Source organism: Sabulicella flocculans (assembly GCF_045449635.1).
GTDB lineage: Bacteria > Pseudomonadota > Alphaproteobacteria > Acetobacterales > Acetobacteraceae > Roseococcus.
Genome location: NZ_JBJJBR010000004.1, coordinates 107,672 through 218,524, shown reverse-complemented (window position 1 = coordinate 218,524; position 110,853 = coordinate 107,672). Strand labels below are relative to the sequence as shown.

General features: G+C 74.6%; 102 protein-coding genes and 2 tRNA genes (1 of these 104 running past the window's edge). 60 read left to right on the top strand and 44 right to left on the bottom strand.

Annotated features, from left to right (window positions below; all coding sequences use genetic code 11):
* Window positions 1-745, top strand: partial view of an ABC transporter permease gene (locus ACI6QG_RS07430; RefSeq protein ID WP_407023946.1) — the 3' portion only. 71 nt of this gene lie to the left of the window's left edge; 745 of the gene's 816 nt are visible here — the last part of the coding sequence; its start codon lies off the left edge, out of view; its stop codon occupies window positions 743-745.
* A gap of 135 nt (window positions 746-880) precedes the next feature.
* Window positions 881-1,153, top strand: a complete 273-nt coding sequence (locus tag ACI6QG_RS07425) for a cupin domain-containing protein (protein WP_407023945.1) — start codon at window positions 881-883, stop codon at window positions 1,151-1,153.
* 32 nt (window positions 1,154-1,185) lie between these two features.
* On the opposite strand, the gene ACI6QG_RS07420 is transcribed toward ACI6QG_RS07425, so the two are convergent.
* Together ACI6QG_RS07420 and ACI6QG_RS07415 are read right to left on the bottom strand one after the other, a co-directional pair.
* Window positions 1,186-3,138 carry an MASE4 domain-containing protein gene (locus ACI6QG_RS07420; protein WP_407023944.1) on the bottom strand — a complete coding sequence of 651 codons (1,953 nt, stop codon included), beginning with the start codon at window positions 3,136-3,138 and terminating at the stop codon, window positions 1,186-1,188.
* 210 nt (window positions 3,139-3,348) lie between these two features.
* Window positions 3,349-6,261: a bifunctional [glutamine synthetase] adenylyltransferase/[glutamine synthetase]-adenylyl-L-tyrosine phosphorylase gene (locus tag ACI6QG_RS07415; protein ID WP_407023943.1), complete on the bottom strand. Its 2,913-nt coding sequence runs from the start codon at window positions 6,259-6,261 to the stop codon at window positions 3,349-3,351.
* A 44-nt stretch (window positions 6,262-6,305) separates the two neighbouring features.
* On the opposite strand from ACI6QG_RS07415, the gene ACI6QG_RS07410 reads away from it, so the two are divergent.
* From ACI6QG_RS07410 to ACI6QG_RS07400, 3 genes are all read left to right on the top strand, one after another.
* Complete coding sequence (locus ACI6QG_RS07410; protein ID WP_407023942.1) at window positions 6,306-9,827, top strand: DUF3971 domain-containing protein; 3,522 nt, start codon at window positions 6,306-6,308, stop codon at window positions 9,825-9,827.
* The gene (locus ACI6QG_RS07405; protein ID WP_407023941.1) at window positions 9,824-12,019 is read left to right on the top strand and encodes a xanthine dehydrogenase family protein molybdopterin-binding subunit; all 2,196 of its coding nucleotides are present in this window, start codon (window positions 9,824-9,826) and stop codon (window positions 12,017-12,019) included. The genes ACI6QG_RS07410 and ACI6QG_RS07405 overlap by 4 nt, the downstream gene beginning before the upstream one ends.
* A 71-nt stretch (window positions 12,020-12,090) precedes the next feature.
* On the top strand, window positions 12,091-13,050 hold the full coding sequence (locus ACI6QG_RS07400) for a tripartite tricarboxylate transporter substrate-binding protein (protein WP_407023940.1): 960 nt from the start codon (window positions 12,091-12,093) through the stop codon (window positions 13,048-13,050).
* A gap of 128 nt (window positions 13,051-13,178) precedes the next feature.
* On the opposite strand, the gene ACI6QG_RS07395 is transcribed toward ACI6QG_RS07400, so the two are convergent.
* The 5 genes from ACI6QG_RS07395 to ACI6QG_RS07375 all read right to left on the bottom strand — a co-directional run bounded on the left by ACI6QG_RS07395 (window position 13,179) and on the right by ACI6QG_RS07375 (window position 23,670).
* A complete protein-coding gene (locus ACI6QG_RS07395; protein WP_407023939.1) occupies window positions 13,179-14,042 on the bottom strand; it encodes a transglutaminase family protein in 864 nt (287 codons plus the stop codon).
* Window positions 14,043-14,053: 11 nt separating this feature from the next.
* On the bottom strand, window positions 14,054-16,489 hold the full coding sequence (locus tag ACI6QG_RS07390) for a circularly permuted type 2 ATP-grasp protein (RefSeq protein ID WP_407023938.1): 2,436 nt from the start codon (window positions 16,487-16,489) through the stop codon (window positions 14,054-14,056).
* A complete protein-coding gene (locus ACI6QG_RS07385) occupies window positions 16,479-19,850 on the bottom strand; it encodes a transglutaminase family protein (protein ID WP_407023937.1) in 3,372 nt (1,123 codons plus the stop codon). The genes ACI6QG_RS07390 and ACI6QG_RS07385 overlap by 11 nt, the downstream gene beginning before the upstream one ends.
* 121 nt (window positions 19,851-19,971) lie before the next feature.
* Window positions 19,972-22,755 carry a Calx-beta domain-containing protein gene (locus tag ACI6QG_RS07380; RefSeq protein ID WP_407023936.1) on the bottom strand — a complete coding sequence of 928 codons (2,784 nt, stop codon included), beginning with the start codon at window positions 22,753-22,755 and terminating at the stop codon, window positions 19,972-19,974.
* A 138-nt stretch (window positions 22,756-22,893) separates the two neighbouring features.
* Window positions 22,894-23,670, bottom strand: a complete 777-nt coding sequence (locus ACI6QG_RS07375; RefSeq protein WP_407023935.1) for an enoyl-CoA hydratase/isomerase family protein — start codon at window positions 23,668-23,670, stop codon at window positions 22,894-22,896.
* 90 nt (window positions 23,671-23,760) lie between these two features.
* Here ACI6QG_RS07375 and ACI6QG_RS07370 point away from each other — a divergent pair, with 90 nt between their 5' ends.
* Complete coding sequence (locus ACI6QG_RS07370) at window positions 23,761-24,297, top strand: GNAT family N-acetyltransferase (RefSeq protein ID WP_407023934.1); 537 nt, start codon at window positions 23,761-23,763, stop codon at window positions 24,295-24,297.
* Here the strand turns inward: ACI6QG_RS07370 and ACI6QG_RS07365 are convergent.
* Window positions 24,294-24,473, bottom strand: coding sequence for a DUF1674 domain-containing protein (locus tag ACI6QG_RS07365; RefSeq protein ID WP_407023933.1), 180 nt, complete (start codon window positions 24,471-24,473; stop codon window positions 24,294-24,296). The genes ACI6QG_RS07370 and ACI6QG_RS07365 overlap by 4 nt on opposite strands.
* A gap of 73 nt (window positions 24,474-24,546) precedes the next feature.
* Here ACI6QG_RS07365 and htpX point away from each other — a divergent pair, with 73 nt between their 5' ends.
* The 4 genes from htpX to ACI6QG_RS07345 are packed head-to-tail and all read left to right on the top strand — an operon-like array spanning window position 24,547 to window position 27,713.
* Entirely contained in the window at window positions 24,547-25,473 is a 927-nt protein-coding gene (gene htpX, locus ACI6QG_RS07360; protein WP_407023932.1) for a zinc metalloprotease HtpX, read from the top strand.
* Window positions 25,470-25,955: a MaoC family dehydratase gene (locus ACI6QG_RS07355; protein ID WP_407023931.1), complete on the top strand. Its 486-nt coding sequence runs from the start codon at window positions 25,470-25,472 to the stop codon at window positions 25,953-25,955. The genes htpX and ACI6QG_RS07355 overlap by 4 nt, the downstream gene beginning before the upstream one ends.
* 52 nt (window positions 25,956-26,007) lie before the next feature.
* Window positions 26,008-26,955 (top strand): 3-hydroxyacyl-CoA dehydrogenase family protein, encoded by a 948-nt coding sequence (locus ACI6QG_RS07350; RefSeq protein ID WP_407023930.1) that lies wholly within the window; start codon window positions 26,008-26,010, stop codon window positions 26,953-26,955.
* The gene (locus tag ACI6QG_RS07345; protein WP_407023929.1) at window positions 26,952-27,713 is read left to right on the top strand and encodes an SDR family NAD(P)-dependent oxidoreductase; all 762 of its coding nucleotides are present in this window, start codon (window positions 26,952-26,954) and stop codon (window positions 27,711-27,713) included. Before ACI6QG_RS07350 ends, ACI6QG_RS07345 begins: the two co-directional genes overlap by 4 nt.
* Window positions 27,714-27,854: 141 nt before the next feature.
* Here the strand turns inward: ACI6QG_RS07345 and ACI6QG_RS07340 are convergent, their stop codons facing one another.
* Entirely contained in the window at window positions 27,855-28,241 is a 387-nt protein-coding gene (locus ACI6QG_RS07340; RefSeq protein WP_407023928.1) for a RidA family protein, read from the bottom strand.
* A 37-nt stretch (window positions 28,242-28,278) separates the two neighbouring features.
* Between ACI6QG_RS07340 and ACI6QG_RS07335 the strand changes: the two genes are divergently transcribed.
* The gene (locus ACI6QG_RS07335; RefSeq protein ID WP_407023927.1) at window positions 28,279-29,493 is read left to right on the top strand and encodes a Zn-dependent hydrolase; all 1,215 of its coding nucleotides are present in this window, start codon (window positions 28,279-28,281) and stop codon (window positions 29,491-29,493) included.
* Here ACI6QG_RS07335 and ACI6QG_RS07330 read toward each other — a convergent pair.
* Complete coding sequence (locus ACI6QG_RS07330) at window positions 29,486-30,772, bottom strand: ArgE/DapE family deacylase (RefSeq protein WP_407023926.1); 1,287 nt, start codon at window positions 30,770-30,772, stop codon at window positions 29,486-29,488. The genes ACI6QG_RS07335 and ACI6QG_RS07330 overlap by 8 nt on opposite strands.
* A gap of 111 nt (window positions 30,773-30,883) precedes the next feature.
* On the opposite strand from ACI6QG_RS07330, the gene ACI6QG_RS07325 reads away from it, so the two are divergent.
* Window positions 30,884-31,978 (top strand): sensor histidine kinase, encoded by a 1,095-nt coding sequence (locus ACI6QG_RS07325; protein WP_407023925.1) that lies wholly within the window; start codon window positions 30,884-30,886, stop codon window positions 31,976-31,978.
* Window positions 31,979-31,981: 3 nt separating this feature from the next.
* Here the strand turns inward: ACI6QG_RS07325 and guaA are convergent, their stop codons facing one another.
* Window positions 31,982-33,541, bottom strand: a complete 1,560-nt coding sequence (gene guaA, locus ACI6QG_RS07320; protein ID WP_407023968.1) for a glutamine-hydrolyzing GMP synthase — start codon at window positions 33,539-33,541, stop codon at window positions 31,982-31,984.
* Window positions 33,542-33,737: 196 nt separating this feature from the next.
* On the opposite strand from guaA, the gene ACI6QG_RS07315 reads away from it, so the two are divergent.
* Entirely contained in the window at window positions 33,738-34,922 is a 1,185-nt protein-coding gene (locus tag ACI6QG_RS07315) for a fatty acid desaturase (RefSeq protein WP_407023924.1), read from the top strand.
* A gap of 22 nt (window positions 34,923-34,944) precedes the next feature.
* Here the strand turns inward: ACI6QG_RS07315 and ACI6QG_RS07310 are convergent, their stop codons facing one another.
* From ACI6QG_RS07310 to ACI6QG_RS07295, 4 genes are all read right to left on the bottom strand, one after another.
* Window positions 34,945-36,294: a sensor histidine kinase gene (locus ACI6QG_RS07310; protein ID WP_407023923.1), complete on the bottom strand. Its 1,350-nt coding sequence runs from the start codon at window positions 36,292-36,294 to the stop codon at window positions 34,945-34,947.
* Entirely contained in the window at window positions 36,291-37,499 is a 1,209-nt protein-coding gene (locus tag ACI6QG_RS07305) for an FIST signal transduction protein (RefSeq protein ID WP_407023922.1), read from the bottom strand. Before ACI6QG_RS07305 ends, ACI6QG_RS07310 begins: the two co-directional genes overlap by 4 nt.
* Before the next feature lie 161 nt (window positions 37,500-37,660).
* Window positions 37,661-37,747, bottom strand: a tRNA-Ser gene (locus ACI6QG_RS07300).
* 12 nt (window positions 37,748-37,759) lie between these two features.
* The gene (locus tag ACI6QG_RS07295; RefSeq protein ID WP_407023921.1) at window positions 37,760-39,160 is read right to left on the bottom strand and encodes an MmgE/PrpD family protein; all 1,401 of its coding nucleotides are present in this window, start codon (window positions 39,158-39,160) and stop codon (window positions 37,760-37,762) included.
* Window positions 39,161-39,299: 139 nt separating this feature from the next.
* On the opposite strand from ACI6QG_RS07295, the gene ACI6QG_RS07290 reads away from it, so the two are divergent.
* From ACI6QG_RS07290 to mazG, 9 genes are all read left to right on the top strand, one after another.
* Window positions 39,300-40,271: a lytic murein transglycosylase gene (locus ACI6QG_RS07290; protein ID WP_407023920.1), complete on the top strand. Its 972-nt coding sequence runs from the start codon at window positions 39,300-39,302 to the stop codon at window positions 40,269-40,271.
* Complete coding sequence (locus tag ACI6QG_RS07285; RefSeq protein WP_407023919.1) at window positions 40,271-41,134, top strand: septal ring lytic transglycosylase RlpA family protein; 864 nt, start codon at window positions 40,271-40,273, stop codon at window positions 41,132-41,134. The genes ACI6QG_RS07290 and ACI6QG_RS07285 overlap by 1 nt, the downstream gene beginning before the upstream one ends.
* Before the next feature lie 24 nt (window positions 41,135-41,158).
* On the top strand, window positions 41,159-42,382 hold the full coding sequence (locus ACI6QG_RS07280; protein ID WP_407023918.1) for a D-alanyl-D-alanine carboxypeptidase family protein: 1,224 nt from the start codon (window positions 41,159-41,161) through the stop codon (window positions 42,380-42,382).
* Window positions 42,379-42,981, top strand: coding sequence for a dTMP kinase (gene tmk, locus ACI6QG_RS07275; protein WP_407023917.1), 603 nt, complete (start codon window positions 42,379-42,381; stop codon window positions 42,979-42,981). The genes ACI6QG_RS07280 and tmk overlap by 4 nt, the downstream gene beginning before the upstream one ends.
* Window positions 42,971-43,954, top strand: coding sequence for a DNA polymerase III subunit delta' (locus ACI6QG_RS07270; protein WP_407023916.1), 984 nt, complete (start codon window positions 42,971-42,973; stop codon window positions 43,952-43,954). Before tmk ends, ACI6QG_RS07270 begins: the two co-directional genes overlap by 11 nt.
* Before the next feature lie 12 nt (window positions 43,955-43,966).
* Window positions 43,967-45,475: a methionine--tRNA ligase gene (gene metG / locus ACI6QG_RS07265; RefSeq protein WP_407023915.1), complete on the top strand. Its 1,509-nt coding sequence runs from the start codon at window positions 43,967-43,969 to the stop codon at window positions 45,473-45,475.
* Window positions 45,472-46,245 (top strand): TatD family hydrolase, encoded by a 774-nt coding sequence (locus ACI6QG_RS07260; RefSeq protein ID WP_407023914.1) that lies wholly within the window; start codon window positions 45,472-45,474, stop codon window positions 46,243-46,245. The genes metG and ACI6QG_RS07260 overlap by 4 nt, the downstream gene beginning before the upstream one ends.
* A complete protein-coding gene (locus tag ACI6QG_RS07255) occupies window positions 46,242-47,015 on the top strand; it encodes an MBL fold metallo-hydrolase (RefSeq protein WP_407023913.1) in 774 nt (257 codons plus the stop codon). The genes ACI6QG_RS07260 and ACI6QG_RS07255 overlap by 4 nt, the downstream gene beginning before the upstream one ends.
* 202 nt (window positions 47,016-47,217) lie before the next feature.
* Window positions 47,218-48,006, top strand: a complete 789-nt coding sequence (gene mazG / locus ACI6QG_RS07250) for a nucleoside triphosphate pyrophosphohydrolase (RefSeq protein WP_407023912.1) — start codon at window positions 47,218-47,220, stop codon at window positions 48,004-48,006.
* 23 nt (window positions 48,007-48,029) lie between these two features.
* Here mazG and ACI6QG_RS07245 read toward each other — a convergent pair whose 3' ends face one another.
* Both ACI6QG_RS07245 and ACI6QG_RS07240 read right to left on the bottom strand, forming a co-directional pair.
* Entirely contained in the window at window positions 48,030-48,779 is a 750-nt protein-coding gene (locus ACI6QG_RS07245) for an NUDIX hydrolase (RefSeq protein WP_407023911.1), read from the bottom strand.
* A gap of 31 nt (window positions 48,780-48,810) precedes the next feature.
* The gene (locus ACI6QG_RS07240) at window positions 48,811-49,794 is read right to left on the bottom strand and encodes a Bug family tripartite tricarboxylate transporter substrate binding protein (RefSeq protein ID WP_407023910.1); all 984 of its coding nucleotides are present in this window, start codon (window positions 49,792-49,794) and stop codon (window positions 48,811-48,813) included.
* A gap of 78 nt (window positions 49,795-49,872) precedes the next feature.
* Here ACI6QG_RS07240 and ACI6QG_RS07235 point away from each other — a divergent pair, with 78 nt between their 5' ends.
* Entirely contained in the window at window positions 49,873-50,592 is a 720-nt protein-coding gene (locus ACI6QG_RS07235) for a DUF1028 domain-containing protein (protein ID WP_407023909.1), read from the top strand.
* Here the strand turns inward: ACI6QG_RS07235 and ACI6QG_RS07230 are convergent.
* Window positions 50,575-50,850, bottom strand: a complete 276-nt coding sequence (locus tag ACI6QG_RS07230; protein ID WP_407023908.1) for an accessory factor UbiK family protein — start codon at window positions 50,848-50,850, stop codon at window positions 50,575-50,577. The genes ACI6QG_RS07235 and ACI6QG_RS07230 overlap by 18 nt on opposite strands.
* A gap of 187 nt (window positions 50,851-51,037) precedes the next feature.
* Here ACI6QG_RS07230 and ACI6QG_RS07225 point away from each other — a divergent pair, with 187 nt between their 5' ends.
* Entirely contained in the window at window positions 51,038-51,265 is a 228-nt protein-coding gene (locus ACI6QG_RS07225) for a hypothetical protein (RefSeq protein ID WP_407023907.1), read from the top strand.
* Window positions 51,266-51,337: 72 nt separating this feature from the next.
* Here the strand turns inward: ACI6QG_RS07225 and ACI6QG_RS07220 are convergent, their stop codons facing one another.
* The 4 genes from ACI6QG_RS07220 to petA form a co-directional block, all read right to left on the bottom strand.
* On the bottom strand, window positions 51,338-52,207 hold the full coding sequence (locus tag ACI6QG_RS07220) for an S-methyl-5'-thioadenosine phosphorylase (RefSeq protein ID WP_407023906.1): 870 nt from the start codon (window positions 52,205-52,207) through the stop codon (window positions 51,338-51,340).
* Between the two features lie 76 nt (window positions 52,208-52,283).
* The gene (locus tag ACI6QG_RS07215) at window positions 52,284-53,045 is read right to left on the bottom strand and encodes a cytochrome c1 (protein WP_407023905.1); all 762 of its coding nucleotides are present in this window, start codon (window positions 53,043-53,045) and stop codon (window positions 52,284-52,286) included.
* Between the two features lie 2 nt (window positions 53,046-53,047).
* A complete protein-coding gene (locus ACI6QG_RS07210) occupies window positions 53,048-54,334 on the bottom strand; it encodes a cytochrome b (protein WP_407023904.1) in 1,287 nt (428 codons plus the stop codon).
* Window positions 54,335-54,347: 13 nt separating this feature from the next.
* The gene (gene petA, locus ACI6QG_RS07205; RefSeq protein WP_407023903.1) at window positions 54,348-54,914 is read right to left on the bottom strand and encodes a ubiquinol-cytochrome c reductase iron-sulfur subunit; all 567 of its coding nucleotides are present in this window, start codon (window positions 54,912-54,914) and stop codon (window positions 54,348-54,350) included.
* A gap of 161 nt (window positions 54,915-55,075) precedes the next feature.
* Here petA and hemF point away from each other — a divergent pair, with 161 nt between their 5' ends.
* The gene (gene hemF, locus ACI6QG_RS07200) at window positions 55,076-55,933 is read left to right on the top strand and encodes an oxygen-dependent coproporphyrinogen oxidase (RefSeq protein ID WP_407023902.1); all 858 of its coding nucleotides are present in this window, start codon (window positions 55,076-55,078) and stop codon (window positions 55,931-55,933) included.
* On the opposite strand, the gene ACI6QG_RS07195 is transcribed toward hemF, so the two are convergent.
* The 3 genes from ACI6QG_RS07195 to radC all read right to left on the bottom strand — a co-directional run bounded on the left by ACI6QG_RS07195 (window position 55,934) and on the right by radC (window position 59,450).
* Window positions 55,934-57,574, bottom strand: a complete 1,641-nt coding sequence (locus ACI6QG_RS07195; protein WP_407023901.1) for an MFS transporter — start codon at window positions 57,572-57,574, stop codon at window positions 55,934-55,936. It abuts the gene before it with no gap.
* A complete protein-coding gene (gene glsA, locus ACI6QG_RS07190) occupies window positions 57,571-58,563 on the bottom strand; it encodes a glutaminase A (protein ID WP_407023900.1) in 993 nt (330 codons plus the stop codon). Before glsA ends, ACI6QG_RS07195 begins: the two co-directional genes overlap by 4 nt.
* A 95-nt stretch (window positions 58,564-58,658) precedes the next feature.
* Window positions 58,659-59,450, bottom strand: a complete 792-nt coding sequence (gene radC / locus ACI6QG_RS07185; protein WP_407023899.1) for a RadC family protein — start codon at window positions 59,448-59,450, stop codon at window positions 58,659-58,661.
* 310 nt (window positions 59,451-59,760) lie between these two features.
* Here radC and ACI6QG_RS07180 point away from each other — a divergent pair, with 310 nt between their 5' ends.
* From ACI6QG_RS07180 to chrA, 6 genes are read left to right on the top strand one after another with little or no spacing between them, the layout of a single operon-like run.
* Window positions 59,761-60,738, top strand: coding sequence for a Bug family tripartite tricarboxylate transporter substrate binding protein (locus ACI6QG_RS07180; protein WP_407023898.1), 978 nt, complete (start codon window positions 59,761-59,763; stop codon window positions 60,736-60,738).
* 60 nt (window positions 60,739-60,798) lie between these two features.
* On the top strand, window positions 60,799-61,011 hold the full coding sequence (locus tag ACI6QG_RS07175; RefSeq protein ID WP_407023897.1) for a hypothetical protein: 213 nt from the start codon (window positions 60,799-60,801) through the stop codon (window positions 61,009-61,011).
* 36 nt (window positions 61,012-61,047) lie between these two features.
* Window positions 61,048-61,677, top strand: a complete 630-nt coding sequence (locus tag ACI6QG_RS07170) for a fused DSP-PTPase phosphatase/NAD kinase-like protein (RefSeq protein ID WP_407023896.1) — start codon at window positions 61,048-61,050, stop codon at window positions 61,675-61,677.
* 4 nt (window positions 61,678-61,681) lie between these two features.
* Complete coding sequence (locus ACI6QG_RS07165) at window positions 61,682-62,410, top strand: sulfite exporter TauE/SafE family protein (RefSeq protein ID WP_407023895.1); 729 nt, start codon at window positions 61,682-61,684, stop codon at window positions 62,408-62,410.
* A 36-nt stretch (window positions 62,411-62,446) separates the two neighbouring features.
* The gene (locus ACI6QG_RS07160) at window positions 62,447-62,725 is read left to right on the top strand and encodes a hypothetical protein (protein ID WP_407023894.1); all 279 of its coding nucleotides are present in this window, start codon (window positions 62,447-62,449) and stop codon (window positions 62,723-62,725) included.
* 50 nt (window positions 62,726-62,775) lie between these two features.
* Window positions 62,776-64,074, top strand: coding sequence for a chromate efflux transporter (gene chrA, locus ACI6QG_RS07155; protein WP_407023893.1), 1,299 nt, complete (start codon window positions 62,776-62,778; stop codon window positions 64,072-64,074).
* On the opposite strand, the gene ACI6QG_RS07150 is transcribed toward chrA, so the two are convergent.
* The 5 genes from ACI6QG_RS07150 to ACI6QG_RS07130 form a co-directional block, all read right to left on the bottom strand.
* Entirely contained in the window at window positions 64,049-65,002 is a 954-nt protein-coding gene (locus tag ACI6QG_RS07150; RefSeq protein ID WP_407023892.1) for a sterol desaturase family protein, read from the bottom strand. The genes chrA and ACI6QG_RS07150 overlap by 26 nt on opposite strands.
* A complete protein-coding gene (locus ACI6QG_RS07145) occupies window positions 65,002-65,745 on the bottom strand; it encodes a polysaccharide deacetylase family protein (RefSeq protein ID WP_407023891.1) in 744 nt (247 codons plus the stop codon). Before ACI6QG_RS07145 ends, ACI6QG_RS07150 begins: the two co-directional genes overlap by 1 nt.
* Complete coding sequence (locus ACI6QG_RS07140) at window positions 65,742-66,806, bottom strand: YncE family protein (protein WP_407023890.1); 1,065 nt, start codon at window positions 66,804-66,806, stop codon at window positions 65,742-65,744. The genes ACI6QG_RS07145 and ACI6QG_RS07140 overlap by 4 nt, the downstream gene beginning before the upstream one ends.
* A 76-nt stretch (window positions 66,807-66,882) precedes the next feature.
* On the bottom strand, window positions 66,883-67,407 hold the full coding sequence (gene msrA, locus ACI6QG_RS07135; protein WP_407023967.1) for a peptide-methionine (S)-S-oxide reductase MsrA: 525 nt from the start codon (window positions 67,405-67,407) through the stop codon (window positions 66,883-66,885).
* Window positions 67,408-67,446: 39 nt separating this feature from the next.
* On the bottom strand, window positions 67,447-69,132 hold the full coding sequence (locus tag ACI6QG_RS07130; RefSeq protein ID WP_407023889.1) for a methyl-accepting chemotaxis protein: 1,686 nt from the start codon (window positions 69,130-69,132) through the stop codon (window positions 67,447-67,449).
* A 123-nt stretch (window positions 69,133-69,255) separates the two neighbouring features.
* Here ACI6QG_RS07130 and phnD point away from each other — a divergent pair, with 123 nt between their 5' ends.
* Genes phnD through glpD form a run of 5 tightly spaced genes read left to right on the top strand, consistent with a single transcriptional unit; the run spans window position 69,256 to window position 74,077 of the window.
* Entirely contained in the window at window positions 69,256-70,311 is a 1,056-nt protein-coding gene (gene phnD, locus ACI6QG_RS07125) for a phosphate/phosphite/phosphonate ABC transporter substrate-binding protein (RefSeq protein ID WP_407023888.1), read from the top strand.
* Window positions 70,308-71,069, top strand: a complete 762-nt coding sequence (phnC, locus tag ACI6QG_RS07120; RefSeq protein WP_407023887.1) for a phosphonate ABC transporter ATP-binding protein — start codon at window positions 70,308-70,310, stop codon at window positions 71,067-71,069. The genes phnD and phnC overlap by 4 nt, the downstream gene beginning before the upstream one ends.
* Window positions 71,066-71,839, top strand: coding sequence for a phosphonate ABC transporter, permease protein PhnE (phnE, locus tag ACI6QG_RS07115; RefSeq protein ID WP_407023886.1), 774 nt, complete (start codon window positions 71,066-71,068; stop codon window positions 71,837-71,839). Before phnC ends, phnE (ACI6QG_RS07115) begins: the two co-directional genes overlap by 4 nt.
* Complete coding sequence (gene phnE, locus ACI6QG_RS07110; RefSeq protein WP_407023885.1) at window positions 71,836-72,624, top strand: phosphonate ABC transporter, permease protein PhnE; 789 nt, start codon at window positions 71,836-71,838, stop codon at window positions 72,622-72,624. Before phnE (ACI6QG_RS07115) ends, phnE (ACI6QG_RS07110) begins: the two co-directional genes overlap by 4 nt.
* Window positions 72,625-72,634: 10 nt before the next feature.
* On the top strand, window positions 72,635-74,077 hold the full coding sequence (glpD, locus tag ACI6QG_RS07105; protein ID WP_407023884.1) for a glycerol-3-phosphate dehydrogenase: 1,443 nt from the start codon (window positions 72,635-72,637) through the stop codon (window positions 74,075-74,077).
* Between the two features lie 4 nt (window positions 74,078-74,081).
* On the opposite strand, the gene ACI6QG_RS07100 is transcribed toward glpD, so the two are convergent.
* Window positions 74,082-74,894 (bottom strand): EipB family protein, encoded by an 813-nt coding sequence (locus ACI6QG_RS07100; protein ID WP_407023883.1) that lies wholly within the window; start codon window positions 74,892-74,894, stop codon window positions 74,082-74,084.
* A 47-nt stretch (window positions 74,895-74,941) separates the two neighbouring features.
* A complete protein-coding gene (aspS, locus tag ACI6QG_RS07095; RefSeq protein ID WP_407023882.1) occupies window positions 74,942-76,723 on the bottom strand; it encodes an aspartate--tRNA ligase in 1,782 nt (593 codons plus the stop codon).
* 217 nt (window positions 76,724-76,940) lie between these two features.
* On the opposite strand from aspS, the gene rnd reads away from it, so the two are divergent.
* Entirely contained in the window at window positions 76,941-78,095 is a 1,155-nt protein-coding gene (gene rnd, locus ACI6QG_RS07090; protein ID WP_407023881.1) for a ribonuclease D, read from the top strand.
* A 24-nt stretch (window positions 78,096-78,119) separates the two neighbouring features.
* Here the strand turns inward: rnd and ACI6QG_RS07085 are convergent, their stop codons facing one another.
* The gene (locus tag ACI6QG_RS07085) at window positions 78,120-78,782 is read right to left on the bottom strand and encodes a peptidoglycan L,D-endopeptidase MepK (protein WP_407023880.1); all 663 of its coding nucleotides are present in this window, start codon (window positions 78,780-78,782) and stop codon (window positions 78,120-78,122) included.
* Between the two features lie 117 nt (window positions 78,783-78,899).
* Between ACI6QG_RS07085 and ACI6QG_RS07080 the strand changes: the two genes are divergently transcribed.
* Entirely contained in the window at window positions 78,900-80,075 is a 1,176-nt protein-coding gene (locus ACI6QG_RS07080; protein ID WP_407023879.1) for a M20 family metallopeptidase, read from the top strand.
* Between the two features lie 31 nt (window positions 80,076-80,106).
* Entirely contained in the window at window positions 80,107-80,961 is an 855-nt protein-coding gene (locus ACI6QG_RS07075) for an N-formylglutamate amidohydrolase (protein WP_407023878.1), read from the top strand.
* A 69-nt stretch (window positions 80,962-81,030) separates the two neighbouring features.
* Here the strand turns inward: ACI6QG_RS07075 and ACI6QG_RS07070 are convergent, their stop codons facing one another.
* The gene (locus ACI6QG_RS07070; RefSeq protein WP_407023877.1) at window positions 81,031-81,732 is read right to left on the bottom strand and encodes an alpha/beta fold hydrolase; all 702 of its coding nucleotides are present in this window, start codon (window positions 81,730-81,732) and stop codon (window positions 81,031-81,033) included.
* 174 nt (window positions 81,733-81,906) lie between these two features.
* On the opposite strand from ACI6QG_RS07070, the gene ACI6QG_RS07065 reads away from it, so the two are divergent.
* From ACI6QG_RS07065 to ACI6QG_RS07040, 6 genes are all read left to right on the top strand, one after another.
* Window positions 81,907-83,739, top strand: coding sequence for a DEAD/DEAH box helicase (locus ACI6QG_RS07065; RefSeq protein WP_491630718.1), 1,833 nt, complete (start codon window positions 81,907-81,909; stop codon window positions 83,737-83,739).
* Window positions 83,740-83,786: 47 nt separating this feature from the next.
* A complete protein-coding gene (locus ACI6QG_RS07060; protein ID WP_407023876.1) occupies window positions 83,787-84,986 on the top strand; it encodes an acyl-CoA dehydrogenase in 1,200 nt (399 codons plus the stop codon).
* Window positions 84,979-86,208, top strand: a complete 1,230-nt coding sequence (locus ACI6QG_RS07055) for a class I SAM-dependent RNA methyltransferase (protein WP_407023875.1) — start codon at window positions 84,979-84,981, stop codon at window positions 86,206-86,208. The genes ACI6QG_RS07060 and ACI6QG_RS07055 overlap by 8 nt, the downstream gene beginning before the upstream one ends.
* A gap of 47 nt (window positions 86,209-86,255) precedes the next feature.
* Window positions 86,256-86,822: a hypothetical protein gene (locus ACI6QG_RS07050; protein WP_407023874.1), complete on the top strand. Its 567-nt coding sequence runs from the start codon at window positions 86,256-86,258 to the stop codon at window positions 86,820-86,822.
* A gap of 76 nt (window positions 86,823-86,898) precedes the next feature.
* Window positions 86,899-87,867: an MBL fold metallo-hydrolase gene (locus ACI6QG_RS07045; protein WP_407023873.1), complete on the top strand. Its 969-nt coding sequence runs from the start codon at window positions 86,899-86,901 to the stop codon at window positions 87,865-87,867.
* Entirely contained in the window at window positions 87,867-88,826 is a 960-nt protein-coding gene (locus tag ACI6QG_RS07040; RefSeq protein WP_407023872.1) for an MBL fold metallo-hydrolase, read from the top strand. The genes ACI6QG_RS07045 and ACI6QG_RS07040 overlap by 1 nt, the downstream gene beginning before the upstream one ends.
* A 47-nt stretch (window positions 88,827-88,873) precedes the next feature.
* Here ACI6QG_RS07040 and moaB read toward each other — a convergent pair whose 3' ends face one another.
* The 3 genes from moaB to ACI6QG_RS07025 all read right to left on the bottom strand — a co-directional run bounded on the left by moaB (window position 88,874) and on the right by ACI6QG_RS07025 (window position 92,093).
* The gene (gene moaB, locus ACI6QG_RS07035) at window positions 88,874-89,413 is read right to left on the bottom strand and encodes a molybdenum cofactor biosynthesis protein B (RefSeq protein ID WP_407023871.1); all 540 of its coding nucleotides are present in this window, start codon (window positions 89,411-89,413) and stop codon (window positions 88,874-88,876) included.
* Between the two features lie 5 nt (window positions 89,414-89,418).
* A complete protein-coding gene (locus ACI6QG_RS07030; RefSeq protein WP_407023870.1) occupies window positions 89,419-91,197 on the bottom strand; it encodes a transglycosylase SLT domain-containing protein in 1,779 nt (592 codons plus the stop codon).
* Between the two features lie 110 nt (window positions 91,198-91,307).
* The gene (locus ACI6QG_RS07025) at window positions 91,308-92,093 is read right to left on the bottom strand and encodes a uracil-DNA glycosylase (protein WP_407023869.1); all 786 of its coding nucleotides are present in this window, start codon (window positions 92,091-92,093) and stop codon (window positions 91,308-91,310) included.
* Between the two features lie 75 nt (window positions 92,094-92,168).
* Here ACI6QG_RS07025 and ACI6QG_RS07020 point away from each other — a divergent pair, with 75 nt between their 5' ends.
* The 8 genes from ACI6QG_RS07020 (at window position 92,169) to ACI6QG_RS06985 (ending at window position 98,399) form a co-directional block, all read left to right on the top strand.
* Complete coding sequence (locus tag ACI6QG_RS07020) at window positions 92,169-93,863, top strand: electron transfer flavoprotein-ubiquinone oxidoreductase (protein WP_407023868.1); 1,695 nt, start codon at window positions 92,169-92,171, stop codon at window positions 93,861-93,863.
* A gap of 4 nt (window positions 93,864-93,867) precedes the next feature.
* Window positions 93,868-94,272 (top strand): DoxX family protein, encoded by a 405-nt coding sequence (locus ACI6QG_RS07015; RefSeq protein WP_407023867.1) that lies wholly within the window; start codon window positions 93,868-93,870, stop codon window positions 94,270-94,272.
* Window positions 94,272-94,469, top strand: a complete 198-nt coding sequence (locus tag ACI6QG_RS07010) for a hypothetical protein (protein ID WP_407023866.1) — start codon at window positions 94,272-94,274, stop codon at window positions 94,467-94,469. Before ACI6QG_RS07015 ends, ACI6QG_RS07010 begins: the two co-directional genes overlap by 1 nt.
* The gene (locus ACI6QG_RS07005) at window positions 94,466-95,062 is read left to right on the top strand and encodes a glutathione S-transferase family protein (protein WP_407023865.1); all 597 of its coding nucleotides are present in this window, start codon (window positions 94,466-94,468) and stop codon (window positions 95,060-95,062) included. Before ACI6QG_RS07010 ends, ACI6QG_RS07005 begins: the two co-directional genes overlap by 4 nt.
* Window positions 95,059-95,685: a class II aldolase/adducin family protein gene (locus tag ACI6QG_RS07000; protein ID WP_407023864.1), complete on the top strand. Its 627-nt coding sequence runs from the start codon at window positions 95,059-95,061 to the stop codon at window positions 95,683-95,685. The genes ACI6QG_RS07005 and ACI6QG_RS07000 overlap by 4 nt, the downstream gene beginning before the upstream one ends.
* A gap of 73 nt (window positions 95,686-95,758) precedes the next feature.
* Window positions 95,759-97,450 (top strand): tetratricopeptide repeat protein, encoded by a 1,692-nt coding sequence (locus tag ACI6QG_RS06995; protein WP_407023863.1) that lies wholly within the window; start codon window positions 95,759-95,761, stop codon window positions 97,448-97,450.
* Entirely contained in the window at window positions 97,447-98,307 is an 861-nt protein-coding gene (locus tag ACI6QG_RS06990) for a 4-(cytidine 5'-diphospho)-2-C-methyl-D-erythritol kinase (RefSeq protein WP_407023862.1), read from the top strand. The genes ACI6QG_RS06995 and ACI6QG_RS06990 overlap by 4 nt, the downstream gene beginning before the upstream one ends.
* Window positions 98,308-98,324: 17 nt before the next feature.
* Window positions 98,325-98,399 (top strand) — tRNA-Gln (locus ACI6QG_RS06985).
* Window positions 98,400-98,402: 3 nt separating this feature from the next.
* On the opposite strand, the gene urtE is transcribed toward ACI6QG_RS06985, so the two are convergent.
* From urtE to urtA, 5 genes are read right to left on the bottom strand one after another with little or no spacing between them, the layout of a single operon-like run.
* Complete coding sequence (urtE, locus tag ACI6QG_RS06980; protein WP_407023861.1) at window positions 98,403-99,095, bottom strand: urea ABC transporter ATP-binding subunit UrtE; 693 nt, start codon at window positions 99,093-99,095, stop codon at window positions 98,403-98,405.
* Window positions 99,096-99,100: 5 nt separating this feature from the next.
* Window positions 99,101-99,850: an urea ABC transporter ATP-binding protein UrtD gene (urtD, locus tag ACI6QG_RS06975; RefSeq protein ID WP_407023860.1), complete on the bottom strand. Its 750-nt coding sequence runs from the start codon at window positions 99,848-99,850 to the stop codon at window positions 99,101-99,103.
* Window positions 99,847-100,884 carry an urea ABC transporter permease subunit UrtC gene (gene urtC / locus ACI6QG_RS06970; protein ID WP_407023859.1) on the bottom strand — a complete coding sequence of 346 codons (1,038 nt, stop codon included), beginning with the start codon at window positions 100,882-100,884 and terminating at the stop codon, window positions 99,847-99,849. Before urtC ends, urtD begins: the two co-directional genes overlap by 4 nt.
* On the bottom strand, window positions 100,881-102,395 hold the full coding sequence (gene urtB, locus ACI6QG_RS06965) for an urea ABC transporter permease subunit UrtB (RefSeq protein ID WP_407023858.1): 1,515 nt from the start codon (window positions 102,393-102,395) through the stop codon (window positions 100,881-100,883). Before urtB ends, urtC begins: the two co-directional genes overlap by 4 nt.
* Before the next feature lie 11 nt (window positions 102,396-102,406).
* The gene (urtA, locus tag ACI6QG_RS06960) at window positions 102,407-103,645 is read right to left on the bottom strand and encodes an urea ABC transporter substrate-binding protein (RefSeq protein WP_407023857.1); all 1,239 of its coding nucleotides are present in this window, start codon (window positions 103,643-103,645) and stop codon (window positions 102,407-102,409) included.
* Window positions 103,646-103,840: 195 nt separating this feature from the next.
* Here urtA and ACI6QG_RS06955 point away from each other — a divergent pair, with 195 nt between their 5' ends.
* The 7 genes from ACI6QG_RS06955 to ureG are packed head-to-tail and all read left to right on the top strand — an operon-like array spanning window position 103,841 to window position 108,859.
* Window positions 103,841-104,674, top strand: coding sequence for an urease accessory protein UreD (locus ACI6QG_RS06955; protein WP_407023856.1), 834 nt, complete (start codon window positions 103,841-103,843; stop codon window positions 104,672-104,674).
* Between the two features lie 24 nt (window positions 104,675-104,698).
* The gene (locus ACI6QG_RS06950) at window positions 104,699-105,001 is read left to right on the top strand and encodes an urease subunit gamma (protein ID WP_407023855.1); all 303 of its coding nucleotides are present in this window, start codon (window positions 104,699-104,701) and stop codon (window positions 104,999-105,001) included.
* The gene (locus ACI6QG_RS06945; protein ID WP_407023854.1) at window positions 104,998-105,303 is read left to right on the top strand and encodes an urease subunit beta; all 306 of its coding nucleotides are present in this window, start codon (window positions 104,998-105,000) and stop codon (window positions 105,301-105,303) included. The genes ACI6QG_RS06950 and ACI6QG_RS06945 overlap by 4 nt, the downstream gene beginning before the upstream one ends.
* Window positions 105,303-107,012, top strand: a complete 1,710-nt coding sequence (ureC, locus tag ACI6QG_RS06940; protein ID WP_407023853.1) for an urease subunit alpha — start codon at window positions 105,303-105,305, stop codon at window positions 107,010-107,012. Before ACI6QG_RS06945 ends, ureC begins: the two co-directional genes overlap by 1 nt.
* Window positions 107,012-107,554, top strand: a complete 543-nt coding sequence (locus ACI6QG_RS06935) for an urease accessory protein UreE (protein ID WP_407023852.1) — start codon at window positions 107,012-107,014, stop codon at window positions 107,552-107,554. Before ureC ends, ACI6QG_RS06935 begins: the two co-directional genes overlap by 1 nt.
* Window positions 107,526-108,227 (top strand): urease accessory protein UreF, encoded by a 702-nt coding sequence (locus tag ACI6QG_RS06930; protein WP_407023851.1) that lies wholly within the window; start codon window positions 107,526-107,528, stop codon window positions 108,225-108,227. The genes ACI6QG_RS06935 and ACI6QG_RS06930 overlap by 29 nt, the downstream gene beginning before the upstream one ends.
* Window positions 108,224-108,859 carry an urease accessory protein UreG gene (gene ureG / locus ACI6QG_RS06925; protein ID WP_407023850.1) on the top strand — a complete coding sequence of 212 codons (636 nt, stop codon included), beginning with the start codon at window positions 108,224-108,226 and terminating at the stop codon, window positions 108,857-108,859. The genes ACI6QG_RS06930 and ureG overlap by 4 nt, the downstream gene beginning before the upstream one ends.
* A gap of 63 nt (window positions 108,860-108,922) precedes the next feature.
* Here ureG and ACI6QG_RS06920 read toward each other — a convergent pair whose 3' ends face one another.
* Together ACI6QG_RS06920 and ACI6QG_RS06915 are read right to left on the bottom strand one after the other, a co-directional pair.
* Window positions 108,923-110,572, bottom strand: a complete 1,650-nt coding sequence (locus ACI6QG_RS06920; protein WP_407023849.1) for a hydantoinase B/oxoprolinase family protein — start codon at window positions 110,570-110,572, stop codon at window positions 108,923-108,925.
* A gap of 7 nt (window positions 110,573-110,579) precedes the next feature.
* A complete protein-coding gene (locus tag ACI6QG_RS06915; protein WP_407023848.1) occupies window positions 110,580-110,816 on the bottom strand; it encodes a hypothetical protein in 237 nt (78 codons plus the stop codon).
* Window positions 110,817-110,853 lie beyond the last annotated feature (37 nt).

Here is a 110,853-nt window from a genome sequence, read left to right as displayed (position 1 = left end):
GCTGGGCCACGACCCCTTCGCGCCCGACCTGTTCAACCGCTTCGCCGCCCCCTCCGCCACCCACCCCCTGGGCACCGACGATTTGGGCCGCGACGTGCTGCTGCGGCTGATGCAGGGGGCGCGCGTCTCCCTGGCCGTGGGGCTGGCCGCCGCCCTGGCCGCCACCCTGCTGGGCACCGCCGCCGGGCTGGTGGCCGCCTGGCGCGGCGGCTGGGCCGATGCCGTGCTGATGCGCCTGGCCGACGGGCTGCTGGCGCTGCCCGCCCTGCCGCTGCTGGTCATCCTGGCCGCGCTGGACCCCGCCGCCATCGGCCTGCCGCGCGGCGAGGCGCTGGCCGACATCCTGCGCCTGTCCGCGCTGCTGGCCCTGTTCGGCTGGGTGGGGGTGGCGCGGCTGGTGCGCGCCGCCGCGCTGTCGGTGCTGGCGCGCGACCACGTGCGCGCCGCCCGCGCCCTGGGCGTGGCGGAGGCGCGCATCCTGCGCCGCCACGTCCTGCCGCAGCTGGCCGCGCCGGTCGCCATCGCCACCGCGCTGGCGGTGGGCGGGGCCATCCTGGCGGAATCCACCCTGTCCTTCCTGGGCCTGGGCATCGCCCCGCCCGCCGCCTCCTGGGGCAACATGCTGGCCAACGCGCAGGACCTGGCCTTCAACGCGCCGCTGGCCGCCATCTGGCCGGGGCTCGCCATCGCGCTCGCCGTGCTGGGCTGCACGCTGCTGGCCGATGGCGTGGCCCGGCGGCGCTAGCCGCGCATCCTCCAGGACGGGGTGGGCGCCCCCCTCTGGAAACCGGCCATCCCGTCCTCCTCCCCCCCGCGTCCCCCCACCCGCGCCGCCGAGGTTTCCGTCGCCGCCCGCGCCCGCCCATGCCATGCTGCGCCGATGGACCCGCACGCCTTCGAGGCCGCCCTGCAAGCGGACGGCTTCACCGAGATCCTCCGCCGCACCCTGCCCCCGGGCGACGCCCTGGGGGACCACGCCCATGCCTGGGCGGTGCGCGGCCTCGTGCTCGCCGGTTCCTTCCACGTCACCGGCGCCCGCCGCCAGGATTGCGGCCCCGGCGAGGTCTTCACCCTGGAGCCGGACGAGCCGCACAGCGAGGCCGCGGGCCCCGACGGCGCCTCCCTGCTCATCGGCCGGCGCCACGCCGCCTGACGCCGCGCCGCGCGGGGGGGGCGGCGACCTCCTCAGGCGGCCAGCAGCCGCGCCAGCTCCTCGCGCCGCCAGGGCTTGGGCAGCACCGGCACGTCCGGCGGCACCCGGTGCTCGCCCGCCAGCGCCTCGTTGGTGTAGCCGGAGGTGAGCACGACGCGCAGCCCCGGCCGGCGCCGCCGCGCCTCCACCGCCAGCTGCACGCCGTTCATGCCGCCGGGCATCACCACGTCGCTGAACAGCACGTCCACCCGTGCGCCGCGGTCCAGCAGGGCCAGCGCCTCCGCCGCGTCCCGCGCCGCCTCCACGCGGTAGCCGAGGTCGGAGAGGCTCTCCACCGCCGCCGCCAGCACGGCCGGCTCGTCCTCCACCGCCAGCACCACCTCGTCGCCGCGGGCGGGGCGCAGCGCGCCGGCCGGGCCGTGGGCGGCGCGGGGCGCGGCCTCGCCGGCCGCCGCGGGCAGGCGCAGCGTCACCGCGGTGCCGGCACCCGGCGCCGATTCCAGCGCCATCTCCCCGCCCGCGCCCTGGGCGAAGCCATACACCTGCGCCAGCCCGAGGCCGGAGCCGCGGCCGAACTCCTTGGTGGTGAAGAAGGGCTCGGCGGCGCGCTGGCGCACCGCCTCGGCCATGCCGTGCCCGTCGTCGCGCACCCGCACCTCCACCGACCCGCCGGCGCCGCTCGTCTCCACCGCCACCACGCCGCCTTCCGGGCGCAGCGCGTCGCGCGCGTTGACCAGCAGGTTCAGCATCGCCTGCTCGAATTCCGAGACGTCCAGCCGGGCCGGCGGCAGCGCCGGGTCCAGCCGCAGCTCCAGCCGCCCGCGCTCGCCCAGGGCGCGGCGCAGCAGGGGCTCCAGCGCCAGCAGCACGGCGTTGGGCTGCACCAGCTCCGCCCGCAGCTCGCGGCGGCGGGCATAGGTCAGCAGCTGGCGGGTCAGCCGCGCGGCGCGGTCCACCGCCTCCAGCCCGGCCTCCGCCGCCGCGGCCACCCGCGCGGCGTCGGCGGGGCGGCGGCGGATGGTTTCGAAGCCGGCCTGCACCACCATCAGCATGTTGTTGAAGTCGTGCGCGATGCCGCCGGTCAGCCGGCCCACCGCCTCCATCTTCTGCGCCTCGCGCAGCGCCGCCTCGTGGCGGCGGGCCTCGGCGGTGGCGGCGGCCTCGCGCCGGCGCATCGCCTCCGTCTCGGCCACGAAGGCCCACACCACGCCCAGCCCGGCGCCCAGCGCCAGCACCCGCCCGGCCTGCCAGCCCACCGTGGCGCGGGCGCCGCCGGCCAGCGTCAGCAGGTTGTCCAGCACCATCAGCGCCAGCCCGGCCAGCAGCCACACCTCCAGCACGCTGCGCCCGCCCGCCCGGGTGCGCCACCACAGCACGCCGAGGGCCAGCACCGTCAGCGCCTGCACCGCCGGCCCGACGCCGGACTCCACCATGGCCGAGTAGTCGTCGCCCGACACCTGGTGCGGCAGCCAGGGCAGGCCCCAGGTGGCCAGCGCGCCACTCATCGCGGCGGCCGCCAGCGCCGCCGCCGCGGCTGCCCATCCCCATCCCGCCGCCACCTCTCCGCCACGCCGGGCCACCGCCGCGTACAGCAGGGCGCAGACCGGCGGTCCCATGTGCCAGAAGGTCCACAGCCAGATGGTCGTCTCCGGCCCGCTGCCCAGCAGCCGCCCCGGCGCCAGCCCGTTCGGCACCGACAGCAGCTGCAGCGCGACGATGGCGGTGGTGTAGAGCTGGCAGGCGCCGGCCAGCGCCAGCGCCAGCCGCCGGCCCTGGCGGAACTGGCTGAACAGCAGCCCGGCCGCCAGCCCGTGCGCCAGCACCAGCGCCGTCTGGTGCACCAGCATGAAGCCCGGCATCGGCGGCCCCGGCCGGGCGGCGAGCGGCAGCAGGGCCAGCGCGACCGCCGCCGCCGCCAGGCACAGGGCCAGGGCGGCGTTGCGTTGGCCGGTTCCGGCCGGGCCGGTGTCGAGGGCGGCGGACATGAGGGGCGCCACTTCCCTTCGCGTGATGGAGGGCGCCGTCACCCATACGCCGCTTCGCACGAAACGGCGAGTGATTCCGCAGTGATTCCCCGCACGCGCGCAGGGGCGCCAAGCCGCCGCCTCCGCCGCCCTGGCCGGGCGTGGAGCGCGGCGCCGCCTGCATCCGGCGCGGCGCGCCTTCAGGCCCGGCCGGCTGGCGCCGGCGCGGCGCTACACCGCCCCCACCCGCCGCGCGAAGCTCGCCCGCACCGCCTCGGCATGGCGCTCCATCTCGTCGCGCAGCGCCGGCAGGCCGGGCACTTCGTGGCCCACCAGCGCGGCGGTGCCGTGGCACAGCGCCTCCTCCGCCGCCGGGGGCAGGGCGGGCTCGCGCCACTTGCCCACGGTCAGGCGCAGCAGGCCCAGCAGGGTGCGCCACAGACGCTCGGCCTGGATCAGGGTAGCCGCCTCGCGCTCCTCCAGCAGCCCTTCCTGGCCCAGCGCCTGCAGCACCTCGCGCGTGGTGCCGCGCAGCAGGCGCGGGTGGGCATGGGCGTGCGCCACCCCCAGCGCCTGGGCGATGAACTCCACCTCCGTCAGCCCGCCGGGCATGCCCTTGATGTCCCACGGGCCTTCGGGCGGCAGGTCGCGCAGCAGGCGCGCGCGCATCTCCCGCGCGTCCTCCAGCACGGCGGCGGGGTCGCGCGCGGCCGCCAGGGCGTCGCGCACGGCGGCGCCCACGGCGCGCGCCAGGGCAGGGGGGCCGGCCACCACCCGGGCGCGGGTCAGCGCCATGCGCTCCCAGGTCCAGGCCTCGCGCGCGTGATACCCCTGGAACGAGGCCAGCCGCACCGCCACCGGCCCCTTGTTGCCCGAGGGGCGCAGCCGCATGTCCACCTCGAAGGCGCGCCCCTCCGCCCCCGGCGCGGTCAGCGCCGCCACCACCTGGTGCGCGAGGCGGATGAAGTATTCCGAGGGCGCGAGCGAGCGCGCCCCGCCCGCGCTGCCCTCCGCCTCCGGCGCGTGGTCGTAGATGAGGATGAGGTCGAGGTCGGAGCCCGGCAGCATCTCCCGCCCGCCCAGCTTGCCCAGCGCCAGCACCGCCATGCCGCCGCCCGGCACCTCGCCGAAGCGCCGCGCGAAATCGGCCGCCACGGCGGGCAGCAGCGCGGCGATGGCCGCCTCCGCCAGGGCCGAGCGCTGCTCGCCGGCGGCGTCGGCGTCCAGCCGGGCCTCCAGCGCGGCGGCGTCCACTTCGAACAGGCGCTCCGTCACCAGCCGGCGCGTCGCCTCCAGCGCCTCGTCCAGGTCGCGCGCCTCGCGCAGCAGGGCGGGCAGGGCGGCCAGCGGCTTCTCGCCCGGGGCGGCGGTGGCGCCGGCCAGCAGGCCCTCCAGCGCCGCCGGGCGGCGGGCCAGGTGGTCAGCCAGGGTCGGCGCCGCGCCCAGCAGGGCGGCCATGCGGTCCAGCAGCCGGGGGTTGCGGTGCAGCAGCGACAGGAACTGCACCCCGGCCGACAGCCGGCCCAGCAGCGCGTCGAAGCGCGCCAGCGCCGCGTCGGGCTCGCGCTGGCGGGCGAAGGCGCCCAGCAGGGCGGGCATCATCTCCGTCAGCAGCTCGCGCGCGCGCTCGCTGCGGGTGGCGCGGGGCCGGCCATGGTGCCACGCCCGCACCATCGCCCCCACCGAGGCGCCGTCGCGGAAGCCCATGGCGCGCAGCGTGGCCAGGGTCTCGGGGTCGTCCTCCACCCCGGTGAACACCAGGCTGCCCGCCTCCTCGCTCAGCGTCGGCGCCGCCTCGAACATGCGGGCGTAGTGGCCCTGCACCCGCATCTGGTGCGCCGTCAGCGCGGCGGAGAACGCCTCGGTGTCCGCGAAGCCCATGAAGCGGGCGATGCGCAGCAGCTCCTCGGCCTCCTCCGGCAGGCGGTGGGTCTGGCGGTCGGCCACCATCTGCAGCCGGTGCTCGACGTCGCGCAGGAACACGTAGGCGTCGGCGAGGTCGGCCGCCGCCCGGCGGTCCATCTTGCCCGCCCCGGCCAGGGCGGCCAGGGCGCCCAGGGTGGTGGGGTCGCGCAGCGCCGGGTCCCGCCCGCCCCAGATGAGCTGGAGCACCTGGGCGGTGAACTCGATCTCCCGGATGCCGCCGCGCCCCAGCTTGACGTCGTGCCCGGCCACGGCAATCTCGCCGCCCGCGCCCTTGGCGCCCTTGTGCTGGTGGATCTGCCGCTTGATGGAATGGATGTCGGCCACCGCGGCGAAGTCCAGGTGGCGGCGCCACACGAAGGGGCGCAGCTCCTTCAGGAAGGCCTCGCCCGCCGCGCGGTCGCCGGCCACCGGCCGGGCCTTGATCATCGCCGCGCGTTCCCAGTTCTGGCCCAGGCTCTCGTAGTAGCTCAGCGCCATCGGCACCGAGACGCAGAGCGGCGTGGCCCCCGGGTCCGGCCGCAGCCGCAGGTCGGTGCGGAAGACGTAGCCCTCGGCCGTGCGTTCCTCCATCAGCCGCACCAGGTCGCGGGCGAGGCGCACATAGGGTGCGGCCCCGTGCTCCTCGTGGTAGGCTGGCGACTCAGGATCATGCAGAAGCATCAGGTCAATGTCGGAGGAGTAGTTCAGCTCCCGCCCGCCCAGCTTGCCCATCCCCAGCACGATGAGGCCCGAGCCCTTCGTGATGGCCCGGGGCGCGCCCGCCGCCTTGGCCAGCCGCAGCTGCCCGCGCCGGTGCGCCTCCAGCAGCAGGTGGGCGCAGGCGAACTCGATGGCCTGGTCGGCCAGCTCGCTCAGCGCGCCGGTCACCTGGTCCAGCGTCCAGCTTCCCCCCAGGTCGGCCGCGGCGGCCACCAGCGCGCCCTGCCGCTTGGCGCGGCGCAGCAGGCTGGCCACCGCCTCCCGCCCGGCGCCGGGGTCGGCCTTGGCCAGCGGCTCCAGCGCCGCCTCCATCGCCTCGTCCGGGCCGCGGTCCAGCAGGCGGGCCAGGGTGGCGGTCTCGGCCACCACCAGGTCGGCCAGGAAGGGCGAATGGGCGCCAATGCGGTCCAGCAGGGGCTGGGCGTCCGGGCGGGCCGCCAGGGCCTGGCGCAGCGCGTCGCCCTCGGCCAGGCGGGCGCGCAGGGCGGCGGCGGCGTCGGGGTCGTGCAGCGGGCTCATCGCCGGGCAGGGAAGGGCGGGGGGGCCGCGCCGGTCAATCCCCCGTGAGGCGGCTGCGCTGGGTCCTGGCGCCGCTGCTGGCGCTGCCGCTGCTGGCGGCGGCGGTGCTGGGCTGGCTGGCCTGGCGGCTGGCCGACGGCCCGCTCGACGCCCCCTGGCTGGCCCGCGCCATCGAGCGCCAGGCCAACCAGGAGGACGGCCCGGGCACCCTGTCCATCCGCGCCGCGCGCCTGTCCTGGGCCGGCTTCCGCGGCGCCGCCCCGCTGGAGGTCAGCCTGTCCGGCGCCACCCTGCGCGACGCCGCCGGCCGCGCCATCGGCGCCCTGCCGGAAGCCACCGTGGCCCTGGCGCTGCGCCCGCTGCTGCGCGGCACCCTGGCCGCCACGGAGGTGACGCTGCTGCGGCCGGAGGTGTTCCTGCGCCGCGCCCCCGACGGCGCCATCTCGCTCGACCTGCCCGACACCCAGGCGGGGCCCGCCGCGCCCGCCGCCGTGCCCGACGCCACCCCCGCCCTGCTGGCCGACCTGCTGCGCCCGGCGGATGAGCGCGCCTCCCACACCGCCTTGCGCCGCATCCGCGTCACCGACGGCCTGGTGGCGGTGCGGGACGAGGCGCTGGGCCGCGACTGGCGCCTGGAAGGCGTCACCCTGGCCATCCTGCGCGCCGAGCAGGGCGGGCTGTCCGGCGATGGCGAGGCCGTGCTGCGCACCGCCGGCGCCACCGTGCCCGTCCATCTCTCGGGCGAGGCGCGGGCCGAGCCGCAGCGCCTCGCCGTCCGCCTGGACCTGCCGGTGCTGCTCCCGGCCGAGATCGCCCGCATCTGGCCGGAGGCCGCGGCGCTGGAGGCGCTGGACGCGCCGCTGGCCATCGAGGTCGCGGCGGAGCTGGACCCCTCCGCCACCCCGCGCGGCGTGGCGCTGCGCCTGTCCGCGCCCCGCGGCGGCCGCCTCGCCGGCCTGCCCTTCGACGGGCTGGAGGCGCGGCTGACCGCGCGCCCCGACCGGCTGGACCTGGAATCCGCCCGCATCGCCCAGGCTGGCCGCGCGCTGGGGGCCAGCGGCACCCTGCACCGCCAGGGCCCCGGCTGGCGCGGCGTGGTGACGCTGGAGGCCGCGGCCCTGGAAGCCGCCGACCTGTCCCGCCACTGGCCGGAGGACGCCTTCCCCGCCACCCGCCGCGCCGCCCTGGCCCTGTGGCCCACCGGCCGGCTGGAGGCGCTGTCCCTGGCGCTGGACCTGGCCGCGGACGCCGATCTGCGCGACTGGCGGCTGGAAGGCGCCGAGGCGCGCGGCACCGCCGCCGCCGCCGTGCTGGACCTGGGCGAGCGCGGCCGCCTGCCCGCCCGCCGCATGGAGCTGGACCTCGCCGTCTCGCGCGAGGCGGCGACGCTGCGCCGCCTGTCCCTGGTGCTGGAGCCGCCGGAGCCCGGCGCCCCCGCCCCAGGCGTGGTGCTGACCGGCACGGCGCGGCTGGCCGGCGGCGAGTGGCAGGGCCGCGCCGAGGCCCGGCTGGACCGCGTGCGCGCCGCCGACCTGCCGGCCTTGTGGCCCCCCGGCCTGGGCGGCGGCGAGCGCGCCTGGATCACCCAGAACGTCACCGCCGGCGAGGTGAGGGAAGGCCGCTGGGCAGTGGAAGCCCGCGCCGGCACCGACCTCGCGGTCGTCACGCCCACCCGGCTGGAGGGCGAGGCGCTGCTGGAGAACGCCACCATCCACTGGCTGCGCCCGGTGCCGCCGGTGCGCGGCGTTTCCGGCCGCGCCCGCTTCAGCCTGGAGGAGATCACCCTCGCCACCCGCGGCGGCCGGCAGGAGCGCGAGGGCGGCGAGGCCGGCGGGCTGGAGCTGCGCGAGGGCACGCTGCGCTTCCTGCTGCCCGCCAACGCCACCCCCACGGCCGAGATCGCCCTGGCGGTGTCCGGCCCGGTGACGGAGGCGGTGGCGCTGATCCGCCACCCGCGGCTGCACATCTTCGACCGCCGCCCCTTCCCGGTGCAGGTGGCGGCCGGCGCGCACGACGCCGCGCTGACCATCGGCTTCCCGCTGATCGCCGACCTGCGGACGGAGCAGGTGCGCTTCCGCGCCGACGCGCGCATCCGCAACGCCCGCCTCGCCCGCGTGCTGCTGGACCGCGACATCGAGAACCTGGACGCCGAGCTGGGCGTGGACATGGACGGCCTGCGCGCCCAGGGCAGCGCCGTGTTCCAGGGCAGCCCGGTGCGCCTGGGGGTGGAGATGGACTTCCGCCCCGGCCCCGCCACCCAGGTCGTCTCGCGCGAGAGCGCCAGCGGCCGCTTCGACGCCCGCACCCTGGCGGCGCTGGGCTTCGACGCCGGGGCGCTGCTGGCCGGCCCGGTGGCCATCGAGGCGCGCACGGAGCGGCGGCGCAACGCCACCTCCACCATCCAGCTGCGCGGCGACCTGCTGCAATCCACCCTGTCCTTCCCGCCGCTGCGCTGGCAGAAGCCCCGCGGCTCGCCCGGCATGGCCGAGGCGCAGCTGCGCCTGGCCGGCGACAACCTGCTTGCCATCGAGGCCATCCGCATCGAGGCGCTGGACCTCGCGCTGCGCGGCCGCGCCGTCGCCGCCCGCGGCGGGCGCATCGAGCGCGTGGAGTTCGCCGAGAGCCTGTTCGGCGCCTCCCGCTTCTCCGGCGACGCCCGCGCCCCGGCGCGCATCGGCGGGCCCTGGGCGGTCAACCTGCGCGGCCCCATCCTCGACCTCCGCCCGGTCTTCGCCCCCGGCCCGGGCCGCCCGCAGGAGGACACGGAAGGCGACGCCCCCGCCCTGGCGCTGGACCTGCGCTTCGACCAGGTGCTCACCGGCCCGGGCCGCGAGGTCCACGCCATCCAGGCCCGCGCCCTGAGCGACCGCCAGGGCGTGCTGCGCGAGGCGACGCTGCGCGGCCGCACCGCCCGGGCCTCCGGCCCCTTCGAGCTGGTGCTGGCCCCGCGCGGCGAGGCCCGCACCCTGCGCGCCACCGCCGAGGATGGCGGGGCGCTGCTGCGCGCGCTGGGCCTCGTCTCCACCATCCAGGGCGGGCGGATGACGCTGGCCGGCACCTACCCGCAGACCCGCCCCGGCGCCGCCCTGCAAGGCCAGATGGAGATCGAGCAGTTCGCGGTGCGCGAGGCCCCGGCCCTGGGCAAGCTGCTGCAGGCGATGACGCTCTACGGGCTGGTGGACGCGGTGCAGGGCGGCTCCGGCCTCGCCTTCGCGCGCGCCGTGGTGCCCTTCACCCTGACGCCCGAGGCGATGCACATCGCCGACGCGCGCGCCTTCTCGCCCTCGCTGGGCATCACCGCGCGCGGGCGCGTGCTGCGCGAGCGCGCGGTGCTGGACCTGGAGGGAACCATCGTGCCGGCCTACTTCTTCAACTCCCTGCTGGGCAACCTGCCCCTGGTCGGCCGCCTGTTCAGCCCGGAGGCCGGCGGCGGCGTCTTCGCCGCCACCTTCCGCGCCCAGGGCGAGGCCGAGGACGCGCAGATCTCCGTCAACCCGCTGGCCGCGCTGACGCCGGGCTTCCTGCGCGGCCTGTTCGGCCTGGCCGAGGGGCGGGCGCCGCGATGAGCCTGCTCGGCCAGTCCCTGCGCCGGCGCGAGGATGCGCGCTTCCTGCGCGGCCAGGGCCGCTACGTGGACGACCACGCGCCGCCCGGCGCGCTGCACGCGGTGTTCCTGCGCTCGCCGCACGCCCATGCCCGCATCGCCGCGCTGGACGCCGCCGCCGCCCGGGCGATGCCCGGCGTGCGCCTGGTGCTGACCGGCGCCGAGGTGGCGGACACCCGCCCCATCCCCTGCGTCTCCAACCTCGGCCCCGAGGCCCGGCTGCACGAGCCGCCGCGCCCCAACCTGGCCCATGACGCGGTGCGCCACGTCGGCGAGGCGGTGGCCCTGGTGGTGGCCGACACCCCGCACGCCGCGCTGGACGCCGCCGAGGCCATCGCGGTGGACTACGACCCCTGGCCCGCCATCGCCGCCCCCTTCGCCCCGGGGCCGGACATCCACCCGGGCGCGCCCGGCAACCTCGCCTTCCTGTGGCGCAAGGGCGAGCACGCGGCGGTGGCCGCGGCCATGGCCGGGGCGGCGCGGGTGGTCCAGCGCCGCATCCCCAACCCGCGCGCCGCCGCCGCCCCGCTGGAGCCGCGCGCCGCCGTGGCCTGGGCGGAGGCCGGGCGGCTGCACCTGCTGTGCAACGGGCAGGACGTGCACGGCATCCGCGCCCAGCTCTGCGCCGCGCTGCGGCTGGAGGCCGCCGCCCTGCACGTGCTGGCCCCCGACGTCGGCGGCGGCTTCGGCGTCAAGAACGTGGCCTTCCCCGAGCACGTGGCCCTGCTGCGCGCCGCCGCCCTGCTGGGCGCGCCGCTGCGCTGGTGCTCCACCCAGGCCGAGGACTTCGCCGCCGCCGGCCATGGCCGCGCGGTGGACGCCGTGGCCCGGCTGGCGCTGGACGCGGAGGGCGGCATCCTGGCGCTGGAGGTGGAGGCGGTGGCCGAGATGGGCGCCTACCTGTCCGGCTACGGCCCGCACTGCCCGACCAACAGCCTGTCCACCGCCATCGCCGGCTGCCACCGCGTGCCGCTGGTGGCGCTGACGGTGCGCGGCGCCTTCACCAACGCCTCCCCCGTCGAGGCCTATCGCGGCGCCGGCAAGCCCGAGGCCAACCTCATCATCGAGACGCTGCTGGACGCCGCGGGGCTGGACCGCGCCCGCACCGCCTGGACGCCGCCGCACGACGCCGCCCTGGGCCAGCGCATCCGCGACGGCGCCCCCGCCCGCCGCCTGGCCGAATGCGCCCTCCTGGCCGACCAGGCCGGCTTCCCCGCCCGTCGCGCGGCCAGCGAGGCGCGCGGCCTGCACCGCGGCTTCGGCCTCGCCACCTTCCTGGAAACCGCGCGCGGCACGCCGGGCGAATGGGCCCGGCTGCGCTGGGTGGGGGAGGGGCTGGAGCTGGCCATCGGCACCCAGAGCAACGGCCAGGGCCATGAGACTTCCTTCCCACAATACGCCGCGGCCCTGCTGGACCTCGACCCCGGCACCATTTCCTATGTGCAGGCCGACACCGACCGCGTGGCGCGCGGCGCCGGCCATGGCGGCGCCCGCTCGCTGCACCAGGGCGGCGAGGCCATCCGCCTGGCCGCCGCCGCCCTGCTCGGCGCCGCCCGCACCGCCGCCGCCCGGCTGCTCCAATGCGACCCCGGCGCGCTGCACTACGCCGGGGGCCGCTTCGCCCTGGCCGATGGCCGCGCCCTGGCCCTGGCCACCATCGCCGCCGAGGAGGGCGGCCTGGAGGGCGAGGCCGCGCATGGGAATGATGTCGTCACCCATCCCAACGGCGCCCACGCCGCCGAGGTCGAGCTGGACCCTGCCACCGGGGAATGGAGATTGCTGTCCTACACCTGCGTGGACGACTACGGCACCCTGCTGAACCCGCTACTCACCCGCGGCTCGGTGCAGGGCGGGCTGGCCCAGGGCATCGGCCAGGCGCTGGGCGAGGCGGTGGTGCACGACGCCGATGGCCAGCTGCTGACGGCGGGCTTCATGGACTACCGGCTGCCCCGCGCCGCCGACCTGCCCGGCCTGCACGTGCACCTGCGCGAGGACCAGCCCACCGGGGCGAACGCCCTGGGCGCCAAGGGCAGCGGCCAGGCCGGCGCCATCGCCGCCCCGCCCGCGGTGCTGGCCGCCCTGCGCGACGCCGCCGGCGCCGAGGTCACCCTGCCGGCGACGCCCGAGGCGGTCTGGCGCGCCCTGCGCGGCTGACGCCCGGCTTGCGCGCGGCGCGCCGCGGCGGCCAAGCTGGCGTCCGGGCACACCGGGAAGGGAACCACGCCATGCGCCGCCGCCAGTTGCCGCTGCTCGCCGCCCCGCTGCTGCTGCCGGGCGCCGCCCGCGCGCAATCCTTCCCCGAGCGGCCCATCCGCATCATCGTGCCCTTCCCGCCGGGCGGCTCCAACGACATCGTCGCCCGCGTGCTGCAACCCCGGCTGTCCGAGGCGCTGGGCCGCCCCGTGGTGGTGGACAACCGCGGCGGCGCCTCCGGCAGCGTCGGCGCCGGCGAGGCGGCGCGCGCCGCGGCGGATGGCAGCACCTGGGCCCTGGTGAACGACACCCTGGCCAACAACGACACGCTGATGCAGCTGCCCTACCGGCTGGACGCCTTCTCCTTCGCCACTGTGGTGGGCACCTGCCCCTACGCCTTCGTCACCCAGCGCGCGGCGCCCTGGGCGGACTGGGCGGCGGTGGCGGCCCAGGCCAAGGCGCAGCCCGACAGCCTGCAATACGCCACCACCGGCACCGGCAGCCTGGCGCACGTCGCCACCACCCTGCTGTCGCGCGAGGGCGGCTTCGCGCTGACCCACGTGCCCTACCGCGGCGGCGGCCCCGCCCTGCAGGACGTGCTGGCGGGCCACGTGCCGCTGTTCATGTCCAACATCGTCATCATCATGCCGCACCTGCGCTCGGGCGCGCTGCGGGCGCTGGGCGTCACCTCGCCCGAGGCCAGCCGCTTCCTGCCCGGCGTGCCCACCTTCCGCGAGCTGGGCTTCCGCGGCTTCGACGCGCTGACCTGGTGGGCCATGGTCGGCCCCGCCGGCATCCCCGCCCCCCTGGTGCAGCGCATGTCCGAGGCGGTGCGCGCCGCCACGGCGGATGCCGGCGTGAAGGCCCGTCTGGACGAGCTGGGCGCCGAGGTGGTGGCCAGCGACCCGGCCGCGGCCGAGGCCTTCATCAAGGGCGAGGCCGCGCGCTGGGGCCGCGTCATCCGCGAGGCCAACATCCAGCCCGAGGGGTAGGGGTCGCGCCCGGCGGCAACGCGCGAAGCCCGGACGCCGCCGGCGCGGCCGGGCCATGGCCCGCCCTGGCCCTCCACGTCGGAACGCCGGCACCGCCGCTTACGGACGGCGTGCGGAAGGACCCGCGCTCAGTTCTCCCCTTCCGCCTCCAGGTCCACGCTGACGCTCAGCGCGTGCTCGCCGCCGCCCAGCAGCACGCCGCGCAGCGGCGAGATGTCGGCGAAGTCGCGCCCCCAGGCCAGCACCACGTGCTCGTTGCCCACGCGGATGCCGTTGGTGGGGTCCAGCATCGCCCAGCCCAGCCCCGGCCCCAGCCAGGCCGAGACCCAGGCGTGGCTCTGGTCCGCGCCGCGCCGCCGCGGCTGACCCGGCGGCGGGCGCGTGCGCACGTAGCCCGAGACGTAGCGCGCCGGCAGCCCCAGCGCCCGCAGCGCCGAGAGCATCACCTGCGTGAAGTCCTGGCATACGCCGCGGCGGGTGCGCAGCACCTCGGCGATGGGGGTGGTGATGCTGGTCACGCCGGCCTGGAAGCGGAACTCGGCGCGCATCAGCGCGTTCAGCGCGTCCAGCCCGGCCAGGATGGGCGTGCCGGGGGCGAAGCAGCGCCCGCCCAGCGCGCGCGCCTCCGCCAGCAGGGGGATGGCGGGGGTGGGCAGCACGAATTCGGCGGCCTCGGCGCTGTGGGCGGCGTCGCGCACGGCCTCCCAGGGCGGGGTGTCCGCCGGGGGGGCGGGGAAGTCCACCTCCACCAGCGACTCGGCCGTCACCTCGAAGGCGGTGTGCGGCGCGCCCAGGAACAGGCGGGTGGCGGCGTTGCCGAAGTGGTCATGCGTCTCGGTGTGGTGGTCGGGCGCGGGCAGGCAGGTCAGCCGCGCGCTCAGCACGCGCTGGCCGGGCAGGGGGCGCGGGCGCAGGTGCAGCAGGTGCGCCGCCAGGTCCACCGGCTGGGCATAGCGGTAGGCGGTGCGGTGCCGCAGCCAGTAGATGGTCATCGCGGGCGGGCCTAGGCGCCGATGACCAGCGCGTCCATCCCCACATCCACCCCGATGGCGCGGGCGGGCGGCAGCAGGGCGAAGTAGCGCCGCGTCACCTGGTCGGACAGCTCGCCCAGGTCGGTGGCCATGGCGCGCAGCAGCGGCGGCAGGGCGGCGGCCTCGCGCGCCTGGTCCGGGGCGTCCAGCAGGCGCTGGGTCAGCCCCTCGGCCAGGGTAAGCAGCCGGGCCGCCTCCTCGGCGGCCGGGTCGCCGGCGCCGGGCGCCACCTCGCCCAGCGCGGCGGCGATGCCGGCCAGCTGGAAGGCCAGGCCGCGCGGGTTGGAGCGGTCGGCCAGCACCAGGTCCAGCGCCGGGGCGGGCTGCAGGACGGCGAGGTAGCGCGAGCGGTAGGTGATGGCGCTGTCGCACAGCTCCAGCGCCAGCCGCAGCCCGGCCTCCACCCGCGCCGCCGGCCCGTCCAGCGCGGTCGCGACCTCCGAGGCGACGGCGTGGGCGCGCTCGATGCGCCGGCCCAGCTCCAGGAACAGGTGGGCGCCGCCGCGCACCATGTTCTCCGCGGCCATGCCGGCCACGGCGTTGGCGAAGCGCAGCGAGGGCACCAGGGCGCGCGCCATCTCCGGCAGGTCGGCCGGGGCGGCGTCCAGCGCGGCCCCGGCGGCGCGCAGAGTCTGGGTGAAGGTGGCGTGCATGTCCGCCGTCAGGCGGTCGCGCACCGACTCCACCAGGCGCCCGATGCTGTCCTGCTGGTGGCGCAGCGCCGGCAGCGCCACGCGGCCCAGCGCGTCCGCGAAGGGGGACAGGCTGCCGGTGCTGGGCATCGCCTCGCGCCCCAGCAGGTTGGCTTCCACCAAGCACAGCGCCAGGGCCGAAAGCTCCGCCATCTCGCGCGGGAGCAGCGCGCCGCGGCGCAGCCGCGCGATGGCGGCGCGCATCAGCCGCGCGCCGCGGTCCAGCCGCTCTACGTAGCGGCCCAGCCAGAACAGGTTGTCCGCCACGCGCGAGGGGATGGCGCCCGCCGCGCGCCGGATGGGCAGCGGCGCCACCTGGTGCGCCGCCGGGCCGATGATGGCCTCCGAGGGGTCGGGCGGCACCCAGGCGTCCTTGCACCAGCCGCCGCCCGGCAGCCGGCCCAGCAGCGGCACGCCCGCCGCCGTCAGCCGGCCGAGCCCGCCGGGCAGCACGGTCCAGCGATGGCCGTCATTCATCGCGAACACCCGCAGCACCAGGGGCACCGGCGCCATCCCGGCCTCGCCCAGCGCCGGCGCCATGGACAGCGGCGGCAAGGCCACCGCGGCCTCGGTGCGGGCGGGGTCGCGCGTGCGCCGCTCGGCGGCGCGGCCATCGGCGGCGGGGCGGAAGGCCCAGGCGGCGTGGCCATCGGGCAGGGGCGGCGCGGCCTCGCCCGGGCCCAGCAGGGCGTGCGGCAGGGCGGGCAGGTCCAGCGCCTCGCCCAGCAGGCGCCCGGCCAGCGCGGGCAGGAAGCCGGGCAGGAAGGGCATCTCGGCCAGGGCGGCGCCGGGCGCGTTCAGCAGGGCCAGCGCGCCGTGGCGATGCGCGTCCAGCAGGCCGGGCACGCCGCGCGCCGCATCGGCCTCCGGCTGGTCCAGCGGGTCCAGCCCGGACCCCTCGACGCGCGAGAGCAGCACGTCCAGCCGTTGCAGCCCGCCCAGCGTCTTGAGGAACAGCGCCCCGCCGCGCACGGACAGGTCCCCGGCCTCCACCAGCGCGCAGCCCAGCTCGCGCGACAGCACCACGTGCTCGTACCAGTGGGCGTCCAGCGTCCCGGGCGAGAGCAGGGCCACCGCCGGCTCCGCCTGCGCCTGCGGGCAGAGCGCGGCCAGCGCCTCCTGCCACAGCTCGAAGAACGGGGTGAGGGAGCGCGGGGCGGCGGCCCGGAACGCCTCCGGCATCGCCGAGGACAGCAGCCGCCGGTTCTCCAGCACCAGCCCGAGGCCCGAGGTGAGCCCGGTGCGGTCCTGCAGCACGGCCCAGCCGCCGCCCGGCGCGCGCACCAGGTCGGCGGCGTAGAGGTGCAGCAGCGGCCGCCGCGGCGACGCCGCCCGCGCCGCGCGCAGGAAATGGGGCGAGCCCAGCACGGTGGCCGCCGGCAGCAGCCCCTCCGCCAGCAGGTGCTGCGGGCCGTAGAGGTCGGCCAGCAACGCCTCCAGCAGCCGGGCGCGCTGCGCCACCCCATCCGCGAGGCGCGCGAACTCCGCGCCGTCCAGCGCCAGCGGCAGCGGGTCCAGCCGCCAGCCCCCCTGCGCGCCGGGCAGCAGCGAGGCCGGGCCGTCCTCCGCCATGGCGCGCAGCAGGCGCTCACGCCGCTCGGCCAGGGCGGGGCGGCCCAGCCCGCCCACCGCGCCCATCAGCGCGCGCCAGTGCGGCAGGATGCGCCCCTGGCCGGACACCATCTCGTCCGGCCCGTCGGGCAGGTCATCCCACATGCGCGCGCAGGTCGAGCGTGCAGGGGTGCTCCAGGCTGGGCTGCGGCACGGGGCGCGGCATCGGCCCCGGCGTGTGGCCCTGCGCCAGGAAGCGCGCGCGCCGCCGGGCCTCCGCCTCGTTGGCGTTGACCGGGAAGGTGTCGTAGGAGCGCCCGCCGGGATGCGCCACGTGGTGCGTCAGCCCGCCCAGCGAGCGCCCGGTCCAGGCGTCGTGCACGTCCAGCACCAGTGGCCCCTGGGCGCGGATGGTGGGGTGCAGCGCCGAATACGGGTCCCACGCCTTGAAGCGGATGCCGCCGACGAACTCGCCCGCGCGGCCGGTGGGCTGCAGGGGCACCGCCACGCCGTTGGCGGCCAGGGTGAAGCGCTCGGGCACCCAGTTGGTCACCCGCGCCTGCACGCGCTCGGCCGAGCTGTCCACGTAGCGCGCGGTGCCGCCGGCGGCGTTCTCCTCGCCCAGCACGTGCCACGGCTCCAGCGCCGCGCGCAGCTCCAGCTCCATGCCCTGCACCGCCACGGAGCCCAGGCGCGGGAAGCGGAACTCCAGGTGCGGGGCGAACCAGGCGGGATCCAGCGCGAAGCCCAGCTGCGCCACCTCCTCCAGCGCGCCGAGGAAGTCGCTCTCGCAGAACTCGGGCAGCAGGAAGCGGTCGTGCAGCGCCGTGCCCCAGCGGATGGGCGCGCGCCGGTAGGGGTTCTGCCAGAAGGCGGCCAGCGCGGCGCGCATCAGCAGCATCTGCGCCAGCGACATCTCGGCGTGCGGCGGCATCTCGAAGGCGCGGAACTCCACCAGCCCGCGGCGGCCGCCGGAGTGGTTGGGGTCGTACATCTTGTCGATGCAGAACTCGGTGCGGTGGGTGTTGCCGGTCATGTCCGCCAGCAGGTTGCGGAACAGCCGGTCGGCCAGCCAGGGCGGCACCGGGCCCTGCGCGCGCATCCGGTCCAGCTCGCGGAAGGCGATCTCCATCTCGCGCAGGGCATCCATGCGCGCCTCGTCCACCCGCGGGTGCTGCGAGGTGGGCCCGATGAACAGGCCGGAGAACAGGAAGCTCAGCGACGGGTGGTTGTGCCAGAACGACACCAGCGAGCGCAGCAGGTCCGGCCGGCGCAGGAACGGGCTGTCCTCCACGCTGGAGCCGCCCATCACCACGTGGTTGCCGCCGCCGGTGCCCACGTGCCGGCCGTCCAGCATGAACTTCTCCGTCGCCAGCCCGACCTGGCGCGCCTCCTCGTAGAGCTGCGTGGTGCGCTCCTCCATCTCGGCCCAGGAATGGGCTGGGTGGATGTTCACCTCGATGACGCCGGGGTCGGGCGTGACGGAGAAGTGGTTGATGCGGTCGTCCGACGGCGGCAGGTAGCCCTCGATGACGACGGGGCGCCCGGCCTCCGCCGCCGTCGCCTCCACCGCCGCCACCAGGGCCAGCCAGTCGGCGGCGTCGAACAGCGGCGGGAAGAACACGTGCAGCTTGCCGTCGCGCGGCTCCACGCACAGGGCGGTGCGCACCTGGGCGGGGTCGTGCGTGCCCACCTCGGGCAGCGGCTGCGGCGTCGGGCGCTCGTTGATGGCCAGCCCGTCGCCGCCGGGCGCCGCGCCGCGCAGCGCGCGCATCCGCGCCGCGTCCAGGATGGGCTGGCGGAAGGCCGCGCGCAGCTGCTCGCGCCCCGGCAGCGGGCCGCGCGGCGCGAAGGGGTCGGCCGCGGCCTCGGCCTCCAGCGCCAGCACATCCGGGTCCAGCCAGGGCAGGGAGGCCAGCGGCAGCCGCAGCCCCATGGGCGAATCGCCCGGCGTCAGGAACAGCACGTCGTCGCGCAGGAACCAGCGGCCGGATTGCCAGCGCCGCTCCCCGCCCATCCAGACGCGGCGCAGCGGCAGCACCGTGCCCACCGCGCTGCCCAGCCCGCCGCGGAACAGCCGCGCGAAGCGCGCGCGCTCCAGCGGGTCGGCCAGCTTGGCGTCCTCGGCCACCACGTTGGCGGGCAGGCGGCTTTCCCGCCACAGGTAGTAGTGCACGTCCTCGTGCGCCGGCCGCGCCAGGGCGGGGTCCACCTGCAGGCGCTCGGCCAGCGCCTCGGCGAAGCGCTGGGCGTCGGCGGGGGCGGCGTCGTCGTGGTCGTCGTCGCTGGCCAGCAGGGCCGGGTCCTGCCAGATCGCCTCGCCGTCGCGCCGCCAGTGGCAGGACAGCGCGAAGCGCGGCAGCGGCTCGCCCGGATACTGCTTGCCCTGCCCGGTGTGGATGACGTGGCCCGGCGCCCACAGCGGCGCCAGCCGCCGCAGCAGCCGGAAGGCGAAGGCGCGCTTGGTCGGCCCCAGCGCGTCGGTGTTCCACTCCGCCGCGTCGCGGTCGCCCGCCGCCACGAAGGTCGGCTCCCCGCCCATGGACAGGCGCACGTCCTGCCGGGCCAGCGCGCGGTCCACCTCGCGCCCCATGGCGCGGATCGCCGCCGACTGCGCGGGGGTGTAGGGCTTGGTGACGCGCGGCCGGTCCTCCACGCGCCGGACCTCCATGCCGAAGCCGAACTCCACCTCCGCCTTCTCCACGAGGCCGGAGATGGGGGCGGCGCTCTGCGGCTCCGGCGTGGCGGCCAGCGGGATGTGCCCCTCGCCGGCGAACAGCCCGCTGGTCGGGTCCAGCCCCACCCAGCCGGCGCCCGGCAGGTAGACCTCGGTCCAGGCATGCAGGTCGGTGAAGTCGGCCTCCGGGCCGGAGGGACCGTCCACCGCCTTCACGTCGGCCACCAGCTGGATGAGGTAGCCCGAGCAGAACCGCGCCGCCAGGCCCAGGTGCCGCAGCGCCTGCACCAGCAGCCAGGCGCTGTCGCGGCAGGAACCGCGGCCTTCCGCCAGGGTGCGCTCGGGCTCCCACACGCCCGGCTCCATGCGCACGATGTAGGCGATGCGCCCCTGCACCAGCTGGTTCACCTGCACCAGCCAGTCCACCGTGCGCTCCGCCTCGCGCGGGATGTTCTCCAGCAGCGCCCGCAGCAGCGGCCCGGCGGGCGCGGCCTTGCGGAACGGCGCCAGCTCCTCCTCCAGCACCGGGTCGTAGGTGAAGGGGAAGCTCTCGGCCTGCGGCTCCAGGAAGAAGTCGAAGGGGTTGATGACGGCCATGTCGGCCAGCACGTCCACCGTCACGCTGAACTCGCGCACCTTGTCGGGGAAGACCACGCGCGCCTGGAAGTTCCCCTGCGGGTCCTGCTGCCAGTTCAGGAAGTGGTTCGCCGGCTCCACCTTCAGCGAATAGGCCAGGATGGGGGTGCGCGCATGCGGCGCCGGGCGCAGGCGGATGGTCTGCGGCCCCAGCGCGACCGGCTTGTCGTAGCGGTAGCTGGTCCGGTGCGTCAGCGCGGCGTGGATGGACATGGGCGGCGGCACTCCCCCTCGATGCGCCCAGCATAGCGCCGCCGCCGCCGGGCTTCGACCCTGCGGCGGCGGCAAATCCGCATTCCCGCCCGCCGCCCTGGCGCGGGAACGGGCAGGCGGTTCAGCCGAACAGCACGTCCAGCACCCCGGCGCTGGAGCCGGTGGCCTGGAAGCCCAGCGTCACGCTGGCCCCGGGCGCGATGGCGGCGTTCCAGCCGGCATCGGCCACCAGCACGTCGCCATCGGCGGCGCGGCCGGTGATGGTGCCGTTCCACAGGTTCACCACCTGGTCGTCGGTGTCCAGCCGGAAGGACCAGCCATTCACCGCCGCGGCGCCGGCGTTGCGCAGCGTCACCTCGGCCACGAAGCCCCAGCCCCAGTCGTCCGTCACGCGCACGCTGCCCACCAGCCCGCCCGGCCCGGCCGGCGGCGGGGCGGGGGGAGGGGTGACCGGCGGCGTGACCGGCGGCGTGACGGGCGGCGGCACCGCGCCGTCGTCGTTCAGGATGGTGCCGGTGGCCACGCCGCGGCCGATGACGGCGCCGCTGGCCGACAGCAGCTCCAGCAGCACCGTCTCGTCCGCCTCCGCCACCCGGTCCCCGGCCACGGCGACGGTGATGACCTTGGCGGTCTCGCCCGGGGCGAAGGTCAGGCTGCCGGCGGCGGCGGTGAAGTCGCTGCCCTGGGCGGTGCCGGCCACCGTGCGCCAGCCCAGCGTCACCGCCTCGGCCGAGGCGGCGGAAAGCGTGACGGCGAAGGACAGCTCGGCCGGCGCCACCGGCGCCCCGCCGGCGGTGGCGTCGGGCAGCGTGGCCATCAGCGGCTGCAGCACCGCCACCTTGTGGGCGTTCACCGTGCGCCAGTCATCGGCCAGGATGCCGCCGGTGTCGCCCGAATTGGGGTTCCACGACCACCAGGACCAGCTCATCCCCAGGTCGCCGGGCGCCAGGTCGTTGTCGCCATCGGCGTCGAAGTCGCCCTGGAGCACGGCGGTGATCTTGTCCAGCCACACCAGGTCCTTGGGGTCGGTCATGCGGGTGCCGAACTCGCCCACCCAGATCGGCGCGATCTCCTCGCGGAAGATGTAGCCCCAGTTCTCGTCCATCACCGCGGCCAGCCGGTCCTCCCACCCCGCGCCCTGGAACCAGGCGGCGTTGTAGATGGAGTTGGGGTAGTCGTGCGGCGAGTAGACCACCTTGTTGGGGATGTTCAGCACCACCGGCAGGTCGCGCACGCCCTGCAGGTTGCCGCCCCACCAGTAGCTGTCGCCCCCGGCCTGGGCCACGCCCTCGACGATGATCAGCCAGTCGGGGTTCACCGCCTGGATGGCGTTGCCCGCGGCGGTGGCGGCGCGGTGCCAGTCGGTGGCGCCGCCGCCGCCCCAGGTGCCGCCCCAGGGCTCGTTGTGCAGGTCGGCGCCGATCACCGTGGCGTTGCCGGCGTAGCGCTGGGCCAGCATCTGCCAGTCGCTGATCCAGCGCGCCTCGCTCACTTGGCCGTTGAACCAGTAGGGGTTGTCCGGCACGAACTGGCCATTGGTGTTGACGTGGTGGTCCAGGATGATGCGCAGCCCCAGCGCGCCGGCCCCCGCCACCACCTTGTCCATCACCTGCAGCGGCGTCAGCCCCGCCAGGTCCGGGTTCAGCGCGTAGTCCACGCCGCTGATGGAGGTGTTGTCCAGCGTGTCGGAGGAGAAGGGCAGGCGGATGGTGTTGAAGCCCAGCGCCTTGATCTCGCCCAGCATCTCCTGCCAGTTGCGCGTCCACAGCCCGTGCGGCACCCCCAGCTCGTTGTCCATGCCGAACCACGACACGGCGGCGATGCGCACCGGGTTGCCGGCGGCGTCCACGATCTGGTTGCCGCTGGTCGAGAAGAAGCCGGGCGTGCCGCCGCCGCCATGGCCCTCCAGCACCGAGGCATCCGCCACCGAGACGGAGGGCCCGGCCACCGGCGGCGGTGGTGGCGCGATGTCGTCATCGGCGATGGTGGCGGTGGCGCTGGCGGTGCCCAGCACCGCCCCCTGCGGCGCCGAGAGCACCACGGAGAAGGTTTCCGCGCCCTCCACCAGCGCATCCTGCGCCACCGCGACGGCGATGGCCTTGCTGGTCTCGCCCGGGGCGAAGGTCACGGTGCCGGAGGCGGCGGTGAAGTCCGCCCCCGCCCCGGCCGTGCCGCCCTGCGTCGCCCAGGCGACCGTCACCGGCAGGCCGGAGGCCGCGGACAGGCTGATGGTGAACTGCGCCTGCCCGCCCGCCTCGGCGGCGGCGCCGGCCGCGACCGAGACCAGCGGCGCGGCGTCGTCGTCCAGGATGGCGGCCTGCGCCTGCGCCACGGCCACGGTCGCGCCCGACACCGGCGCCAGGTCCAGGAAGAAGGCCTCGCCGCCCTCGTGCCGGGCATCATCGGCCAGCGCCACGCGGATGGTCTTCACCGTCTCGCCCGGCGCGAAGGTGAGCTGCCCGGCGCCGGCCACGTAGTCCTCCCCGGCGCGGGCGGTGCCGTCGCGCGTGCTCCAGCCCAGCACCACCGGCTGCGCCGAGGCCGCCGAGAGGGTGACGGTGAACACCGCCTCGCCGCCCTCCGCCGCGCCCTGGGCGGCCACCGACGCCGCCGGCAGGGCCGGCCCGCCCAGGCCGAGCTGCGACAGCCCGCCCGCCCCCAGCGCCACGAAGCCGAAGCCGGTGGCCGCGCCGGCCTCCAGGCTGGCGTTCCAGGAGGCGCCGCGCACCGTGTAGACGCCGTTCACGTAGGACACGATCTCGGCATTCCAGATCTGCGAGATGGTGAAGGGCGCGGCGAAGCTGACCTCCCAGTTGGACAGCGCGCCGGCGCTGGCCTGCAAGGTCACGACCCCCACCATCCCGGTGCCCCAGTCGTTCTGCACGAGGAAGTTCAGGCTGGACATCGGCGGCTCCATTCTGGCGACAGGTTAACATCGCCCGAACGTGCAAGCCGCCTCAATACCACAACCTGTGTTTGTAGCTTCCTGTGGCATTCCCACCACAAATGCTTCATTCCCGAGACAATGTTCCAGTCTGGAAACTCACCTTCCGGTGAAGCGGGGTGGGCGCTTCTCCCGGAACGCCGCCAGCCCTTCGCGCAGGTCGGCGCTGGCCTGGCTGGCCTTCGCACGCTCCAGCGCGGCGGCGACGTCGAACTCGCCGCGGGCGATCTCGTTCAGGCTGCGCTTGATGCCCTGCACGGCCAGGGGCGCATTGGCGGCCAGCCGGTCGGCCAGCCGGTCGGTCGCGGCGTCCAGCGCCGCCTCGTCGGCCGCCATCCCGGTCAGGTAGCCGATGGCCAGCAGCTCGGGCGCCTTCACCGTCTCGGCCAGCAGGAACAGGCGCTTGGCCGCGTTCAGCCCCAGGCGCGAGGCGTAGCGCACCATGCCCGAGGGATAGTAGTGCAGCCCCAGCGCCGCCGCGGGCATCCGCAGCTCCATCGAGGCCAGCCCCACCCGGAAGTCGCAGCACAGCGCGAGGTCGGTGGAGCCGCCATAAACACCGCCATTCAGCCGCGCCACTACCGGCACCGCCAGGCGCTCCAGCCGCTCCAGCATCGCCTCGAAGGACAGCTCGCCGGTCACCTCGGCGTCCGGCCGCGCCTCCAGGTCGCCCAGGTGGTAGCCGGAGGAGAAGGAGCGCCCGGTGCCGGTCAGCACCAGCACCCGCACCGCCGGGTCGGCCTCCACCGCCGCGAAATGCTCCATCAGCGCCCGCAGGTCGGCGGGCTCGATGCGGTTGTGCACGCGGGGGCGGTTCAGGCGGATGGTGGCGCGCGGCCCCTCCACCGTCAGGATGGGGGTGGTGGCCTCGTCCATGCGTCCGTCTCCCTTGGCGGGGCCAGGGGTAGCGACGATGCGTCGGTACGTCCATCTGGACCGCAGCGGCGGCTTGCGTTTCACCGCCGCATGCTCATCCGCGACGGCCGCGACGCCGACCTTCCCGCCATCACCGCCATCTACGGCCACTGGGTTCGCCACGGCCTGGCCTCTTTCGAACTTGTTCCGCCGGCGGAGGAGGAAATGGCGCGCCGCCGCGCCGCCCTGCTGGAGGCCGGTCACCCGCATCTGGTGGCCGAGGCGGGCGGGCAAGTGCTGGGCTACGCCCATGCCGGCCCGTTCCGCACCCGCCCGGCCTATCGCTTCACCGTGGAGGATTCCGTCTACGTTGCGCCCGGCGCGCCGCGCGGCGGGGTGGGGCGGGCCCTGCTCGGCGCCCTGCTTGAGCGCTGCGCGGCGAAGGGGTTCCGCCTGATGGTCGCCGTGATTGGCGACAGCGGCAACGCGCCTTCCATCGGCCTGCACCGGGCACTGGGCTTCGCCCATGCCGGATTGCTGCCGGCCACCGGCTGGAAGCATGGCCGCTGGGTGGACACGGTGCTGATGACGCGCGCGCTGGGCCCCGGCGCGGCGGCGCCCCCCGGCCCAGCGGCGCCCCAAGCCTAGAAGTCGCTGACGCGCCCCTTGCGCTCCCAGTCGTTGTAGCGCGTGGGTTCCGGCCCCTTGGGGCCTTCCTCCTCCACCTTGGGGTCGGCGGGTGGGCGGGCAGGGCGCTCGTACACCGTCAGCGGCGGCGCGCCGCGCGGCTTGCCGGGGGGGAAGGGGGGTGGCTCCTCGCTCATGCCCCCCACATGGCGCGGCGTGGCGCCGCCGTGAAGGGTGTGGCAGCCTTCCCCACGGCTGGAGGAGGACGCGATGCGCGGCTATTTCCGCACGCTGGTGCTGATGGCGGGGCTGACCGCGCTGTTCATGGCGGTGGGCTGGGCGCTGGGCGGGCAGCAGGGCATGTGGGTGGCCCTGGCCATCGCCGGGGCCACCAACCTGTTCGCCTGGTGGGGCAGCGATTCCATGGTGCTGCGCATGCAGGGCGCGCAGCCGGTCGGCCCGGCGGAGAACCCGCGCCTGCACGGCATGGTCGAGGGGCTGGCCCAGCGCGCCGGCATCCCCACGCCGAAGCTCTACGTCATCCACGAGAACCAGCCCAACGCCTTCGCCACCGGCCGTAGCCCCGAGCGCGGCGCCGTGGCGCTGAACACCGGCCTGCTGGAGATGATGGACGAGCGCGAGGTGGCCGGCGTGGTGGCGCACGAGCTGGCGCACATCAAGCACCGCGACACCCTCATCATGGCGGTCACCGCCACCCTGGCGGGTGCCATCGGCTTCCTGGGGCAGTTCGGCTTCATGCTGGGCCGCGGGCGCGACCACCGGCCCAACCCGCTCGTCGCGCTGCTGGCCATGCTGCTGGCGCCGCTGGCCGCGGTGGTGGTGCAGGCGGCCATCTCGCGCTCCCGCGAGTACGAGGCCGACGCCGAAGGCGCGCGCATCTGCGGCGACCCCACCTGGCTGGCCTCGGCGCTGGCCAACCTGGAGCGCTACAAGCAGGGCCGGGTGAACGAGCGCGCCGAGGCGAACCCGGCCGCCGCGCACATGTTCATCGTCAACCCGCTGTCCGGGCTGCGGATGGACAACCTGTTCAGCACCCATCCGCGCACGGAGGAGCGCATCGCCCGCCTCATGGCCCTGCGCGGCGAGGCGCCGCCGGGCCTGCCCGGCGGGCTGCCCCCGGCCCCGCGCGCCGCCGGCCCGCGCCCGCGCTTCCGCAGCCCCTGGGACCGCCGGTGAGCGCGCCCTTCGACCCCGCCGCGCACCGCCTGGCGCCGCAGCAGCGCTGGTTCGCCGACTTCGCGCTGGGCGAGGTGTTCCGCCTGCCCAGCCGCACCATGACCAGCGGCCTGTTCGCCGCCTTCCAGGCCGCCTCGGGCGACAACCACCCGGTGCACTACGACCGCGAGTTCTGCCGCGCGCGCGGCATGCCGGACCTGCTGGCGCACGGCTTCCAGGTGGCCATCCAGTCCTGCGCCGGGGCGGGGCTGCTGCCTTTCCTGATGGAGGACAGCCTGAAGGGCTTCCTCGAGCAATCCTCGCGCTTCCTCCATCCCGTGTTCCGCGGCGACACGCTGTACCCGGCGCTGGAGGTGGACGAGCTGTCCCCCAACCGCACCACCGGGGTGCTCGGCCTGCGCAGCACGATCCACAACCAGCACGGCGTGCTGGTGATGGAAGGCCGCCAGCGCTACCTGCTGCGGATGCGCCCCGCCGGTTGACCGCGCGCCCACGCCGCCGCAGCCTTGCCCCCAACGGATGGAGGAGGCGGGCATGAAGGTCGCGGTGGTCGGCGCGGGGCTGATGGGGCATGGCATCGCCCTGGTCTGGGCGATGGGCGGGCACACCGTCCGCCTCACCGACACCCACGCGCCCACGCTGGAGCGCGCGCCGCGCCTGATGGAAACCGCCCTGGCCACCCTCGCCGCCCACGGCGAGAACAAGGGCATGGAGCCCGGCGCCCTGGCGCAGCGCGTCACCTGCCAGGCCGGCCTGGCGGAATGCGTGGAAGGCGCGGACCTCGTCATCGAGGCCATCATCGAGCAGCCCGACGCCAAGCGCGCCCTCTACGCCCAGCTGGAAGCGCTGCTGCCGCCGGGCGCCACGCTGGCGTCGAACACCTCCTACCTCGACGTCTTCCCGCTGATGCCGGCCGCCCTGCTGCCGCGCGCGATGATCGCCCACTGGTACACCCCGCCCTACCTGGTGGACCTGGTGGACCTGGTGCCGAACGAGGCGCTGGAGGCCGGGCGGCTGGAGGCGGTGCGCGACGCCCTGCTGGCGATGGACCAGAAGCCGGTGGTGATGCGGCGCTTCATCCCCGGCTACATCGCCAACCGCATCCAGGCCACGGTGCAGAACGAGGTGCAGTGGCTGATCGACAACGGCTACGCCGACGCCCGCACGGTGGACGAGGCGGTGGTGCATGGCATCGCCCTGCGCATGCCCATCGTCGGCGTCATGGCCAAGGCGGACTTCACCGGCCTGCCGCTGCTGCAGCACACCTTCCGCAACCGGATGTACACCCCGCCCGAACCCTTCGAGGCCAGCCCCTCCATGGACGCGCTGATTGCCGAGGGCGCCACGGGCGTGATGTCCGGCCGCGGCTACTACGATTGGGGCGACGACCCGGCCCGGCTGTTCGAGGAGCGCGACCGGCGCCTCATCGCGCTGAAGAAGGCGCTGCGGGAGATCGGCACCATGGCGGGATACGCGCGATGATCACCTACGACCTCCGCGGCAAGGCGGCGCTGGTGACCGGCGGCGCCTCGGGCATCGGGCTGGCCACGGTGCGGCTGCTGGCGAAGTCCGGCTGCCGCGTCGCAATCAACCACCTGGCCGAGGATTCCCGCGGCCCGGACATGGTGGACGCCCTGCGCGCCGAGGGGATGGACGTCCTCTCCGCCCCCGGCAATGTCGGCGACGCCGCCGATGGCCCGCGCATGGTGGAGCAGGCGGCGCGGGACCTCGGCCGGCTGGACTACCTGGTCTGCAACGCCGGCACGCCGGGCACCCGCACCGCCATCGCCCCGCACGAGCTGGACCGCATCACCGAGGAACTCTGGCAGGCGGTGATCGAGGTGAACCTGCTGGGGGTGTTCCGCTGCATCAAGGCCGCCGCGCCGCACCTGAAGGCGGCCGGCGGCGCGGTGGTCAGCACCGCCTCCATCGCCGGGCTGGGCTATCCCGGCTCCTCCATGGCCTATGGCGCCACCAAGGCCGGCGTGGTGTCGCTGACGCGCAACCTGGCGCGCGGCATGGGGCCGGAGGTGCGGGTGAACGCCGTCGCCCCCGGCGCGGTCAACTCCTCCTGGCAGGTGGAGTGGACCAACGAGCAGCGCGCCACCAGCATCGACAAGGCCGCCCTGAAGCGCCGCTGCGAGCCGGAGGACCTGGCGGAGGTCATCGTCTTCCTGCTGGCCGGCGCCGCGATGGTGACCGGCCAGACGGTGGTGGTGGATGGCGGCCTCACTCTCTAGGAGGGTCCTCCGCGGTCGCCTCCGGTTCGTCGGGCGGCTCCTCCGCCGGTTCGTCGTGGCGCGCCAGCCAGGGGCCGAGGCGCAGCGGCAGGCAATCTTCGTCGGGCATGCGGCGAACAACGCGGCGCGGCCCGCCCGGCTTCACCCCACCGCCGCCACGCACTCGATCTCCAGCAGGAAGTCCGGCACCGGCAGCGCCGCCACCACGCAGGTGGTGCGCGCCGGCAGCGCCTCCGCCGGGAAGGCGGCGCGGTAGAGTCGGTTCATCTCCTCCACGTCGGTGGCGCGCACCAGCAGCACGTTGGCCTTCAGCACGCGGGTGATGTCGGTGCCCGCCTGCGCCAGCGCCGCGTGCAGGTTCGCCATCACCTGCGCGAACTGCGCTGCGAAGTCGCCGCGCGCGATCGTGCCATCCGCCGCCACGGGGCCGAGGCCGGAGACGTAGAGCGTCGGACCGTGCCGCACGCTCATGGAGAAGGGCGGGAAGGGGCGGCCGCCCGTGGGCGTGGGGTGGCGTTGGATGTCCATGGCGCTATCCTGCCGCCCTCGCATGCCAGGGGGCAACATGACCGCGCCGGACACCGACCGCTTCCTCCGTGACCTCCATGAGTTGCGGAAAATCGGCCAGTTCCGCACCGGCGTGCACCGCCCCACCTACTCGCCGGAGGACATGGAAAGCCGCCGCTGGCTGCTCGCCCGGCTGGAGGAATGCGGCCTCCAGGCCGAGATGGACGGCATCGGCAACATCATCGGCCGCCACCCCGGCCCCGGCCCCAAGCTGCTGGTCGGCTCCCACATCGAGACGCAGAACCAGGCCGGCTGGCTGGACGGCGCGCTGGGCGTGGTGGCGGGCGTGGCGCTGGCCCGCGCCGGCCTGCCGGTGGACGTGATCTGCTTCGCCGACGAGGAAGGCCACTACGGCGGCTTCATCGGCAGCCGCAGCGCCTCGGGCACGCTGACGGAGGCGGAGATTGACGGCCTGTCCAACCGCTACCACGGCAAGACGCTGCGCGACGCCCTGCGCGAGGCCGGGCTGGAGGGCCTCCCGCGCTTCACCCTGGACCCCGCCCGCTACAAGGGCTTCTTCGAGCTGCACATCGAGCAGGGCACCCAGCTCGAATCGCGCGGCCTGCAGGTCGGCGTGGTCACCGGCATCGTCGCCATCTGGCAGTACCGCATCCTCATCGAGGGCATGCAGGACCATGCCGGCGGCACCACCATGGCCGAGCGGCGCGACGCCGGGCTGGCCGCGGTGCGCCTGCTGGCGCGCATCGACGGGGAATTCCCCATGGTCTGCGGCGAGCGCTCCACCTGGACCTGCGGCCGCATCGCGCTGGAGCCCGGCGCGCAGAGCATCATCCCCGGCCGCGCCGAGGTGCTGTTCCAGTTCCGCGACATCGACGTGCCGACGCTGGAGCGCATGGAGCGCACCCTGCGGGCCATCGTGCAGGAGTCCAACCGCCGCGAGCGCTGCACGGCGGTGCTGGAAACCATGTCGCGCTCCGTCCCCGCCCCCTGCCACCCGGCGATGATGGACGCGCTGGAGCAGGCGGCGGAGGAGATCGCGCCCGGCGCGCACATGCGGATGCCCTCAGGCGCCGGCCACGACGCGCAGTACATGGCGCGGCTGATGCCGGCGGCGATGCTGTTTACCCCCTCCATCGGCGGCATCAGCCACCATTGGGCCGAGGACACCAAGGAGGAGGACCTGGCGGTGAACCTGCGCGTGCTGCACCGCGCGGCGGAACGCTTCCTCGCCTCCAACCAGCCGCTCAGCTGAGCGGCCGCACCCCGCACCAATCCGCCACGAAGCACGCGATGGCCAGCGTCGTCGCACGCAGCGACTCGATGTCCGCGCGCTCGTCGAAGCCGTGGATGCCCTCGCCGGAGGGGCCGTAGCACAGCGCGGGCATGCCGAAATCCGCGCCGTAGTAGCGCGTGTCGTTCACCGCGGTGGACAGGCGCGCGGCCATCTCCTCGCCATGCACGGCGCGGTGGGCATCGGCCAGCACCGCCTCGGCCTCGCTGCCGGGCTCCAGCACGAAGCCGTCCGCCTGGAAACCGTGGAAGGTCACTTCCGGCGGGTTGGCCTCCAGGAAGCGGTCGCCGCGCACCGCCTCGGCCACGGCGCGCCGCACGCCCTCCATCGCCTCGGCCGGCGTGGTGCCGGGCAGCAGGCCGATGCGGCAATCCACCTCGCACCAGGCCGGCGTGCTGCTGGCCCAGTCGCCGCCGCGGATGATGCCGGGGTTGAACTTGATGGGGTCCGCCACCTCGCCGTACCAGCGGTGCGAGCGCGCCTCCTGGTTCAGCGTCGCCACGTGGCGCTCCAGCCCGGCGATCAGGCGGTAGGCCGACATGATGGCGTTGGAGCCGCTCTGCGCCACCGCGACGTGGACGGGGATGCCCTGCACCCGCAGCCGGAACCACACCGTGCCGGTGTGGGCGCGGGTGAGGGTGTGCCCGGTCGGCTCGGGGATCAGCACCGCGTCGGCGCGGTAGCCGCGCAGCAGGGTGGCCAGCGCGCCGTTGCCGGTGCTCTCCTCCTCCGTCACCGTCATCAGGTGCACGTCGCCGGCCGGGCACCAGTTGCAGGCGCGGATGGCCTCCATGGCGAAGATCATCGCCGCCACCCCGGCCTTCATGTCGGCGGCGCCGCGCCCGTACAGGAAGCCGTCCTTCACCGTGGCCGACCACGGCGCCAGGGTCCACATCGCCGCCGGCCCCTCCGGCACCACGTCGATGTGCCCCTGCAGGATCAGCGAGCGCCCGCTCGGCTCGCCGCAGCGGCGCGAGGCGACGACCTGGATGGACTGCGCGGGGTCGGCCCCCTCCATCGGCGCCGCCTTGGGGTGGGAGTCCAGCGCCACCTCGGCCAGCGAGAAGCGGTCCACCGCGTAGCCGCGCCCGGCCAGCCAGCGGGCCAGGTGGTCCTGCAGCGGCGCCTCCTTGCCGCGCAGCGACTGGAAGCGGACGATGTCGGCCAGGAAGCGCAGCTCCTCCTCGAAGCCGGCCTCCACCGCCGCGCGCAGGGCATTCAGGGTCGCGGCGTCGGGCATGGGTCAGCGTCCTCTTTCGGCGGGTCCGCCGGGGCAACGCCGCGGGGACGGGGGGTGTTGCAGCATGCCACGCCCCCTGCCGGCTGCCCACGCCGTGCTATGCTGGGCGCGATGACCGCCGCCGACCCCCACCCCCGCCAGGCCGAGCGCCTGGCCGCCCTGCGCGCGACCGGCCTGCTGGACGCCCCGAGGGAAGCCGATTTCGAGGAGGTGGCGGCGCTGGCCGCCCGCCTGTGCGGCACCCCCATCGCCGTGGTGAACCTAGTGGAGGAGCACCGCCAGTTCTTCCTGGCCGAGACCGGGCTGGGCGTGCGCGAGACGCCGCTGGACACCTCGCTCTGCGCCCACGTCATCCTGCGCCCCGGCCTCACCGTCATCGAGGACCTGCGCCAGGACCCGGCGATGGAGCGCAACCCCCTGGTCGCCACGGCGGAGGGGCTGCGCTTCTACGCCGGCGCGCTGCTGGAAACCGCCCAGGGCCTGCCCATCGGCACGCTCTGCGTGCTGGACACCCGGGTGCGCGGCCTGGACCCCACCCAGCGCGAGGCGCTGCGCGTGCTGGCCCGCCAGGTGATGCGCCAGATCGAGCTGCGCCAGGCCCTGCGCAGCCTGTCCGAGGCCGCGGCGCGCGAGGAGGTGCTGCGGCGCGAGGTGGACCACCGGGTGAAGAACTCGCTGCAGGTGGTGGGCTCCATGCTGCGCCTGCAGGCCGGGCGGCCGGATGCCGGGGCGGCGCTGGCCGACGCCGCGTCGCGGGTGGAGGCCATCGCCCTGCTGCACGCCGCCCTGCACGACGCCGAGGAAGCCGGGCGGGTGGAGCTGTCGGGCTTCCTGGCGCGGGTGGGCCGCATGCTGGCGGCCAACCTGCCGGCCGGCGTGGCGCTGGAGGTGGCGGTGGCGCCGCTGGAGGTGGACGGCTCCGTCGCCTCCGCCTGCGGCCTCCTGGTGAGCGAGTTGGTGACCAATGCCGCGCGCCACGCCTTCCCGCACGGGCAGGGCGGGCAGGTCCGCGTCGAGGGCGTGGCGGAGCCGGCCGGCTACCGCCTGTCGGTGTCCGATGACGGGGTGGGCTTCACCCCGGGCAAGGCCGGCGGCGGCCTGGGCCTGGCCATCGCCGACGCGCTGGCCGGGCAGGTGGGCGGGGTGCTGTCGCGGCCCGGCACGGCGCGGGGCAGCCGGACCGAGCTGCGCCTGCCGCCGGGCTGAGGCTCACTCCCACTCGATGGTGCCGGGCGGCTTGCTCGTGATGTCGTAGGTCACGCGGTTGATCCCGCGCACCTCGTTGACGATGCGGTTGGCCACCCGGCCCAGGAAGCCCATGTCGAAGGGGTAGAACTCGGCCGTCATGCCGTCCGTGCTGGTCACGGCGCGCAGGGCGCAGGCCTGGTCGTAGGTGCGGCCATCGCCCATCACGCCCACGGTGCGCACCGGCAGCAGCACGGCGAAGGCCTGCCAGATGGCGTCGTACAGCCCGGCGGCGCGGATCTCCTCCAGGAAGATGCTGTCCACCCGGCGCAGCAGGTCGGCCTTCTCGCGCGTCACCTCGCCGGGGATGCGGATGGCCAGGCCCGGGCCGGGGAAGGGGTGGCGGCCCACGATCTCCTCGGGGATCCCCAGCTCGCGCCCCAGCTCCCGCACCTCGTCCTTGAACAGCTCGCGCAGCGGCTCCACCAGCCGCATCCGCATGCCCTCGGGCAGGCCGCCGACGTTGTGGTGGCTCTTGATGGTGACGGACGGCCCGCCGGTGGCCGACACGCTCTCGATGACGTCGGGGTACAGCGTGCCCTGCGCCAGGAAGTCGGCGCCGCCCAGCCGGGCCTGCTCCTCCTCGAACACCTCGATGAACAGCCGGCCGATGGTCTTGCGCTTCACCTCCGGGTCGGTGACGCCCGAGAGCTGGCCGAGGAACAGCTCGGACGCGTCGCGATGCACCAGCCGGATGTTGAAGCGGTCGCGGAAGGTGCTGACCACCTGCGCGCTCTCGTTGGCGCGCATCAGCCCGTGGTCCACGTAGATGCAGGTCAGCTGGTCGCCGATCGCCTCGTGGATCAGCACGGCGGCGACGGAGGAATCCACGCCCCCCGACAGCCCGCACACCACACGCCCGCCGCCCACCAGGGCGCGGATCCTCCCCACCATCTCGGCGCGGTAGGCGGCCATGGTCCAGTCGCCGGTGCAGCCGCAGATGGCGTGGGCGAAGTTCCTCAGCAGCGCGGCGCCGTGCGGAGTGTGCACCACCTCCGGGTGGAACTGCACGCCGTAGAAGCGCCGCGCCTCGTCCGCCGTGATGGCGAAGGGCGCGCCCTCGCTGGTGGCGACGGTGCGGAAGCCCGGGGGCAGGGCGGTCACGCGGTCGCCGTGGCTCATCCACACCTGCTCGCGCGCGCCCTTGGCCCAGACGCCCTGGGTCAGCGCGCTGTCCTCCTGCACCTCCACGTAGGCGCGGCCGAACTCGCGGTGCTCGTGCCCCTCCACCGTGCCGCCCAGCTGCAGGCACATGGCCTGCTGGCCGTAGCAGATGCCCAGCACCGGCACGCCCAGCGTGAAGACGTGGTCGGGCACCCGGGGGCTCGCATCCTCCGTGGTGCTGGCCGGCCCGCCCGACAGGATGACGCCGCGGGGCGCGAATCCGCGCACCCGCTCCTCCGGCGCGCCGTTGAACGGCCAGATCTCGCAGTACACCCCGGCCTCGCGCAGGCGGCGGGCGATCAGCTGCGTCACCTGGGAGCCGAAGTCGAGGATGAGGATGCGGTCGTGCTGCTGGGCCATGGCGGCTGGCAGCACGGCGGGCGCGCCCCGTCAAGCAGCCGCCGCGTTATCGGGGGCGACATGCAGCCGCCTTGCATGTGAATACTGCAACCCTGGCCACCTTGCCACGAAGGCCAGGGTGGGCGCGCGGCCCGGCCATGCGTCATCCGGCCACCCCGGCGCCCTCCATCCCGTTCGTCCGTCACAACACAGGAACATGGACATGCATGTCGGCTTTCCCCCGCACGGCTTCCTCCAGGACCATGACCCCCCGCTGTCCCGCCCTGCGCCCGACCCGCGGGTGGCGATGGCGCGGCGCCTGCCCGCCGCCGTGCAGCCCTTCCTGACCTGGCTGACGGCGCGCCCCGCCCCCGGCGAGGCGATGCCCGAGCGCAGCCCGCTGGCCTTCGTCTGGGGCGCGCTGGCGGCGGTGCTGGGGGGCTTCGCGCTGTCCGCCTGGCCGGTGCTGATGGGCGGCGGGCCGCTGGCCTGGCTGCTGCTGCCGCTGGGCTGGCTGGTGGCCTGCTGGGGCCTGGGGGTGTTCCAGGTGGTGGTGTTCCACCATGCCTCGCACGGCACGGTCTTCGCGGGGCGGGAGGCGAACCGCCGCGCCGGGCGGATGATCTCCGCCTTCCTGCTGTTCAAGCGCTTCGACGACTACCAGCACGAGCACATGCTGCACCACAGCGCCAAGAAGCTGCTGACGGAGGAGGACGAGTTCGCCGACTTCGTGCTGGGCCTGTGCGGCCTGCAGGCCGGCCTGCCCAAGCGGGAGCTGTGGCGCCGGGTGGCGGTGAACTGCGTCTCGCCCGCCTTCCACTGGACCTTCCTGCGCCGGCGCATCCAGGCCAGCCTGTTCACCGGCGACGCCGCGCATGACTGGATGGGCCGCGCCTTCTGGGGCGCCGCCATCGGCCTGGCGCTGGCCACCGGCGCGCAGTGGGCGCTTCTGCTGGCGGTGCTGGTGCCGGTGACGGTGCTGCTGCAGGTGGCGACCGTCTTCCGCATCCTGGTGGAGCACAGCTTCCCCGAGCCCGCGCACATCGCCGCGCGCGACAAGGAATTCGTCTGCCACGCCACCTTCGGCGTCTTCCCCGGCGCGCAGCCGCCGCCGGAGGGCGCGGGCACGCTGCCCTGGGCCGCCTGGTGGGCGGAGATGCTGACCGTGCACCTGTTCGTGCGCCTGTTCGTGCTGGTGGGCGACGCCCCCTGCCACGACTTCCACCACCGCCGCCCGGCCACGCGGCGCTGGACCAGCTACATCCACGCCCGCCAGCAGGACCTGGAGGCGGGCTCGCCCGGCTTCCCGCTGGGCTACACCGAGTCCTGGGGGCTGTTCCGCGCGGTGGACCGCAGCCTCGCCAGCCTGGCGGCCACCGAGCCGGCGACCATCGGCCGGTGAGGGCAGGGGGCGGCGCGCCCGGTCAGCGGGCGCGCCGCACCGCCTCTGGCGGCAGCAGGATGCGCACGCGGGTGCCCTCCCCGGGCGCGGTCTCGATGGCGAGGCTGCCGCCATGCGCCTCCGCCAGCCCTTTGGCGATGGGCAGGCCCAGCCCGGTGCCGGGGAAGGCGCGGGCGTAGCCGCCATCCACCTGCTGGAACGGCTCCAGCGCGCGGGGCACGTCCTCCGGCCGCATGCCGATGCCGGTGTCCGCCACCTCGGCCACCGCGCCGCCATCGGGCAGGGCGGCGATGGTCAGGGTGACGCTGCCGCCGGGCGGGGTGAACTTCACCGCGTTGCCCAGCAGGTTGCCCAGCACCTGGCCGAAGCGCAGCGGGTCCACCTGCAGCTCCAGCCCCGGCTCGGCCGCCGCGGCGGCGAGCGTGACCTGCGCCTGGATGGCCATGGCGACCATGCGGTCCACCGCCTCCCTGGCGACCTGCCGCGCCGGGCGCCAGGCGAGGGTGAGGGTGGGGCCGATGCTGGCGAGGCTGGAGTAGTCGAGGATGCTGTTGATCAGCTCCAGCAGCGTCTGGCCGGATTCGTGGATCTGGCGGGCATACTGGTCCTCCTGCGCCGGCGTCAGGCGGAAATGCCCCCGGCGCTCCAGCATGTCGGAGAAGCCGATGATGGCGTTCAGCGGCGTGCGCAGCTCGTGGCTCAGCGTGGCGATGAAGCGGGTGCGCACGGCGCTCGCCTCGTCCGCGGCGGCCTTGGCGGCCAGCATCTCCAGCTCCGCCCCGCGGCGCATCAGCACGTCGATGTAGACGGACAGCGCGCCCTCGATCAGCTCCTGGTCGCCCGGCTCGAAGGGGCGGCTGACATTGGCCTCCGTGCGGTTGCCCACGATCAGCGCGTGGCCGGAGGCGCGGTCGAAGGACCACAGCACAAAGGGGAACCCAAGCATGCTCGTCAGCTCGAAGGCCGGCGCCTCGAAGGCGGTGCGGGAGGTGGTGAAGAAGAAGGGCGGGGGGTTGGGCACGTGGAACGGCCCCGCCGGCGGCTCGCCCGCGAAGCCGATGGCGTGGGTGACGCGGAACATGTCGGTTTCCGGGTCGCGCAGGGCGAAGGCGGCGCGGTCGCACAGGGTGTTCTCGGCGATCACCGCCAGCATGGCCGCGCTCAGCGCCTCGCGCGTCGCGCAGCCATCGGCCACGCGGTGCGCCTCGCGGATCAGCTTGGCCACGGTGCGGGAGCGCCGGGCCTCGCGGAAGGCCTGGCTCTGCTCCTCCTGCAGCCGCAGCAGGCGCGCGCCGAGGTCGTTGCACTCGCGCCGGTAGTAGTCCAGCTCGCGCTGCAGCTTGGTGTTCTCGGTGGAGCGCACGATGTTCACCGGCGCGGCCGCAACGCTGTGAGCACCCCGGTCCAGTCCAGCGAGCGGCTGGTGCCGTCGGCGAAGGGCGCGATCTCCACCCCGGAATAGAAGCCCAGCAACGGGATGGCCGGGTCCAGCCCCTCCGCCACCAGGGCCGCCTCCTCCTGCATGCAGCCGCTGCGGGCGCTCGCGCGGCCGGCGCAGTCGATGTAGAGCGCCAGCAGGGCGTCCTGCCCGGCCATGCGCGCGTTCATGGCGGCGACGCCGCGCTGCACGGAATCCAGCATCAGGCCGTTGTCGCGGCTCATGATCTGCACCTGGGTGCCGCGCTCGAAATCCGGCTCGAACAGGGTGATGGCGTTGGTGGCGGGGTCGGCGCCCAGGATCAGGCGGTTGACGTAGGCGTTCTCGTCGTAGGGGGCGTAGATGTCGCCCTGCTTCTGGCCCAGCGTGGCGATGAGGGTGAGGCCGTGGCCGGGCGTGCCGCCGATCGGCAGGCCCAGCATGCGCTCGATGATGCGCAGCGCCGGCTGGCCGTCCAGCTCGAAGATGGTGGCACCGTCGATGCGCGTGATCTCCATGAAGGCGCTCACCGGCCGGCAGCCGTGCAGGATCACCGTCTCGGCCACCACCGAGGGCGGGAAGACCAGGGCGATCACGGCGTGCTTGCGCACCGCCGCGCCGTCGAACACCCAGGCGCCGGACATGTTCATGTCGGTCAGCAGCCCGCCGCCGATCACCGTCAGCGGCGCGTCGCCGGCCGCGTCGTTGAAGCCCGCGACGATGGAGGAGGCGTGGTGCAGCCGCAGCGGCTGGGCGCTGGCCACGCTGTCGAACAGCAGCAGCACCGCAGCCGGGCCCTGCGCCAGGGCGCGCACGCGCGCGCCGATGGCGGCGCCGGCCGCGCGTTCGCCCGCATCCAGCCCGTGGCCGACCACCAGCTCGGGCGTGGTCGCCGGGTCGCAGAAGGCGAGGATGCCGATCTCGAACCCGCTGTAGCCCAGGCCGCCGCGCGCGATGGCCCCGGCCGCCGAGCCGCCGACCACCGGCACGCCGGCGAAGGCCCCGCCCAGCGCCGCAAGCGCCGCCGCGGGGTCCAGCTTGCCGCCGGCGAAGACCAGCAGCAGGGTGGGGGTGCAGTCGCCGAGCGCGGCCACGGCCTGGCGCACGGCCAGCGCGGTGTCCGGGCTCTTGCCGTAGCCGATGCGAACCAAGTCCGTCATCGTCGCTTGCATGGCGTCATCCTGGCCTCACCCGCCGCCGCACCACCATCGGGCGGGCAAGCGTGACGGGACGGTAACACGCCAGGAGGGCACCACAGCCCCGTTCATTCTGCAAGCCTTGCAGGACCGGGCGGGCGCACAACCGCCGCGCTGCGCCGCGGCGGGCAGGGTGGGATTCGAACCCACGGTGGGTTTGACCCCACGGCGGTTTTCAAGACCGCTGCCTTAGACCGCTCGGCCACCTGCCCCCGGCGGGGCGACTATTCGCCCGCCAGCCGCACCGCCGGCAAGGGGGTGACCAGCTTCAGCAGCCCGTGCACGTCCGGCGCGGCCGCCAGCCCCAGCACCGCGTCGGCCAGCGCCGCGGCGCGCTCGGCGCCCAGCACGGCGTCGGCCAGCCCGTGGAACTTGGCGCGCAGCTCCGCCTCGCTCAGGAAGTTGCCGGGCTCGCCCTTGGGCACCACCACGAACTTGGTGAAGGACTGCCCGCGGGCGCGCACCGTCAGCTTGCCGGACATGTTGGCGGGGAACTCGGCCTGCACCTCCGGGTCCTCCTCCGTCACGATGCGCGGCATCAGGGCGCGCATCGGCGCCTCGTCCATGCGGGCGTAGCTGTCCCAGCCGAAATGGCCGTGCAGCAGCGCGCAGGCCACCACGAAGGGGCCGCTGAACTGCCCGTCCACCACATTCCGCGGGTTCTGCTTGTAGGTCAGCGGCGCGCCCACCAGCAGCATGCCCTTGTTGGGCAGGCCCATGGTCACGCCCTCGATCTCCTCCGGCGCGAAGCCGTGCTCGGCGCGCAGCGCCAGCGCCGCGTCCACGCAGGCATGGCCGTAGCGGCAGGAGGGATAGGGCTTCACCGCCGTCTCCATCAGCTCGTACTGATGGCCCAGCCCTTGCAGGGCGCGCTCGGGCACCGGGTTGGGGCTGTAGGCGCGCAGGAAGCCGGCCTTGCCCTCCAGCGCCTCGGCGGCGCCGCGGAAGCCCTCGCGCGCGGTCAGCGCCGCGGCCAGCCCGGCCATGGCCGCCCAGCCCACCTGGAAGCGCTTGGTCCAGGCGCCATTGGCCAGGAACTGCAAGGAGCCCGCGGATTGCGACAGCGCGATGCCGAAGGCATCGGCGATGCGCGCCGCGTCCAGCCCCATCACCCGGCCGGCCGCGGCGGCGGCGCCGAACACGCCGCAGGTGGCGGTGGGGTGGTAGCCGCGGTCGTAGTGGTCGCCCGCCGGCATGGAGATGGCCAGCCGGTTCATCACCTCGTAGCCCGCCACCACGGCGGCGATGACGTCGGCGCCGCTGGCGCCGGTCATCTCGGCGGCGGCCAGCGCGGCGGGGATCACCGGCGCGCCGGGGTGCAGGGTGCCGGCGGCGTGGGTGTCGTCGAAGTCCAGGCTGTGGGCGAAGGCGCCGTTCAGCAGCGCCGCCCCCAGGGGCGAGGCCCTCTGCGCATCCCCCCACAGCACGTGCGGCCCGGCCATCAGCCCCATGGCGCGGGCGGCGGCCAGCAGGGGCGCGCTGCTCTCGGCGTCGTGGCGGCCGCGCAGCATGTTGCCGGCCAGGTCGAGGATGAGGAAGCGGGTGCGCGCCTCCACCTCCGCCGGCAGGTCCGCGTGGCGGATGGCGGCGGCGTATTCCGCGAAGCGCTGGGTCAGGCCGGTCATGGGCGTCGTTCCTCCGTCGCGCCGCCAGGCGCGGCGGGCGCGCGCGGCAAGCTTGGGTCAGGTGCGGCAAGGTGCGCCAGGGTCCCGGCCGGCGCAAGTTCCGTTGCCGCCCCCGGCGGGACGTGGCAGGGAAGGGCGCATGCTCACCCGACGCGCCCTGGCCGCCCCCCTGCTGGCGCTGCCCGTGGCCTCCCCGGCCCGCGCGCAGGCCGAAAGCTTCGACGCCTTCCTGGCCGGCGTGCGCGCCGAGGCGCGGCGCGGCGGCGTCTCCCCCGCCACGCTGCAGCGCGCCTTCGCCGGCCTGCGCCCCAATGACCGCGTGCTGGAGCTCGACCGCCGCCAGGCCGAGTTCACCCAGACCTGGCCGCAATACCGCGACGCCCGCCTCTCGCCCACGCGCATCGAGAACGGCCGCCGCGCCATGCAGGAGCACCGCGCGACCCTGGCCGCCATCCAGTCCCGCTTCCGGGTGGAGCCGGGCGTGGTCGTCGCCATCTGGGGCATCGAGACCAGCTACGGCGGCTTCACCGGCAACTTCAACGTGATCGAGGCCCTGGCCACCCTGGCGTGGGAGGGCCGCCGCGCCGCCTTCTTCCGCGCCGAGCTGCTGGCTGCGCTCCGCATCCTGGAGGCGGGCAACGTCTCGGTGGACCGGATGCGCGGCTCCCACGCCGGCGCCATGGGCCACCCGCAGTTCATGCCCACCTCCTTCGAGCGGCTGGCGGTGGACTTCGACGGCGACGGCCGGCGCGACATCTGGGATTCGCGCGCCGACGCCCTGGCCTCCATCGCCAACTACCTCGCGCGCTCCGGCTGGCGCGACCCCGACCCCTGGGGGTTCGAGGTCCGCCTGCCCGGCAACATGGCGCTGGAGGGGCTGGACCACCGCAACACCCGCCCGATGGCCGACTGGGCGCGGCTGGGCGTGCGCCACTTCGACGGCGGCGCCCTGCCGGCGCTGGGCGGGGACTGGGCGGTGGTGGTGCCCGGCCTGTCGCGCGGCGACGCGCAATCCTTCCTGGTCGGGCAGAACTTCATGGCCATCCGCCGCTACAACCCGTCCAACTTCTACGCCACCGCCGTGGGCCTGCTGTCCGACCGGGTGGGCTGATGCGCGCCCTGGCCGCCCTGCTGCTGCTGGCCGCCTGCGCCCAGCCGCCGGCCCCGGCGCCGCAGCCGCGCTTCCTGCTGGGCGAGGGCTACCGCATGGGCGGCCAGTGGTCCTACCCGCGCGAGGACTTCGCGCTGGATGAGCGCGGCGTCGCCGCCATCCTGCCCGCCGGCCGCGGCGGCCTGACCGCCAATGGCGAGCGCCGCGACGACCGCGCCATGGCCGCCGCCCACCGCACCCTGCAGCTTCCCGCCATCGTGTCCGTCACCAACCTGGAAAACGGCCGCACCCTGCGCCTCCGGGTGAACGAGCGCGGGCCGGAGCAGCCGGGCCGCGTGCTCGCCGTCTCGCCCCGCGCGGCGGAGCTGCTGGGCGCGCGCGGCCCGTTCCAGGCGCGGGTGGTGGTGGATGGCCCGGCCTCCCGCCGCGCCGCCGCCGGGCTGCCGGGGCAGGGGCCGGCCATCGCCGTCGCCGCCGCGCCGGTGGCCGCCGTGGGCCGCGAATCCCTGGCCCCGCCCGCCGGCGCCCGCGCCGCCGCCCCGCGCGCCGAGACCCCGCGCCGCGCCGCCGCCGACGCCGCGCCAGAAGCCGCGCCGGAGCCCGAGGCGCTGCCCGAATCCGTGCAGCCCGGCCCCGCCAGCCCGGGCCGGCTGTTCCTGGAGGCCGGCACCTTCTTCCGCGCCGACCTCGCCCGCGCCCAGGCCGCGCGGCTGGGCCTGGGCGCCGAGCCCGCCGGGCCGCCCGGCCGCCAGCAGCCCTGGCGGGTGCGCGGCGGCCCCTATGCCAGCCTGGCGGAAGCCGACGCCGCCTTCGCGCGCGCGCTGCAATCCGGCCAGCAGGAACTGCGCCTTGTGGTGGAGTAGCGCGGCGGCGTAATCCTTCGCCCCATGGCTTCCCGACGCCTCCTCCTCGCCTCCGGCCTCGCGCTGGCATCGCCCGCGCTGGCCGCTCCCGCGCTGGCGCAGCAGCGGCCCCCGGCCGGCGCCCAGCGCCCCGGCCAGCGCGGCCCGGCCGCCCCGCCCACCACCCCGGCGCAGTCGCCGCTCGGGCCGGTGGACACCGCCGCCCGCCACGTCCTGCTGCTCGACTTCGAGACGGGCGCGACCCTGCTGGACAAGGGGGCGGACACCTCCATGCCCCCGGCCTCCATGTCCAAGCTGATGACCATGTACGTGGTGTTCGACATGGTCCGCAAAGGCCGGCTGCGGATGGACCAGATGCTGCCGGTCAGCGAGGCCGCTTGGCGCATGGGCGGCTCCAAGATGTTCGTCGGCCTGAACGAGACGGTGAGCGTGGAGAACCTGGCCCGCGGCGTCATCGTGCAGTCGGGCAACGACGCCTGCGTGGTGCTGGCCGAGGCCATCGCCGGCAGCGAGCGCGCCTTCGCCGACCTGATGAACCAGAGCGGCCGCGACATCGGCCTCACCGGCAGCAACTTCCGCAACGCCACCGGCTGGCCCGACCCCGAGCACCGCATGACGGCGCGCGACCTCGCGGTGCTGGCGCGGCGCATCATCCTCGACTTCCCGGACCACTACCGCCTGTATTCCGAGCGCTCCTTCCGCTGGAACAACATCACGCAGGAGAACCGCAACCCCATCCTGGGCCGGGTGCAGGGCGGCGACGGCCTCAAGACCGGCCACACGGAGGAGGCGGGCTTCGGCCTCACCGCCTCGGCCAGGCGGGGCGAGCGGCGGCTGATCCTGGTGGTGGCGGGCCTGCCCTCCATGCGCGCCCGCGCCGAGGAAAGCGAGCGCCTGCTGGAATGGGGCTTCCGCGAGTTCGAGAACGTGGTGCTGTTCGGCGCCGCCGACACCATCGAGGAAGTGCCGGTCCACCTGGGCGAGCGCCGCACCGTGCCGCTGGTCGGCGGGCGCGACGTGGTGGCCACCCTGCCGCGTGGCTGGCGCAGCGGCCTGCAGGCGAAGCTGCGCTACGACGCCCCGGTGCCCGCGCCCATCGTCAAGGGCCAGGAACTGGGCCGGCTGGAGGTCTCGGGCCGCGGCGTGCCGAACATGAGCCTGCCGCTCTACGCCGGCGCCGACGTCGAGCGCCTGGGGCTGGTGCCGCGCATCCCGGCGGTGCTGGGCCGGATGCTGGGCGGGGCGTGACGCCCGGCCGCTTCATCACCCTGGAAGGCGGGGAGGGCGCGGGCAAGACCACGCAGGGCGCCCTGCTGGCCGCCGCGCTGTGCGCCCGCGGCCGCCCGGTCCTGCGCACGCGCGAACCCGGCGGCGCGCCGCGCGCCGAGGCGCTGCGCGGCTTCATCCTGGCCCATGGCGGCTGGGACGCGCAGGCCGAGATGGCGCTGCACGTCGCCGCCCGGCGCGAGCACTGGGCGGCGCTGATCGCCCCCGCCCTGGCCGCCGGCATCACCGTGGTCAGCGACCGCTTCCACGACAGCACCTGGGCCTACCAGGTGGCCGGGCAGGGCGCCCCCGCCGCCGCCTTCGACGCGCTGCATGAGGCCCTGCTGCCCGACGCCCGGCCGCACCTGACCGTGCTGCTGGACATCCCGCCCGAGGCCGGGCTGCGCCGCGCCCGCGACCCCAACCGCTACGAGGCGCTGGGCGCCGCCTTCCACCGCCGCGTCCATGAGGGCTTCCTGGCCCGCGCCGCCGCCGAGCCCTCGCGCTTCCTCTGCCTGGACGCGCGGCAACCGCGCGAGGCGGTGGCCGCCGCCATCCTGGAGCGCGCCCTTGCCGCCTGAGCCGCGCGCCAACCCCCACCTGTTCGGCCACGCCGCGGCGGAAGCGGCGCTGGCCCAGGCCACCCGCGCCGGCCGGCTGGCCCATGCCTGGCTGGTCACCGGCCCGCCGGGCATCGGCAAGGCCACGCTGTGCTGGCGCTTCGCCCGCTGGCTGCTGGCCGGCCTGCCCCCCGGCGAGGGGCTGGCGCTGGACCCGGCGCACCCGGTGTTCCGCCGCGTCGCCGCCGCCTCCCACCCCGACGCCCTGCTGCTGGCCCCGGCGGAGGAGCCGGGCAAGCGCCGCATCATCAAGGTCGAGGAAGCGCGCGAGGCCCGGCGCTTCCTGTCCCTCACCGCCGCCGAGGGCGGCTGGCGCGCCGTGCTGGTGGACCACGCCGACACCCTGGCCACCGAGGGCGCCAACGCCATCCTCAAGACGCTGGAGGAGCCGCCGCCGCGCACCGTGCTGCTGCTGGCCACCGCAGCACCCGGGCGGCTGCTGCCCACCATCCGCTCGCGCTGCCGCCGGCTGGACCTGGCGCCGCTGGACAACGCCGCCATGCGCGCCGCCCTGGCCGCCCTGGCGCCGGAAGCCGACGCGGCGGCGCTGCTGCCGCTCGCCGACGGCTCGCCCGGCCGCGCCCTGGCGCTGACGGAAGGCGAGGGGGTGGCGCTGGCCGCGCTGGCCCAGGCCACGCTGGACGGCCTGCCGCGCTCCGGCGGGAAGGAGGCGCACGCCCTGGCCGACCGCATCGCCGGGCGCGACGCCCAGGCCTTCGCCCCCTTCTTCGCCGCGCTGGAGCGCGCCGCCGCCGCCGCCCTGCGCGCCGCCGCCCGCGGCGGGCCGGCCCCGGCCTGGCTGGCCGGCCGCCCCCTGGCCGCCGGCGCCGCCGCCCTGTCCGAGGTGCGCCGCCTGGCCGAGGACGCCGAGCGCCTGGCGCTGGACCGCCGCCAGGCCGTGCTGGTGGCGCTGGACAGGCTGCGGCGCGGGTAGCAGAAGCGGCGCATGCCGCGCACCTGCCTCACGACGCCCATCTACTACGTCAACGACAAGCCCCACATCGGCCACGCCTACACGAGCCTCGCGGCCGACGTGCTGGCGCGCTGGAAGCGCCTGTCGGGCCACGAGGTGTTCTTCCTCACCGGCACCGACGAGCACGGCCAGAAGGTCGAGAAGGCGGCCCGCGACGCAGGCGAGGAACCGCAGGCCTTCACCGACCGCGTCAGCCAGGCCTTCCGCGACCTGACCGCCACCATGGGCTTCAGCAACGACGCCTTCATCCGCACCACCGAGCCGCGCCACCGCCACGCCTGCCAGGAGCTGTGGCGCCGCCTCGCCGCGCGCGGCGAGATCTACCTGGGCGGCTACGAGGGCTGGTACGCGGTGCGCGACGAGGCTTTCTACGGCCCCGACGAGCTGACCGAGCGCGACGGCGTGCGATACGCCCCCTCCGGCGCCCCGGTGGAGTGGGTGACCGAGCCCTCCTACTTCTTCCGCCTGTCGGCGTGGCAGGAAAGGCTGCTGGAGTTCTACGAGGCCAACCCCGGCTTCATCGCCCCGGCCTCGCGCCGCAACGAGGTCATCGCCTTCGTGAAGGCGGGGCTGCAGGACCTGTCCATCTCCCGCACCTCCTTCCGCTGGGGCGTGCCGGTGCCGGGCGACGACGCGCACGTGATGTACGTGTGGCTGGACGCGCTCACCAACTACATCACCGCCCTGGGCTGGCCGGAGGAGGGCGAGGCGTGGCGCTTCTGGCCGGCCGACGTCCACTTCGTCGGCAAGGACATCCTGCGCTTCCACGCCATCTACTGGCCCGCCTTCCTGATGGCCGCCGGGCTGGAGCCGCCGCGCCGCGTCTTCGCCCATGGCTGGTGGACCAACGAGGGGCAGAAGATCTCCAAGTCGCTGGGCAACGTCATCGACCCGGTGGAGCTGGTGGAGCGCTTCGGCCTCGACCCCGTGCGCTACTTCCTGCTGCGCGAGGTGCCGTTCGGCCAGGATGGCGACTTCTCGCGCGCCGGGCTGGTGAACCGCACCAACGGGGAGCTGGCCGACGTGCTGGGCAACCTCGCCAACCGCACCCTCACCCTCATCGCGAAGAACCTGGACGGCCGCCTGCCCGCCCCCGCCGCGCCCGGGCGCGCGCTGGGCGAGGCGCTGTCCGGCCTGCCGGCGCGCGTCGGCGCCCACCTGGACGCGCAGGAGTTCCACCTGGCGCTGGAAGCCATCTTCGCCGCCGCCCGCGCCGCCAACGTGGACATCACCGAGCAGGCCCCCTGGGCCCTGCGCAAGACCGACCCGGCGCGGATGGCGGTGGTGCTGCGCCAGCTGCACGACGCGCTGCGCGTGCTGGGCACCGTGCTGCAGCCCTTCATGCCCGGCACCATGGCGCTGATGCTCGACCAGCTCGGCGTGCCGGCCGGGGCGCGCCACCTGGGCGCGCTGGACGCCCCGCTGCCGGAAGGCCACCCCATCGGCACCCCCGCGCCGCTGTTCCGCAAGGTCGAGGCATGATCACCGACAGCCACTGCCACCTCGACTACTTCAGCGAGGAGGAGCAGCCCGCCATCGTCGCCCGCGCCGTGGCCGCCGGCGTCACCCGCATGGTCACCATCGGCACCCATGTCGGGCAGGCCGCCGCCGTGAAGGCCATCGCCGAGCGCTTCCCGGAGGTCTGGGGCACGGTGGGCGTGCACCCGCACCGCGCCGGCGAAGGCGCGATGCCCACGGTGGAGGAGCTGGTGGCCCTGGCCGACCACCCGCGCATCATCGGCCTGGGCGAGAGCGGGCTGGACTACTTCTACGACAAGTCCCCGCGCGACGTGCAGCGCGAGGGCTTCCGCCGCCACATCCGCGCCGCCCGCGCCGCCGGCCTGCCGCTGGCCATCCACGCCCGCGACGCTGACGACGACATTGCCGCCATCCTGGAGGAGGAGGGGCGGGCAGGGGGCCCCTTCGCCTTCCTGCTGCACTGCTTCTCCTCCACCCCGGCGCTGGCCGACGCCGCCATCGCCATGGGCGGCTTCCTGTCGTTCAGCGGCATCCTGACCTTCCCGCGCAGCGCCGAGCTGCGCGCCGTGGCGGCCCGCATGCCGGCCGAGCGCCTGCTGGTGGAGACGGACGCGCCCTACCTGGCGCCGGTGCCGCACCGCGGCAAGCGCTGCGAGCCCGCCCACACCGCCCTGACCCTGCGCGTGCTGGCCGAGGCGCGCGGCGAGAGCCCGGAGGCGATGGCGGCGCAGACCACGGCGAACTTCCTGCGCCTGTTCCCGCGCGCGGCGTGACGGCGCTGCGCGTCACCCTGCTGGGCACCGGCTCCTCGCAGGGGGTGCCGGCCATCGGCGGGCACTGGGGCGCCTGCGACCCCGCGGAGCCGCGCAACCGCCGCACCCGCACCAGCGCCCTGCTGGAATGCGGCGGCACGCGGCTGCTGCTGGATGCCGGCCCGGATTGCCGGGCCCAGCTGCTGGCGGCCGGGGTGGGGGCGCTGGACGGCGTGGTGTTCACCCACGCCCACGCCGACCACGTGATGGGCCTGGACGAGCTGCGCCAGGTCAACCGCAACACCGGCCAGCCGCTGCCCGCCTTCGGCCTGCCCGAGACGCTGTCCGAGCTGCAATCGCGCTTCGCCTACGCCTTCAAGGGCGGCTCGCGCGGCTTCTTCCGGCCCGACCTGCGCGCGACGCCGCTGGAGCCCGGCGCCGCGGCGCAACTGGGCGCGCTGCGATTCACCGTGTTCGAGCAGGACCACGCGGTGATGCGCACCCTGGGCCTGCGGGTGGGCGGCTTCGCCTATTCCACCGACGTGGTCCGCCTGCCGGAAGCGAGCCTGGCCGCCCTGCGCGGCGTCCAGACCTGGGTGGTCGGCTGCTTCCGCCCGGCGCCGCACCCGGTCCATGCCGGGCTGGAGGAGGTGCGCGCCTGGCAGGACCGCATCCGCCCGGCGCGCATCATCCTGACCCACATGGGCGACCAGATGGACTGGGCGAGCCTCAGAAGCAGCCTGCCGCCCGGCATCGAGCCCGGCCATGACGGCCTGGCCTTCGACGCCTAGCCGCGACCAGGCAGCCTCAGGCGGCAAGGCGCACAGCACCGGCAAGCCGCCCGCGCATGGGCGCCCAGCGCCGGAAGCTTTTGCCCGGATTTCCCCGGGTTTTTCCCAAGGTTTTCCACCGCCGTTTCTTTCCATAATCAATATTATGGCGGAACCAGACCTGTGGATGGACTGTGGACGGCGCTTGCCCTAGGCCCGCCGCATGGACCCTTCCCCCATCTCCCGCCTCCTGGACGTCATGGCCGCGCTGCGCGATCCCGCCGCCGGCTGCCCCTGGGACCTGGCGCAGGACTTCGCCGCCATCGCGCCCTACACCGTCGAGGAAGCCCACGAGGTCGCCTCCGCCATCACCGATGGCCCCGACCCGGCGGCGCTGAAGGACGAGCTGGGCGACCTGCTGCTCCAGGTCGCCTACCATTCGCGCCTCGCCGAGGAGCGCGGCTGGTTCGCCTTCGGCGACGTCGCCGCCGCCATCGCCGCCAAGATGGTGCGCCGCCACCCGCACGTCTTCGGTGACGCCGCCGCCCGCGACGCCGGGATGCAGGAACAGGAATGGGACCGCCATAAGGCCGCCGAGCGCGCCTCCCGCGCCGAGACCGGCACGCTCTCGGGCGTGGCCGGCGCCCTGCCCGCGCTGGCCCGCGCCGCCAAGCTGACCCGCCGCGCCGCCGCCGTCGGCTTCGACTGGCCGGACGCCGCCGCCGTGCTCGACAAGCTGGAGGAAGAGGCCGCCGAGCTGCGCGCCGAGCTGCCGGCCGCCGACCCGGCGCGCCTGGCCGATGAGCTGGGCGACCTGCTGTTCGTGCTGGCCAACCTCGGCCGCAAGCTGGGCCTGGACCCCGAGGCCTGCCTGGGTGCGGCCAACCGCAAGTTCGAGCGCCGCTTCGCCGCGGTGGAGGCCGCCCTGGCCGGACGCGGCCTCGCGCCCGCCGATGCCGGGCTGGAGGCGATGGAGGCCGAGTGGCAGGCCGCCAAGCGGCGCGGCCTTTAGTCCTATATGCTGCGCCGAACTTCCTAGGATACTTGTCCTGGCCAGGGCAGCCCGGTGGAGGACCGGTCAACCGCGGGAAATATTCCTCCGCCGTAGCCCGCCGCTTCGGGGATGTGCAGGTTTGTCCCGCCCTGCCCGTCCGGGCGCGGCACCGGCATCACCGTCACCACCGGCGTGCGCGCCGCCGCGTCCAGCGCCTCGGCGGCACTTGCGAAGCGCGCCAGGCGCTGCAGGTTCAGCCGCGTCGGGAACACCATGTTCCACCGCCCCTGCCCCGCCTGGTCCAGCGCGTCCTGCGGCCGCAGCCAGGCGCACTCCACCGCCTCGCGCCCGTCATGCAGGGCCTCCTGCCCCTCGGGGGCCAGGGCGGCGAAGAAATGGGTGTCGAAGCGCTTGGGCGCGTGCTCGGGCGTCACCCAGTGCGCGAAGTGCACCAGGCGCTCCGGCTCCGGGCGCAGGCCGCGCGCGCGGAGCTCGGCGCCGAAGGGCGTGGCCACCTCCACCGGCGGCGCCGGTGGGCGGGCCAGCAGGATGCCGATTTCCTCCCATGCCTCGCGGATGGCGGTGATGCGGAAGGCGCCCAGCGCGTCCTCGGCTGCGGCCAGCACGCCATCGGCCTCCTCCACCCGGCCGCCGGGAAACACCAGCGCGCCGGCGGCGAAATCCACCTCCCGCGTGCGGGCCACCAGCAGCACCTCCAACCCCGCCGGGCCGTCGCGCAGCAGCATCAGGGTGGCGGCGGGGCGCGGGATGGCGGGGGCGGGCTTGTCCATGCCGGCAGCCTCCGCCCCTGCCCGGCCGGGGTCAATCCGCCCGGATGTTGCCCTCGCGGATCACCGGCTCCCAGGTGGCGTACTCGCGCCGGATGTGGGCGGCGAAATCCTCCGCGCTGCCGCCGACCACGCGGCCGGCCTGCTGGCGGAACACCGCCTCCTGCACCTCGGGCATCGCGGCGATGCGGCGGAACACCTCGTTGATGCGCTCGGCCAGCCCGCGCTCCATCCCCGCCGGGGCCAGGATGCCGTGCCAGACCGACTGGTCGAAGCCGGGCAGCGTCTCCGCCAGGCCGGGCACGCCGGGCAGGATGGGGCTGCCCTGCGGGTGGCTCACCGCCACCGCCCGCGCCCGCCCGTCGCGCACCATCGCCAGCGCCGAGGACACGGTGGGGAAGCCGAACTGCGCGTCGCCGCGCACCAGCGCCGTCACCATCTCCGCGCCCGAGCGGTAGGGCACGTGCACCATGCGCACGCCCGCGCGCTTCAGGAACAGCTCCATGAACAGGTGCGAGCCATTGCCGTTCCCGGCCGAGGAATAGGTGAAGGCGTCCGGCCGCGCCCGCGCCGCGGCGATGATCTCCGCCGGGCTCTGCTGCGTCACCGAGGGGTGGGCGATCAGCGCGCCGGGCAGGTTCACCAGGTGGATGATCGGCGTGAAGGCCGAGAGCGGGTCATAGGGCAGCGCCGGGTACAGCAGCCGCCCGATGCAGTTGGCGCCGATGTCGGCCATCATCAGCGTGGCGCCGTCCGGCCGCTGGGTGGCGACGAAGGCGCCGGCGATGGTGCCGCCGGCGCCGGGACGGTTCTCCACCACCAGCGTCTGGCCGTTGGCGTGGTCGGCGAAGCGGGAGGCGACGTTGCGGCTCAGCGTGTCGATGGCGCCGCCCGGCCCGAAGGGCACGATCAGGCGGATCGGCCGGTCGGGCCAGCCGGGCTGCGCCAGCGCCGGCCGGGCCAGCGGCAGGGCGGCAGCGGCCAGCAGGGCGCGGCGGCGCGAAAGGGGGTGCGGCATCATTTCCTCCGTGACATCCTTGGGTGTGTTCCTGCCCGCCCGGCGGGGCGGATGCAAGCACGGGAAAGTGGAGGCGCGATGACCTGGTCCCTGCTGGCCCATGACCCGGCGACCGGCGCGCTGGCGGTGGCCGTCACCACCTGCAACCTCGCGGTCGGCGCCTCCTGCCCCTACCTGCGCGCCGGGGTGGGGGCGGTATCCACCCAATCCATCACCAACCGCTACCTCGGCCCGGCGGCGCTGGACGCCCTGGCGCGCGGCCTGGCCCCGGCGCTGGCGCTCGACTCGGTGCTGGCCGGCGACGAGGGGCGCGGCCTGCGCCAGGTCCACGCGCTGGATGCCCGCGGGCGCGCCGCCGCGCACACCGGCGCCAACTGCGTGGAATGGTGCGGCGCGCTGCGCGGCGAAGGCTGGTCGCTGGCCGGCAACATGCTGGCAGGCCCGGAGGTGCTGGCCGCCACCCGCGACGCCTTCCTGGCCCATGCCGGCCTACCCCTGCCCGAGCGCATGGTCGCGGCCCTGCAGGCCGGCGAGGCCGCGGGCGGCGACCGCCGCGGCCGGCAATCCGCCGCCATCCAGCTGGTCACCACCGAGGCCTTCCCCGACCTCGACCTGCGGGTGGACGACCATTCGGAGCCGCTGGGCGAGCTGGCGCGGCTGCTGGCGCTGTGGCGGCGCGACCGCGCCCCGGCGCTGGGCCGGCAGCCGCGCCTCGCCCAGCCGGCCGGCAGCCTGGACCTCGACGCCATGGAGGCGGCATGGGCCGCGAAGGGGCTGGACCTACGCTTCCGGCGGTGAGGCCGGCGCCGGGTCCAGCCGCGCCTCCAGCGCCGCCAGCCGGGCCTCCAGCGCCTCGGCGCGCTCGGTGGCGCGGCGGGCCAGCTCCATCGCGGCGGCGAGGTCCTCGCCGCGCGCCAGGTCCAGCCGGCTCACCATCGCCTCGGCCTGGGCGCGGGCCATGGATTCCAGCTCGGTCCGCAGCCCGTTGAGCAGCGACAGCGCGCCGCCGGCCACCCCGGCCAGGTCATCCAGCTTCTGACGTCCATCCTTGAACATGGTGCGCGATCCTCATCCGAAGGCTGAGGATATAGGCAGCCTCATCCTCCGCGTGAACCACGGCGCGCGTTAAGCGAAGCTTCAGGGAATCCGGCGATCCTGAGCGCGCCGGCAATCCGCCGGGGCGGCCCCACCCCCTCCGGCCGCCGAGACCGCCAGAAGGGCGATGGGATGAGGTCCCCCGGCCATGCAATCCCCGGTCTGGCGCGACATGCCGGATGAGCTGCAACTCGCCCTGGCCCAGGAGGCGCTGCGCCGTGCCGCCGAAACCCTGGCCGACCACGCCGAGGTGCTGGCGCTGGAAATGGAGCACGGCATCCTGGCCGACCGCGGCGGCCCCGACGCGCTGCGCCTGTTCGCGCATCTGGTGCGGGCAACCAGCCTCGACTCCATCGGCGCGGCGGGCCATGCCTGAGGCGGCCCGGGCCTTCCGCGCGTGTTGCGGCGGAATTACCGGGGCACGGGACGGTGCCGGCGCGACCCGTGGCTAGAGGACGCGCCCTGCCACCGCGTCCAGCTTGGCCAGCAGCGCGGGGTCCCGCTTCTCGGGTGCGGTGATCAGCGCGTGGTCCAGCGCGCGGTCGCAGCCGGCCGGGCACGGGCCGCGCGGGGCGCCGATGGCCGGCACCAGCGCCTTGACCAGGGCGCGCGCCTTGTCGGCGTTGCCCAGCAGCACCTTGACCACCTGCTCCACCGTCACGGCATCGTGGTCCTCGTGCCAGCAGTCAAAGTCCGTGACCATGGCGACCGAGGCGTAGCAAAGCTCCGCCTCGCGCGCGAGCTTGGCCTCGGGCATGTTGGTCATGCCGATGACGTCGCAGCCCCACTGGCGGTACAGGTTCGACTCGGCCTGGGTGGAGAATTGCGGCCCCTCCATCACCAGGTAGGTGCCGCCCCGCGTCATCGGCAGGCCCAGCCCCTGCCCCGCCTGCGCCACGGCGCCGGACAGCCGCGGGCAGGTCGGGTGCGCCACCGAGACATGCGCGACGCAGCCCACCCCGAAGAAGCTCTTCTCCCGTGCGAAGCTGCGGTCGATGAACTGGTCCACCACCACGAAATGCCCGGGCGGCAGCTCCTCCTTGAGCGAACCGACGGCGGAGAGCGAGATCACGTCCGTCACGCCGCTGCGCTTCAGCGCGTCGATGTTGGCGCGGTAGTTGAGGGCGGAGGGCGGGCGCGGGTGGCCGCGGCCGTGGCGCGGCAGGAACACGCAGCGCACGCCCCCCAGCACGCCGAACAGCAGATCGTCCGAGGGCTCGCCCCAGGGCGTCTCGACGCGGCGCCACTCGCGCCCCTCCAGCCCCTCGATGTCGTAGAGGCCGGAGCCGCCGATCAGGCCGATCACGGGTTGGATCATCTGCATCCTCTCGAACGAAAACGGCCCCTGCCGCGCGGGCAGGGGCCGGGGATCGCGGCAGCCGGTGGCTGGCCGCTCAGTGCTTCACGTCGGCCCAGACCTTACGCTTGGTGGCGTAGGCCAGCCCGCCCAGGATGGCCAGGAACAGCAGGATCTTCACGCCCATCTGCTTGCGGCGCTCGGTCTCCGGCTCGGCGGCCCAGGCCAGGAAGGTGGTCACGTCGCGCGCCATCTGATCCACCGTGCCGCGGGTGCCGTCGGCGAACTCCACCTGCCCGTCGTTCAGCACGTTGGGCATGGCGATCAGGTGGCCGGGGAAGTACTCGTTGTAGTGCATCCCCTCCGGCACGGCGAAGCCGGCCGGCGCGTCGCGGTAGCCGATCAGCAGCGCGCGCACGTAGTTGGCGCCGTCATGCCGCGCCTTGGTGATCACCGACAGGTCGGGCGGCAGGGCGCCATTGTTGCCAGCCCGCGCCGCCTGGTCGTTGGCGAAGGGCCGCTTGAAGCGGTCGCTCAGCCGGGCCGGGCGCTCGAACATCTGGCCCTCGTCGTTCGGGCCGTCCACCACGGTGAAGGAGGCGGCGATGGCCCGCGCCTCGCCCTCGCTCAGCCCGATGTCCAGCAGATTGCGGTAGGACAGCAGCCGCATGGAATGGCAGGCAGAGCAGACCTCCTTGTACACCTGGAAGCCGCGCTGCTGGGCGGCACGGTCAAAGGTGCCCAGCAGAGAGTTGAAGGAGAAGCCGGCATTGGGCGCGGGCGGCGCCTCCCCCGCCGCGAGGGCGGGGGTGGCGGCGGCGAGCGACGCCGCGACGGCGAGGGCCTTGAGGAAACGCATGGTCAGGCCTTCTCCATCGGCTTGGCGGCGGCGGCGGCCGGGATGGGCCCGCCGCCCAGGACGGCCCGGTGGCCCAGCACGGCGGCGGCGATGCTCTCCGGCAGCGGCAGCGGCCGCTCCAGCTTGCCCAGCACCGGCAGGATCACCAGGAACCAGGCGAAGTAGTAGGCCGTCGCGATCTGCGAGATGATGACGTAGGGCTGCTCGGCCGGCTTGCCGCCCGCCCACATCAGCACGAAGAAGCTGATGACCCACAGGAAGAAGAACATGCGGGCCAGCGGCCGGAACCGCATGGAGCGCACCTTGGAGGTGTCCAGCCAGGGCAGCGCGAACCACACCAGGATGGAGCCGAACATCAGCAGCACGCCGCCCAGCTTGTCCGGCACCGCGCGCAGGATGGCGTAGAAGGGCAGGAAGTACCATTCGGGCACGATGTGCGCCGGCGTCACCAGCGGGTTGGCCGGGATGTAGTTGTCCGGGTGGCCCAGGTAGTTCGGCGCGAAGAACACCAGGAAGGCGAACAGCGCCAGGTAGGCGACGATGCCGACCGAGTCCTTGATGGTGTAGTAGGGGTGGAACGGCAGCGTGTCCTGCGGCCCCTTGGGCTCGATCCCCAGCGGGTTGTTGGACCCGGTGATGTGCAGCGCGGCCACGTGCAGGAACACCACGCCGAAGATCACGAAGGGCAGCAGGTAGTGCAGGCTGAAGAAGCGGTTCAGGGTGGGGTTGTCCACGCTGAAGCCGCCCCACAGCAGCGTCACGATGCTCTGCCCCACCACGGGGAAGGCGCTGAACAGGTTGGTGATGACGGTGGCGCCCCAGAAGGACATCTGGCCCCAGGGCAGCACGTAGCCCATGAAGGCGGTGGCCATCATCAGCAGGAAGATCACCACGCCCAGCATCCACAGCAGCTCGCGCGGCTTCTTGTAGGAGCCGTAGTACATGCCGCGGTAGATGTGGATGTACACCACGATGAAGAACATCGAGGCGCCGTTCATGTGGACGTAGCGGATCAGCCAGCCCCAGTTCACGTCGCGCATGATGCGCTCGACGCTGTCGAAGGCGTAGGCGGTGTGGGGCGTGTAGTTCATCGCCAGGAAGATGCCCGTGGCGATCATGATGACCAGGTTGATCATCGCCAGGGCGCCGAAGTTCCAGAAGTAGTTGAAGTTCCGGGGCGTGGGGAACGTCCCGTACTCCTTCTGCATCATGGTGACGACCGGCAGGCGCTGGTCGATCCAGCGCAGCACCGGGTTCTTCACCTGCGAGTCATGGAGGCCGATGGCCATGGGTGGCTCCTCTTCAGCCGATGCGGATCGTGGTGTCGTTGGTGAAGGCGTAGTCCGGGATCAGCAGGTTGGACGGGGCGGGCCCCTTCCGGATGCGTCCCGAGGTGTCGTAGTGCGAGCCGTGGCAGGGGCAGAACCAGCCGCCGTAGTCGCCCTTGGCGTCGGTCGGCTTCTGGCCCAGCGGCACGCAGCCCAGGTGGGTGCAGACCCCCACCATCACCAGCCAGTTGTCGCGCCGCACGCGGGACTGGTCGGTGGCGGGGTCCTTCAGCTCGCCCAGCGGCACGGCGCGGGCCTGCTGGACTTCCTCCGCGGTGCGGTTGCGCACGAAGACCGGCTTGCCGCGCCACATCACCGTCACCGCCTGGCCCGTCGCGATGGGGGTCAGGTCCACTTCGGTGGAGGCCAGCGCCAGCACGTCGGCCGAGGGGTTCATGGAGGAGACGAAGGGCCACGCGATGCCCGCCACGCCCACGGCGGCGAAGGCCGCGGTGGTCAGCTTCAGGAAGTCGCGCTTGGTCGCGCCGGGCTGCGCCCCCGGGGCGGCCTGGGCCATCTGCGGCGCCATGGTGTCAGCCATTCGGTCCTAACCTCATACCGGATTTCGCGCGCGGCACGGGGCATGCTGCGCCCCGCACCGCGCCGCCTCTGCTATTAGGGGCGGTTCCCGGCCCTGGCAACCGCGGTTGCGCCTCCGTTCCGTCTCACATCGGCGTCATTCCGCGCTATCCAGGCCCGAAGATGACCGAACCCCTCACCCACCCCCTCGCCGCCCCCGCTGCCGCCTGGTTCCGCACCCTGCGCGACCGCCTCTGCGCCGCCTTCGAGGCCATCGAGGCCGAGGCCGGCAGCGAAAGCCGATTCGCCTTCACCGACTGGCAGCGCCCCGGTGGCGGCGGCGGCACCATGGGCCTGCTGCGCGGCCAGGTGCTGGAAAAGGCGGGGGTCAACATCTCCACCGTCCACGGCGAGTTCTCGCCGGAGTTCCGCAAGCAGATCCCCGGCGCGGAGGAAGACCCCCGCTTCCTGGCCACCGGGGTCTCGCTGGTGGTGCACCCCCGCTCGCCGCGCTGCCCCACCGCGCACATGAACACGCGCTTCATCGTCACCTCCCGCGCCTGGTTCGGCGGCGGCGGCGACATCACGCCGATGGACAAGGAGGCCCCGTGGTCGAAGGAGGACGCCGCCTTCTTCCACGACGCCTTCCGCGCCGCCTGCGACCGCCACGACCCGGACTACTACCCCCGCTTCTCCCGCTGGTGCGCCGAGTACTTCTTCCTGCCCCACCGCAACGAGGAGCGCGGCCTGGGCGGCATCTTCTACGACTGGCTGGGCGACCGCACGCCGGGCCGCGGCGCCGAGGCCGACTTCGCCTTCACCAAGGATGTCGGCCTCGCCTTCCTCCAGGCCTACCCCGCCATCCTGCGCCGCCGGATGGCAGAAGCCTTCGACGAGTCGGAACGCGCCATCCAGCGCCACCGCCGCGGCCGCTACGTGGAGTTCAACCTGCTGCACGACCGCGGCACGCTGTTCGGCCTGCGCACCGGCGGCAACGTCGAGGCCATCCTCATGTCGCTGCCGCCGGATGCTGGCTGGTAGTCAGGCCCCCTCCCCCTCGGGCATGGCGCGCGGCGCGGTGGGCGGGCCGCCGGGCGGGATGTCCCCGGGCCGGTAGGCCGGAAGGCGGCTGGCCGGCAGGATGGTGAGCAAGGCGAGGCAGGCCATGATCAGCAAACCGACCTTCAGCGCCCGCAGCCGCGCCTCGGTGTTCACCGCCACCGCCTCCTCCACCTGGGCGGGGGTGGCGGTGGTGCGGGCCATGATGTCCCGCAGCCGGTCGTTGGACACGAAGTTCACGCTTTCCAGGTCCAGCTGGGACTGGATCCCGGCCGGCAGCCGGGTGTTCTCCGCCAGCGAGCGCATGACGCCCGCGCTCAGCAGCGCCACCAGCACCGCGCCGGCCACCGCGGTGCCGACCCCGGCCGCGAGGTTCTGCGTGGTGCCGCGCAAGGAGCCGACATCGCCCGCCAGCTCCTTCGGCGCCGCCGTCACCAGCACGTTGAACAGCAGCGTCACCAGCGCCCCCTGGCCGATGCCGAACAGGATCAGGCCGCTCATCACCACCAGGGCCGACCAGTCGTTGCGGATCACCCAGGCCAGCCAGAACAGCGAGACGGTGCAGATGGCGAAGCCCGCCATGCCGATGGCGCGCGGGCTGAGCACCGGGTAGAGGCGCACCACCAGCATGGCGGTGAAGAACACCGTCAGGTTGAAGGGCAGCATCGCCACCGCCGTCTCGATCGGGCTGCGCCCCTGCACGATCTGGATGTAGAGCGGCACGGAGAAGTTCAGCATCGCCTCCAGCGCCACCACGCTGAACAGCGCGATCACCGCCGCGCGCTCCTGGTGGGAGGTGATGACGCGCAGGTCCAGCAGAGGGGTGCCGCCGCGCGCCTGCACCCGCCGGCACCACAGGATGAAGCCCTGCAGCAGCACGATGCCGGAAACGATCATCAGCGGCGCCGGCGACATGCCCATGACGTCGAAGGGCGCCGCCGGACGCGCCGCCCCCAGCCCCCAGCGGTTGAGGTTGTTGAACCCGAACACGATCAGGATGATGGAGGCGGCGGCCAGCACCACCCCCACCAGGTCGATGCTCACCTCCGGCCGCGCCGCCTCCGGCTTCAGCCTGGGCGACAGCACCAGGATGAGGGCGCAGACGGCGATCAGGATGCCGAACACCGGCCGCCAGCCCAGGAAGGTGCCCAGCATCCCGCCGATCAGGAAGGCCGCCACGCCCGCCGCGGCGCGGGCCGAGCCCAGCGCGCCCACCGCCGTGGCCTGCTGCTGCCCGCGATAGTGGTTGGCGATCAGCGCCACCAGCGCCGGCACGTTCACCGCCGCCGCCAGCCCCACCAGCAGCTGCGCCGCCAGCATGAAGGTGGCGGTGGGCGACATCACCATCACCACCTGCCCCAGCCCGAACAGCGCGATCACCACCCGGAACACGGCGGTGGAGCCGAAGCGCTGCACCAGCTTGGCGCCCAGCATCACGAAGCCCGCCACCGACAGCGAGTACATGACGATGCCCGTCGCCACCGTGGTGGGCGGCACGCCGAAGCTCTCCACCATGCCCGACAGCGACACCGGCAGCGCCGCCACGTTGAACGACATGATGGCCTGGCCCAGCGCGATGACGATCATCGGCACCCAGGAGTCGCGGGTCTCGGTCGCGCTCATGCGGAAGCTCCCACGGGTTCGGAGGCGAGGATGTCCAGGCCCAGCGCGACGGACAGGTGGCGCGCCGCCGCCTGGCCGCGCACGCTGTTGCCCGCGGCGTCCAGCCGCGGCGAGAAGGTGCCCAGCGCCCCCTTGCCCGGCGCGACGGTGACGATGCCGCCGCCGATGCCGCTCTTGCCCGGCAGCCCGACCTCGTAGAGCCAGTCGCCCGAGGTCTCGTACATCCCGGCGATGGTCATCACCGCCAGGGCGTGGTGGCAGTCGGCGGGGCTCACCACCCGCTCGCCGGTCAGCGGGTTCACCCCGCCATCGGCCAGCGTGGCGCCCATCACCGCCAGGTCGCGCGCGGTGACGTCCAGCGAGCACTGCATGGTGTAGAGGTCCACCGCCTCCATCGGCTCGGCGTAGATGGCGCCGACCGAGCGCAGGAAGGAGGCGAGCGCCCGGTTGCGGTGGTTGGTGCGCCGCGCGGAATCCAGCACCTCCCCGTTCATCGGCAGGCTCCGTCCGGCGAAGCGCGAGAGCCCCTCGTGCAGGAAACGCCATTTGGCCGCGGCGTCGGCGCCCGGCACCAGGCTGGTGGTGGCGATGGCGCCGGCATTCACCATGGGGTTGGTGCGCCCGTCCGGGCTGCGCTCGACCCCGGCCACCGAGTTGAAGGCGTAGCCGGTGGCGTTCACCCCCACCTTCTCCCGCAGGACCGCGGGGCCGATGGCGGCGCAGACCAGCGCGAAGACGAAGGGCTTTGACACGGACATGATGGTGAAGGGATGGCCCGCATCGCCGGCGGCGAAGCTGCGCCCGTCCGCCGTGGCCACGCACAGGCCCCACAGGCCGGGGTCCACCCGCTCCAGCGCCGGGTACACGGCGGACACCGCGCCGTCATCCAGCGTGGCGAAGCGGCGGTGCGCCTCCTCCACCGCGGCCTGCACCCGCTCCGCGGGCGGCAGGCTGCCCGTGGAGACGTAGCTCCGGGGGTCGGCTTCCATGGCGTGCCCCTCCCTGCGGGCCCGCGCAGCCTAGCGCCGAAACGAGTCGCCGCGCATCACCGGCGTGTCCGCGCCCTGGGCGGGGAATCCCGTCGCTACATCAGGCCCAGCTGGCGCAGGCTGGCCCAGGCGCCGGCGGCGATCACCACGTGGTCATGCACCGACACCTCCAGCGGCTCGGCGGCGGCGACGATGCGCCGGGTCATCTCCACGTCGGCGCCGCTGGGCGTGGGGTCGCCGCTGGGGTGGTTGTGCACCAGGATCAGCGCGGTGCTGTGCAGCTCCAGCGCGCGCTTCAGCACCTCGCGCGGATAGACCGGGGCGTGGTTCACGGTGCCGCGGTGCAGCACCTCGTCGGCGATCAGGCGGTTGCGCGGGTCCAGGAACAGCACGCGGAACTGCTCGGTGCTCTCGCGCGCCAGGGCGGCGGTCAGGTAGCCCATCAGCACGTCCCAGTTGGACAGCACGGGCATCTCCATCGCCTCGGCCTGGGCCAGGCGCAGCGCGGCGGCCTGCACCAGCTTCAGCGCGGCGGCGCCGTTGACCCCCAGCTGCGGCTCGCGCGCCAGCACGTCGGCGCGGGCCGACAGCACCCGCGCCAGCGAGCCGTGGCGGTTGATCAGCGCCTTGGCCAGCGGCTTGGTGTCGCCCAGGCGGATGGCGGGATAGAGCAGCATCTCCAGCAGCTCGTAGTCGGCCAGCGAATCGGGGCCGCGATGGACCAGCTTCTCGCGCATCCGCTGGCGGTGGCCCTGTGGCCCGGTGGAGGCGAAGGGGCGCGCGGGCTGCTCATAGGCCTCGGGCGGGGCGAAGGGGCGCTCCGCCATCGGGTCGCCCCAGACGACCCGCCCTTCCTCCATCCCGCGCAACCCGTCCGTCTGGCCCATCGGCGCCCCAGGCGAAAACCTGGAAAGATGTAAACCACAGGTTGCAAAGACGCGTCAAACTCGCCTTCTGTCAGTGCCACGCATGTAGCGCCGCTCCGGACGGTAGCGGAGCCAGCGGCGCAGGCGAAGCATCACGGACAGCAGCATGGGCGGTCGTTCCGGCAGGTGGCGCCAGGTTGGCGGGCCGCGCCGGCGGAGGCGTGGCGCGGGCATGGCCGCATCGTGGCGCCGAATGCTGAAGCAAGCGTTGCCGCGGCGGCGGGCTTGCCGCATCCTTCCCTCCAACCACAATCATCGGAGGATGCCCGGGATGATCCGTCCCAGCCGACGCGGCCTGCTTGCCACCCCGCTCCTGGCCGTGCCCGGCCTCGCCGCCGCCCAGGGCCAATGGCCCGAGCGCCCGGTGCGCGTGGTCGTCCCCTGGCCACCCGGCGGCTCGACCGACGTGCTGTGCCGCATCCTGTGCGAGGAGCTGCAGCGCCGCACCGGCCAGTCCTTCGTCATCGAGAACCGGCCCGGCGCGGGCGGCAACATCGGCGCCGACGCCCTGGCGAAGAGCACCCCCGATGGCTACACCATGGCCCCGCTGACCCTGGGCGTCTGGAGCATCGCCACCTTCCTGTACGAGCGGCTGCCCTTCAACGCCGACCGCGACTTCCAGCCCATCTCCATGCACTGGGAGCTGCCGAACGTCCTGGTCGTCTCCTCCCAGCACGTGCCGGCCCGCACGCTGCGCGAGTTCGTGGAGTGGGGCAAGGCGCGGCGCAACGGCGTGTCCTACGGCTCGCCGGGCGTCGGCACCACGGCGCAGCTCTGCGGCGCGCTGTTCTGCGCCCGCCAGGGGCTGGACGGCACCCATGTGCCGTTCCGCGGCGCGGCGCAGATCATTCCCGCCATGCTGTCGGGCGACCTCACCTTCGCGCTGGACAACCTCGCCTCCTACGTGCCGCTGGTGCAGGAAGGGCGCGGGCGGGCGCTCGCCGTCACCTCGCCGCAGCGCCACCCCGCCCTGCCCGACGTGCCCACCCTGGCCGAGGCCGGGGTGCCGGATTTCGAGGTGCAGTCCTGGTGCGCCATGGCCTTCCCGGCCAACGTCCCCGCCCCCATCATCCAGCGCGCTTCCGCCCTGATGCAGGAGATCGCGGCCGAGCCGGCGGTGAAGGAGCGCTTCCTGCGCACCGGCGCCCACGCCGTCGGCTCCTCGCCCGACGGGGTCTGGGCGCGGGCGCGGCGCGAGCGCCCGATGTGGCAGGAGATGGTGCGGATTTCCGGCGCGCGGCTGGACTAGCAACCACCCCGGCAGGGCGGCGTTGCCTGGGGGCTTCCCATTCGAAGGAGACCCCCGCCGATGCGCCGCCTCGCCCTGCCCGCCCTGCTGCTCGCCCCCCTCGCCCTGGCCGCCTGCCAGGACATGCGCCCGGCCACGCAGGCCGGCGCCTCGCCCTCCGACACCGCGACCTCGCAGGCGGCGCGCTCCGGCGGCGGCATGCAGGGCGCCGGCGCGCAGACCACCCAGACCGAGGCGACCAACGCCCCGGCCATCAACTCCTCCCGCCGCTGACTGGACGCCGGGGCGGCGCGCGGGCACACAGCCCGCATGTCCCCCTGGCTGAACAGCCTGCTCGTGGACCACGCCCTGCTGCGCCTGCCCTGGCGCAACTGGGGCGTGGTGGAGAGCGGCGCGCTCTACCGCTCCAACCACCCGCTGCCCTGGCAGCTGGAGCAGGCGGCGCGCCGGCACGGGCTGCGCTCCGTCATCAACCTGCGCGGCCACCGGCCGGATTGCGGCTCGGACGCGCTGGGCCGGGCGGCGGCGGCGCGGCTGGGGCTGGCGCATGCCGACCAGCCGCTGGAAAGCCGCGGCGCCCCCCACAAGGACCGCCTGCAGCGCCTGATCGGCCTGTACCGCTCCCTGCCGCGCCCCATCCTGATCCACTGCAAGTCCGGCGCCGACCGCACCGGGCTTGCCGCGGGCGTCTGGCGCCTTATCCATGGCGGCACCGCGGCCGAGGCGGCGCGCGAGCTGTCCTGGAAGCACGGCCACGTGGCGGCCGCGCGCACCGGCATCCTCGACGCCTTCTTCGCCGCCTACGCCCCGGCCGAGGCGCGCGGCGTGCCCTTCGAGGAATGGCTGGCGGACGAGTACGACGAGGCCGCCCTGCGCGCCGGCTTCCGCCCGCAGCCGGTGGCCGCCTGGCTGACCGACCACGTGCTGCGCCGCGAATAGCCCGGTGACCGAGGCGCTGATCCTTTCCGCCGCGTGCTTCGTCGCGGCCTTCTGCGCCGGCATGGCGGGATTCGCCTTCGTGCTGGTCGGCGCCGGGCTGCTGCTGCACCTGCTGCCGCCGGCCACCACGGCGCCGGTGCTGGTGATGGGCTCCTTCCTGGTGCAGTCGCTGGCGTTGCGGGCGGTGTGGCGCCACGTGGACTGGCCGCGGCTGCGCCGCTTCGTGCTGTTCGCCGTGCCGGGGCTGCCGCTGGGGGTTTGGCTGCTGGCCACCGTGCCGGCGCGGCCGATGACCGCGGGCGTCGGCGCCCTGCTGGTGGTGTATTCCGCCTGGATGCTGGCGCGCATCGGCCTGCGCCTGCCCGCGCCGCGGGTGGCCGGCGGGCCGGCGGCGGATGCCGGCGTGGCGCTGGCCTCCGGCGTGCTGGGCGGCATCGGCGGCTATGTCGGCGCGCTGCCGGGCATGTGGGCCGACCTCCAGGGGTGGGACAAGGAGGCGACGCGCGGCCTGCTGCAGCCCTTCATCGTCGCCATGCAGGCGCTGACCCTGCCCTTCCTGGCCCTGGGCGGCTTCTTCACGCGCGAGGCGCTGTGGCTGACCGCGGCGGCGCTGCCGGCTATGGTGGCGGGCATGCTGCTGGGCCTCGCCGCCTTCCACCGGCTGCCGCAGGGCGGCTTCCGCCTGGTGCTGCTGGCGCTGCTGCTGCTGTCCGGCCTGTCGCTGCTGGTTTGACGCTTCCTTAACCCGCGCCGCCGCAGGGTGGCCGCCATGTCGCCCGACGCTGCCCTCTACGCCCGCCTGGTCGGTGCCCCGGCGCCGGGGGCGCTGCCCGCCCTGGCCAGCGCCGCGGAAGCGCTGGAAGCCGCGGTGCGCGACACCACCGACGCGCTGCGCGAGGCCGACGCCGCGATGGCGGCGTTGCGGGCCGGCCGGCGCGGCGCGGCGGACCGCCTGGCCGCGGCCCTGGCCCGGCTGGACCTGCTGCTGGCCCTCCAGGACCGCCACACCCGTTCCCTGCTGGGCCGCGCGGAGGCGCCGCCCGGCTGACAGCCCGGCGCCCGAATTGACAAGGCCGGCGCACGGCCCACCCTGCGCGCATGTCCCTCCCCCCCTTTGCCGAGGCGCTGCGCGTCTGGGCGCGCATCGGCTGCCTGAGCTTCGGGGGCCCCGCGGCGCAGATCGCGCTGATGCACCGCGAGGTGGTGGAGGAGCGCCGCTGGGTCGGCGAGGCGCGGTTCCTCCATGCGCTGAACTTCTGCATGCTGCTGCCGGGGCCGGAGGCCATGCAGCTCGCCACCTACCTGGGCTGGCTGATGCACGGGGTGAAGGGCGGGGTGGCGGCCGGGCTGCTGTTCATCCTGCCCGGCGCGCTGGTGATGCTGGCGCTGTCCTTCCTCTACGCCGCGCTGGGGCAGGTGCCGGTGATGGCGGCGCTGTTCCTGGGCCTGAAATGCGCCGTGCTGGTGCTGGTGGTCGAGGCGCTGCTGCGCGTCGCGCGCCGCGCCCTGAAGGGCGCGCTGCCCTGGGTGGTTGCCGCCGCCGCCTTCGCCGCGCTGTTCGTGCTGGCGGTGCCCTTCCCGCTGGTGGTGCTGGGCGCCGCCCTGCTGGGCTGGGCGCTGCCCGCCGCCTTCGCGCCGTCCGGCCACAAGGGCGGCACCGGCGGCAGCGAATCGGCGCTGGACGCCGCCCTGGCCGCCGAGCCCGGCCGCATCGCCGCCCTGGCCGGCGCCGCGCGGCGCGCCGGGCTGGCGGCGCTGGCGCTGTGGCTGTGGCCGGTGGCACTGCTGATGGGCAGCGGCGGCTGCCTGGCCGACGTGGCGCTGTTCTTCTCCCAGATGGCGGTGGTCACCTTCGGCGGCGCCTACGCCGTGCTGGCCTACGTGGCGCAGGAGGCGGTGGGCCGCTACGGCTGGCTCTCGGCGCCGGAGATGCTGGCCGGGCTGGGCCTGGCCGAGACCACGCCCGGCCCACTCATCCTGGTGCTGCAGTTCGTGGGCTTCCTGGCCGGCTGGCGCGAGGGCGGCGCCTGGGGCGCGCTGGCCGGCGCCGGGATGACGCTGTGGGTCACCTTCCTGCCCTGCTTCGCGTGGATCTTCCTCGGCGCGCCCTACGTGGAGCGGCTGCACGGCCACGCCAAGCTGGCCGGCGCGCTGGCGGCGGTGACGGCGGCGGTGGTCGGCGTCATCGCCAACCTGGCGCTGTGGTTCGCCCTGCGCGTGCTGTTCGCAGAGGTGCCGGGGCTGCTGCCGGCCTGGCACACGCTGCGGTGGGACGCCCTGGCGCTGTCCGTGCTGGCGGGGGTGCTGCTGTTCGGGCTGCGGCTGGGCGTGGTGCGCACGCTGGGGCTCACCGCCCTGGCCGGCTTGGCGCTCAGCCTGCTGGGCGCCGCCCCGTGACGGCCCGCCACACCTCCCGCAGCCCCGCGCCCTGCTGGCGCAGCCAGCCGCCGCGCACATAGGTCGGCGGGGCCGTCGGGTCGCCGGTGCGCGGGAAGTGGCCGCGGCGGAAATCCGCCGTGCCGAACATCCAGTCCCACACCGGCAGCAGCACGCCGTAGTTCTTGCCGGCCTGGCCGATGCTCAGCACCCCGTGGTGCAGCCGGTGGAAGCGCGGCGAAACCAGCAGCCTTTCCCCCACGCTCCCGAAATCCAGCCGGACATTGGCGTGGCTCAGGCTTTCCGCCAGCCGCAGCACCAGAAGGATGATGGGGAACTGCCCCGGCGGCACGCCGATGGCCACCGCCACCAGCCCGAACCACGCCGCCGCCAGCACGTCGTCCAGCACGTGGTTGCGGTCGTCGGTCCAGAAGGTCATCTGCGCCTGGGCATGGTGGATGGAATGCAGCGCCCACCACCAGCCGAACATGTGCTGGAAGCGGTGGTGCCAGTAGGCCGCGAAGTCCAGCACCACGAGGTAGACCAGCAGCGCCGCGAAGGGATGCTCGCGCAGCGCCGGCACGAAGGTTTCCAGCGTCGGCGGCACCCAGCCGGAATCGGCGATCAGCGCCTCGATGCGGGTCTGCGCCGCGAAGAACAGCACGAAGCCCAGCAGCGGCAGCACGCCCAGCCGCGCCAGCAGGGTGTAGGCCATGTCGGTCCACACCACGCGGCGGTCGGCCCAGCGCTCCACCGGGTTCCAGCGCTCCAGCGGCCAGCACACCGCCACCACCACCGCCACCTGCAGCAGGCCGAACAGCACGAAGTCCATCCACATGAAGGCCTCGTCGGCCCAGTCCATCAGGCCGGCGCGGTACATCAGCGGCTGCAGCAGCCCCTCGAAGGCCCAGCCGGTGAAAAGGTCGTAGCGCTCGCGCAGCCACTCCATCACGCGATGCCTCCCTCGGGCAGCGGGGCGAAGCAGAAGCCGCGTTCCTTCAGCCCGGCCAGCAGGCGCTCGAACACCAGCCCGAAGGGCTCGCGGCGCGAGCGCACGCCCCAGTGCATCACCAGCACCTCGCCATCGCGGATGCCGGCCAGGTTGCGGCGCAGCAGCGCCTCGTTGGGGTGGGCGGCGCTGTCCAGCTCGTCGCCCAGGAAGCCGCGCGCGGTCCAGCCCTGGTGGCGCAGGCCGCAGGCGGCGGCCATCCGCACCGCCCCGGGCGTGACGATGCCGCCCGGCGCCCGCCACAGCGGCAGGATCCGCGCCTCCGGCACCCAGCGGCGCAGCGCCTCCAGCGGCCGCAGCAGCTCGGCGCACAGCGCTTCCTGGTCCAGCACCTCCGCGCCCTCGCCCTGGCGCGAGGCGTAGGAGGTGCGGCCCGGCCCCGGGTCGCCGCGGAAATACCAGTGCCGCCAGGTGTGCGAGGCGAAGGCGTGGCCCTCGGCGGCGCGGGCGCGCCAGAACGGCGCCCAGCCTTCCTCCAGCTGGCGGTCGCCGCGGTGCGTGCGCTCGTTGGCGACGAACAGCGTGGCGCGCACCGCGTGCCGGCGCATCGCCTCGGCGATCAGCTCCGCCTCGCGCGACCAGCCGGTGTCCACCGTCAGGTACAGGGTGCCGGCGCAGCGCTGCGCCAGGGCCGGCGCCGGCAGCAGGGCCGCGGCGCCCAGCAGGGCGCGCCGGCGGGTCATCGCCGCGCGCCGGCCACCGGCTGCACCGGCAGCGCCGGGTCGGTCGGCACGGCGGCCAGCCCGCGCGGCGGCGCCTCCCGCATGGGGCGGGAGCCGCTGGCCGCGCCGGGCAGCTGGAAGGCGAAGGCCGCGCCCAGGCCCTCGCGCCGCGGCATGGCGAAGACGCCGTGCGGCGAGCGCCCGACGCGGATGGTGGAATGCTCGCCGGTGCGCGGGTCCAGCACCAGCAGCCGCCCGACCCAGCGCAGCGTGGCGTAGAGGCGGCCCTCGGCGTCGAAGGCGATGCAATCCGGCCCGCCGGGGATCTCGAAGACGCGCCTCACCTCCAGGGTCGCCGCGTCCACCTCGGCCAGCCGCGAATCGACGCGCGAGGTGGCCCAGAGGCTGCGCCCGTCCGGCGCGGGGAAGATGGTGTGCGCCCCGCGCCCCAGCCGGAAGGCGGTGCGCACCTCCCGCGTGCGCGGGTCCAGCGCCACGAATTCCTCGCGCCCCATCAGCCCCACCAGCAGCTGGCCGCGGTGCCAGATGATCCCCGCGGGCTCCGGCCCCACATCCTGCACCCAGGCGGTGGCCCGCGCCTCCAGGTCCACCGCCGCCACCTGCCCGGAGCCCTGCAGCGTGACGTAGGCCCAGCGGCTGTCCGGGCTGAACGCGACGTGGGAGGGCTTGTCGGGCTGGCGGAAGCGATGGAGCAGCGCCAGCGTCGCCGCGTCGTAGATGTCCACCTGGTCGCGCCGCAGCGAGGCGACGACCAGGAACCGCCCGTCCGGGCTGAACTCCAAATGATAGGGGTTGGAGACGCGCTCGCGCCGCAGCACCTGCCCGGTGGCGGGGTCGAGGAAGATCAGCTCGTTGCCGCCGCTGTCCCCCACCACCAGCTGCGAGCCGTCAGGCGTGACGACCAGGTGGTGCACCTCGCGCAGCACCGGCTGGCGGCGGATCTCCGTGCGGGTGGCGGCGTCGATCACGGAGATGGTCGCCTCGCCCGAATTCAGCACGAAGACGAGGTCGGCCCGCGCCGGGGCGGCGAGCAGCAGGAACAGGCAGAATGCGCGCCACATGGCCGGCCGGCTTCCCATCATGGGGTGTGGCCGGAGAAAACCCCGGATGGGCGCCGGTTTCAAGCCGGGCGCCCTGTCACCCAGCCAGACGGTCGGCGAAGGACTTGCGGAACTTGCTCACCTTCGGCCCCACCACGGCCCGGCAATAGCCCGACCACGGGTTGCGCGCGTAGTAGTCCTGGTGCTCCGGCTCCGCCGGCCAGAACTCGGCCGCGGGGCGGATCTCGGTGACGATGGGCGCCTCCCACGCCGCCTGGGCCTCGGCCATCACGTCGCGCGCCGCCTCCTCCTGCGCGGTGCCGTGGGTGAACACCACGCTGCGGTATTGCGGGCCGACATCGGCGCCCTGGCGGTCCTTGGTGGTGGGGTCGTGCAGGGTGAAGAACATCCGCAGAAGGTCCGCGTAGGACACCACCGCCGGGTCGAAGGCCAGGCGCACCACCTCGGCGTGGCCGGTTTGCTTGCCGCAGACCTGCTCGTAGGTCGGGTTCGGCACGTGGCCGCCGGCATAGCCGCTGACCACCTCCGTCACGCCCTTCACCCCGCGATAGGCGGCGTCCAGGCACCAGAAGCAGCCGCCGCCCAGGGTGGCGTGTTCGATCTCGCTCATGCGCCGGATATGGGCCGCGCCGCCGCCGGCTCAAGCGGCGCGCATCCGCTGGGCCAGCGCCGACACCTCCTCGCGCAGGAAGCGGCCGGCGCCCTGCAGGTCGTCGGCCAGGGCGTGCAGCCCCCGCGCGGCGGCGTCGGTGGCCTCCACGTCGCGGGCCAGCACCTGCGCCTCCGACGTCACCTCGCCGGTCGCCCGCGCGGCCTCGGCCACGGCGCGGGCGATCTCGCGCGTCGCCTCGCCCTGCTGGGCCATGCCCTCGGCGATGTTGGCGCTGATGGCGTCCAGCTCCCGCACCATGCGGCCGATGCCCTCCAGCGCCTGGGCCGCGCTGTCGCTGCTGCCCTGGATGGCGGAGACCTGCGCCGCGATGTCCTCCGTGGCCTTGGCGGTCTGCGCGGCCAGCGCCTTCACCTCGCTGGCCACCACGGCGAAGCCCTTGCCCGCCTCGCCCGCCCGCGCCGCCTCGATGGTGGCGTTCAGCGCCAGCAGGTTGGTCTGGGAGGCGATGGACTCGATCAGCCGGATCACCTCGCCGATGCGCTGGGCAGCCAGGGACAGCGCCCGCACCGTCTGGTCGGCCGAGTTCGCCTGGCCGGCCGCCTGGGCCGCCATGCTCGAGGCGCCCTCCACCCGGCGGGTGATCTCGCCGATGCTGGCCGCCAGCTCTTCCGCGGCGGCCGCGACCGCCTGGACATGCGCCATGGCGCCGCTCGCCCCGGCGTCCAGCGTGCCGGCATGGACCTTCGCCTGCTCCGCCACCTCGCCCAGGCGGCCGGCCGCGCCCAGCGTGGCCTGGGCGCGGCCGGCCAGCTTCTCCGACGCCTCGGCCAGCGCCTGTTCCATCTCGCCGGCGAGCCGGGCGGCGTCCTCCCGCCGGCTCGCCTCCAGGGCGGCGCGGGCCAGGCCGGCCTCTCCGCGCTCCCGCTCCGCCGTCGCCAGGGCACCGCGCAGCACCTCCAGCGCGCGCGCCATGCCGCCGATCTCGTCGCGCCGCCCGGTCCCGGGCACCGGCTCGGTCAGCCCGCCCTCGGCCAGGGCCAGCAGGCGGGCGGACAGCACGCCCAGCGGCCGCATCTGCCGCCGCACCAGCCACCAGCCGCCCAGCCCTGCCGCCAGCAGCAGCGCCAGCGCCGCCGCCAGGGTGACCATCGCGTGGCGCCAGGCCATGGCGGCCAGCACGCCGCCGTCCTGGCCCACGAACAGCAGGCCCAGCACCCTGCCCTGCGCGTCCTTCACCGGCGCGTAGATGGTCAGGTGCGGGCGGCCCAGGATGTCGGCGGGGCCGCGATAGGCCTGGCCCTGGCCCAGCGCGGCCTCCCGCGCCGGGCCGGCGGCCAGGCGGGTGCCGGCGGCGCGCGTGCCGTCGGGGCGCTGCACGCTGGTCGCCACGCGCTCGTCGCCCTTGAACACCGTGGCCACCCCGCCTGAGGCGCGCGACACCAGGTCCACCACCTCGTTGGCGCCGTCCAGCACCAGGGGGCCGCGGGCCAGCCGCCCGTCCTCCGTCAGGCGCCAGGCACCGCCGCCGGACAGGCGCTCCGTCATGCCCTCCAGCAGCAGCAGGTCGCGCTCCAGCCGCGCGCGCAGCGCCGCCTCCTCCGCCCGCCGCTCGCTCCAGCCGGCGAACAGCTGCAACGCCACCAGGGAGGCGGTCAGCATCGCGAGGAATCCGGCGGTGATGCGGGCGGCGAGGCTCAGGGAGGGCAGGCGCATGGGGGGTCTGTCCGGGCTGGTCGAGCGCCCACGCTGCGCCGCCGAAGGTTAACCCGCCCTTGCCGCTGACAGCGGCACCCGCCGCCGCTACTCTGCCGGCAACGACATGGCAGGGAACGCCCGATGATCCGCACCATCGCCGCCGCCGCGGCGCTTGCCCTCCTGCCCGGCCTCGCCCTGGCCCAGGCCGGCAGCCCGACCGCCGCCTGCACCCACCGCGGCGCGCTGGATGACGCCTTCTGCGACGAGGACCGCGACCTCGTGGCCGACCCGCCGCGCGAGGCGGGGCGCCTGCGCAACCCCTCCACCCTGGTGTTCGCCTACACCCCGGTGGAGGACCCGGCCCTCTACGCTACCCAGTTCCGCCCGCTGCTGGAGCACCTGTCTGCCTGCACCGGCAAGCGGGTGGTGTATTTCCAGGTGACGTCCAACGCCGCGCAGGTGGAGGCCATGCGGTCGGGGCGGCTGCACATCGCCGGCTTCTCCACCGGCCCCACCGCCTTCGCGGTGAACCTCGCCGGCGCGGTGCCCTTCGCCATCAAGGGCAACGAGCGCGAGTTCGAGAGCTACCGCGTCGTCGTGCTGGCGCGCGCGAGCAGCGACATCCGCACCCTGGCCGACCTGCGCGGGCGGCGGGTGGCGCACACCTCGGCCACCTCCAACTCCGGCAACCTGGCGCCGCGCGCGCTGTTCCCGGCCCTGGGCGTCACGCCCGACACCGACTACCGCGTGGTGTACTCCGGCGGCCACGACCGCAGCGTCATGGGCGTGAACGCCGGCGACTACGACGCCGCCCCGGTGGCCAGCGACGTGTACAACCGCATGGTCGGCCGCGGCCAAGTGCGGGCGGAGAACCTGCGCGAGGTCTGGCGCTCCGACCCCTTCCCCACCTCCTCCTTCGCCCACGCGCACGACCTGCAGCCGGAACTGGCGCAGCGCATCCGGCAATGCTTCTTCGACTACCGCTTCCCGGAGGCGATGCGCCGAGACCTGGGCGGCAACGACCGCTTCTGGCCCGCCACCTACCTGCGCGAATGGGCCCCGGTGCGCGCGGTGGCCGACGCGGTGAACGCCCCCTACACCCGCGCCGCCTTCGACGCCGAGAGCCGGCGCGAGCTGGAGGCCGAGGCGCGCCGCCGCGCCGCCCAGCAGCAGCAGCAGGCGCCCCGCCCGCAGTGAGCGCCGCCCCCCTCCTGGAGATCCGCGGGCTGGTGAAGGAGTACCAGCCCGGGGTGCCGGTGCTGCGCGGCATCGACCTGGCCATCGGGGCGCAGGGCATGACCGCCGTCATCGGCCCCTCGGGCACCGGCAAGTCCACCCTGCTGCGCTGCATCAACCGGCTGGTGGAGCCCACCCGCGGCACCATCACCCTGCGCGGCGAGGCGCTGACCGGCCTGCGCGGCGGCGCGCTGCGCCGCGCCCGCCGCCGCATCGGCATGGTGTTCCAGGAATACAACCTGGTGGAGCGCCTGTCGGTGATGGAGAACGTGCTGTCCGGCCGCCTGGGCTACGTGCCCGCCTGGCGCGCCTGGCTGCGCCGCTACCCGGCCGGGGACGTGGAGCGCGCCTTCGCCCTGCTGGACGCGGTGGGCCTGCCGGAGCACGCGACGCGCCGGGCCGACGCGCTGTCGGGCGGGCAGCGCCAGCGGGTGGGCATCGCCCGCGCCCTGATGCAGCGCCCCGACATCCTGCTGGCCGACGAGCCCACCTCCTCGCTGGACCCCAAGACGGCGGTGGAGGTGATGGAGCTGATGGCCCGCCTGACCGCCGAGGCCGGGGTGCCGGTGATCGTGAACATCCACAACGTGGAGCTCGCGCGGCGCTTCGCCGGCCGCGTGGTGGGCATGACCGGCGGCGCCGTGGTGTTCGACGGCCCGCCGGCGGAGCTGCGCGACCACCACCTGCGCGACATCTACGGCGGCGAGGACTGGCTGTGAGGCTGCGCACCCCCTTCGCCCCGGACTGGCCGATGCGCATCGGCCTGCTGCTGCTGGCGCTCTACGCGCTGTGGGCCAGCACGCAGCTGGGCCTGTCCGGCGAGCGGCTGCTGACCGGGCTGGGCGAGGGCGGGCGCTTCCTGGCGCGCATGTGGCCGCCCAACTTCACCCGGTGGGAGCTGCTGCTGGAAGGCATGCTGGAAAGCATCCAGATCGCGCTGATCTCCACCGCGCTGGGCATCCTGCTCTCGCTGCCGCTGGGGCTGATGGCGGCGCGCAACCTGGCGCCCTGGTGGCTGGCCGCGCCGACGCGCGCCGTCATCGCCGTGTGCCGCTCGCTGCACTACGTCATCGTCGCCATCCTGTTCGTGAAGGCGCTGGGCTTCGGGGCGCTGGCGGGGGTGGCGGCGCTGACCGTCGCCTCCATGGGCTTCGTCGCCAAGCTGTTCGCCGAGGCCATCGAGGAGATCAGCATGAAGCAGGTGGAGGCGGTGCGCGCCACCGGCGCCCCGCCCGCCTCCGTGCTCGTCTACGGCGTGCTGCCGCAGGTGGCGTCGCGCTTCGTGGGCTTCTGCATCTACCAGCTCGATTCCAACCTGCGGAACTCCACCCTGGTGGGCATCGTCGGCGCGGGCGGCATCGGCGGCACGCTGTTCGCCGCCTTCAAGCGCTTCGACTACGACTTCGTGGCCGCCATCCTGCTGTCCATCATCGCCCTCATCTTCGCGGCCGAGCTGCTCTCGGGCCGCATCCGGGCGGCGCTGCGATGACCCGCACCTGGGTGCGCCACGACGCCGGCGAGCGGCTGGCCCGCCTCGCCCTCACGCTCGGCATCGTCGCCGCCCTGGCCTGGGCGGTGCGCACGGTGGAGATCATCCCCGAGTTCCTGCACGATGCGCCCGAGCAGATGGCCGACCTGCTGCTGCGCATGTGGCCGCCCGACCTCGGCCACTACTACCCCTCCGTCCACGCCGCGCTGCTGGAGACGGTGCACATCGCCACCCTAGGCACGCTGCTGGGCATCGCGCTGGCGCTGCCCTTCGCGCTGCTGGCGGCGCGCAACATCTGCCGCGTCAGGGCGCTGAACCTGCTGGCGCAACTGGTGCTGGTGGCCTCGCGCTCGGTCAACTCGCTGGTCTGGGCGCTGGTCTTCGTCGCGGTGTTCGGGCCCGGCCCGGCGGCGGGGGTGTTCGCCATCGCCTTCCGCTCGGTGGGCTTCGTCGGCAAGCTGCTGGCCGAGGCGCTGGAGGAGACCGCCGCCGGCCCGGTGGAGGCCCTGGTGGCCGCCGGCGCCCCTTGGCCGTCGCGCATGCTCAAGGCGGTCTGGCCGCAGGTGCAGCCGGCCTTCTGGGGCATCGCCCTGTTCCGCTGGGACATCAACCTGCGCGAATCCGCCGTGCTGGGGCTGGTGGGCGCGGGCGGCATCGGCGTGGTGCTGGACGATGCCATCAACTTCTTCCAGTGGGAGCGCGTGGCGACCGTGCTGCTGGCCATCCTGCTCGTGGTTCTGGTCGCCGAGGTGCTGGTGACTCGCATCCGCGCGCGCCTGCTCTAGATAGGCCCTCATGCGGCATTTCGACATCGTGGTGGTGGGCGGCGGGGTGAACGGCGCGGGCATCGCGCGGGACCTGTCCGGGCGCGGCCACTCCGTCCTCCTGCTGGAGAAGGCGGACCTCGCCCAGGCCACCTCCTCGGCCTCCTCCAAGCTGGTGCACGGCGGCCTGCGCTACCTGGAGCACCACGAGTACCGCCTGGTGCGCGAGGCGCTGGGCGAGCGCGAGGTGCTGCTGCGCACCGCCCCGCACATCATCTGGCCGCTGCGCTTCGTGCTGCCCCACCGGCCGGAGATGCGCCCGCGCTGGCTACTGCGCGCCGGGCTGTTCCTGTACGACCACCTGGCCCGCCGCGTCTCGCTGCCCGGGGCGGAGGCGTTCCGCACCGCCCAGGACCCGCGCGGCGCGCCCCTGAAGCCCGAGTTCACCCACGCCTTCGCCTATTCCGACGCCTGGGTGGAGGACAGCCGCCTGGTGCTGCTCTGCGCCATGGACGCCGCCGCCCGCGGCGCCGAGATCCGCCCGCGCTGCGCCTTCCAGGCCGCCGAGCGCCACCCTGACCACTGGCGCGTGACGCTGGAGGATGGCGAGGTGGTGCAGTGCCGCGCCCTGGTGAACGCCGCCGGCCCCTGGGTGCAGAAGGCGCTGGACGCCGCCCACGCCCTGCCGCCGGGCAAGGTGCGCCTGATCCGCGGCTCGCACATCGTCCTGCCCCGGCTGTACGAGGGCGCGCACGCCTACATCCTGCAGAACGACGACCGCCGCGTGGTCTTCGCCATCCCCTATGAGGGGCGCTTCACCCTGGTCGGCACCACCGACGTCCCGCACGAGGGCGACCCGGCCGAGGCCCGCTGCACGCCGGAGGAAGCGGCCTACCTCTGCGCCGCCGTGTCGCGCCAGTTTCGCCGGCAGGTGGCGCCGGACGACATCGCCTGGACCTACAGCGGCGTCCGCCCCCTGTTCGACGACGGCGCCGAGGACCCCAGCGCGGTGACGCGCGACTACGTGCTGAAGCTGGATGAGGCCGGGGCGCCGCTGCTCAGCGTCTATGGCGGCAAGATCACCACCTTCCGCCGCCTGGCCGAGGAGGCCGCCGCCCGGGTGGGCGCCGCCATCGGCCGCGCCGGCACGCCCTGGACGGCGCGCGCCACCCTGCCCGGCGGCGACCTGGGCGGCCGCACGCACGAGCAGTTCGCGAAGGAGATGGCCCGCGCCCTGCCCCTGGTGCCGCCGGAATGGCTGCCCCGGCTGGTGCGCACCCATGGCTCGCTGCTGCCGGAGGTGATGGCGGGCGAGCCCGGCGCCCACCTGGGCGCCACGCTGAGCGAGCGCGAGCTGGACTGGATGCGTGCGCGCGAATGGGCCGCCACGGCGGAGGACGTGCTGTGGCGCCGCACCAAGCTGGGCCTGCACATGACCGAGGCCGAGCGCGCGGCGGTGGCCGCCCGCTTCTGACCCCTCAGCAGGGCGAGGGGATGGGCTGCAGCTCCGCCAGCGTCGCGTTCACGGTGAAGTCGCCGAAATCCATCTTCAGCTCGTCCGCCACGCCGTTGGCGTAGTAGCGCAGGCTCACCTCGTAGTCCGGCGTGCCGGCGCCCGCGCCGCCGGGGCTGCGGTCGAAGAAGGCGATGCGCATGCGCGCGCTGCCCTGGTCGCGCAGCTGGGCGAAGCGGCTGCCCTCCTGCGGGGGCTGCCAGCCGCCGGAGAAGATGGTGGTGGTGTCCTGCGCGCCCTCGGCGTTGGTGCCGTCGAACAGCGGCGCCGCCAGCAGGCGCTGGCCGCCGCGCGCCGCGGCCAGGGCGCGCAGGGTGTGCACCATGGGCAGCAGGGTGCCCTGCGGCAGCGGCTCCTCCTTGGCGGCGGGCTCGCTGTAGCGGATGCGCCCGCCCTGCGCGGTCACCTCGGCGTCACCGGCCACGCGGGCGGTCACCGCCCCTTCCGTCAGCTGGGTGAGCGAGAAGCGCAGGGTGGTGCCGTCCTTGGCCTCCAGCGTGTTGTAGTCCGAGGAGGTCTCGATGGCGTTGCCGTCGCGGTCGCCCACCACCAGGGTGAAGCGCTGGCGGCTGGCCCAGGCGTCGCAGGCGTCCACCACCTCGAACAGCATGATGCCCGCGGCCTGGGTCACGCCCGAGCCGTCGCGCACCGAATCCAGCGCCAGGCGATAGGCGGCGCGGTGCGCCAGCATGGCCTCGTGCCCCGGCTCGGGCGTGGCCCAGGCGGGGGTGGCAAGGCACAGGGCCGCCGCGGCGGCCAGGAGGGTGCGGCGCATCATGGCCCCAACATAGGGGCGACCGGCCGCGCCCGCACGGGGAAAACCGCTTACTTCTTCGCCACGGGCGGCATCTGCACCCGGATGTGCAGCTCCTTCAGCCGCGCCTCCTCCACCACGCTGGGGGCCTGCATCATCAGGTCCTCCCCCTGCTGGTTCATCGGGAACAGGTTGACCTCGCGCAGGTTGGGCTCGTCGGCCAGCAGCATGACGATGCGGTCGATGCCCGCGGCCATGCCGCCGTGCGGCGGGGCGCCGAAGCGGAAGGCGTTCAGCATGCCGCCGAAACGGTCCTCCACCGCCTGGGCCGGATAGCCGGCGATGCGGAAGGCCTCCACCATGATCTCGGCCTTGTGGTTGCGGATCGCGCCCGAGGCCATCTCGTAGCCGTTGCAGACGATGTCGTACTGGAAGGCGCCGATGGACAGCGGGTCCTGCGTCCGCAGCGCCTCCAGCTCGCCCTGCGGCATGGAGAACGGGTTGTGGGAGAAGTCCACCTGCCCCGTCTCCTCGTTCAGCTCGTACATCGGGAAGTCCACGATCCAGCAGAAGCGGAAGCCGTCCCTGGCGGTCAGCCCCAGCTCGGTGCCCAGCTTCAGGCGGGCCTGCCCGGCCAGCTTGGCGGCGTCGGCCTCCTTGCCGGCGGCGAAGAACACCGCGTCGCCCGCGCCCAGGCCGCAGGCGGCGCGGATGGCCTCGGCGCGCCCGGCCTCCAGGTTCTTGGCGATCGGCCCCTTCGGCCCCTCGGCGTCGAAGGTGATGTAGCCCAGGCCCGGCGCCCCCTCGCCCCGCGCCCACTCGTTCAGCTTGTCGAAGAAGGAGCGCGGGTTGGCGGTCGCCCCCGGCGCCGGGATGGCGCGCACCACCCCGCCGGAGGCCGCGACCTTGGCGAAGGCGCCGAAGGAGGAGCCGGCGAAGTGCTCCGTCACGTCGCGGATCACCAGCGGGTTGCGCAGGTCCGGCTTGTCCGAGCCGTAGTCCAGCATCGCCTGCTTGTAGGGGATGCGGATCCACGGGCCGGGATCCACCGCGCGCCCCTCGGCGAAGCGCTCGAAGGTGCCGCGGATCACCGGCTCCATGGTGGCGAACACGTCCTCCTGCGTGACGAAGCTCATCTCCACGTCCAGCTGGTAGAACATCAGCGTGCGGTCGGCGCGGCCGGCCTCGTCGCGGAAGCAAGGGGCGATCTGGAAGTAGCGGTCGAAGCCCGCCACCATCGTCAGCTGCTTGAACTGCTGCGGCGCCTGCGGCAGCGCGTAGAACTTGCCCGGGTGCAGCCGCGCCGGCACCAGGAAGTCGCGCGCGCCCTCCGGGCTGCTGCTGGTCAGGATGGGGGTCTGGAACTCGTTGAACCCCCCGGCGATCATGCGCTCGCGGATGTCCTGGATGATCTGCGCGCGCAGGATCATGTTGCGCTGCAGGCGCTCGCGCCGCAGGTCCAGGAAGCGGTAGCGCAGGCGGGTTTCCTCCGGCGCGGGCTGGTCGTCGGCGACCTGGAAGGGCAGCACCTCGGCGGCGCCCTGCACCACCAGCTCGCGCACCCGCAGCTCCACCGCGCCGGTCGGCAGGCGCTCGTTCACCGTGCCGGGCTCGCGCGCCACCACCTGGCCGGTGACGGTGACCACGCTTTCCACCCGCAGCTTGTCCGCCGCCTCGAACACCGCGCTGCCGCTGGGGATCACGCACTGGGTGATGCCGTAGTGGTCGCGCAGGTCCAGGAACAGCAGCCCGCCATGGTCGCGCTTGCGCTGCACCCAGCCGGACAGGCGGGCCTCGCTGCCAGCATCGGCGGCGCGGAGCTGGGCGCAGGTGTGGGTGCGGTAGGCGTGCATGGGGCGTTCCGGAGGCTGGGTGGGACGCTGCGGGTTACGCCGGATCAGCCCCCGGCGGAACCCCCGCGCGCCGCCGCCCGCCATGCCGCCCGCCCCGCCCCGCCCGCGGCGGCGGGCACGCCGGGAATGCGCCGGCGCGCCGGGATGGGCCGGCCGATGCGGCACCAGCCCTGCGCCGCCCCTTGCAACCGGCGCGATTGCTGGCATGACGGCGGGGATGACCCGCCTGATTACCGACGCCGCCGAACTCGCCGCCCTGTGCGAGCGCCTCCGCCAGGAACCCTTCGTGACCGTGGACACGGAGTTCATGCGCGAGCGCACCTATTACCCCGAGCTCTGCGTGGTGCAGCTGGCGGGCGAGGAGGAGGTCGTGGTGGTGGACACCCTGGCCGAGGGCATGGACCTCGCGCCGCTCGGCGACCTGCTGGCCGACCCGGCGGTGGTCAAGGTGTTCCACGCCGCCCGGCAGGACGTGGAGATCTTCCTGCTGCGCTTCGGCGCCGTGCCCACCCCCATCTTCGACACCCAGATCGCCGCCATGGTGGCCGGCTTCGGCGACCAGGCCTCCTACGACGCGCTGGTGCGCGGGCTGGTCGGCGTCTCGCTCGACAAGGCGCACCGCTTCAGCGACTGGGCCGCCCGCCCGCTGAGCCCCGCGCAGATCGAGTACGCCGCCGCCGACGTCACCCACCTGCGCGCCGTCTACCGCACCCTGCGCGAGAAGCTGCTGGCCGAGGGCCGCCTGGACTGGGTGGCGGAGGAGATGGAGGGCCTGCTGGACCCCCGCGCCTACGTCACCGAGCCCGAGGACGCCTGGCTGCGCCTGAAGCCCAAGACCACCAACCGCCGCTACCTCGCCACGCTGCGCGCCACCGCCGCTTGGCGCGAGCGCGAGGCGCAGCGCCTGGACATCCCGCGCGGCCGGGTGGTGAAGGACGAGAGCCTGCTGGAGATCGCCGCCGCCGCCCCGCGCGACGCCGAGGGGCTGGCGCGCATCCGTGGCGTCAGCGAGGGCTTCGCCCGCGGCAAGTCCGGCGCCGGGCTGCTGGCCGCCCTGGCCGAGGCCGCCAGCCTGCCCGAGTCCGGCTGGCCCCAGCCGCTGGAGGGCCGCCGCGGCGCCGGCGCCTCCCCGGCGCTGGTGGCGCTGCTGAAGGTGCTGCTGGCCGCCGCGGCGGAGGCGCACAACGTCGCCCCCCGCCTGCTGGCCGACACCGAGGACCTGGAGCGCCTGGCCGCCGAGGCCGAGCCGGAGATCCGCTGCCTGCAAGGCTGGCGGCGCGAGGCCTTCGGCGAGGACGCGCTGGCGCTGAAGGCGGGCCGGCTGGCGCTGGCCGCCGCCGGGCGCCGGGTGCGGCTGATCCGCGTCTCCTGACCGGCGCGGCGGCCGGCGCGGGGCTCAGCGCAGGTTCAGCACCCGCGGCGGGGTGAAGAACGGGTCGCGCACGCCGGTCTGCCGCTCCAGCGGCTCCAGGATCATCCAGGAGCGGCCGCGGATGAAGGGCGCGGCGTCCGGCGCCACCCGCGGCATGGAGACCTCGCCGTCGCCCTCGCCGTTGCGGCGGTCCCAGCTGCGCACCGGACCGGTGTCCAGGTGCACCCAGGTGGCATAGGCGCCGACGCCGCCGGCCCGCAGGGCGCGGGCGGCCTCGATGGCCGGGCCCAGCTTGTCGCGCCCCAACCAGATGTCCACCGCCTTGGCCCGCAGGTGCTCGCTGTCCGCGGCCCCGCCCACCAGGGCGTTGGTGCGCGCCGAGCGGTAGCCGGAGACGCAGGCGAACTGCGACACCCCGATGCGCTGGCCCACCTGCCACAGCAGGTCCAGCAGGGCGGGGTCGAAGCCGCGCGTCTCGCGCGCGCGCCAGTCGCCGCACACCTCGCTGAAGGCGGCGATGGCCTGGGGGTCGTAGCCGCGCGGCCCGGCATAGGGCCCGCGGAACCAGGCGCCGGTGTGGGCGAACTGCACCGCCAGCCGCCGCGGCTCGCGCGGGGCGGACACCGTCGCCCCCGCCGGCGCCGCCGCAAGGGTTCCCGCCGCCGCCAGCAGGCCGCGCCGCGTCATTCCCGGATGCTTCGTCATCGCGAGGGCGATGTAATGCCCCGCGCGCGCGCCGTCACGGTCCGACGCGTGGGAAGGCGGCGGCTTCCCCGCCCCCCCATCCGGGGGCAACATGCGCCGATGAGCGACGAGACCTCCCCCCTCCTGTCCTGGCTGGCCGCGCAGGAGGGCGCCATGCTCCAGGCGCTGGAGGCGATGGTGAACACCGATGGCGGCTCCTACGACAAGGCGGGGGTGGACGCGGTGGGCGCCCAGGTCCGCGCCTTCTGCGAGGCGCACGGCCTGGCGGTGGAGACGGTGCCCGGCGCGCGCTTCGGCGACTGCCTGCGCGCCGTGCTGCCCGGCGAGGGCCCCGGCCGGCCGCGCGGCAACCGGGCGGAGAACATCGTGCTGATGGGCCACCGCGACACCGTCTTCCCCCAGGGCGAGCCCGCCCGCCGCCCCTTCCGGGTCGAGGGCGGGCGCGCCTACGGCCCCGGCGTGGCCGACATGAAGGCCGGGCTGGTGATGAACATGTTCGTGCTGGCCGCCTTCGCGAAGCATGGCGGCGCGCCCGGCCCCCTGGTCGGCCTGTTCACCGGCGACGAGGAGATCGGCTCCCCCGAGGGCCGCGCCGTCATCGAGCGCGAGGCCGAGGGCGCGCGCGTCGTCTTCAACAGCGAGCCGGGGCGGCCCGGCAACGGCGTGGTCACCGGCCGCAAGGGCGGCGTGTTCATGCTGATGGAGATCGAGGGCAAGGCCGCGCATTCCGGCGGCAACTTCGAGGCCGGCATCAGCGCCATCGGCGAGCTCGCGGCCAAGATCACCGCCATCCATGCCCTCACCGACCTCGGGCGCGGCATCACGCTCAATGTCGGCCTCGTCTCGGGCGGGCAGAGCGTCAACACCGTCGCCCCCCACGCCCAGGGCCAGATCGACCTGCGCTACGTCCGCCCCGAGGACCGGGCCGAGGTGATGGCGGCCATCGAGGCCATCATCGCCCGCGCCCACGTGCCCGGCACCCGCGCCCGGCTGACCATCAAGGGCGAGTTCCTGCCGCTGACCCAGGACGACGCCGCTCGCCGCCTGTTCGACCTGTACCGCGACGCCTCGGAGGCCCCGGTGGAGGGCGTGTTCAGCGGCGGCTGCGCCGACAGCGGCTTCACCGCCGCCCGCGGCGCGCCCACCATCTGCGCCGTCGGCCCGGTGGGCGGCGCGGCGCACAGCCCGGAGGAATGGCTGGACGTCGCCACCTTGGTGCCGCGCGCCCAGGCCCTGGCGCGGGCCATCCTGCGGCTCGACTCCGCGGGGCTGTGACGCGGCGCTTGGCGGCGCGTATATGGACCTGATGGACCTGCCGGTGCCCGGCCCCGCCCCCTTCACGCTGACGCGCCCGGCGCGGCAGGCGGCGCCGCTCGTGCTCGTCTCCTCCCATTCCGGCCGCCACTACCCGCCGGAATTCGTCGATTCCGCGCGGCTGGACCCGCTCTCCCTGCGCAAGAGCGAGGACGCCTTCGTGGAGGAGCTGTTCTCCGCCGCCCCCGCGCTGGGCCTGCCCCTGCTGGCCGCCGAGTTCCCCCGCGCCTGGTGCGACCTGAACCGCGAGCCGTGGGAGCTGGACCCCGGCATGTTCGACGCCCCGCTGCCCGGCTGGGTCAACAGCGCCAGCCCGCGGGTCGGCGCCGGGCTGGGCACCATCGCGCGCATCGTCGCCTCGGGCGAGCCCATCTACCGCCGCCGCCTCTCCTTCGCCGAGGCGGAGCACCGGGTGCGCGCGGTGTGGGAGCCCTTCCACGCCGCGCTGGCGGAGGAGATCGCCGCCACCCGCCAGCGCTTCGGCGCCTGCCTGGTGCTGGACTGCCACTCCATGCCCTCCCACCCCGGCGGGCCGCCGCTGCCCGACGTGGTGCTGGGCGACGCCCACGGCACCGCGGCCAACCCCCGCGCGGTGCGGGCGGTGGAGGCGGCGCTGCAGCGGCTGGGCTTCTCCGTGCGCCGCAACGACCCCTATGCCGGCGGCTACATCACCCGCGCCTATGGCCGCCCGCGCGAGGGCGCGCACGTGGTGCAGATGGAGATCTCCCGCGCCCTCTACATGGATGAGGCGCGCATCGAGCGCCATGCCGGCTTCGCCCCGCTGCGCGCCCGCCTGGCCCGCTTCCTGGGCGACCTGACGGCGGCGGACTGGCGCGCGCTGGGCTGAACCGCGGGCCGCGGCGGCGCGGCGCCCAACTGGCCTGTGGAGTGCGCCTTCGCGAACCGCGGCCGCGCGTCAGGCGGCGCGCAGCAGCCACTCTCGCAGCGCCGCCCCGGCGGCCTCCGGCACCTCCATCGTCGGCAGGTGGCCGCTGCCGGGCAGGCGCGCCAGCGCCGCGCCGGGGATGGCGGCGGCCATCTCCTCGGCCAGGGCGGGCGGGGTCAGCACGTCCTCCTCGCCCACCGCCACCAGCGTGGGCACGGTGATGCCCGGCAGGTCCGGGCGGGAATCCGCCCGGCCCATGATGGCGGTCTGCTGGCGCAGGAAAGCCTCGGCGCCGATGCGCTCGGCCATGTCCATCACCTCCTGCGCCAGCGGCGTGCCCAGCCGCGTGGGATGGATGAGCGAGGGCAGCAGGCGCGGCGTCACCCCGCGGAACTGCCCCTGGCGGGACAGCGCCAGCAGGTCGCGCCGGCGCTGCGTCGCCTCCGGCGCGTCGGGCCGGGCCGAGGTGTCCAGCAGCGCCAGCGCCGCCACCCGTCCCGGCGCCTGCCGCCACACCTCGAAGGCCACGTAGCCGCCCATGGACAGCCCGGCCACCGCGAAGCGCCCGGGCGGCATGGCGGCGATGGCGCGCGCGGCCATCGCCGCCATCGAGTCGTCCCGTGTCAGGTCGGCCACCACCGGCGCGGCCAGGCCCTCCAGCGCCGGAAGCACGTCGCGCCACAGCCGCGCGTCGCACAGCAGGCCGGGAAGGAGCAGCAGGGGCATCGCCATGCCAAGCGCTTAAATCGCCCGCCCGGCCGCGCCAAGATGCCGTTTCCTGTTGCGTTCCGCCCCATCCGGGCGCATATGCCGGGCGTTGACAGAGTCAGGGCGGCAGGTCCGCCCGCATCGCCGCGCCGCCGCTCCGGCAGCCCGCGCGGCCCAGAGGCAGACCAGGACATCACCTTGAACGACACGCCCCTCCCCACCGCGGAGGCCCCGACGGCCAGCGGCACCACCACCCCCGACAGCCTGCCCGACACGCCCGAGACCCCCACGCTGCCGGCCGATGACGAGGCCGGCGACGCCCGCGTGGACGACCGCGACCCGGCGGCCGACCCCGCCGACCAGGGCGAGCACGATGCGCGCATCGACGAGCGCACGGACAACGAGCCCGAGGCGCCGCGCGCCGTCTTCGCCGACCTCGGCCTGGGCGAGAAGCTGCTGAAGGCGGTGGAGGAGGCCGGCTACGTCCACCCCACTCCCATCCAGGAGCAGGCCATCCCCATCGTGCTGATGGGCCGCGACGTGCTGGGCTGCGCCCAGACCGGCACCGGCAAGACCGCCTCCTTCACCCTGCCGATGATGGACATCCTGGCCGGCTCCCGCGCCAAGGCGCGCATGCCGCGCTCCCTCATCCTGGAGCCGACGCGCGAGCTGGCGCTGCAGGTGGCCGAGCAGTTCGTGAAGTACGGCAAGTACCTCGGCCTGACCCACGCGCTGCTGATCGGCGGCGAGAGCATGGACGAGCAGAAGCAGGCCCTGGAGAAGGGCGTGGACGTGCTGATCGCCACGCCCGGCCGCCTGCTGGACCTGTTCGAGCGCGGCCGCATCCTGATGGCCGACGTCAAGATCCTGGTGATCGACGAGGCCGACCGCATGCTGGACATGGGGTTCATCCCTGATGTCGAGCGCATCGTCTCCATCATCCCGCCGCTGCGGCAGACGCTGTTCTTCTCCGCCACCATGGCGCCGGAGATCCGCCGCCTGGCCGACGCCTTCCTGAGCAACCCGAAGGAGATCACCGTCTCCCGCCCCGCCACGGTGGCGACCACCATCACCACCGGGCTGCTGTTCGTGCAGGAGATGGATAAGCGCGAGGCGCTGCGCCGCCTCATCAAGCGCGAGGACGTGCAGAACGCGCTGATCTTCTGCAACCGCAAGCGCGACGTGGACATCCTCTACAAGTCGCTCAAGAAGCACGGCTTCAGCGTCGGCGCCCTGCATGGCGACATGGACCAGTCCGCCCGCTTCGCCACGCTCAACGCCTTCAAGGCGAACGAGATCCGTCTGCTGGTCTGCTCCGACGTCGCGGCGCGCGGCCTGGACATCGGCGGGCTGAGCCACGTGTTCAACTTCGACGTCCCCTTCCACGCCGAGGACTACGTGCACCGCATCGGCCGCACCGGCCGCGCCGGGCGCGAGGGCCACGCCTATACGCTGGCGACGCCCGAGGACGGCAAGCTGGTGCAGGCGGTCGAGAAGCTGACCAACGCCGCCATCCCGCGCATGCAGGTGGACGGGCTGGCCGCCGTGACCGAGGAAGAGATCGCCGAGGCCGGCACCCGCCGCCGCGGCGGCCGCGGCGCCCGCCCTGACGGCCGCGGCGAGCGCGGCAGCCGCGACCGCGACCGCGGGCGCGAGGGCCGCACCGGCGGCCGGCGCGACGAGCCCCGCCGCGAGCGTTCCGAGGAGCCCCGCCGCGAGCGCGACGACCCCCCGCGCCGCGACCGCGACGACGCCCCGCGCCGCGAGCGCGCGGAGGAACCCCGCCGCGAGCGCGCCGACGAGCCCCGCCGCGAGGCCCGCGACGACCGCCCGCGCGACCGAGCCCCGCGCGAGCGCGACGAGCACCGCCGCCGCGACCGCGACGACCTCGGCCCGCCGGTGCGCGGCTTCGGCGACGACGTCCCGGCCTTCATGCTGATCCCCATCCCGCGCCCGAAGAAGCGCGCCGAGGCCCCGGCCGACAGCCCCGCGCCCGAGGCGGCCGAGGGCGGCGCGGCCGAGGCTGCCTGAACCGGCATCCATCTGGTAGAACCGGCGGAATGAGGAGGAGCATCCCGATGAACGTCGTCACCCCCGTGAAGTCCAAGCCCGCGCCCTTCTCCTGGGAGGACGCGCTGCTGCTGGACGAGCAGCTGACCGAGGACGAGCGCATGGTGCGCGACGCCGCGCGCGCCTTCTGCCAGGACCGGCTGATGCCCGGCGTGCTGATGGCCAACCGGCACGAGACCTTCGACCGCTCCATCATGAACGCCTTCGGCGAGCAGGGCTTCCTGGGCGCGACGCTGGAGGGCTATGGCTGCGCCGGCGTCTCCTACGTCGCCTACGGGCTGATGGCGCGCGAGGTGGAGCGGGTGGACAGCGGCTACCGCTCCGCCTTCTCCGTGCAGTCCAGCTTGGTGATGTTCCCCATCCACGCCTATGGCTCGGAGGAGCAGCGGCAGAAGTTCCTGCCCAAGCTGCGCACCGGCGAATGGGTGGGCTGCTTCGGCCTGACCGAGCCCGATGCCGGCTCCGACCCCTCCTCCATGCGCACCCGCGCGAAGAAGGTGGATGGCGGCTGGCTGGTGAGCGGCTCCAAGACCTGGATCACCAATTCCCCCATCGCCGATGTCTGCCTCGTCTGGGCCAAGACGGATGAGGGCGAGCTGAACGGCTTCCTGCTGGAACGCGGCATGAAGGGCCTGACCACGCCCAAGATCGAGGGCAAGTTCTCCCTGCGCCCGAGCGTGACCGGCATGATCATGATGGAGGAGGTCTTCGTCCCCGAGGAGAACCGCCTGCCCGGCGTGCGCTCCCTGGCCGGCCCATTCTCCTGCCTCAACCGCGCCCGCTACGGCATCGCCTGGGGCGTGCTGGGCGCCGCCGAGTTCTGCATGCACGCGGCGCGTGACTACACGCTGAACCGCAAGATGTTCAACAAGCCGCTCGCCCAGACCCAGCTGATCCAGAAGAAGCTGGCGGACATGGAGACGGAGATCACCCTGGGCCTGCAGGCCGCGCTGCGGGTGGGGCGCCTGTTCGACGAGGGCAAGGCGGCGCCGGAGATGATCTCGCTGATCAAGCGCAACAACTGCGGCAAGGCCCTGGATATCGCCCGCGTGGCGCGCGACATGCACGGCGGCAACGGCATCGTGGACGAGTACCACGTCATCCGCCACGTCATGAACCTGGAGACGGTGAACACCTATGAGGGCACGCATGACGTGCACGCCCTCATCCTCGGCCGCGCCATCACCGGCCTGAACGCCTTTGGCTGAGGGTTTCGAGACCACCATCGAGGCCATGGGGGCCGGGGGCGACGGCATCGCCCCCGGCCCCTTCTTCATTCCCTTCACCCTGCCTGGTGAGCGCGTCGCCGCCACCGCGACGGCGAAGGACAAGGCGCGCCTCGACGCCGTGCTGGACCCCAGCCCGGAGCGCGTGGCGCCGCCTTGCGCGCATTTCGGCGCCTGCGGCGGCTGCGCCCTGCAGCATTGGGCGCCGCCCGCCTACGCCGCCTGGAAGCGCGGCAAGCTGGCCGAGGCGCTGTCGCGCGCCGGCTACGACCCCGTGCTGGCCGAAGGCTTCACCACCCCGCGCAACTCCCGCCGCCGCGCCGACCTCGGGCTGCACCGCCGCCCGGACGGCGCCGTGGAGATCGGCTTCCACCAGCGCGGCGCCCACGCCCTGGTGCCGATGCGCGAATGCCACGTCCTTCGGCCGGAGATCGTGGCGCTGCTGCCCGCGCTGGCCGCCGCCCTTCGCCCGCTGGAGGCGCTGCGCCGCCTGGGCGCGGTGCTGGTGAACTGGCTGGACACCGGCCCTGACCTGCTGCTCTCCACCGACGGCAAGCTGACCGAGGGCGACCGCCGCCGCCTCGCCGCCTTCGCCGAGGCCGAGTCCATCCCCCGCATCGCCTGGAAGGGCGAGGTCGCGGCCCAGCGCGGCACCGCCGCCATCACCCTCGGCGGCACGGCGGTGAACCCGCCCCCCGGCGCCTTCCTGCAGGCGACGCCGGAGGGCGAGGCCGCCATCGTCGCCGCCGTGCTGGCCGCCCTGCCGCCGCGGCTGCCGGCCCGCGGCCGGCTGGCCGACCTGTTCGCCGGGCTGGGCACGCTGTCCTTCCCGCTGGCCCGGCACGGCGTGGTGGACGCCTTCGAGGGCGCGCCGGAGGCCGTGGCCGCGCTGTCCAAGGCGGCCGGCGGCGGCCGGGTGCGCGCCCACCGCCGCGACCTGCAGCGCCAGCCCCTGCTGCCGCTGGAACTCAAGCCCTATGCCGCCGTGGTGCTCGACCCCCCCTTCGCCGGCGCCCCGGAGCAGGTGGAGCAGATCGCCCGCAGCCAGGTGAAGCGCGTCATCTACGTGTCCTGCTCGCCCGCGGCCTTGTCGCGCGACGCCGCCGCGCTGCGGCAGGCGGGCTTCGCCCTGCATTCGGCGGTGCCGGTGGACCAGTTCCTGTGGTCGGCGCACCTGGAATCGGTGGTCGCCTTCACCCGCTGAGCGGCAGGCGCTACCATCGCTGCAACCATCGCCAGGGAATGGACCACATGGCCGACCACATCCTCGACAGCCGCCGCCAGGGCCTGGAGGAAGCCTTCTTCGCCGAGGAGAACGCCCGCCTCCTCGCCCGGCTGAAGGCCGACTCCGCGGGGGCCGACCGCCGCAAGGCCATCGCCGCCGCCACCGGCATCACCGACGCCGCGCTGCTGGACCGCCTCGCCGCCCTGTCGCTGACGCCCGAGACGCTGGGCGCCTTCGCCCTGGTGCCGCTGGTCCTGGTCGCCTGGGCCGATGGCAGCATCAGCGCCGACGAGCGCGCCGCCACCCTGCGCGCCGCCGCCGAGGCCGGCGCCGCCCCCGGCAGCGCGGCCCACGCCCTGCTGGAATCCTGGCTGGCCTCCAAGCCCGCCCCCGCGCTGGCCGAGGCCTGGACCGGCTACGCCAAGGCGCTGGCCGCCCCGATGGACGCCGCCGGCCGCGCCTCCCTGCGCGCCGCCACGCTGGACCGCGCCCGCGCCGTGGCCGAGGCCACCGGCGGCTTCCTGGGCCTCACCTCCGCCGTCTCGGAGGCCGAGCGCCGGGTGCTGGCGACGCTGGAATCCGCCCTGGCCTGATTCCCGTTGCGCAACGGCGCGCTTCTCCCATCTCATGCGGGCAACGTCCCGCACGGGACGGGAGAGGAACGTGCCCATGACGCCCAACCGCCGACAGGTCTTCGCCGGCTCCGCCGCCATCGCCGCCGCCATGGCCCTGCCGGCGGGGGCGCAGCAGGCCGCCGCCCCCGCCACGCCGCCCGCCAACCCGGGCTTCTACCGCTTCCGCCTGGGCGGCCTCGCCGTCACCCAGGTGCATGACGGCATCAACCGCCGCCCCGTCGAGGGCTTCGTCCGCAACGTCCCGCTGCCCGAGGTGCAGGCCGCGCTGGCCGAGCGCATGCAGCCCGCCGACACTCTGACCATCCCCTTCACCCTCACCTTCGTCGAGACGCCGACCGGGCTGGTGGTGTTCGACGCCGGCACCGGCGAGGGGCAGATGTCGCCCACCTCCGGCCGCATGGGCGCCAACATGCGCGCCGCCGGCCTGGACCCCGCCCAGGTGCGCGCCGTCATCGTCTCGCACTTCCACGGCGACCACATCACCGGCCTGACCACCGCGGCGAACGAGCGCGCCTTCCCCAACGCCGAGGTCATCGTCCCAGCCGCCGAATGGGCGTGGTGGAGCGACGAGGGCAACGCGTCCCGCACCCCCGAGGGCCAGCGCGGCACCTTCGCCAACACCGCCCGCCGCTTCGCCCCCTGGCGCGAGCGCATGCGCCAGGTGGCCGACGGCGCCGAGGCGTGGCCGGGCATCCGCGCCATCGCCGCGCCCGGCCACACCCCGGGCCACACCTGCTACCACGTCGCCGACGGCAACCAGCAGCTCATCTACCTAGCCGACATCACCAACCGGCCGGAGGTGATGATGCCCAACCCGCACTGGCAGATTGTCTTCGACATGGATGGCGACGCCGCCGCCGCCAGCCGCCGCCGCATGCTGGACCGCGCGGCCAGCGACCGCGCGCGCGTCACCGGCTACCACCTGCCCTTCCCGGCGCAGGGCATGGTGGCGCGCGAGGGCCAGGGCTTCCGCTTCGTCCCCGGCGACTGGACCAGCCTGTGATGGACCGCCGCCTCCTCCTCGCCGCGCCGGCGCTGCTGCTGGCGCACCGCGCGGTGGCCCAGGGCAGCGCGCCCGCGCCCGCCGCCCCGCAGGCCGCCCCGGCCTTCCACCGCTTCGCCCTGGGCGACTGGCAGGTGACGACGCTGTTCGACGGCTTCGTGCGCCGCGGCAACGCGCTGGAAGGGCTGGTGGTGAACCAGCCCGCCCCCGCCGTGCAGGGCGCGCTGGACGCCGCCGCCCTGCCCGCCCAGGGCCTGGCCAACCCCTACATCGTCACCATGCTGCGCACCCCGCGCGGCGTGGTGGCCTTCGACGCCGGCACCGGCGCCGGCCAGCTGGCGCCCGGCACCGGGCTGCTGCCGCGCTCCATGGAAGCCGCCGGCATCGCGCCGGAGGAGGTGGTGCTGGTCGTCGTCTCCCACTTCCACGGCGACCACATCACCGGGCTGACCACCGCCGCCAACCAGCCCTTCTTCCCCAATGCCGAGGTCGCGGTGCCGGCCAGCGAATGGGCGTGGTGGAGCGACGAGGGCAACCGCGCCCGCACGCCGGAATTCCAGCGCGGCAACTTCGCCAACGCGGCCCGCCGCTTCGCCCCGCTGCGCGCGCGCATGCGCACCTTTGAGGACGGGGCCGAGGTCGCGCCCGGCATCCGCGCCGTCGCCACGCCGGGCCACACGCCCGGGCACAGCGCCTTCCAGGTGGTGAACGGCAACCAGGGCCTCTACGTCACCGCCGACACCGCCGGCCGCCCCGAGCTGTTCCTGGAGAATCCGGGCTGGCACAGCGTGTTCGACTTCGACGGCCCGATGGCCACCGAGAGCCGGCGCCGCCTGTTCGGCCGCATCGCGGCGGAGCGCGCGCGCCTGTGCGCCTACCACGTCACCTTCCCCGGCACCGGCTTCGTGGCGGCGCGCGGCGACGGCTTCCGTTTCCACCCCGCCGACTGGGGAAGCTGAGGCGGCCGCCCGCGCCCTGGGGCGGTTGCGCAGCCCCGGTCCGGCCGTCAGCCGGGCCGGAGGTGCTCCTGCAGGCGGGGCATCAGCTCCACCAGGTTGCAGGGGCGGTGCCGGCTGTCGAGCTGCCAGCGCAGGATGTCGTCCCAGCCATCCTTGCAGGCCCCCGTGCTACCCGGCAGCGCGAACAGGTAGGTGCCGCCCGCCACGCCGCCGATGGCGCGCGACTGGATGGTCGAGGTGCCGATCTTCTGGAAGCTCAGCATGCGGAACAGCTCGCCGAAGCCCTCGATGCGCTTCTCCAGCACGCGGTCGAAGGCCTCGGGCGTCACGTCGCGGCCGGTGATGCCGGTCCCGCCGGTGGTGATGACGCAGTCCACCTGGGCGTCGGCTACCCAGCCGCGCAGCCGCGACTCGATGCGCGCGGCGTCATCCTTCTCGATGGCGCGGTCGGCCAGCACGTGGCCGGCGGCTTCGATCCGCCCGGCCAGCAGGTCGCCGGATCGGTCGTTGGACAGGTCGCGCGTGTCGCTCACCGTCAGCACGGCGATGCGCACGGGCAGGAAGGGGCGGCTCTCGTCGAGGGGCATCGCCCCTAGTTGGCGCGTCCGTCGCGCACGCGCAACATCGCCACGACCTCCTCCGGCCCGGCGAAGCGCGGGAACTGGCCGCCGGCGATGGCGTCCAGGCTGTGCGCCGGCAGCCCCAGCCGCGAGGCGTAGATCCAGGAGAAGGTGAGCACGCGCTGCACGAAGATGCGCGTCTCCGTCACCGGGATGCTTTCCACGAACAGGATCGGGTCCGACCGGTGGCGGGAGGTCGGCAGCCAGCGCACCAGGTTGCCCGGCCCGGCATTGTAGGCCGCCAGCAGGCGGATGAGGTCGCCGCCCACCGCTTCGTGGCGGTTGAGGTAGTGGACGTAGCGCTGCCCGATCTCCAGCGACAGCCCGGGCTCGTGCAGCCGCGCCGCGTTGGCGCCGCGCAGCGACGGGTCGTTCGCCACGTAGGAGGCGGTGGCCGGCATCAGCTGCATCAGCCCGCGCGCCCCGGCCGGCGACACCGCCATCGGGTCGAACCGGCTTTCCTGCAGCGCCAGGGCGTAGAGCAGCGCGGGGTCCATGCGGAAGCCGCCCGGCGGCGTCAGCGGCGGCAGCGGGAAGCGCGCCTGGTCGCGGGTGCGCGCCTCGTCGGCCGGGCCGCCGGCATTGGCCGCCAGCGCCACCACCGAGGCGAGCCCCGCCTGCTGCGCCGCGGCCAGGATGCCCTGCGCCACCTGCGGGTTGTTGCGGGCGCGGCGGTGCAGCAGCCGCAGCTCCGCCTCCGCGCGCTCGTTCTGGCCGAGCTGGATGAGCGCCAGGGCGCGCCAGCCGCCGGCGGTCTCGGTCAGCGCCTGGGCGTGGGCCTCGCCGGCCATGTCGCGCTCCCACACCAGGCCGGGCGGCAGGCCCAGGGTGCGGCGGGCCACCATGCCGTGGAAGGTGCGCGGCTCCTGCGCCGCCTGCAGCATCCAGGGCACGTATTGCCCCGGACGCCGCGCCCGCACGGCGGAACGCGCGGTCCAGTAGGCGGCGGCGGCGCGCAGGGCGGGCGACGCCGCCTCGGCGCGCGCCGCGCGCTCGAAGGCCGCGTGCGCCAGCTCCCAACGCTCCAGCGCCCAGGCCGACAGGCCGGTCTGGTAGGCCGCCTGGGCGTTGCCGGGGGCCAGCCGCACCGCCTCGCCGGCCCAGCGCAGCGATTCCTCGTCGCGGCCCTGGCGGAACAGCGCCTGGGCGGCCTCCGTGCGCAGCTGCGCGGCATAGGCGGGGGTCAGGCCGCGGGTGCGGTTGAGCAGGGAGAGCGCGGCGTCCAGGTTCCCCTCGCGCACGCGGTCGGCGATCGTGCGGTCCAGCGCCGGGTTGCGCACGAAGCTGTCGGGCACCGGCGCCCGCTCCTCCGGCAGCTCCGTCATGCCGGGCAGGTCGCCCTGCTGGGGCGGCGGCGGGGCGGCGGCGCCGCGCGGCAGGCGCGCCACCAGGCGCTCATGGATGGTGGGCGCGTCCGGGTGGTCGGAATAGTCGGACAGCCAGGACTGCATCTCGGCCGGGCCGCCCTGGCCGCGCAGGATGCGGTCGGCCAGCAGGTGCCCCATCAGGCGGCGGTCATCCAGGCGCTCGGCCTCGCGGATGGCGGCGGCGAAGTCGCCGCGCGCCTGCGCCTCGAAGGCGCGGCGCATGCGCGCGGCATCCGGCGCGGCCATCGGCTGCGGCAGGGGCGGGGCGGCGGCGCGCGGTCGCGCGGGGCTGGCCTGGTCTTGGGCCCGCTGCCCGGCCGCCGGGTTCATCCCGGCGGCGAGGCAAAGCGCCAGGGCCATCATGGCCTGGCAGGCACGGGCCATGGGAAGGAAGGCTCGCATGGCACCGCTGCCCTACAAGCGCCGGAACGGACCGCGCAAGCAAAATCTTTGCAGAAAGAATTCACCCCACTTATGCAACCAAGACGCGCAGATCAGGTTGCCACAATCCCGCCATCTTTCAAACGGCGCTTCAGCGAAAGAAGATCCGCCCAGGCCTCGCGCTTGGCAAGCGGGTTGCGCAGCAGATACGCGGGGTGGAACACCGGCAGCACCGGAATGACTTGCCCATCATCCGTTTCGACTTGCGTCCACTTGCCGCGCAGCCGGGTGATGCCTTCGCGCGTGCCCAGCAGGGCCTTGGCCGGCACGTTGCCCGCCAGCACCAGCACCCGCGGGCGGGCCAGCGCGACGTGGCGGCGCAGGAAGGGCAGGAACAGCGCCACCTCGGCGTCTCCGGGGGTGCGGTTGCCGGGCGGCCGCCAGGGCAGCACGTTGGCCAGGTACAGCTGCTCCGCCCGCGACAGCCCGATGGAGGCGAACATGCGGTCCAGCAGCTGGCCCGACACGCCGACGAAGGGCTTGCCCTGGCGGTCCTCGTCGGCGCCGGGCGCCTCGCCCACCACCATCACCGGCGCGCCGGGCACGCCGTCGCTGAACACCATGCGCGTCGCGGTCTCGCGCAGGGGGGAGCCGTCGAAGCCCTCCAGCGCGGCGCGCAGCGCCTCCAGCGTGGCGGCGCCGGCGGCGAGGCTGGCGGCGGCGCCCGGGGCCGGGGCCAGCAGGGCCGGCGCCAGCAGGGCGGGCGTGGCGGGCGCGCGGCGCGGCGGCGGCGCGGCGAGGGTGCGGTCCTGCGGGGCGTCGAGCAGGGCCTCGTCCGCGCCCATGGCGCATTGCCAGTCCAGCGCGGCGATCAGGGCCTGGCGGTCGGAAGCGTCCATCTGGGGACCCTTCTACCCCGGCCCGGCGGCATCATGTAGCTTCGCGCGGAGAAACCTTGGGGAAAAGCAGGGCACATGGACGAGACGCGAGAAGCCATGGAGTTCGACGTGCTGGTGGTGGGCGCCGGCCCGGCCGGGCTGGCCGCCGCCATCCGCCTGAAGCAGCTCGACCCGGCCATCAACGTCTGCGTGGTCGAGAAGGGCGGCGAGGTCGGCGCGCACACGCTGTCGGGCGCGGTGCTGGAGCCGCGCGCGCTGGACGAGCTGCTGCCCGACTGGCGCGACGACCCCCCCGCCCTGGCGACGCCGGTGACTGAGGACCGCTTCATGCTGCTGACCGCCACGCGGTCGGTGAAGCTGCCCACCCCGCCGCAGATGCACAACCACGGCAACTACATCGTCAGCCTGGGCAACGTGGTGCGCTGGCTGGGCGCCAAGGCCGAGGCGCTGGGGGTGGAGGTGTATCCCGGCTTCGCCGCCTCCGAGACCATCATCGAGGACGGGCAGGTCAAGGGCGTCGTCGCTGGCGTCATGGGCATCGAGAAGGACGGCTCCAGGGGTGCGGCCTACCAGCCCGGCATGGAGCTGCGCGCCACCTGGACGCTGTTCGCCGAGGGCTGCCGCGGCTCCCTCACCAAGAAGCTGTTCGACACCTACAACCTGCGCGAGGGCGCGGCGCCGCAGACCTACGCGCTGGGCATCAAGGAGCTGTGGGAGATCCCGAAGGAGAACCACAAGCCCGGGCTGGTGTGGCACAGCGTCGGCTGGCCGCTGCCGCGCGACACCTATGGCGGTTCCTGGCTCTACATGCTGGGGGACAACCTGGTGTCCATCGGCTTCGTGGTCGGGCTGGACTACCCCAACCCCTGGCTCTCGCCCTTCGAGGAGTTCCAGCGCTTCAAGCACCACCCGGCGGTGGCGGCGATGCTCAAGGGCGGCAAGCGCATCTCCTACGGCGCGCGCGCGCTGAACGAGGGCGGCTTCCAGTCCATCCCCAAGCTGGTCTTCCCCGGCGGCGCGCTGATCGGCGACGCCGCGGGCTTCCTGAACGTGCCCAAGATCAAGGGCACCCACACCGCCATGAAGACCGGCATGCTGGCCGCCGAGGCCATCGCCGGCGCGATGGAGGCCAAGCCCGCCGTGCTGGATGCCTACCCGGCGGCGCTGCATGATTCCTGGGTGTGGAAGGAGCTCTACGAGGTCCGCAACGTGCGCTCGGGCTTCGGCAAGATGGGCTTCTGGGGCGGCATGGCGGCGGCGGCGGTGGACACCTACCTGTTCCGCGGCCGCGCCCCCTGGACCTGGACCCACCACCAAGACCACGAGACGCTGCGGCGCGCGGAGGACGCCCCGCGCATCGCCTACCCCAAGCCGGACGGCGTGCTGAGCTTCGACCGCCTGTCCTCCGTCTTCCTCAGCAACACCAACCACGAGGAGAACCAGCCGGCCCACCTGGTGCTGAAGGACCCCGGCCGCTGGTTCGCCGAGAACTGGGAGAAGTACCGCAGCCCCGAGAGCCGCTACTGCCCCGCCGCCGTCTACGAGGCGGTGGGCCCGGCGGCGGAGCGCGAGCTGCGCGGCACCCCCGACCCGCAGGCCGACGCCGTGCCGGGCGCGGAGGTCGAGGCCGGCGGCCCCGGCGCGCGGCTGGTGATCAACGCGCAGAACTGCGTGCACTGCAAGACTTGCGACATCAAGGATCCCACGCAGAACATCGACTGGCGCACGCCCGAGGGCGGCGGCGGACCTGCCTATCCCGGAGGAATGTGACCCGATGAACGACCTCGCCACCCGCGCCACGCCGGCGCTGCTTTCCGTGCTGCGCATCATGGCGGCGCTGCTGCTGATGCAGCACGGGATGCAGAAGATCCTCGGCTGGCCGGCCAACCCGCGCCCGCTGCCGGACGCCTTCACCCTGTACTGGTTCGCCGGCATGCTGGAGTTGGTGGGCGGCGCCCTGCTGGCCATCGGCCTGTTCACGCGCCCGGTGGCCTTCGTGCTGGCCGGGCTGATGGCCTTCGCCTACTTCATGGGCCATGCGCCGCGGGGCAACATGTTCCTGCCGGTGCTGAACGGCGGCAACCTCGCCATCCTGTACTGCTTCGTCTTCCTGTACCTCTCGGCCGCCGGGCCGGGCCCGTACTCGGTGGACGCGGCGCGGGCGCGGGCGCGGGCCTGATGCCGCTGCTGGCCCTGATGCGCCAGGGCGTGGTGCTTTCCCTGGGCTGGGTGGTGTGCGCGGCGCTGGCGCTGCGCCACCACGGCTTCGGCTGGGCGCTGCTGCTGCTGGTCGCCTGGGCCCTGCTGCTGATGCGCTTCCACCGCTCCGCCATCGCCCATGCCCGGGCGGTGGCCGGGCGGGAGGACGCCGCATGATCCGCATCCACGGCACCGCGCGCTCGCGCGCCTTCCGCTGCCTCTGGGCCGCCGGCGAATCCGGCCTTCCCTTCGAGCACCTGGACCACGGCGCCTCGCGCTCGCCGGAATTCCTGCGGCTGAACCCCGCCGGCAAGATTCCCGCCATGGAGGATGGCAGCCTGGTGCTGTTCGAATCCCTGGCCATCAACCTGCACATCGCCCGCAAGGCCGGCGCGCCGCTGTGGCCGGCGGGCGACGACGCCTCCCGCGCCTTGCAATGGACGCTGTGGGCGGCGACGGAGGCCGAGCCGCACGTGCTGGCCTGGGGCTTCAACACCTATGCCCGCCCCGAGGCGGAGCGCGACGCCGCCGCCGCCGCCAAGGCCCGCGCGCAGCTGCTGCCGCGGCTGGACGTGCTGGAAGGAGCCCTGCCCGGCCGCCCCTTCCTGCTGGGCGAGGAGTTCACCATCGCCGACTGCAACCTGGCCGGCGTGCTCTATGCCGCCTGGCGCCACGGCTTCGACCTCTCGGCACACCCGCGCGCGAAGGCGTGGCTGGACCGCTGCCTGGAACGCCCCGCCGCCCGCGCCGCCCGCGCCCTGCGCGAGTGAGGGCGGCGCTGCTGCAGGCGGCCCGGCGGATGGACGCGCTGGGCTTCATGCCGTCGAAATCCGGCAACCTGTCGGTGCGCACGGGGCGCGGCTTCCTCGTCACCCCCGCCGCCCTGCCCTACGCCACCCAGGCGGAGGAGGACCTGGTGGAATGCGCCCCCGACGGCACCGTTCTGGAAGGCCGCCACCGCCCTTCCTCCGAATGGCGGCTGCACGCCGCGGTCTACGCCGCGCGGCCGGAGGCGCAGGCGGTGGTGCACACCCATTCGCCCCGCGCCACCGCGCTGTCCTGCGCGCGGCGCGCCATCCCGCCCTTCCACTACATGGTGCTGCTGGGCGGCGGCGCGGACATCCCCTGCGCCACGCACGCCACCTTCGGCACCGCCGAACTGGCCGCGCAGGCGGTGGCGGCGCTGGAAGGCCGCCGCGCCTGCCTGCTGGCCAATCACGGCGCCCTGGCCATCGGCGCCAGCCTGCCCGCCGCCGAGGCGCTGGCGCGCGAGGTGGAGAACCTGGCCGGCCAGTACCTCGACCTGCTGGCCGCCGGGCTGGAGCCCGCCTTGCTGACCGCGGCGGAACTGGCTGCGGCGCAGGCGCAATTCGCCGGATACGGACGCGGCTGAAAAGCCACACCGCGTGGCAGAACGGCAACGGCGGCCCTGTGCGATGCAGCATGTCGCTGCTATCTCTCCGCGCATGGCCGGATGCCGCTCCCGCCGCCTGGGCGTCCTGGCGGCGACCCTCCTCCTCGCCCTGCCGGCGGCGGCGCAGGACGGCGCGCCCCTGCCCCGCCCCGCGGCGGGCAACCCCGCCAACGTCTTCGGCACCTTCCTGTCCGGGCGCTTCGCCATGGACGAGATGGACAACCCCGCCGCGGCCGACGCCCTGCTGTCCGCCCTGCGCGCCGAGCCGGAGCAGCCCGAGCTGCTCCAGCGCGCCTTCCTCGCCGCCATCATGGATGGCCGGCCCGAGGCGCTGCGCCTGGCCCGCCGCCTGCCCGGCAACCTGGTGGCCGACCTGCTGCTGTTCGGCGGCGAGGTCGCGCAGGGCCGCTTCGACCGCGCCGAGGCGCGCGCCCGCGCCCTGGGCCGCCAGGGCGTCATCCAGGCGTTGCAGCCCTCGCTGGTGGCCTGGAGCATGGCCGGGCGCGGCGCCCATGCCGAGGCGCTGGCCCACCTGCGCCCGCATGCCGAGGCCGGGCGCTTCCGGGCGCTGAACGCCCTGCACGCCGCCCTGATCGCCGACCTCGCCAACCGGCCGCGCGACGCCGAGCGCTACGTCCGCATCGCCCTGTCCGACCAGCCGGAGCCGACGCTGCGGCTGGCGCTGCTCGCGGCCTCCATCCTGCACCGCGCCGGCCGCCCGGCCGAGGCGCAGCGCCTGCTGGACCAGATCGCCGCCTCGCATGACGAGCTGGCGCTGGCGGCGCAGGAGCCCGTGCGCTCCCAGGTGCTGGCGGCGCGCGGCATCGCCAACGCGGCGGAAGGCATCGCCGAGGCCTATGTCGCGCTGGCCGCCGCCCTGCGCGGCCAGGGGCTGGAGGAGCTGTCGGCCGTCCTGGCGCGGCTGGCGCTGCGGGTGCGCCCCGGCTTCGGCCCTGCCCTGCTGCTGCTGGCCGACCAGATGATCGAGGCCGAGCGCTTCCCGCCCGCGCTGGACGCGCTGAAGGCCATCGCCCCGGCCGACCCGCTGCACGGCGCCGCCACCCTGCGCCGCGCCGGCCTGCTGGACCGGTTGGACCGCCTGCCCGAGGCCGAGGCGCTGCTGCGCGAGCTGATCGCCGCCCAGCCCGACCTGCCGCAGCCGCGCATGCGCCTGGGCGACATCCTGCGCCGCCGCGAGCGCTTCGCCGAGGCGGCCGAGGCCTACGACGCCGCCATCGCCCGGCTCGGCACGCCGCGCGCGCAGGACTGGCCGCTGTTCTACGCCCGCGGCATCGCGCGCGAGCGCTCGGGCAACTGGCCGGGCGCCGAGGCCGACCTGCTGCGCGCGCTGGAGCTGGCGCCGGAGCAGCCCTACGTCCTCAACTACCTCGGCTACACCTGGGCCGACATGGGGCTCAACCTTGCCCGCGCCCGCGCCATGCTGGAGCGCGCGGTGGAGCTGCGCCCGCAGGACGGCAACATCGCCGATTCGCTGGGCTGGGCGCTGTTCCGCCTGGGCGACCTGCCCGGCGCGCTGGAATGGCTGGAGAAGGCGGTGGAACTCGAACCCCGCAACAGCACCGTCAACGACCACCTGGGCGACGCCTACTGGGCCGCGGGGCGCGAGGCGGAGGCGCGCTTCCAGTGGCGCCGCGCCCTCGGCATGGAGCCCGACGAGGCGGAGACCGCCCGGCTGGACGCCAAGCTGCGCGGCGACCCCGCCGCCCTGCCCGCCCGCCGATGAGCCTGCGCGAGGCCGCGCCCGCCAAGGTCAATCTGTTCCTGCACGTCACCGGCCGGCGGGACGATGGCTATCACCTGCTGGACAGCCTGGTCGCCTTCGGCCCGGCGGCGGACGAGCTGCGCGGCGCCCCGGGCGGCGGCCTGACGCTGACGGTGGAAGGCCCCTTCGCCGCCGCCCTGGCGCCGGAGCCCGACAACCTGGTGCTGCGCGCCGCCCGCGCCCTGGCCGCCCATGCCGGGGTGCCGGCGCGCGCGGCGCTGACGCTGGTGAAGCGCCTGCCGGTGGCCTCGGGCATCGGCGGCGGCTCGGCCGACGCCGCGGCGGCGCTGCGCCTGCTGGACCGCGCCTGGGGCCTGGCGACGCCGCCGGCGGCGCTGCACGCGCTGGCGCTGCGGCTGGGGGCGGACATCCCGGTCTGCCTCGCCGCGCGCCCGGCCCGGATGCAGGGGGTGGGCGAGGTGGTGCGGCCCGCCCCGCGCCTGCCGCCCTGCGCGCTGCTGCTGGCCAACCCCGGCGTCGCCCTGCCCACGCCCGAGGTGTTCCGCGCCCGCACCGGCCCCTTCTCCCCCGAGGCCGTGCTGCCGGATTCCTGGCCCGATGCCGCGGCGATGGCCGCCGCGCTGGCGGCGCTGCGCAACGACCTGGAGGCGCCGGCCATCGCGCTGCGCCCGGTGGTGGCGGACGTCATCTCCGCCATCGCGGCCCAGCCGGGCTGCCTGCTGGCGCGGATGAGCGGCTCCGGCGCCACCTGCTTCGGCCTGTTCGCGACGGCGGCGGCGGCGAAGGCGGCGGCGGCGGCGCTGCCGGATGCCTGGTGGACCGCCGCCGGCCCCCTTTACGAAGCCACGGCAGGCTGACTAAGAACGCGCGCGGCTGGGGCGTCGCCAAGCGGTAAGGCAGCGGTTTTTGGTACCGCCATTCCCAGGTTCGAATCCTGGCGCCCCAACCAGCCTCACACCGTCAGCAGCCGGCGCACCGCCTCGGTGTCCAGCGACGCCGTCTCGCCGGACAGCGCCACCTCGCCGCGCACCATCACGCTGATGCGGTCGGACAGGTCGCGCGCCCAGTCGAAGTATTGCTCCACCAGCAGCACCGCCATTCCCTGGTCGCGCGCAAGGTGGCGGATGACGCGGCCGATGTCCTTGATGACGCTGGGCTGGATGCCCTCCGTCGGCTCGTCGAGGATGAGCAGGCGCGGCCGCCCGGACAACGCGCGCGCGATGGCCAGCTGCTGCTGCTGCCCGCCCGAAAGGTCGCCGCCGCGGCGCCGCAGGAACTGCCGCAGCACGGGGAACAGGTCGAACACCTCCGCCGGCACCCGCGCGCCGCGGGGCGCGGCGGCCAGCGCCGTCTCCAGGTTCTCCTGCACCGACAGGAAGGGAAAGATCTCGCGCCCCTGCGGCACGTAGCCGAAGCCGCCGCGCGCGCGCTCCGCCGGGGCCAGCCGCGTCATGTCGCGCCCGTCCCAGGCCACCGCGCCGCCGCCGACGCGCTCCAGCCCCATCACCGCGCGCAGCAGGGAGGACTTGCCGACGCCGTTGCGCCCCAGCACCGCGTGCACCTCGCCCGGCGCCACCGCGAGCGAGACGCCGCGCAGGCAGAGCGAGGCGCCGTAGGAGAGGGTCAGGTCGCGCACCTCCAGCATCGCCGTCAGCGCCCCAGGTAGACCTCGACCACGCGGGGGTCGTCCTGCACGTGGTCGATGCTGCCTTCGCTCAGCATGGCGCCCTCATGGAGGACGGTCACGCGGCAGCCCAGGGCGCGCACGAAGTCGAGGTCGTGTTCCACCACCACCACGGAGCGGCTGCCGGCGATGCCGGCCAGCAGCTCGGCGGTCTGCGCCGTCTCGTGGTCGGTCATGCCGGCCACCGGCTCGTCCACCAGCAGCAGGCGGGGGTCCTGCACCAGCAGCATGCCGATCTCCAACCATTGCCGCTGCCCGTGCGACAGCAGCCCCGCCGGGTCGGCCGCGCGGGCGGCCAGGCCCACCCGCACCATCACCGCCTCGATCTCGGTGCGCGCCGCACCGCCCAGGCGCCAGCGCAGGCAGGCCAGCGGGCCGCGCGGAGCCTTGAGCGCCAGCTCCAGGTTCTCGAACACCGTCAGAGCGTCGAACACGGTGGGCTTCTGGAACTTGCGCCCGATGCCCAGCGTGGCGATGGCGCTCTCGTCCATGCGCGTCAGGTCGCGGCCGTCGAAGCGCACCACGCCGCCCGCCGGCCGGGTCTTGCCGGTGATGACGTCCATCATGGTGGTCTTGCCCGCCCCATTCGGGCCGATGACCGCGCGCAGCTCGCCCGGCTCCACCACCAGCGACAGCTCGTTCAGCGCGCGGAAGCCGTCGAACACCACCGACACGCCGTCGAGGTAGAGCCCCTCCCCGGCCGGGCGCGCGCTCATCGCCGCAGCATCCCGGCCAGGCCGCGCGGCAGCAGCAGCGGCACCGCGACGAACAGCGCGCCGAGCACGATGAGCCACAGTTCCGGCGCCACCGAGGTCAGCCAGGTCTTCAACGCGTTGACGGAGAAGGCGCCCAGCATCGCGCCCACCAGCGTGCCGCGCCCGCCGAAGGCCACCCAGACCACCGCCTCGATGCTGTTGGCCGGGCTGAACTCGCCGGGATTGATGATGCCCACGATGGGCACGTAGAGCGCGCCCGCCATCCCGGCGATCATCGCCGAGAGCACGAACACCAGCAGCTTGTGCCGCAGCGTGTCGTAGCCCAGGAAGCGCACCCGGCTCTCGGCGTCGCGGATGGCGGTCAGCACGCGGCCGAGCTTGGTGCGCGTCATCGCCGCGCACAGGGCGAAGGTCGCCGCCAGCGCGACGAGCGCGGCGAGGTAGAGCACGGAGCGCGCCCCCTGGGTGTTCAGCGGCATGCCCAGCAGTTCCTTGAAGTCGGTGAAGCCGTTGTTGCCGCCAAAGCCCATGTCGTTGCGGAAGAAGGCCAGCATCAGCGCGTAGGTCATCGCCTGGGTGATGATGGACAGGTACACGCCGGTGATGCGCGAGCGGAACGCCAGCCAGCCGACCACGAAGGCCAGAAGTCCCGGCACCAGCAGCGCCATCAGCGCCGCGAAGGGGAACCACTGGAAGCCCCACCAGAACCACGGCAGCTCCTGGTAGCCCAGGAACACCATGAAGTCCGGCAGCGCGGGGTGCCCGTACACGCCGCGCGGGCCGATCAGCCGCATCAGGTGCATGCCCATCGCGTAGCCGCCCAGCGCGAAGGACGCGCCATGGCCCAGCGACAGGATGCCCGCGTAGCCCCAGGCGAGGTCGATGGCGAGGGCGAGGATGGCGTAGCACAGCCACTTGCCGGCCACGCTCACCAGGAAGTCCGGCGCGTGCAGCGGGCTGGAGGGCGGCAGCAGGTTCAGCAGCGGCAGCGCGGCCAGCAGGCCGAAGCCGGCCCAGAGGATGCCCCGCCTCACTGGTCGGCCGCCCGCCCGCGCAGCGCGAACAGCCCCTTGGGCCGGCGCTGGATGAACAGCATGATGGCCACCAGCACCAGCACCTTGGCCAGCACCGCCCCCGCCCAGGGCTCCAGCAGCTTGTTCACCAGCCCCAGGGTGAAGGCGCCTATCAACGTGCCCAGCAAGGAGCCCACGCCGCCGAACACCACCACCATGAAGCTGTCGATGATGTAGCCGGTGCCCAGGTTGGGCGAGACGTTGTCGATCTGGCTCAGCGCCACCCCCGCCAGCCCGGCGATGCCCGAGCCGAAGGCGAAGGTCAGCGCGTCCACCCGCCCGGTGCGGATGCCCATGGCGGCGGCGGTGCGGCGGTTCTGCACCACCGCGCGCATCTCCAGCCCGAAGCGGGTGAGGCGGATGGCGGCGAAGGTCGCGCCCAGCACCAGCAGCGCGAAGACGATGATCCAGGCGCGGTTCTGCGTCACCTCCAGGCCGAAGGGCAGCGCCAGCGTGCCCTGCATCCAGGGCGGCGAGGTGACCTCGCGGTTCTGCGCGCCGAAGCCCAGCCGCACCGCCTGCTGCAGCACCATGCCGGCGCCGAAGGTCAGCAGCAGCGTCTCCAGCGGGCGTCCGTACAGGTGGCGGATCAGCCCGCGCTCCATCAGCGCGCCCAGCGCGGCGGTGACGGCGAAGGCGGCGGGCACCGCCAGCGGCAGCGCCCAGGGCTCCAGCGCCGGCGAGCCGCGGCACAGCTCCTGCACCACCACCGTGGCGTAGGCGCCCAGCATCACGAACTCGCCATGCGCCATGTTGATCACGCCCATCACCCCGAAGGTGACGGCCAGCCCCAGCGCCGCCAGCAGCAGCACCGAGCCCAGCGAGAGGCCCTGGAACACCGTCTCGGCCGCACGCCGCAGCGCCAGCCGGCGGTCGATGGCGGCCACCGCCGCGGCCACCTCGGCCTGCAGCGCCGCCTCGGCCGGCTGGGCGCCCAGCAGCAGCGCGCGCGCCTGCGGCGAGGCCGAGGCCCCCAGCACCGCGATGCCCAGGCGCTGCACCTCCGCCGCCGGCGAGGCCAGCCGCGCCGCGCCCAGCGCCAGCTCCATGCGCTCGCGCACGCGGGGCAGCGCCTCGCGCGCCAGCGCGGCCTCCAGCGCAGGGATGTCCTCGGCCGAGCGGGCACGCAGCAGGCCGTCGGCCGCCGCCAGCCGCTCCGCCGGGTCGGGCGAGACGAGCTGCAGCCGGCCCAGCGCCACGCGGATGGCGCCGCGCACGCGGTTGTTGATGCGGATGACCTCGCCCTCGCCGCCCACGCGCACCGCCGCGCCGTCCCGCCGCAGCTGCGCGTCGCCCAGGGCGCGCAGCAGGGGGATGGCACGCGGGTCGCCCAGCTGGCCGAGGCGCTCCGCCGCCTCCGCCTGCTGGGCGAAGCCGCCGCCGAGCTGGGCGGCCAGCGCCTCGAACTCCTGCGCGCGCCCCGCCCCGGGCAGGCCGAGCAGGAGCGCGAGCAGCACGAGCAGGACGCGCAACGCGTTCGGCCTCAGCGCCGGCGGTTCGCGTTCTCCGGGATGAACGGGCTCCAGTTCTCCGCCGAGATGGCGGTGGGCGTCTTGCTGACGATGTTGAACTGCCCGTCCGCCTGGATCTCGCCGATCATCACCGGCTTGGTCAGGTGGTGGTTGGCCTTCATCTCGCTCTCGTAGCCCGAGGGCGCGGCGACCTTCTGGCCGATCATCGCGGCGCGCACCGCGTCCACGCCCGTGGTGCCGGCCTGCGCCACCGCCTGCGCCCACATCCTGAAGCCGATGAGCGTCGCCTCCATCGGGTCGTTGGTGACGCGGCGCGGGTTGCGGATGAAGTTGCGCCACATCGTCACGAACTCGGTGTTGGCGGGCGACTGCACGGACATGAAGTAGTTCCACGCCGCCAGGTGGCCGACCAGCGGCCGGGCGTCGATGCCCGCCAGCTCCTCCTCGCCGACGCTGAAGGCGACGCAGGGGATGTCCTCGGCCTTGATGCCCTGGTTGCCCAGCTCGCGGTAGAACGGCACGTTGGCGTCGCCGTTGATGGTGGAGACGATGGCGGTGCGCTTGCCCTCGCCGGCGAAGCGCTTCACCCGCGCCACGATGCCCTGCCAGTCGCTGTGGCCGAAGGGGGTGTACTCCTCCATGATGTCGGCGTTGCCGATGCCCTTGGAGTTGAGGAAGCCGCGCAGGATGCGGTTGGTGGTGCGCGGGTAGACGTAGTCGGTGCCCAGAAGCGCGATGCGCGTCGCCTCGCCGCCATCCTTGCCCATCAGGTACTCGACGGCCGGGATGGCCTGCTGGTTGGGCGCGGCGCCGGTGTAGAAGATGTTGCGGCTCTCCTCCTCGCCCTCGTACTGCACGGGATAGAACAGCAGCCCGTTCAGCTCCTCGAACACCGGCAGCACGGACTTGCGCGACACGCTGGTCCAGCAGCCGAAGGTGACGTCCACGCGGTGCACCTGCAGCAGCTCGCGCGCCTTCTCGGCGAACAGGGGCCAGTTGGAGGCGGGGTCCACCACCACCGCCTCCAGCCGCCGGCCGCCGATGCCGCCGCGGCTGTTCTGCCATTCCACCATCATCTGCACGGTGTCGCGCAGCGCGGTCTCGCTGATGGCCATGGTGCCGGACAGCGAGTGCAGCACGCCGACTTTGATGGGGGCGCCCTGCGCGAAGGCCGGCGCGGCCAGCGGTGCGGCGAGGGACGCGCCCATGCCGAGGAGCGCCTGCCGGCGCGTGATGGCGGTCATCGTCATTGCTTTGCCTCTCCTCCGCGCCGGTTCGGCGGCGCGCCGTGGAAGTGGGCCGCCGCCATCCCGCCTGCGCAAGCGGCAATCCAGAAATTTCACGCCGGCCGTGCGGGCATCTGCCGAATTCCTGGGCATCTGCATCCGGGTCGGGCCGCAGGGGTGCCCATGCGCGACGCCGCCGCCTGTGCCACACTGCCCGCCGTGAGCTTTCCGCACCTGCGGCACCAGCGCGCCCGGGGCGGCGTCGCCGCCTCCTTCGCGCCCGGCCCGGGCGGCGCCCGCCTGTCCTCGCTCGCGCAATCGGCGCCGCTGCGCCTGCTGCTGCCCGACGCCGAGCCCGACGAGTGGACCACCGCCGCCCTGCTCAACACCGGCGGCGGCCTGGCCGGGGGCGACGAGGTGACGGTGTCGCTGGCGCTGGCCCCCGGCGCGCGGCTGACGATGGCCACCGCGGCGGCGGAGAAGGTGTACCGCTCCCTCGGCCCGCCCACCTGCGTCGCCAACGCCATCCAGATGGGGCCGGGCGCGGCGCTGGAGTGGATCCCGCAGGAAGCCATCTTGTTCGACGGCGCGCGGCTGGAGCGCCGCACCGAGGCCGCCCTGGCCGCCGATTCGCGCCTGCTGGCGCTGGAGACGCTGGTGCTGGGCCGGGCGGCGCATGGCGAGGTGCTGGGCGCGTTGTGCCTGCGCGACGCCTGGCGCCTGCGCCGCGGCGGCGCGCTGGCCTGGGCCGACACGCTGCGGCTGGACGACGCGGCGCCGCTGGACGCGGCGCTGGGCTTCGGCCGGGCCGGCGCGCTGGCGACCCTGCTGCTGGCCGCGCCGGACGCCGCGGCGCTGCTGCCGGCGCTGCGCGAACGCCTGCCCGCCGGCGCGGTGCGCGCGGGCGCCACCTGCCCCGCGCCCGGCCTGCTGCTGGCGCGCCTGCTGGGCGAGGCCGGGGCGGTGCGCGCCGCCGTCGCCGCCCTGCTGCCCTGGGCGCGCCACGCCCTGCTGGACCAGCCGGCGCGCCTGCCGCGGCTGTGGACGAACTGAGCGCGATGGGTCCACCATGCTGCGATGCACCTGACCCCGCGCGAGAAGGACAAGCTGCTGGTGGCGATGGCCGCGCAGGTGGCGCGCCGCCGCCTGGAGCGCGGCGTGAAGCTGAACCACCCGGAGGCGGTGGCGCTGATCTCGGACTTCGTGGTGGAGGGCGCGCGCGACGGCCGCAGCGTGGCCGAGCTGATGCGCACGGGCGGCGAGGTGCTGGCGCGGGCGCAGGTGATGGAAGGGGTGCCGGAGATGATCCACGAGATCCAGGTCGAGGCCACCTTCCCCGACGGCACCAAGCTCGTCACCGTGCACCGGCCCATCCGATGATCCCGGGCGAGGTCTTCCCCGCGGCGGGCGACATCGAGCTGAACGCCGGCCGCCCGGTGACGGAGCTGGAGGTGGCCAACACCGGCGACCGCCCGGTGCAGGTGGGCAGCCACTACCACTTCGCCGAGGCCAACCCCGCCCTGCGCTTCGACCGCGCCGCCGCGCGCGGCCAGCGCCTGGACATCCCCGCCGGCACCGCGACCCGCTTCGAGCCGGGCCAGGCGCGCACCGTCCGCCTGGTGCCGTTCGGCGGCGCGCGCGTGGTGCACGGCTTCCGCGGCGAGGTGGAGGGCCCGGCCTGATGCCCGCCCGCCTGTCCCGCCACGCCTATGCCGGCATGTACGGCCCCACCACCGGCGACCGCGTGCGCCTGGCCGACACCGACCTCATCATCGAGGTGGAGCGCGACCTCACCACCCATGGCGAGGAGGTGAAGTTCGGCGGCGGCAAGGTCATCCGCGACGGCATGGGCCAGTCCCAGGCGACACGCGCCGACGGCGCGATGGACACGGTGATCACCAACGCCCTCATCCTCGACCACTCGGGGATCTGGAAGGCCGATGTCGGGCTGCGCGACGGGCGCATCGCCGCCATCGGCAAGGCCGGCAACCCGGACACCCAGCCGGGCGTGGACATCGTCATCGGCCCGGGCACCGAGATCATCGCCTGCGAGGGGCGCATCCTCACCGCCGGCGGCATCGACCCGCACATCCACTTCATCTGCCCCCAGCAGATCGAGGAGGCGCTGGCCTCGGGCATCACCACCATGTTCGGCGGCGGCACCGGCCCGGCGCACGGCACGCTGGCCACCACCTCCACGCCCGGCGCCTTCCACCTGGCGCGCATGCTCCAGGCCGCCGAATCATTCCCGATGAACCTGGGCTTCCTGGGCAAGGGCAACGCCGCCCTGCCCGGCGCGCTGGAGGAGCAGGCCCTGGCCGGCGCCTGCGGCTTCAAGCTGCACGAAGACTGGGGCACCACGCCCAAGGCCATCGACACCTGCCTGCGCGTGGCCGACGCCTTCGACGTGCAGGTGGCCATCCACACCGACACCCTGAACGAGAGCGGCTTCGTCGAGGACACCATCCGCGCCATCGGCGGCCGCGCCATCCAGGCCTTCCACACCGAGGGCGCGGGCGGCGGCCACGCGCCGGACATCCTGCGGGTGGTGGGGCTGCCCAACCTGCTGCCCAGCAGCACCAACCCCACCATGCCCTACACGGTGAACACGGCCGACGAGCACCTGGACATGCTCATGGTCTGCCATCACCTCGACCCGCGCATCCCCGAGGACATCGCCTTCGCCGAGAGCCGCATCCGCAAGGAGACCATCGCGGCGGAGGACATCCTGCACGACATGGGCGCCATCTCCATGATGTCGTCCGACAGCCAGGCGATGGGCCGCGTGGGCGAGGTCATCATCCGCACCTGGCAGACCGCGCACAAGATGAAGCTCCAGCGCGGCCCCCTGCCGGGCGAGGCCGCGGGCAACGACAACCTGCGCGCGCGGCGCTACGTCGCCAAGTACACCATCAACCCTGCCATCGCGCAGGGAGTGGCGCAGCACGTGGGCAGCGTCGCCGTCGGCAAGCTGGCCGACCTCGTCATCTGGAGCCCGGCCTTCTTCGGCGTGAAGCCCGAGATGGTGCTGAAGTGCGGCACCATCGCCATGGCCCCGATGGGCGACCCCAACGCCTCCATCCCCACGCCGCAGCCCGTGCACTACCGGCCGATGTTCGGCGGCTTCGGCAAGGCGATGCTGGCCAGCGCCGTCACCTTCACCAGCGCCGCCGCGCTGGAGGACGGGCTGGCCGCCCGGCTGGGGCTGGCGCGCCCCCTGCTGGCGGTGCGCAACACCCGCGCCATCGGCAAGCGCGACATGGTGCTGAACGACGCCCTGCCGCAGGTCGAGGTGGACCCCGAGACCTACGAGGTCCGCGCCGACGGCGCCCTGCTGACCTGCGAGCCCGCCGCCACCCTCCCCATGGCCCAGAGGTATTTCCTGTTCTGATGAGCGACGCCCTGCCCCGCGCCACCCGGGTGGCCTCCCCCTGCCCCGCCGCGCCGGCCGACACGGTGACGCTGGACTTCGACGACCGCTTCCGCCGCCGCCGCCGCTACCGCGCCGATGGCGGGCTGGACTTCCTGCTGGACCTGCCGGAGGCCGCGGTGCTGCGCCACGGCGACGGCCTGCTGCTGGAGGACGGCCGCGCCGTGGCGGTGCGCGCCGCGCCCGAGGCCCTGCTGGAGGTGACGGCGGGCGAGGCCATCGGCCTGCCGCGCCTCGCCTGGCACCTGGGCAACCGCCACCTGCCGGCCGAGATGGACGGCGCGCGCATCCTCATCCGCCGCGACCACGTCATCGAGGAGATGCTGCGCGGCCTGGGCGCCGGGCTGCGGGAGGTGACGGCGCCGTTCAACCCCGAAGGCGGCGCCTATGGCGAGCACAACCGCCAGCCCGCCCACCCGCACGGCCACCACCATGCACACGGGCACGACCATCCGCACGACCACGACCACGCGCATGGGCACGGCCATCACCACCCTCGCTGACGCGGCGCTGGCCCGGCTGCTCGCCTGGACCTCCCCCGCCTACCCGGTCGGCGGCTTCTCCTACAGCCACGGCATCGAGGCTGCGGTGGAGCACGGGCTGTGCACGGGCCGGGAGGGGCTGGTGCGCCACGTCCGGGCCGCGCTCTCGGCCGGCGCGGGGGCGGTGGACGGCCCGCTGCTGGCGGCCTGCCACCGCGCCGCGGCGGCGGGCGACGCCCCGGCGCTGGACGCCGCGGCGGAACTTGCCGGCGCGTTCCGCGGCACGGCGGAGCTGGCGCTGGAATCGCTGCAACAGGGCGGCTCCTTCGCCGCCATCACCGCCGCCGCCTGGCCGCATCCCGGCTTCGCGGCCTTCGCGGCGCGGCACCGCGGCCGGCTGGCCCACGCCGCCGCCTTCGGCGCCGCCGCCGGCTTCCATGGCCTGCCGCTGCGCGCGGCGCTGTTCGCCTTCCTGTCGGGCTTCGTCGCCAACCTGGTGTCCGCCGGCGTGCGGCTGGTGCCGCTGGGCCAGACCGACGGGCAGCTCGCCACTGCCGCCCTCCTGCCCGACGTGCAGGCCGCCATCGCCCACGCCCTGGCCACCCCGGCCGAGGAAGCCGGCACCGCCACCCCCGTGCTCGACTGGCTCAGCATGGCCCACGAAACCCAGTACACGAGGCTGTTCCGCTCATGAGCGCATCCCCCGCCGGCAACGGCCCCTTCCGCGTCGGCGTCGGCGGCCCCGTCGGCTCCGGCAAGACCGCGCTGCTGGAGCGCCTGTGCCGCCGTCTGGCCGGCGGGCACGACATCGCCGCCATCACCAACGACATCTACACGCGCGAGGACGCGGAGTTCCTCACCCGCGCCGGCTGCCTGCCGCCCGAGCGCATCATGGGCGTGGAGACCGGCGGCTGCCCGCACACCGCCATCCGCGAGGACGCCTCCATCAACCTCGCGGCCGTGGCCGAGATGAACGAGCGCTTCCCGGCGCTGGAGGTGCTGTTCATCGAGAGCGGCGGCGACAACCTGGCCGCCACCTTCAGCCCCGAGCTGGCGGACCTGACCATCTACGTCATCGACGTCAGCGCCGGGGACAAGATTCCCCGCAAGGGCGGCCCGGGCATCACCCGCTCGGACCTGCTGGTCATCAACAAGACCGACTTGGCGCCGCTGGTGGGCGCCGACCTCGGGGTGATGGACCGCGACGCCCGGAAGATGCGCGGCGCGCGCCCGTTCATCTTCACCAACCTCAAGAAGGACGAGGGCGTGGCCGAGATCGCGCGCTTCGTGCTGGAGCAGGGCGGCATCGCCCGCGCCGCCCCCTGACGAGCGCGGCGCCGTCGCACGGCAGCGCGCCCCCGCCGTGCTGAAGCGGCGGCCCGCCGCGGGCTAGCCCCCGTAGTCGCGCGCCGCCGCGCCGGCGCTCAGCAGCCCGTCCGCCACGTCGCGCTCCACCAGCGCCGGGTCGCGCTCGGCAGGCGGGCCCATGCCGCCGCCGCCGGGCAGCTTCAGCAGCAGGCGGCGGCCCCTGGGCACCACCTGGAAGCCCTTGGTGCGCAGCGGCGTGCCGTCATCCAGCGTCACCACCCCCGCCGCGCCGTCGCCGCCGCCGAAGCGGCCGCGGGGCGCGTGGGCCACGCGGTCGAAGATGGCGTTCACCGCGAACTCGGCGTCGTTCTTGGCGCCGATCTCCATCACCTGCCCGAAGCCGCCGCGGGTGCGCCCCGCCCCGCCGGAATCCGGCCGCAGCTCCTTGCGCCAGAAGATCACCGGCGCGACGTTCTCCGTCGCCTCCACCGGCATGGTGCGCACGCCCGAGGGGAAGGCGATGCCGTCCAGCCCGTCCTTGCCCGGCCGCGCCCCGGTGCCGCCGGAGTTGAAGGTGATGACCTCGAAATCCTCCACCTCCGCCGCCTGCCCGGACACCTGGGCGCCGCCGCGCAGCGGCGGGTTCCACAGGGCGGAGGCGCCCTCGGCGTTCACGCGTTCCGGCACCGCGCCGGCCAGGCAGCCCATCATCAGGTCGGGCAGCAGCTGCCCCACCACGTGCCGCACGCTGACCGGATAGGGCCGCGGGGCGTTGAGGATGCAGCCCTCGGGGATGGCGAAGCGGAAGGGCGCCAGCGACGCCCAGTTGTTGGGGATCTCCGGCGCCACCACGCACTTGATGCCGAAGGCCGAATAGGCGCGGCAATACGCGGCCGGCACGTTGATGCCGCGCGTGGACAGGCCCGAGGTGCCCGCGAAATCCACCGCGATGTGGTCGGGCGCGATGGTCAGCGCCGCCTGCAGCGTCACCGGCGCCTCGTAGCCGTCCGAGCGGATCTCGGCTCGGTGGGTGCCGGGCGGCAGCCGCGCAATCTCCGCCACCGTCGCCTTCAGCGAGGCGTCGAAGATGAAGCCGGCCAGGGCGTCCAGCCCCTCCATGCGGTACTCGGCCATCATCTCGGTCAGGCGGCGGGCGCCGGCGTCGTTGCAGGCGCACAGGCTGTAGATGTCGCCCTCCAGCTCGACCGGGGTGCGGGAACCGGCGCGGATGAAGTCGAAGAAGGTCTCGTTCGGCGCGCCGCGGTCGAAGCACTTGACGATGGGGATGTAGAGCCCCTCCTCGAACACGCTGCGCCCTTCCGGCCCCATGCCCAGCCCGCCGATGTCGATGATGTGCGCGGTGTTGGCGAACAGCCCCACCATGCGCCCGTCGTGGAAGGCGGGCGTCACCACCGTCAGGTCATGCAGGTGGCCGGTGCCCAGCCAGGGGTCGTTGGTGATGTAGTGGTCGCCCGGCTGCATCGTCTCCGCCGGGAACTTGGCCAGGAAGTGGCCCACGCTCTCCATCATGGAGTTCACGTGGCCCGGGGTGCCGGTGACCGCCTGGGCCAGCATCCGCCCCTGCAGGTCGAAGATGCCGGCCGACAGGTCGCCCGCCTCGCGCACCGTGGTGCTGAAGGCGGTGCGGATCATGGTCTGCGCCTGCTCCTCCACCACCGCGATCAGGCGGTTCCACTGGATCTGGCGCTGGATGAGGTCGAGGGCCTCCATCACGCGCTCACCGGCAGACGGGCGGCGGGGCTCCAGGATTGGCGATCATGTGCTTGTGGCATTCGATTTCCATCGTGTTGAGCCGCTTGGCGTAGTCCACGCCCGCGTCCACTACGCCCTTCGCGAGCAGCAGGATGACCGGGATCACCAGCGCCATCAGCCAGTTGACCTCGACGGAGCTTTGCTCCGAACCGCCCGCCACGCCCTGCTCGCTTCGGCGCCGGATGGTGAACAGCACGCCCATGCCCGCCTCCTGCCGGATGCGAGGGGAGCATAGCGCC

Coding starts and splice junctions, on each gene's coding strand:
- ACI6QG_RS07425 (WP_407023945.1), top strand. CDS start 881: ATGGACCCGCACGCCTTCGAGGCCGCCCTGCAAGCGGACGGCTTCACC.
- ACI6QG_RS07420 (WP_407023944.1), bottom strand. CDS start 3,138: ATGTCCGCCGCCCTCGACACCGGCCCGGCCGGAACCGGCCAACGCAAC.
- ACI6QG_RS07415 (WP_407023943.1), bottom strand. CDS start 6,261: ATGAGCCCGCTGCACGACCCCGACGCCGCCGCCGCCCTGCGCGCCCGC.
- ACI6QG_RS07405 (WP_407023941.1), top strand. CDS start 9,824: ATGAGCCTGCTCGGCCAGTCCCTGCGCCGGCGCGAGGATGCGCGCTTC.
- ACI6QG_RS07400 (WP_407023940.1), top strand. CDS start 12,091: ATGCGCCGCCGCCAGTTGCCGCTGCTCGCCGCCCCGCTGCTGCTGCCG.
- ACI6QG_RS07395 (WP_407023939.1), bottom strand. CDS start 14,042: ATGACCATCTACTGGCTGCGGCACCGCACCGCCTACCGCTATGCCCAG.
- ACI6QG_RS07390 (WP_407023938.1), bottom strand. CDS start 16,489: ATGTGGGATGACCTGCCCGACGGGCCGGACGAGATGGTGTCCGGCCAG.
- ACI6QG_RS07385 (WP_407023937.1), bottom strand. CDS start 19,850: ATGTCCATCCACGCCGCGCTGACGCACCGGACCAGCTACCGCTACGAC.
- ACI6QG_RS07380 (WP_407023936.1), bottom strand. CDS start 22,755: ATGTCCAGCCTGAACTTCCTCGTGCAGAACGACTGGGGCACCGGGATG.
- ACI6QG_RS07375 (WP_407023935.1), bottom strand. CDS start 23,670: ATGGACGAGGCCACCACCCCCATCCTGACGGTGGAGGGGCCGCGCGCC.
- ACI6QG_RS07370 (WP_407023934.1), top strand. CDS start 23,761: ATGCTCATCCGCGACGGCCGCGACGCCGACCTTCCCGCCATCACCGCC.
- ACI6QG_RS07365 (WP_407023933.1), bottom strand. CDS start 24,473: ATGAGCGAGGAGCCACCCCCCTTCCCCCCCGGCAAGCCGCGCGGCGCG.
- htpX (WP_407023932.1), top strand. CDS start 24,547: ATGCGCGGCTATTTCCGCACGCTGGTGCTGATGGCGGGGCTGACCGCG.
- ACI6QG_RS07350 (WP_407023930.1), top strand. CDS start 26,008: ATGAAGGTCGCGGTGGTCGGCGCGGGGCTGATGGGGCATGGCATCGCC.
- ACI6QG_RS07345 (WP_407023929.1), top strand. CDS start 26,952: ATGATCACCTACGACCTCCGCGGCAAGGCGGCGCTGGTGACCGGCGGC.
- ACI6QG_RS07340 (WP_407023928.1), bottom strand. CDS start 28,241: ATGGACATCCAACGCCACCCCACGCCCACGGGCGGCCGCCCCTTCCCG.
- ACI6QG_RS07335 (WP_407023927.1), top strand. CDS start 28,279: ATGACCGCGCCGGACACCGACCGCTTCCTCCGTGACCTCCATGAGTTG.
- ACI6QG_RS07330 (WP_407023926.1), bottom strand. CDS start 30,772: ATGCCCGACGCCGCGACCCTGAATGCCCTGCGCGCGGCGGTGGAGGCC.
- ACI6QG_RS07325 (WP_407023925.1), top strand. CDS start 30,884: ATGACCGCCGCCGACCCCCACCCCCGCCAGGCCGAGCGCCTGGCCGCC.
- guaA (WP_407023968.1), bottom strand. CDS start 33,541: ATGGCCCAGCAGCACGACCGCATCCTCATCCTCGACTTCGGCTCCCAG.
- ACI6QG_RS07315 (WP_407023924.1), top strand. CDS start 33,738: ATGGACATGCATGTCGGCTTTCCCCCGCACGGCTTCCTCCAGGACCAT.
- ACI6QG_RS07305 (WP_407023922.1), bottom strand. CDS start 37,499: ATGACGGACTTGGTTCGCATCGGCTACGGCAAGAGCCCGGACACCGCG.
- ACI6QG_RS07295 (WP_407023921.1), bottom strand. CDS start 39,160: ATGACCGGCCTGACCCAGCGCTTCGCGGAATACGCCGCCGCCATCCGC.
- ACI6QG_RS07290 (WP_407023920.1), top strand. CDS start 39,300: ATGCTCACCCGACGCGCCCTGGCCGCCCCCCTGCTGGCGCTGCCCGTG.
- ACI6QG_RS07285 (WP_407023919.1), top strand. CDS start 40,271: ATGCGCGCCCTGGCCGCCCTGCTGCTGCTGGCCGCCTGCGCCCAGCCG.
- ACI6QG_RS07280 (WP_407023918.1), top strand. CDS start 41,159: ATGGCTTCCCGACGCCTCCTCCTCGCCTCCGGCCTCGCGCTGGCATCG.
- metG (WP_407023915.1), top strand. CDS start 43,967: ATGCCGCGCACCTGCCTCACGACGCCCATCTACTACGTCAACGACAAG.
- ACI6QG_RS07260 (WP_407023914.1), top strand. CDS start 45,472: ATGATCACCGACAGCCACTGCCACCTCGACTACTTCAGCGAGGAGGAG.
- mazG (WP_407023912.1), top strand. CDS start 47,218: ATGGACCCTTCCCCCATCTCCCGCCTCCTGGACGTCATGGCCGCGCTG.
- ACI6QG_RS07245 (WP_407023911.1), bottom strand. CDS start 48,779: ATGGACAAGCCCGCCCCCGCCATCCCGCGCCCCGCCGCCACCCTGATG.
- ACI6QG_RS07240 (WP_407023910.1), bottom strand. CDS start 49,794: ATGCCGCACCCCCTTTCGCGCCGCCGCGCCCTGCTGGCCGCTGCCGCC.
- ACI6QG_RS07235 (WP_407023909.1), top strand. CDS start 49,873: ATGACCTGGTCCCTGCTGGCCCATGACCCGGCGACCGGCGCGCTGGCG.
- ACI6QG_RS07230 (WP_407023908.1), bottom strand. CDS start 50,850: ATGTTCAAGGATGGACGTCAGAAGCTGGATGACCTGGCCGGGGTGGCC.
- ACI6QG_RS07225 (WP_407023907.1), top strand. CDS start 51,038: ATGCAATCCCCGGTCTGGCGCGACATGCCGGATGAGCTGCAACTCGCC.
- ACI6QG_RS07220 (WP_407023906.1), bottom strand. CDS start 52,207: ATGATCCAACCCGTGATCGGCCTGATCGGCGGCTCCGGCCTCTACGAC.
- ACI6QG_RS07215 (WP_407023905.1), bottom strand. CDS start 53,045: ATGCGTTTCCTCAAGGCCCTCGCCGTCGCGGCGTCGCTCGCCGCCGCC.
- ACI6QG_RS07210 (WP_407023904.1), bottom strand. CDS start 54,334: ATGGCCATCGGCCTCCATGACTCGCAGGTGAAGAACCCGGTGCTGCGC.
- petA (WP_407023903.1), bottom strand. CDS start 54,914: ATGGCTGACACCATGGCGCCGCAGATGGCCCAGGCCGCCCCGGGGGCG.
- hemF (WP_407023902.1), top strand. CDS start 55,076: ATGACCGAACCCCTCACCCACCCCCTCGCCGCCCCCGCTGCCGCCTGG.
- ACI6QG_RS07195 (WP_407023901.1), bottom strand. CDS start 57,574: ATGAGCGCGACCGAGACCCGCGACTCCTGGGTGCCGATGATCGTCATC.
- glsA (WP_407023900.1), bottom strand. CDS start 58,563: ATGGAAGCCGACCCCCGGAGCTACGTCTCCACGGGCAGCCTGCCGCCC.
- radC (WP_407023899.1), bottom strand. CDS start 59,450: ATGGGCCAGACGGACGGGTTGCGCGGGATGGAGGAAGGGCGGGTCGTC.
- ACI6QG_RS07180 (WP_407023898.1), top strand. CDS start 59,761: ATGATCCGTCCCAGCCGACGCGGCCTGCTTGCCACCCCGCTCCTGGCC.
- ACI6QG_RS07175 (WP_407023897.1), top strand. CDS start 60,799: ATGCGCCGCCTCGCCCTGCCCGCCCTGCTGCTCGCCCCCCTCGCCCTG.
- ACI6QG_RS07170 (WP_407023896.1), top strand. CDS start 61,048: ATGTCCCCCTGGCTGAACAGCCTGCTCGTGGACCACGCCCTGCTGCGC.
- ACI6QG_RS07160 (WP_407023894.1), top strand. CDS start 62,447: ATGTCGCCCGACGCTGCCCTCTACGCCCGCCTGGTCGGTGCCCCGGCG.
- chrA (WP_407023893.1), top strand. CDS start 62,776: ATGTCCCTCCCCCCCTTTGCCGAGGCGCTGCGCGTCTGGGCGCGCATC.
- ACI6QG_RS07150 (WP_407023892.1), bottom strand. CDS start 65,002: ATGGAGTGGCTGCGCGAGCGCTACGACCTTTTCACCGGCTGGGCCTTC.
- ACI6QG_RS07145 (WP_407023891.1), bottom strand. CDS start 65,745: ATGACCCGCCGGCGCGCCCTGCTGGGCGCCGCGGCCCTGCTGCCGGCG.
- ACI6QG_RS07140 (WP_407023890.1), bottom strand. CDS start 66,806: ATGTGGCGCGCATTCTGCCTGTTCCTGCTGCTCGCCGCCCCGGCGCGG.
- ACI6QG_RS07130 (WP_407023889.1), bottom strand. CDS start 69,132: ATGCGCCTGCCCTCCCTGAGCCTCGCCGCCCGCATCACCGCCGGATTC.
- phnD (WP_407023888.1), top strand. CDS start 69,256: ATGATCCGCACCATCGCCGCCGCCGCGGCGCTTGCCCTCCTGCCCGGC.
- phnE (WP_407023885.1), top strand. CDS start 71,836: ATGACCCGCACCTGGGTGCGCCACGACGCCGGCGAGCGGCTGGCCCGC.
- glpD (WP_407023884.1), top strand. CDS start 72,635: ATGCGGCATTTCGACATCGTGGTGGTGGGCGGCGGGGTGAACGGCGCG.
- ACI6QG_RS07100 (WP_407023883.1), bottom strand. CDS start 74,894: ATGATGCGCCGCACCCTCCTGGCCGCCGCGGCGGCCCTGTGCCTTGCC.
- aspS (WP_407023882.1), bottom strand. CDS start 76,723: ATGCACGCCTACCGCACCCACACCTGCGCCCAGCTCCGCGCCGCCGAT.
- rnd (WP_407023881.1), top strand. CDS start 76,941: ATGACCCGCCTGATTACCGACGCCGCCGAACTCGCCGCCCTGTGCGAG.
- ACI6QG_RS07085 (WP_407023880.1), bottom strand. CDS start 78,782: ATGACGCGGCGCGGCCTGCTGGCGGCGGCGGGAACCCTTGCGGCGGCG.
- ACI6QG_RS07080 (WP_407023879.1), top strand. CDS start 78,900: ATGAGCGACGAGACCTCCCCCCTCCTGTCCTGGCTGGCCGCGCAGGAG.
- ACI6QG_RS07075 (WP_407023878.1), top strand. CDS start 80,107: ATGGACCTGCCGGTGCCCGGCCCCGCCCCCTTCACGCTGACGCGCCCG.
- ACI6QG_RS07070 (WP_407023877.1), bottom strand. CDS start 81,732: ATGGCGATGCCCCTGCTGCTCCTTCCCGGCCTGCTGTGCGACGCGCGG.
- ACI6QG_RS07060 (WP_407023876.1), top strand. CDS start 83,787: ATGAACGTCGTCACCCCCGTGAAGTCCAAGCCCGCGCCCTTCTCCTGG.
- ACI6QG_RS07050 (WP_407023874.1), top strand. CDS start 86,256: ATGGCCGACCACATCCTCGACAGCCGCCGCCAGGGCCTGGAGGAAGCC.
- ACI6QG_RS07045 (WP_407023873.1), top strand. CDS start 86,899: ATGACGCCCAACCGCCGACAGGTCTTCGCCGGCTCCGCCGCCATCGCC.
- ACI6QG_RS07040 (WP_407023872.1), top strand. CDS start 87,867: ATGGACCGCCGCCTCCTCCTCGCCGCGCCGGCGCTGCTGCTGGCGCAC.
- moaB (WP_407023871.1), bottom strand. CDS start 89,413: ATGCCCCTCGACGAGAGCCGCCCCTTCCTGCCCGTGCGCATCGCCGTG.
- ACI6QG_RS07030 (WP_407023870.1), bottom strand. CDS start 91,197: ATGGCCCGTGCCTGCCAGGCCATGATGGCCCTGGCGCTTTGCCTCGCC.
- ACI6QG_RS07025 (WP_407023869.1), bottom strand. CDS start 92,093: ATGGACGCTTCCGACCGCCAGGCCCTGATCGCCGCGCTGGACTGGCAA.
- ACI6QG_RS07020 (WP_407023868.1), top strand. CDS start 92,169: ATGGACGAGACGCGAGAAGCCATGGAGTTCGACGTGCTGGTGGTGGGC.
- ACI6QG_RS07015 (WP_407023867.1), top strand. CDS start 93,868: ATGAACGACCTCGCCACCCGCGCCACGCCGGCGCTGCTTTCCGTGCTG.
- ACI6QG_RS07010 (WP_407023866.1), top strand. CDS start 94,272: ATGCCGCTGCTGGCCCTGATGCGCCAGGGCGTGGTGCTTTCCCTGGGC.
- ACI6QG_RS07005 (WP_407023865.1), top strand. CDS start 94,466: ATGATCCGCATCCACGGCACCGCGCGCTCGCGCGCCTTCCGCTGCCTC.
- ACI6QG_RS06995 (WP_407023863.1), top strand. CDS start 95,759: ATGGCCGGATGCCGCTCCCGCCGCCTGGGCGTCCTGGCGGCGACCCTC.
- ACI6QG_RS06990 (WP_407023862.1), top strand. CDS start 97,447: ATGAGCCTGCGCGAGGCCGCGCCCGCCAAGGTCAATCTGTTCCTGCAC.
- urtE (WP_407023861.1), bottom strand. CDS start 99,095: ATGCTGGAGGTGCGCGACCTGACCCTCTCCTACGGCGCCTCGCTCTGC.
- urtD (WP_407023860.1), bottom strand. CDS start 99,850: ATGAGCGCGCGCCCGGCCGGGGAGGGGCTCTACCTCGACGGCGTGTCG.
- urtA (WP_407023857.1), bottom strand. CDS start 103,645: ATGACGATGACCGCCATCACGCGCCGGCAGGCGCTCCTCGGCATGGGC.
- ACI6QG_RS06950 (WP_407023855.1), top strand. CDS start 104,699: ATGCACCTGACCCCGCGCGAGAAGGACAAGCTGCTGGTGGCGATGGCC.
- ACI6QG_RS06945 (WP_407023854.1), top strand. CDS start 104,998: ATGATCCCGGGCGAGGTCTTCCCCGCGGCGGGCGACATCGAGCTGAAC.
- ureC (WP_407023853.1), top strand. CDS start 105,303: ATGCCCGCCCGCCTGTCCCGCCACGCCTATGCCGGCATGTACGGCCCC.
- ACI6QG_RS06935 (WP_407023852.1), top strand. CDS start 107,012: ATGAGCGACGCCCTGCCCCGCGCCACCCGGGTGGCCTCCCCCTGCCCC.
- ACI6QG_RS06930 (WP_407023851.1), top strand. CDS start 107,526: ATGGGCACGGCCATCACCACCCTCGCTGACGCGGCGCTGGCCCGGCTG.
- ureG (WP_407023850.1), top strand. CDS start 108,224: ATGAGCGCATCCCCCGCCGGCAACGGCCCCTTCCGCGTCGGCGTCGGC.
- ACI6QG_RS06920 (WP_407023849.1), bottom strand. CDS start 110,572: ATGGAGGCCCTCGACCTCATCCAGCGCCAGATCCAGTGGAACCGCCTG.
- ACI6QG_RS06915 (WP_407023848.1), bottom strand. CDS start 110,816: ATGGGCGTGCTGTTCACCATCCGGCGCCGAAGCGAGCAGGGCGTGGCG.